At 46.5% G+C, this 114691-nt stretch carries 114 protein-coding genes, 17 tRNA genes, 6 rRNA genes and 1 other RNA gene; 65 read left to right on the top strand and 73 right to left on the bottom strand.

Annotated elements, in window-relative coordinates; genetic code table 11:
• Positions 1–182: 182 nt before the first annotated feature.
• A complete protein-coding gene (locus J4N39_RS02075) occupies positions 183–392 on the top strand; it encodes a DUF1107 domain-containing protein (protein ID WP_252021472.1) in 210 nt (69 codons plus the stop codon).
• Between the two features lie 64 nt (positions 393–456).
• Here J4N39_RS02075 and J4N39_RS02070 read toward each other — a convergent pair whose 3' ends face one another.
• The 3 genes from J4N39_RS02070 to J4N39_RS02060 are packed head-to-tail and all read right to left on the bottom strand — an operon-like array spanning position 457 to position 3426.
• Positions 457–1665: an FAD-dependent 2-octaprenylphenol hydroxylase gene (locus J4N39_RS02070; protein WP_252021471.1), complete on the bottom strand. Its 1209-nt coding sequence runs from the start codon at positions 1663–1665 to the stop codon at positions 457–459.
• Positions 1666–2835: a 2-octaprenyl-6-methoxyphenyl hydroxylase gene (ubiH, locus tag J4N39_RS02065; protein WP_252021470.1), complete on the bottom strand. Its 1170-nt coding sequence runs from the start codon at positions 2833–2835 to the stop codon at positions 1666–1668.
• A 24-nt stretch (positions 2836–2859) separates the two neighbouring features.
• Positions 2860–3426, bottom strand: a complete 567-nt coding sequence (locus tag J4N39_RS02060; protein WP_252021469.1) for a YecA/YgfB family protein — start codon at positions 3424–3426, stop codon at positions 2860–2862.
• 236 nt (positions 3427–3662) lie between these two features.
• On the opposite strand from J4N39_RS02060, the gene J4N39_RS02055 reads away from it, so the two are divergent.
• The 5 genes from J4N39_RS02055 (at position 3663) to serA (ending at position 6957) form a co-directional block, all read left to right on the top strand.
• Positions 3663–3971 carry a cell division protein ZapA gene (locus J4N39_RS02055; protein WP_252021468.1) on the top strand — a complete coding sequence of 103 codons (309 nt, stop codon included), beginning with the start codon at positions 3663–3665 and terminating at the stop codon, positions 3969–3971.
• A gap of 1 nt (position 3972) precedes the next feature.
• Positions 3973–4156: non-coding RNA, 6S RNA (gene ssrS, locus J4N39_RS02050), on the top strand.
• Positions 4157–4160: 4 nt separating this feature from the next.
• A complete protein-coding gene (locus tag J4N39_RS02045; protein WP_252021467.1) occupies positions 4161–4769 on the top strand; it encodes a 5-formyltetrahydrofolate cyclo-ligase in 609 nt (202 codons plus the stop codon).
• A 41-nt stretch (positions 4770–4810) separates the two neighbouring features.
• The gene (rpiA, locus tag J4N39_RS02040; RefSeq protein WP_252021466.1) at positions 4811–5467 is read left to right on the top strand and encodes a ribose-5-phosphate isomerase RpiA; all 657 of its coding nucleotides are present in this window, start codon (positions 4811–4813) and stop codon (positions 5465–5467) included.
• A 260-nt stretch (positions 5468–5727) separates the two neighbouring features.
• Positions 5728–6957, top strand: a complete 1230-nt coding sequence (serA, locus tag J4N39_RS02035) for a phosphoglycerate dehydrogenase (RefSeq protein ID WP_252021465.1) — start codon at positions 5728–5730, stop codon at positions 6955–6957.
• A gap of 64 nt (positions 6958–7021) precedes the next feature.
• On the opposite strand, the gene J4N39_RS02030 is transcribed toward serA, so the two are convergent.
• Together J4N39_RS02030 and J4N39_RS02025 are read right to left on the bottom strand one after the other, a co-directional pair.
• Positions 7022–7711 carry an oxidative stress defense protein gene (locus J4N39_RS02030; protein WP_252021464.1) on the bottom strand — a complete coding sequence of 230 codons (690 nt, stop codon included), beginning with the start codon at positions 7709–7711 and terminating at the stop codon, positions 7022–7024.
• Positions 7712–7795: 84 nt separating this feature from the next.
• Positions 7796–8689, bottom strand: a complete 894-nt coding sequence (locus tag J4N39_RS02025; RefSeq protein WP_252021462.1) for a LysR family transcriptional regulator ArgP — start codon at positions 8687–8689, stop codon at positions 7796–7798.
• Between the two features lie 137 nt (positions 8690–8826).
• On the opposite strand from J4N39_RS02025, the gene J4N39_RS02020 reads away from it, so the two are divergent.
• Both J4N39_RS02020 and J4N39_RS02015 read left to right on the top strand, forming a co-directional pair.
• Positions 8827–9459, top strand: a complete 633-nt coding sequence (locus J4N39_RS02020) for a LysE/ArgO family amino acid transporter (protein WP_252021460.1) — start codon at positions 8827–8829, stop codon at positions 9457–9459.
• Entirely contained in the window at positions 9456–9953 is a 498-nt protein-coding gene (locus tag J4N39_RS02015; protein WP_252021458.1) for a YbaK/EbsC family protein, read from the top strand. Before J4N39_RS02020 ends, J4N39_RS02015 begins: the two co-directional genes overlap by 4 nt.
• Positions 9954–10002: 49 nt before the next feature.
• Here J4N39_RS02015 and mscS read toward each other — a convergent pair whose 3' ends face one another.
• The 5 genes from mscS to tkt form a co-directional block, all read right to left on the bottom strand.
• Entirely contained in the window at positions 10003–10866 is an 864-nt protein-coding gene (gene mscS, locus J4N39_RS02010) for a small-conductance mechanosensitive channel MscS (protein ID WP_252021457.1), read from the bottom strand.
• A 379-nt stretch (positions 10867–11245) separates the two neighbouring features.
• A complete protein-coding gene (gene fbaA / locus J4N39_RS02005) occupies positions 11246–12322 on the bottom strand; it encodes a class II fructose-bisphosphate aldolase (protein WP_252021455.1) in 1077 nt (358 codons plus the stop codon).
• A gap of 136 nt (positions 12323–12458) precedes the next feature.
• Positions 12459–13619 carry a phosphoglycerate kinase gene (locus J4N39_RS02000; RefSeq protein ID WP_252021453.1) on the bottom strand — a complete coding sequence of 387 codons (1161 nt, stop codon included), beginning with the start codon at positions 13617–13619 and terminating at the stop codon, positions 12459–12461.
• Positions 13620–13772: 153 nt separating this feature from the next.
• Complete coding sequence (epd, locus tag J4N39_RS01995; protein WP_252021451.1) at positions 13773–14801, bottom strand: erythrose-4-phosphate dehydrogenase; 1029 nt, start codon at positions 14799–14801, stop codon at positions 13773–13775.
• A 246-nt stretch (positions 14802–15047) separates the two neighbouring features.
• Positions 15048–17042 carry a transketolase gene (gene tkt, locus J4N39_RS01990; RefSeq protein ID WP_252021449.1) on the bottom strand — a complete coding sequence of 665 codons (1995 nt, stop codon included), beginning with the start codon at positions 17040–17042 and terminating at the stop codon, positions 15048–15050.
• Between the two features lie 371 nt (positions 17043–17413).
• Here tkt and metK point away from each other — a divergent pair, with 371 nt between their 5' ends.
• From metK to ruvX, 8 genes are all read left to right on the top strand, one after another.
• Positions 17414–18565, top strand: coding sequence for a methionine adenosyltransferase (metK, locus tag J4N39_RS01985; RefSeq protein ID WP_252021448.1), 1152 nt, complete (start codon positions 17414–17416; stop codon positions 18563–18565).
• A 207-nt stretch (positions 18566–18772) separates the two neighbouring features.
• Positions 18773–19570: a DUF2189 domain-containing protein gene (locus J4N39_RS01980; RefSeq protein WP_252021446.1), complete on the top strand. Its 798-nt coding sequence runs from the start codon at positions 18773–18775 to the stop codon at positions 19568–19570.
• 78 nt (positions 19571–19648) lie between these two features.
• On the top strand, positions 19649–20146 hold the full coding sequence (locus J4N39_RS01975) for a SprT family zinc-dependent metalloprotease (RefSeq protein WP_252021443.1): 498 nt from the start codon (positions 19649–19651) through the stop codon (positions 20144–20146).
• 78 nt (positions 20147–20224) lie between these two features.
• A complete protein-coding gene (locus J4N39_RS01970) occupies positions 20225–20935 on the top strand; it encodes an endonuclease (protein ID WP_252021442.1) in 711 nt (236 codons plus the stop codon).
• A 141-nt stretch (positions 20936–21076) separates the two neighbouring features.
• Positions 21077–21808: a 16S rRNA (uracil(1498)-N(3))-methyltransferase gene (rsmE, locus tag J4N39_RS01965; RefSeq protein WP_252021441.1), complete on the top strand. Its 732-nt coding sequence runs from the start codon at positions 21077–21079 to the stop codon at positions 21806–21808.
• Positions 21809–21820: 12 nt separating this feature from the next.
• Complete coding sequence (gene gshB, locus J4N39_RS01960; RefSeq protein ID WP_252021440.1) at positions 21821–22768, top strand: glutathione synthase; 948 nt, start codon at positions 21821–21823, stop codon at positions 22766–22768.
• Between the two features lie 24 nt (positions 22769–22792).
• Complete coding sequence (locus tag J4N39_RS01955) at positions 22793–23356, top strand: YqgE/AlgH family protein (protein WP_252021439.1); 564 nt, start codon at positions 22793–22795, stop codon at positions 23354–23356.
• A 217-nt stretch (positions 23357–23573) separates the two neighbouring features.
• Positions 23574–23999, top strand: a complete 426-nt coding sequence (gene ruvX, locus J4N39_RS01950) for a Holliday junction resolvase RuvX (protein ID WP_252021438.1) — start codon at positions 23574–23576, stop codon at positions 23997–23999.
• Between the two features lie 96 nt (positions 24000–24095).
• Here ruvX and J4N39_RS01945 read toward each other — a convergent pair whose 3' ends face one another.
• Together J4N39_RS01945 and J4N39_RS01940 are read right to left on the bottom strand one after the other, a co-directional pair.
• Positions 24096–25205 (bottom strand): PilT/PilU family type 4a pilus ATPase, encoded by a 1110-nt coding sequence (locus J4N39_RS01945; protein ID WP_252021437.1) that lies wholly within the window; start codon positions 25203–25205, stop codon positions 24096–24098.
• A gap of 10 nt (positions 25206–25215) precedes the next feature.
• Positions 25216–26262, bottom strand: coding sequence for a type IV pilus twitching motility protein PilT (locus J4N39_RS01940; RefSeq protein ID WP_252021435.1), 1047 nt, complete (start codon positions 26260–26262; stop codon positions 25216–25218).
• 24 nt (positions 26263–26286) lie between these two features.
• On the opposite strand from J4N39_RS01940, the gene J4N39_RS01935 reads away from it, so the two are divergent.
• The 9 genes from J4N39_RS01935 to hemW all read left to right on the top strand — a co-directional run bounded on the left by J4N39_RS01935 (position 26287) and on the right by hemW (position 31819).
• On the top strand, positions 26287–26991 hold the full coding sequence (locus J4N39_RS01935; protein ID WP_252021433.1) for a YggS family pyridoxal phosphate-dependent enzyme: 705 nt from the start codon (positions 26287–26289) through the stop codon (positions 26989–26991).
• A 24-nt stretch (positions 26992–27015) separates the two neighbouring features.
• A complete protein-coding gene (gene proC / locus J4N39_RS01930) occupies positions 27016–27834 on the top strand; it encodes a pyrroline-5-carboxylate reductase (RefSeq protein ID WP_252021431.1) in 819 nt (272 codons plus the stop codon).
• 34 nt (positions 27835–27868) lie between these two features.
• The gene (locus J4N39_RS01925) at positions 27869–28426 is read left to right on the top strand and encodes a YggT family protein (RefSeq protein WP_252021429.1); all 558 of its coding nucleotides are present in this window, start codon (positions 27869–27871) and stop codon (positions 28424–28426) included.
• Complete coding sequence (gene yggU, locus J4N39_RS01920; protein ID WP_252021427.1) at positions 28426–28716, top strand: DUF167 family protein YggU; 291 nt, start codon at positions 28426–28428, stop codon at positions 28714–28716. The genes J4N39_RS01925 and yggU overlap by 1 nt, the downstream gene beginning before the upstream one ends.
• A gap of 106 nt (positions 28717–28822) precedes the next feature.
• Positions 28823–29170: a type II toxin-antitoxin system RelE/ParE family toxin gene (locus J4N39_RS01915; RefSeq protein WP_252021425.1), complete on the top strand. Its 348-nt coding sequence runs from the start codon at positions 28823–28825 to the stop codon at positions 29168–29170.
• Positions 29163–29474: a helix-turn-helix domain-containing protein gene (locus J4N39_RS01910; RefSeq protein WP_252021423.1), complete on the top strand. Its 312-nt coding sequence runs from the start codon at positions 29163–29165 to the stop codon at positions 29472–29474. The genes J4N39_RS01915 and J4N39_RS01910 overlap by 8 nt, the downstream gene beginning before the upstream one ends.
• Before the next feature lie 34 nt (positions 29475–29508).
• Complete coding sequence (locus J4N39_RS01905; protein ID WP_252021421.1) at positions 29509–29952, top strand: DUF4426 domain-containing protein; 444 nt, start codon at positions 29509–29511, stop codon at positions 29950–29952.
• 80 nt (positions 29953–30032) lie between these two features.
• Complete coding sequence (locus J4N39_RS01900) at positions 30033–30635, top strand: XTP/dITP diphosphatase (protein ID WP_252021419.1); 603 nt, start codon at positions 30033–30035, stop codon at positions 30633–30635.
• Complete coding sequence (hemW, locus tag J4N39_RS01895) at positions 30632–31819, top strand: radical SAM family heme chaperone HemW (protein ID WP_252021417.1); 1188 nt, start codon at positions 30632–30634, stop codon at positions 31817–31819. The genes J4N39_RS01900 and hemW overlap by 4 nt, the downstream gene beginning before the upstream one ends.
• A gap of 115 nt (positions 31820–31934) precedes the next feature.
• Here hemW and J4N39_RS01890 read toward each other — a convergent pair whose 3' ends face one another.
• Positions 31935–32555, bottom strand: coding sequence for a DNA-3-methyladenine glycosylase family protein (locus J4N39_RS01890; protein WP_252021415.1), 621 nt, complete (start codon positions 32553–32555; stop codon positions 31935–31937).
• Between the two features lie 251 nt (positions 32556–32806).
• Between J4N39_RS01890 and J4N39_RS01885 the strand changes: the two genes are divergently transcribed.
• Positions 32807–34711 carry a methyl-accepting chemotaxis protein gene (locus tag J4N39_RS01885; RefSeq protein WP_252021413.1) on the top strand — a complete coding sequence of 635 codons (1905 nt, stop codon included), beginning with the start codon at positions 32807–32809 and terminating at the stop codon, positions 34709–34711.
• A gap of 43 nt (positions 34712–34754) precedes the next feature.
• Here the strand turns inward: J4N39_RS01885 and glsB are convergent, their stop codons facing one another.
• Positions 34755–35678 (bottom strand): glutaminase B, encoded by a 924-nt coding sequence (glsB, locus tag J4N39_RS01880; protein ID WP_252021412.1) that lies wholly within the window; start codon positions 35676–35678, stop codon positions 34755–34757.
• An 85-nt stretch (positions 35679–35763) separates the two neighbouring features.
• Positions 35764–36483 (bottom strand): tRNA (guanosine(46)-N7)-methyltransferase TrmB, encoded by a 720-nt coding sequence (gene trmB / locus J4N39_RS01875; RefSeq protein WP_252021411.1) that lies wholly within the window; start codon positions 36481–36483, stop codon positions 35764–35766.
• A gap of 171 nt (positions 36484–36654) precedes the next feature.
• Here trmB and mutY point away from each other — a divergent pair, with 171 nt between their 5' ends.
• From mutY to J4N39_RS01795, 16 genes are all read left to right on the top strand, one after another.
• On the top strand, positions 36655–37698 hold the full coding sequence (mutY, locus tag J4N39_RS01870; RefSeq protein ID WP_252021410.1) for an A/G-specific adenine glycosylase: 1044 nt from the start codon (positions 36655–36657) through the stop codon (positions 37696–37698).
• Between the two features lie 9 nt (positions 37699–37707).
• Positions 37708–37980 (top strand): oxidative damage protection protein, encoded by a 273-nt coding sequence (locus tag J4N39_RS01865; protein ID WP_252021409.1) that lies wholly within the window; start codon positions 37708–37710, stop codon positions 37978–37980.
• Positions 37981–38070: 90 nt separating this feature from the next.
• Positions 38071–39207, top strand: coding sequence for a membrane-bound lytic murein transglycosylase MltC (gene mltC / locus J4N39_RS01860; RefSeq protein WP_252021408.1), 1137 nt, complete (start codon positions 38071–38073; stop codon positions 39205–39207).
• A gap of 102 nt (positions 39208–39309) precedes the next feature.
• Positions 39310–39385 (top strand) — tRNA-Phe (locus J4N39_RS01855).
• Between the two features lie 54 nt (positions 39386–39439).
• Positions 39440–39515 (top strand) — tRNA-Thr (locus tag J4N39_RS01850).
• Between the two features lie 7 nt (positions 39516–39522).
• Positions 39523–39598: transfer RNA gene (locus J4N39_RS01845), tRNA-Phe, on the top strand.
• A 37-nt stretch (positions 39599–39635) separates the two neighbouring features.
• A tRNA-Asn gene (locus J4N39_RS01840) sits at positions 39636–39711 on the top strand.
• 47 nt (positions 39712–39758) lie between these two features.
• Positions 39759–39834, top strand: a tRNA-Thr gene (locus J4N39_RS01835).
• Positions 39835–39840: 6 nt separating this feature from the next.
• Positions 39841–39916, top strand: a tRNA-Phe gene (locus J4N39_RS01830).
• Positions 39917–39922: 6 nt separating this feature from the next.
• Positions 39923–39998 (top strand) — tRNA-Asn (locus tag J4N39_RS01825).
• Positions 39999–40591: 593 nt separating this feature from the next.
• On the top strand, positions 40592–42214 hold the full coding sequence (locus J4N39_RS01820; RefSeq protein ID WP_252021407.1) for a methyl-accepting chemotaxis protein: 1623 nt from the start codon (positions 40592–40594) through the stop codon (positions 42212–42214).
• Positions 42215–42414: 200 nt separating this feature from the next.
• A tRNA-Phe gene (locus tag J4N39_RS01815) sits at positions 42415–42490 on the top strand.
• A 54-nt stretch (positions 42491–42544) separates the two neighbouring features.
• A tRNA-Thr gene (locus tag J4N39_RS01810) sits at positions 42545–42620 on the top strand.
• An 8-nt stretch (positions 42621–42628) separates the two neighbouring features.
• A tRNA-Asn gene (locus J4N39_RS01805) sits at positions 42629–42704 on the top strand.
• Between the two features lie 46 nt (positions 42705–42750).
• Positions 42751–42826: transfer RNA gene (locus J4N39_RS01800), tRNA-Asn, on the top strand.
• Positions 42827–42981: 155 nt separating this feature from the next.
• A tRNA-Asn gene (locus tag J4N39_RS01795) sits at positions 42982–43057 on the top strand.
• Between the two features lie 299 nt (positions 43058–43356).
• Here J4N39_RS01795 and J4N39_RS01790 read toward each other — a convergent pair.
• Positions 43357–44541, bottom strand: coding sequence for a sugar efflux transporter (locus J4N39_RS01790; RefSeq protein ID WP_252021406.1), 1185 nt, complete (start codon positions 44539–44541; stop codon positions 43357–43359).
• Positions 44542–44967: 426 nt separating this feature from the next.
• Between J4N39_RS01790 and J4N39_RS01785 the strand changes: the two genes are divergently transcribed.
• Complete coding sequence (locus tag J4N39_RS01785; protein WP_353505603.1) at positions 44968–45642, top strand: helix-turn-helix domain-containing protein; 675 nt, start codon at positions 44968–44970, stop codon at positions 45640–45642.
• 239 nt (positions 45643–45881) lie between these two features.
• On the opposite strand, the gene J4N39_RS01780 is transcribed toward J4N39_RS01785, so the two are convergent.
• The 12 genes from J4N39_RS01780 to J4N39_RS01725 form a co-directional block, all read right to left on the bottom strand.
• Positions 45882–45958, bottom strand: a tRNA-Asp gene (locus J4N39_RS01780).
• A gap of 163 nt (positions 45959–46121) precedes the next feature.
• Positions 46122–46238: ribosomal RNA gene (gene rrf, locus J4N39_RS01775) — 5S ribosomal RNA — on the bottom strand.
• Positions 46239–46426: 188 nt separating this feature from the next.
• A 23S ribosomal RNA gene (locus J4N39_RS01770) occupies positions 46427–49314 on the bottom strand.
• 306 nt (positions 49315–49620) lie between these two features.
• Positions 49621–49696: transfer RNA gene (locus tag J4N39_RS01765), tRNA-Ala, on the bottom strand.
• Between the two features lie 43 nt (positions 49697–49739).
• A tRNA-Ile gene (locus J4N39_RS01760) sits at positions 49740–49816 on the bottom strand.
• Between the two features lie 69 nt (positions 49817–49885).
• Positions 49886–51438: ribosomal RNA gene (locus J4N39_RS01755) — 16S ribosomal RNA — on the bottom strand.
• Between the two features lie 503 nt (positions 51439–51941).
• Positions 51942–52058 (bottom strand): 5S ribosomal RNA (gene rrf, locus J4N39_RS01750).
• 177 nt (positions 52059–52235) lie between these two features.
• Positions 52236–55228 (bottom strand): 23S ribosomal RNA (locus tag J4N39_RS01745).
• Between the two features lie 319 nt (positions 55229–55547).
• Positions 55548–55623 (bottom strand) — tRNA-Glu (locus J4N39_RS01740).
• Positions 55624–55807: 184 nt separating this feature from the next.
• Positions 55808–57358: ribosomal RNA gene (locus J4N39_RS01735) — 16S ribosomal RNA — on the bottom strand.
• The 16S, 23S and 5S rRNA genes sit together here with 4 tRNA genes alongside, the layout of an rRNA operon.
• Positions 57359–57828: 470 nt before the next feature.
• Positions 57829–59085, bottom strand: a complete 1257-nt coding sequence (locus J4N39_RS01730) for a cyclic di-GMP phosphodiesterase (protein ID WP_252021404.1) — start codon at positions 59083–59085, stop codon at positions 57829–57831.
• Positions 59086–59201: 116 nt separating this feature from the next.
• On the bottom strand, positions 59202–60029 hold the full coding sequence (locus J4N39_RS01725; protein ID WP_252021402.1) for an HDOD domain-containing protein: 828 nt from the start codon (positions 60027–60029) through the stop codon (positions 59202–59204).
• Between the two features lie 335 nt (positions 60030–60364).
• Here J4N39_RS01725 and J4N39_RS01720 point away from each other — a divergent pair, with 335 nt between their 5' ends.
• Complete coding sequence (locus J4N39_RS01720; RefSeq protein WP_252021400.1) at positions 60365–61369, top strand: porin; 1005 nt, start codon at positions 60365–60367, stop codon at positions 61367–61369.
• Positions 61370–61444: 75 nt separating this feature from the next.
• Here J4N39_RS01720 and J4N39_RS01715 read toward each other — a convergent pair whose 3' ends face one another.
• The 3 genes from J4N39_RS01715 to J4N39_RS01705 all read right to left on the bottom strand — a co-directional run bounded on the left by J4N39_RS01715 (position 61445) and on the right by J4N39_RS01705 (position 63948).
• Positions 61445–62404 (bottom strand): GGDEF domain-containing protein, encoded by a 960-nt coding sequence (locus J4N39_RS01715; protein ID WP_252021398.1) that lies wholly within the window; start codon positions 62402–62404, stop codon positions 61445–61447.
• A gap of 181 nt (positions 62405–62585) precedes the next feature.
• On the bottom strand, positions 62586–63233 hold the full coding sequence (locus J4N39_RS01710; protein WP_252021396.1) for a vWA domain-containing protein: 648 nt from the start codon (positions 63231–63233) through the stop codon (positions 62586–62588).
• 630 nt (positions 63234–63863) lie between these two features.
• Positions 63864–63948 (bottom strand) — tRNA-Leu (locus tag J4N39_RS01705).
• 293 nt (positions 63949–64241) lie between these two features.
• On the opposite strand from J4N39_RS01705, the gene J4N39_RS01700 reads away from it, so the two are divergent.
• Entirely contained in the window at positions 64242–65180 is a 939-nt protein-coding gene (locus tag J4N39_RS01700) for a peptidoglycan-binding domain-containing protein (protein ID WP_252021394.1), read from the top strand.
• Between the two features lie 99 nt (positions 65181–65279).
• Entirely contained in the window at positions 65280–65744 is a 465-nt protein-coding gene (locus J4N39_RS01695; RefSeq protein ID WP_252021392.1) for an RDD family protein, read from the top strand.
• A 50-nt stretch (positions 65745–65794) separates the two neighbouring features.
• On the opposite strand, the gene lptG is transcribed toward J4N39_RS01695, so the two are convergent.
• Both lptG and lptF read right to left on the bottom strand, forming a co-directional pair.
• Complete coding sequence (gene lptG / locus J4N39_RS01690) at positions 65795–66865, bottom strand: LPS export ABC transporter permease LptG (protein ID WP_252021390.1); 1071 nt, start codon at positions 66863–66865, stop codon at positions 65795–65797.
• Positions 66866–66868: 3 nt separating this feature from the next.
• Positions 66869–67966 carry an LPS export ABC transporter permease LptF gene (gene lptF / locus J4N39_RS01685; RefSeq protein WP_252021388.1) on the bottom strand — a complete coding sequence of 366 codons (1098 nt, stop codon included), beginning with the start codon at positions 67964–67966 and terminating at the stop codon, positions 66869–66871.
• Between the two features lie 190 nt (positions 67967–68156).
• On the opposite strand from lptF, the gene pepA reads away from it, so the two are divergent.
• The 5 genes from pepA (at position 68157) to J4N39_RS01660 (ending at position 74441) form a co-directional block, all read left to right on the top strand.
• A complete protein-coding gene (pepA, locus tag J4N39_RS01680) occupies positions 68157–69668 on the top strand; it encodes a leucyl aminopeptidase (RefSeq protein WP_252021386.1) in 1512 nt (503 codons plus the stop codon).
• Positions 69669–69727: 59 nt separating this feature from the next.
• Entirely contained in the window at positions 69728–70180 is a 453-nt protein-coding gene (locus J4N39_RS01675) for a DNA polymerase III subunit chi (RefSeq protein ID WP_252021385.1), read from the top strand.
• Between the two features lie 75 nt (positions 70181–70255).
• Positions 70256–73114, top strand: a complete 2859-nt coding sequence (locus J4N39_RS01670) for a valine--tRNA ligase (protein ID WP_252021384.1) — start codon at positions 70256–70258, stop codon at positions 73112–73114.
• A 128-nt stretch (positions 73115–73242) separates the two neighbouring features.
• Positions 73243–73977 carry a substrate-binding periplasmic protein gene (locus J4N39_RS01665; protein ID WP_252021383.1) on the top strand — a complete coding sequence of 245 codons (735 nt, stop codon included), beginning with the start codon at positions 73243–73245 and terminating at the stop codon, positions 73975–73977.
• A 95-nt stretch (positions 73978–74072) separates the two neighbouring features.
• Positions 74073–74441, top strand: coding sequence for a DUF2061 domain-containing protein (locus J4N39_RS01660; protein ID WP_252021382.1), 369 nt, complete (start codon positions 74073–74075; stop codon positions 74439–74441).
• Here the strand turns inward: J4N39_RS01660 and J4N39_RS01655 are convergent.
• From J4N39_RS01655 to rraB, 4 genes are all read right to left on the bottom strand, one after another.
• Positions 74438–75439 (bottom strand): M48 family metallopeptidase, encoded by a 1002-nt coding sequence (locus J4N39_RS01655; RefSeq protein WP_252021381.1) that lies wholly within the window; start codon positions 75437–75439, stop codon positions 74438–74440. The two genes, J4N39_RS01660 and J4N39_RS01655, sit on opposite strands and share 4 nt — an antisense overlap.
• Positions 75439–76608, bottom strand: coding sequence for a YjgN family protein (locus tag J4N39_RS01650; protein ID WP_252021380.1), 1170 nt, complete (start codon positions 76606–76608; stop codon positions 75439–75441). Before J4N39_RS01650 ends, J4N39_RS01655 begins: the two co-directional genes overlap by 1 nt.
• A gap of 156 nt (positions 76609–76764) precedes the next feature.
• Entirely contained in the window at positions 76765–77544 is a 780-nt protein-coding gene (locus tag J4N39_RS01645) for a glycosyl hydrolase 2 galactose-binding domain-containing protein (RefSeq protein WP_252021379.1), read from the bottom strand.
• Between the two features lie 149 nt (positions 77545–77693).
• Positions 77694–78116 carry a ribonuclease E inhibitor RraB gene (rraB, locus tag J4N39_RS01640; RefSeq protein WP_252021378.1) on the bottom strand — a complete coding sequence of 141 codons (423 nt, stop codon included), beginning with the start codon at positions 78114–78116 and terminating at the stop codon, positions 77694–77696.
• A gap of 551 nt (positions 78117–78667) precedes the next feature.
• Between rraB and arcA the strand changes: the two genes are divergently transcribed.
• From arcA to J4N39_RS01595, 9 genes are all read left to right on the top strand, one after another.
• The gene (arcA, locus tag J4N39_RS01635) at positions 78668–79888 is read left to right on the top strand and encodes an arginine deiminase (RefSeq protein ID WP_252021377.1); all 1221 of its coding nucleotides are present in this window, start codon (positions 78668–78670) and stop codon (positions 79886–79888) included.
• A gap of 133 nt (positions 79889–80021) precedes the next feature.
• Positions 80022–81026, top strand: a complete 1005-nt coding sequence (argF, locus tag J4N39_RS01630; protein WP_252021375.1) for an ornithine carbamoyltransferase — start codon at positions 80022–80024, stop codon at positions 81024–81026.
• A 227-nt stretch (positions 81027–81253) separates the two neighbouring features.
• Positions 81254–82183 carry an aspartate carbamoyltransferase gene (pyrB, locus tag J4N39_RS01625; protein WP_252021372.1) on the top strand — a complete coding sequence of 310 codons (930 nt, stop codon included), beginning with the start codon at positions 81254–81256 and terminating at the stop codon, positions 82181–82183.
• A gap of 16 nt (positions 82184–82199) precedes the next feature.
• A complete protein-coding gene (pyrI, locus tag J4N39_RS01620; protein WP_252021370.1) occupies positions 82200–82661 on the top strand; it encodes an aspartate carbamoyltransferase regulatory subunit in 462 nt (153 codons plus the stop codon).
• Between the two features lie 522 nt (positions 82662–83183).
• Positions 83184–83819: a zinc uptake protein ZrgA gene (gene zrgA, locus J4N39_RS01615; protein WP_252021368.1), complete on the top strand. Its 636-nt coding sequence runs from the start codon at positions 83184–83186 to the stop codon at positions 83817–83819.
• 108 nt (positions 83820–83927) lie between these two features.
• Entirely contained in the window at positions 83928–84638 is a 711-nt protein-coding gene (locus J4N39_RS01610) for an ABC transporter ATP-binding protein (RefSeq protein WP_252021366.1), read from the top strand.
• A complete protein-coding gene (locus J4N39_RS01605; protein ID WP_252021364.1) occupies positions 84635–85894 on the top strand; it encodes an ABC transporter permease in 1260 nt (419 codons plus the stop codon). Before J4N39_RS01610 ends, J4N39_RS01605 begins: the two co-directional genes overlap by 4 nt.
• A 10-nt stretch (positions 85895–85904) precedes the next feature.
• Positions 85905–86408, top strand: a complete 504-nt coding sequence (locus tag J4N39_RS01600; RefSeq protein WP_252021362.1) for a DUF3299 domain-containing protein — start codon at positions 85905–85907, stop codon at positions 86406–86408.
• A 272-nt stretch (positions 86409–86680) separates the two neighbouring features.
• On the top strand, positions 86681–87574 hold the full coding sequence (locus tag J4N39_RS01595) for a TIGR03899 family protein (RefSeq protein ID WP_252021359.1): 894 nt from the start codon (positions 86681–86683) through the stop codon (positions 87572–87574).
• A gap of 83 nt (positions 87575–87657) precedes the next feature.
• Here the strand turns inward: J4N39_RS01595 and cysC are convergent, their stop codons facing one another.
• The 5 genes from cysC to cobA all read right to left on the bottom strand — a co-directional run bounded on the left by cysC (position 87658) and on the right by cobA (position 93362).
• Positions 87658–88284, bottom strand: a complete 627-nt coding sequence (cysC, locus tag J4N39_RS01590; protein ID WP_252021357.1) for an adenylyl-sulfate kinase — start codon at positions 88282–88284, stop codon at positions 87658–87660.
• A gap of 23 nt (positions 88285–88307) precedes the next feature.
• A complete protein-coding gene (locus J4N39_RS01585; protein WP_252021355.1) occupies positions 88308–90032 on the bottom strand; it encodes an SLC13 family permease in 1725 nt (574 codons plus the stop codon).
• Positions 90033–90120: 88 nt separating this feature from the next.
• Positions 90121–91542, bottom strand: coding sequence for a sulfate adenylyltransferase subunit CysN (gene cysN / locus J4N39_RS01580; RefSeq protein ID WP_252021353.1), 1422 nt, complete (start codon positions 91540–91542; stop codon positions 90121–90123).
• A 17-nt stretch (positions 91543–91559) separates the two neighbouring features.
• Complete coding sequence (cysD, locus tag J4N39_RS01575) at positions 91560–92468, bottom strand: sulfate adenylyltransferase subunit CysD (protein WP_252021351.1); 909 nt, start codon at positions 92466–92468, stop codon at positions 91560–91562.
• A gap of 36 nt (positions 92469–92504) precedes the next feature.
• Entirely contained in the window at positions 92505–93362 is an 858-nt protein-coding gene (gene cobA, locus J4N39_RS01570) for a uroporphyrinogen-III C-methyltransferase (RefSeq protein ID WP_252021349.1), read from the bottom strand.
• A 311-nt stretch (positions 93363–93673) separates the two neighbouring features.
• Here cobA and cpdB point away from each other — a divergent pair, with 311 nt between their 5' ends.
• Both cpdB and J4N39_RS01560 read left to right on the top strand, forming a co-directional pair.
• Positions 93674–95635 carry a 2',3'-cyclic-nucleotide 2'-phosphodiesterase gene (gene cpdB / locus J4N39_RS01565; RefSeq protein WP_252021346.1) on the top strand — a complete coding sequence of 654 codons (1962 nt, stop codon included), beginning with the start codon at positions 93674–93676 and terminating at the stop codon, positions 95633–95635.
• A 66-nt stretch (positions 95636–95701) separates the two neighbouring features.
• Positions 95702–96163 carry a GNAT family N-acetyltransferase gene (locus J4N39_RS01560; RefSeq protein ID WP_252021344.1) on the top strand — a complete coding sequence of 154 codons (462 nt, stop codon included), beginning with the start codon at positions 95702–95704 and terminating at the stop codon, positions 96161–96163.
• Here J4N39_RS01560 and J4N39_RS01555 read toward each other — a convergent pair whose 3' ends face one another.
• Complete coding sequence (locus tag J4N39_RS01555; RefSeq protein ID WP_252021342.1) at positions 96164–96733, bottom strand: LysM-like peptidoglycan-binding domain-containing protein; 570 nt, start codon at positions 96731–96733, stop codon at positions 96164–96166.
• A 128-nt stretch (positions 96734–96861) separates the two neighbouring features.
• Between J4N39_RS01555 and bamJ the strand changes: the two genes are divergently transcribed.
• The 3 genes from bamJ (at position 96862) to J4N39_RS01540 (ending at position 99523) form a co-directional block, all read left to right on the top strand.
• Positions 96862–97482, top strand: a complete 621-nt coding sequence (gene bamJ / locus J4N39_RS01550; RefSeq protein ID WP_252021340.1) for a BamJ family beta-barrel-assembly machinery protein — start codon at positions 96862–96864, stop codon at positions 97480–97482.
• Positions 97483–97573: 91 nt separating this feature from the next.
• Positions 97574–98071, top strand: coding sequence for a DUF2780 domain-containing protein (locus J4N39_RS01545; protein WP_252021338.1), 498 nt, complete (start codon positions 97574–97576; stop codon positions 98069–98071).
• 183 nt (positions 98072–98254) lie between these two features.
• Positions 98255–99523: an O-acetylhomoserine aminocarboxypropyltransferase/cysteine synthase family protein gene (locus J4N39_RS01540; protein ID WP_252021336.1), complete on the top strand. Its 1269-nt coding sequence runs from the start codon at positions 98255–98257 to the stop codon at positions 99521–99523.
• A 67-nt stretch (positions 99524–99590) separates the two neighbouring features.
• On the opposite strand, the gene rplQ is transcribed toward J4N39_RS01540, so the two are convergent.
• From rplQ to J4N39_RS01390, 30 genes are all read right to left on the bottom strand, one after another.
• A complete protein-coding gene (rplQ, locus tag J4N39_RS01535) occupies positions 99591–99977 on the bottom strand; it encodes a 50S ribosomal protein L17 (protein WP_031493230.1) in 387 nt (128 codons plus the stop codon).
• Between the two features lie 26 nt (positions 99978–100003).
• Positions 100004–100996, bottom strand: a complete 993-nt coding sequence (locus J4N39_RS01530) for a DNA-directed RNA polymerase subunit alpha (RefSeq protein WP_252021334.1) — start codon at positions 100994–100996, stop codon at positions 100004–100006.
• Between the two features lie 24 nt (positions 100997–101020).
• Entirely contained in the window at positions 101021–101641 is a 621-nt protein-coding gene (rpsD, locus tag J4N39_RS01525) for a 30S ribosomal protein S4 (protein ID WP_252021332.1), read from the bottom strand.
• A gap of 32 nt (positions 101642–101673) precedes the next feature.
• Positions 101674–102063: a 30S ribosomal protein S11 gene (gene rpsK / locus J4N39_RS01520; RefSeq protein WP_004398450.1), complete on the bottom strand. Its 390-nt coding sequence runs from the start codon at positions 102061–102063 to the stop codon at positions 101674–101676.
• Between the two features lie 17 nt (positions 102064–102080).
• The gene (gene rpsM, locus J4N39_RS01515) at positions 102081–102437 is read right to left on the bottom strand and encodes a 30S ribosomal protein S13 (RefSeq protein ID WP_005450559.1); all 357 of its coding nucleotides are present in this window, start codon (positions 102435–102437) and stop codon (positions 102081–102083) included.
• Positions 102438–102583: 146 nt separating this feature from the next.
• Positions 102584–102697 carry a 50S ribosomal protein L36 gene (rpmJ, locus tag J4N39_RS01510; protein ID WP_000868186.1) on the bottom strand — a complete coding sequence of 38 codons (114 nt, stop codon included), beginning with the start codon at positions 102695–102697 and terminating at the stop codon, positions 102584–102586.
• Between the two features lie 39 nt (positions 102698–102736).
• Positions 102737–104074 carry a preprotein translocase subunit SecY gene (gene secY, locus J4N39_RS01505; protein ID WP_252021329.1) on the bottom strand — a complete coding sequence of 446 codons (1338 nt, stop codon included), beginning with the start codon at positions 104072–104074 and terminating at the stop codon, positions 102737–102739.
• Positions 104075–104098: 24 nt separating this feature from the next.
• Positions 104099–104533, bottom strand: coding sequence for a 50S ribosomal protein L15 (gene rplO, locus J4N39_RS01500; protein WP_252021327.1), 435 nt, complete (start codon positions 104531–104533; stop codon positions 104099–104101).
• Between the two features lie 5 nt (positions 104534–104538).
• Positions 104539–104715 carry a 50S ribosomal protein L30 gene (gene rpmD, locus J4N39_RS01495; RefSeq protein WP_004410429.1) on the bottom strand — a complete coding sequence of 59 codons (177 nt, stop codon included), beginning with the start codon at positions 104713–104715 and terminating at the stop codon, positions 104539–104541.
• A gap of 7 nt (positions 104716–104722) precedes the next feature.
• Positions 104723–105226: a 30S ribosomal protein S5 gene (rpsE, locus tag J4N39_RS01490; RefSeq protein ID WP_252023583.1), complete on the bottom strand. Its 504-nt coding sequence runs from the start codon at positions 105224–105226 to the stop codon at positions 104723–104725.
• 13 nt (positions 105227–105239) lie between these two features.
• On the bottom strand, positions 105240–105593 hold the full coding sequence (gene rplR, locus J4N39_RS01485) for a 50S ribosomal protein L18 (RefSeq protein WP_252021325.1): 354 nt from the start codon (positions 105591–105593) through the stop codon (positions 105240–105242).
• 9 nt (positions 105594–105602) lie between these two features.
• Entirely contained in the window at positions 105603–106136 is a 534-nt protein-coding gene (gene rplF / locus J4N39_RS01480; protein WP_252021322.1) for a 50S ribosomal protein L6, read from the bottom strand.
• Positions 106137–106148: 12 nt separating this feature from the next.
• Positions 106149–106541 (bottom strand): 30S ribosomal protein S8, encoded by a 393-nt coding sequence (gene rpsH, locus J4N39_RS01475; protein ID WP_252021320.1) that lies wholly within the window; start codon positions 106539–106541, stop codon positions 106149–106151.
• Between the two features lie 29 nt (positions 106542–106570).
• The gene (gene rpsN, locus J4N39_RS01470; RefSeq protein WP_252021318.1) at positions 106571–106876 is read right to left on the bottom strand and encodes a 30S ribosomal protein S14; all 306 of its coding nucleotides are present in this window, start codon (positions 106874–106876) and stop codon (positions 106571–106573) included.
• 17 nt (positions 106877–106893) lie between these two features.
• The gene (gene rplE / locus J4N39_RS01465; protein WP_252021316.1) at positions 106894–107433 is read right to left on the bottom strand and encodes a 50S ribosomal protein L5; all 540 of its coding nucleotides are present in this window, start codon (positions 107431–107433) and stop codon (positions 106894–106896) included.
• Positions 107434–107456: 23 nt separating this feature from the next.
• On the bottom strand, positions 107457–107774 hold the full coding sequence (gene rplX, locus J4N39_RS01460) for a 50S ribosomal protein L24 (protein ID WP_252021314.1): 318 nt from the start codon (positions 107772–107774) through the stop codon (positions 107457–107459).
• A gap of 11 nt (positions 107775–107785) precedes the next feature.
• Entirely contained in the window at positions 107786–108157 is a 372-nt protein-coding gene (gene rplN / locus J4N39_RS01455; protein WP_252021312.1) for a 50S ribosomal protein L14, read from the bottom strand.
• Positions 108158–108319: 162 nt separating this feature from the next.
• Complete coding sequence (gene rpsQ / locus J4N39_RS01450) at positions 108320–108574, bottom strand: 30S ribosomal protein S17 (RefSeq protein ID WP_252021310.1); 255 nt, start codon at positions 108572–108574, stop codon at positions 108320–108322.
• The gene (gene rpmC, locus J4N39_RS01445) at positions 108574–108765 is read right to left on the bottom strand and encodes a 50S ribosomal protein L29 (RefSeq protein WP_164647220.1); all 192 of its coding nucleotides are present in this window, start codon (positions 108763–108765) and stop codon (positions 108574–108576) included. The genes rpsQ and rpmC overlap by 1 nt, the downstream gene beginning before the upstream one ends.
• Positions 108765–109175: a 50S ribosomal protein L16 gene (gene rplP / locus J4N39_RS01440; protein ID WP_252021308.1), complete on the bottom strand. Its 411-nt coding sequence runs from the start codon at positions 109173–109175 to the stop codon at positions 108765–108767. The genes rpmC and rplP overlap by 1 nt, the downstream gene beginning before the upstream one ends.
• 11 nt (positions 109176–109186) lie before the next feature.
• The gene (rpsC, locus tag J4N39_RS01435; RefSeq protein WP_252021305.1) at positions 109187–109885 is read right to left on the bottom strand and encodes a 30S ribosomal protein S3; all 699 of its coding nucleotides are present in this window, start codon (positions 109883–109885) and stop codon (positions 109187–109189) included.
• Between the two features lie 17 nt (positions 109886–109902).
• Complete coding sequence (gene rplV, locus J4N39_RS01430) at positions 109903–110235, bottom strand: 50S ribosomal protein L22 (RefSeq protein WP_252021303.1); 333 nt, start codon at positions 110233–110235, stop codon at positions 109903–109905.
• Between the two features lie 10 nt (positions 110236–110245).
• The gene (rpsS, locus tag J4N39_RS01425) at positions 110246–110524 is read right to left on the bottom strand and encodes a 30S ribosomal protein S19 (RefSeq protein WP_004736729.1); all 279 of its coding nucleotides are present in this window, start codon (positions 110522–110524) and stop codon (positions 110246–110248) included.
• Between the two features lie 21 nt (positions 110525–110545).
• Positions 110546–111370, bottom strand: a complete 825-nt coding sequence (gene rplB, locus J4N39_RS01420) for a 50S ribosomal protein L2 (RefSeq protein WP_252021301.1) — start codon at positions 111368–111370, stop codon at positions 110546–110548.
• 16 nt (positions 111371–111386) lie between these two features.
• Entirely contained in the window at positions 111387–111689 is a 303-nt protein-coding gene (rplW, locus tag J4N39_RS01415; protein ID WP_053410099.1) for a 50S ribosomal protein L23, read from the bottom strand.
• Positions 111686–112288: a 50S ribosomal protein L4 gene (gene rplD / locus J4N39_RS01410; protein ID WP_252021298.1), complete on the bottom strand. Its 603-nt coding sequence runs from the start codon at positions 112286–112288 to the stop codon at positions 111686–111688. Before rplD ends, rplW begins: the two co-directional genes overlap by 4 nt.
• A 17-nt stretch (positions 112289–112305) precedes the next feature.
• Positions 112306–112935 (bottom strand): 50S ribosomal protein L3, encoded by a 630-nt coding sequence (gene rplC / locus J4N39_RS01405; RefSeq protein WP_252021296.1) that lies wholly within the window; start codon positions 112933–112935, stop codon positions 112306–112308.
• A 14-nt stretch (positions 112936–112949) separates the two neighbouring features.
• Positions 112950–113261, bottom strand: a complete 312-nt coding sequence (rpsJ, locus tag J4N39_RS01400; protein ID WP_001181007.1) for a 30S ribosomal protein S10 — start codon at positions 113259–113261, stop codon at positions 112950–112952.
• Positions 113262–113675: 414 nt separating this feature from the next.
• Positions 113676–114152 carry a bacterioferritin gene (bfr, locus tag J4N39_RS01395; RefSeq protein WP_252021294.1) on the bottom strand — a complete coding sequence of 159 codons (477 nt, stop codon included), beginning with the start codon at positions 114150–114152 and terminating at the stop codon, positions 113676–113678.
• 94 nt (positions 114153–114246) lie between these two features.
• Positions 114247–114444, bottom strand: a complete 198-nt coding sequence (locus tag J4N39_RS01390) for a (2Fe-2S)-binding protein (RefSeq protein WP_252021292.1) — start codon at positions 114442–114444, stop codon at positions 114247–114249.
• Positions 114445–114691 lie beyond the last annotated feature (247 nt).

Genomic DNA, 114691 nt, shown 5'->3' with positions numbered 1-114691 from the left:
TTTGGCAGTTGGTAATTGTGGCGAGAGTCACATTGAATAGCGATTTATCTCAATGGAATGTAATAGGCAGCACAAAACGCCAAGATTTAAGGTAATCACTGTACTTTAACCCGATCCAGTCACATTAATGTCATGGGGGATCTTCTATAATCTCCCGTGCTATAACAAAAAGGATTTAAGGTATGAGACTGTTTAAGCGCTACGCACCTAACATGATCGCCAAGCACGTCAGTAGGCTATTTAAGGGTAGAATCTATATCTACGGAGTAGGAAAATTTGAATTTGATAACGGCAAGCTAATCATGCCAGAGAAGGCCGAGCAGCGTCACTACAAGACCGTCAAAGAGGTCAACCAAGCCGTCGTACGTTTGAGGTGCGCCTTAGCAGCATAAAACACCTGATAGCATTAACGAATTAAAAAAATGGGGCAGATATTATCTGCCCCATTTTTATTGCCTATCGTTTAGCGAGATTTGGAAGGCTTCCCTCTAATCCAAGCGCACGCATCATAATTTGCTGCTTAGCTCCAGGTAATTTATCAACCAAAGTCACGCCAACACCACGAATCAACTTCTTGATTGGGTTCCCACCAGCAAACAGATCTTTAAATCCTTGCATTGCTGCAATCATCTTGGCTGCTTCCGCTTTGCGCCAACGTTCAAATGGACGCAGATTGCGCTTACTGCCAATATCCTGACCGGACTGCCACAGCGCAATCACATGCTGCGCAAGTCCCGCCGCATCCAATAAACCGAGGTTAACCCCTTGGCCTGCGAGCGGATGAATCGTATGAGCAGCATCGCCAATAAGCGCCACTCGCTCTAGCGCAAAATCTCGGGCATAACGCATACGAAGTGGAAACGCTTGTCTGTCACCTTCGACGCTGAGCAAACCTAGCTTACCGTCAAACTCGGTATACAGCGCCTTATTGAACTCAGCTTCAGATAAGGTAGTGAGTCGCTCAGCTTCAGTTGGGTCAATCGACCAGACTAAGGAGCACAGATCTGGCTCATTTAATGGCAGTAAAGCAATTGGGCCTTGTGGAGTGAATACTTGACGAGCAACATTCTCATGAGGCACGTCACAGCGAATATTGGCAACAATCGCACTATGCCCATAGTCCCAATGCGTCAGAGGGATATCTACCTGCTGACGTAACCAAGAGTTGGCTCCATCTGCTCCGACAACCAGTTTAGCAGTAATGCCTACCCCAGAGTCGAGCATCAACCAAGCTTCGCTTTCACCAATACTCAGTGACTGACAGAGCTGACTCTCAAATATGGTGACATTCGCCAGCGATTCCACCTGCTCCCATAGCGACAATTGGATCACCCGATTCTCTACGATATGACCAAGATTAGGCTGACACAGGCTTTGGGCATCAAAATCAATCTGGGCAAAACTGTCGAGCTCCCATACGTGCATGCCTGAATAGGGGGTAAAACGGCGCTGCTCTATGCCCTGCCAAGCATCAAGCTTACGCAAAATCTGCTCACTCGCTCGGCTAAGCGCCGACACACGCACATCCGGTAGTGGGTCAAAATTGGACGATGGGCGCTGCTTCTCTATAACCGCAATACGCATATCTTCTTTGGCCATTGCGGCGGCAGCAGCCAAACCTACCATGCCCCCCCCAACGATCACTACGTCAAAACTTTGCATCATTTACCTATCTACCAATCCCATCGTACGTTGCATCAAGGGCATTTTCAGCAGCTGACTATCATCTAGCATCATTAACCCCAGATTTCGCCCTACCCGAAGAGGCAAGGCATCATTAGAAAATAAACTGACCAATCCAGAGGTCATTGTCATGGTGTAATTGCGGTCTTGCTCACGACGTTGGCGATAGGCCTGCAAACTTGCGTAGTCGCCAATGTTTTCGCTTTGCTCCAAGACTTCGCACAATGAAAGCACGTCACGTAAACCAAGATTAAACCCTTGCCCTGCAATCGGGTGTAGGGTTTGAGCAGCATTACCTACCGCCACAATGCGGTGCCCCGTCACTTGCGGGCGATGTTTCAGTAGCAATGGATACGAAGCCCGAGCGCCGACATGGGTAAGCTTTCCGAGTCGCCAGCCGAATGCCTGTTGCAATTGATTGAGAAATTCGTCATCACTGGCCGCAAGAATTTGCTGGGCTTTGTCAGGCCTTAGGCACCACACTAAAGACATACGCCCATCGCTCATTGGCAATAATGCTAATGGGCCGCTATTGGTAAAACGTTCAAAAGCTTGATGGTTGTGTACAGTGTCAGTGCAAATATTGGCGATAACCGCCACTTGTTCGAAATCGAGTTGCTCTAAGCCGAGGCCTGTTTGCTGACAACATACAGAGTCTACACCATCGGCGGCGACCAAGAGTTTGGTTTGCAGCTCTTGACCATCAGTCAGCGCAATATCCACGTGGCTGGAGTGCTGCTGCACTTTGGCTACCTGCTGAGGGCAATAATAATCAAGCGCCAGAGATTTAAGCTGCTGGTGATAAAACTGCCCCACATTAGCAAGTTCAACCACATAACCAAGCGCCTTAGCCCCAATCTCACTTCTGTCGAGCTCAGCCATACCTAAATGGCCACGATCCGAAACGTGAATACGCTCAATGGCGGTTGCTTGAGGCGCAATTCCACTCCACAGTTTGAGTCGTTTAAGCTGCTCGACACTGCCATAAGAGAGCGCTATCGCACGGGAGTCAAAACCTGGATGTTGGTTAGGATCAGGCTCAAAGCCTTCGATTACTGCGATTGAGAGTTCAGGACGTGATTGATTAAGTGCAATCGCCAGCGTTGCGCCCGCCATTGCCCCACCGGCAATCACTACATCGTATGACTTCATCTCTTTCCTGTTAGTAACTTCCTGTTAATGAATAGTCGGTTTGCTTTCTTGCTTAGGTTTGCTGCCAAATTCAATATGGATGGTCAATACACACGCCTTGACGTGTTCAACCACTTGCTCCATCAATACCGCTTGTTCTTGCATGTCGTCGTCTTCGTCAATGCCAAGCTTGGCAATTTCTTCAAGGTCAGCTAAAGCCTCTTTGACATCCTCCGGTGCTTTATTCAGGTTGGCATTAATCAAACCAAGGCCCGAAATAAAGTGATTCACCCACTCGCAAACACTGTCTGCGTATGCAAAAAGGTCATCTTCTTGAGCCAGTAACATGCTTAGTTCAAAATCATTCTCTGAAAGCTCTTTAGCACTGGTTTTTAACACCGCTTCAGCGCTGTCCGTCATCGCAACGGGCCAAGACATACCATCATTGGTGTAGTCAAACACCAAAGGTTGCCAACTGGTGTCACCTACGCTCAATCCACCACTTAGCATGCCTACCAATAATCCATGCATTTCTGCTGGTGTGACGGCTAAGTGGGCTTGCTTTAGTTGCTCAGCGACTTGGTCGTATTGAGGAAGAGAGTTATCGCTCATGTTAAATACTGCATCAATGAAGAAAAGATAACTTTATGCTACCACTTACCCCAGTGGGGAGGAATCAATTCTGCGCAGCAATTGGGCAAACTGTCGAATAACTGTCAGCTTAGCGCACCAAATTGGCAAAGCGTGGGTTTAATGCTTGAATCTTAGATCGGCATTTTCTATAGTCTCTGTCTCGGTAACAAAAACACCGTTTTAGACCGAAAGTTAAGGACAAAAGAGCGAATTTCATGAGTAATCAAGCGGTTGAAGTAGAAATTTTAGGCAAAGTCACTCGGGTAAACTGCCCAGCAGGTGAAGAAGATGCCTTGATCCAAGCTGCTCTTGATCTGGATGCTCGTTTAAAATCTATGTCTGAAAAAACTCAGGTGTCTAACGTTGAGAAGTTACTGACATTTGCCGCATTGAATGTGTGTTATGAATTGCACACGTCAAAGCAACAAGTGGATGGCCAAAATCACCAAATCACTGAGCGTATGGAGAAGCTCGATCAAGCACTTGAAAGTGCATTGATGAATGTGGGCCAAAACCAAAAATAGTTTTACCCTGGAGTGTGCGTCAGCGGATTTAAGTCCCTGAGCCGATAAGCAATACCCAAGGGTTAGTATTCGGTGACTATTGAGCAAGCTCGACTCGCATCGAGAAGCCTACGGTTGTCCTTGCTGATCCGCCTTGAACCAGCTGGTTCAAGGGCCACAATCCTCAACGGCACTCTGGGGTACCCTCTTATGACACAGCTAAGTCAACTCGAACGCCAGTCTATTAGACAACAAATTCGCCAAGCGCGGCGAGCCCTTAGCCCTATGCAGCAACAGGCCGCTGCAACCAAGCTTCTCGAACAAGTAAAACACCAAATTAGTGACTCGCCAAAGCTAACACTAGCACTCTATCTTAGTGCCGACGGAGAGATTGATACTCAACCTGTTATTGAATGGTTATGGCAGCAAGGCCATCAAGTGGTGCTTCCAGTGATCCACCCATTCTCTCAAGGTGAGCTACTGTTTCTACGCTATAGCAAACAAAGTGTAATGGTCGAAAATCGATATAAGATTTTGGAACCTAAACTGGATGCAACCCAAATCATTCCATTAGCGCAAATCGATATTATCTTTACTCCCTTGGTCGCCTTTGACGCCGAAGGTAACCGAATGGGCATGGGTGGCGGTTATTACGATCGCACCTTAGCCAGTTGGTCAACGCTGCGCTCAAATACCCGTTCCATTGGCCTTGCCCATGAATGCCAACAAGTAGCAAAGCTGCCATGTGAAAGTTGGGATATTCCATTGGATAAAATTTTTACCCCAAATAAAATCTGGGGTTGGGAAATCGATTGCTAACAAGCTATAATCGCGCCGCAACTTACCCTCAGGAGATAGACATGACGCAAGATGAAATGAAAAAAGCCGCTGGTTGGGCCGCGCTTAAGTATGTAGAAAAAGATAGCATTGTTGGTGTAGGTACTGGCTCTACTGTGAATCACTTCATCGACGCACTGGGCTCTATTAAAGACGACATTAAAGGTGCTGTTTCAAGCTCTATCGCTTCAACTGAAAAGCTAAAAGAGCTGGGTATCGAAGTATTTGATGCTAACGACGTGGCAAAACTTGATGTTTACGTGGATGGTGCAGACGAGATCAACCCGACTCGTGACATGATCAAAGGTGGTGGTGCTGCTCTGACTCGTGAAAAGATTGTTGCTGCAATCGCAGACAAATTCATCTGTATCGTTGATGGCACCAAAGGCGTTGACGTTCTGGGTCAATTCCCGCTACCCGTTGAAGTTATCCCAATGGCTCGCTCTTATGTAGCACGTGAGCTAGTGAAGCTTGGTGGCGACCCTGCGTACCGTGAAGGCTGTGTGACCGACAACGGCAACATCATCCTAGATGTTCACGGCATGCAAATCACTGACCCTAAGGAGATGGAAAAGCAGATCAACGCTATCGCTGGTGTTGTCACTGTGGGTCTATTTGCTGCACGTGGTGCTGACGTAGTTATCACTGGCACCCCTGAAGGTGCAAAAATCGAAGAGTAAGTTTTACTCAGGTTATTGTTACTAGATTTCAAGCGGCGCTATCAAGCGCCGCTTTTTCATTCCAGAGATGAAAAATTATTCTATATTCCGTAATTTTCTTACCCCTAGCAGAATTTTTTTGTTACTTTATTGAGCAACGCACAAACTTCCCGCAGTGCGTTTTACCAACTCGACCTATTTAGCCGCTATGGACACCGGGAATGCTTGATCTGTGGAGTTGGATTTAGCCCTTCTGAAAAGACTATTAAGGATAATAATCGATGAGCAAAGTATCACTGGAAAAAGACAAAATTAAGATCCTCCTTCTGGAAGGACTTCACCCATCTTCTGTTGAGGTGCTTCAAGCTGCTGGTTACTCAAACATTGAGTACCACAAAGGGTCGCTATCCGGTGATGAGCTAAAAGAGGCAATTAAAGATTGTCACTTTGTCGGTATTCGTTCTCGTACTAACCTGACTGAAGAAGTCTTTGCTGCGGCAGAAAAGCTGGTCGCTGTTGGCTGTTTCTGTATCGGCACTAACCAAGTAGACCTAAAGGCTGCAGCAACACGAGGCATCCCAGTATTTAACGCCCCATTCTCAAACACTCGTAGTGTTGCTGAGCTCGTTTTGGGTCAAATCTTGCTTTTGCTACGTGGCATTCCAGAGAAGAACGCCCTTGCTCACCGTGGCATTTGGAAAAAAAGTGCTGACAACTCGTACGAAGCACGTGGTAAGCGTTTAGGCATCATCGGTTACGGTCATATCGGTACTCAGCTTGGTATCATCGCAGAAAACCTTGGCATGCGCGTTTACTTCTACGATATCGAAAACAAGTTGTCGCTAGGTAACGCAACGCAAGTTCATACCATGAGTGAGCTACTCAACAAGTGTGATGTGATCACGCTGCACGTACCAGAAACGCCAGAAACTAAAAACATCATGGGTGAAGCGGAATTTGCTCGCATGAAACCAGGTTCGGTATTCATCAATGCGGCGCGTGGTACCGTGGTGGATATCCCTGCGCTATGTGGTGCGATTGAGTCAGGTCATCTTGCTGGGGCGGCCGTCGACGTTTTCCCTGTTGAACCAAAAACGAATGCTGACCCATTCGAAACACCACTGATGCAATACGACAACGTGATCCTGACACCGCACATCGGTGGCTCGACGCAAGAAGCGCAGGAAAATATCGGTGTAGAAGTTGCGGGTAAACTGGCCAAATACTCAGATAATGGTTCGACACTTTCTTGCGTAAACTTCCCAGAAGTATCTCTACCAGAGCACAGAGACACTTCTCGCTTGCTGCACATCCACAAGAACCGCCCTGGTATTCTGACTCAAATCAACACCATCTTTGCTGATGAAGGCATCAACATCGCTGGTCAATACCTACAAACGACCTCTGATATGGGTTATGTCGTTATCGACGTGGAATCTGATCGCTCAGAAGAAGCATTAGCAAAACTGAAACAAATTGAAGGCACAATCCGTGCTCGACTATTGCACTAATTGGTAACGCACCGATTAAAACAAAGGGCAGCCAATTGGCTGCCCTTTTAGATTGGGTTTAACGCTACTTTATTTTATAGGTCACGTTTACTTGGTCACGGATCTTGATCGCTGTATCTTGATAGCTATCAGACATCGACTCCGCCGCCATTCTTGCGGCACGCTTTACTGGGCGCTGGAAAGCATTGTGGTACTCAATACGCCAAACACCATCCAGTGACATCTCAAAGCCTTTCGCTAGTGACTTAGCCTTATCCATCGCATCTTTGATGGCTGCATCTCGCGCCAATTGCTGATACTTATCGGAATCTTTCACCTGCAACTCAATACTATCGATAGTATTGATCCCATCACCTAACGCCCCTTCAAGGTATCGATTAAGGTTTTGCAAGTCATCCACCGTCACCGTTACGCTGCGAGTGGCTCGGTAACCGACCAACTCGGCTTTGCCCGCTTTCGGATAATGGTATTGCGGTGAAAGGTACAAGTTTGCAGCAGCGATATCATCTCGCTCGACACCTTCTGTAGTGAGACGAGTAATGAACGCCTCAACCGCTTTATCTACTTCTTGCTTTGCCTGTTCAGCGCTTAACATCGTCTCTTCGACTTGCACTTGGATCACGGCCATATCTGGCACAGCAACCACTTCCCCATATCCGGTCGTTGATAGATGAGGAAAATCAACATCTGCAGCCGCTACTGGCAGTGCTGTGACCGCAGCAAGCAACAGAGCCATAATCGTTTTATTCTTCATTTCGTCACTCCAACATCTTATGTGGCTATTTTAGACACGTATTGGCGCAACTAGCAGTATCAAAGCTGACAATTGACAGAACTTTTACTGAGGTAAGTGAGTCCTCGCATACTTAATTATCGCCTGAGAGATCTCTTTTAGCACCCCGCTTTCCAGCTGCCAGTGATGCCAATACATTCTCACTGACAGTAAAAAATTAGGCGTAATATTAATCAACTCACCATCGGCAAGCTCTTGCTCGATTTGTTGCCTTGGGATCAGGCAGTAAGCAACCCCAGCCAGGGCTAACTTGACGAAAGCTTCCGAACTGCGAACCGTATGTTTCAGCACACTGCCGTAGGGCAAATTGAAATGCTGGTGAATAAAACGCTCGTGCATATCATCATGCTGGTCAAAAGCCACTGCTGGCGCCTTCAATAAAGCTTCGCGAGTAACGCCTTCTGGAAAGTAATGTTCGTAAAACTCTGGGCTGGCAACACACAAATAATCAACTCGTCCTAAGTAGTCCGCATCACATCCTGACATCGGCTGTGATTCTAGGCTGATAGCACCTACCACCTCCCCGCTGCGAAGTTTGTCTATCGTTCGTCCTTCATCATCAACGATCAAGTTCAGCGCAACACGCTTTTGCATCAACAAGTTTTGCACACTTGGGATTAGCCAAGTAGCGAGACTATCAGCATTGGTTGCTATGCTTACCGATAACGGACGCTCATCATCCGGATTAAGCTCTGGCAAGAGTTCTTGTTCTAGCAAACATACTCGGCGATAGAGTGCTAATAATTGCTGTCCGGCCAGAGTAGGTCTTGGGGGTTGCTCTCGCACTAAAACAGGTTGTGCCAACCACTTCTCCAGTTGCTTTACTCGCTGAGAGACTGCCGATTGGGAAATACATAACTTTTCTGCCGCACGCTCGAAACCGCGCAGCTCGATCACCAAATCAAGTGCTTCAATCCAACGGTAATCTAAGCCTCTCATCTTTACTCCTTGCCTCCATTACAACGACATAAGTTTAACTTATGTGGCATTAAAATTATTAGTTTAATTTATTTCGTGAACTGAGATAGTCTTAGCCCACTCTCTTTTTAACCTCAAACATTTTTAAGGAAATCGCCATGAGCTTGTGGGTTTTATTACAAGGTTTTGGTCTAGGCGCCACCATGATCATTCCAATCGGCGCACAAAACGCGTACGTTTTAAATCAAGGCATTAAACGCAATCATCACCTAACCACAGCAACCGTTTGTAGCTTTCTTGACGCATTTTTTATTTCGCTGGGTGTGTTTGGTGGCGGTGCAGTTCTATCTCAAAATGAAACCCTACTCACTTCAGTGACTTTAGGTGGCATTGCTTTCCTATCCGTCTACGGTTTCTTATCCTTAAGAAGTGCATTTCGCTCTCCGACCAGCGAAGAGTCGAAAAAACAGATGACTGCTCGTGGTAAAAGGGCTGTGGTTTTGGGTGCGCTTGCGGTCACCGTGCTTAACCCACACCTATACCTTGATACTGTGGTGATCTTAGGTTCAATCGGCGGCCAATTTGAAGGCAATGACCGAATCGCTTTTGCAATTGGTACCATCATGGCTTCATTTGTTTGGTTCTATAGCTTGTCATTTGGAGCGGCGAAACTTGGCCCTACTCTATCTAAGCCCAACGTAAAGTGTGGCATCGACATTGCAGTTGCAGCTATGATGTTTATCATCGCCTTCGTGCTCACTAAAGGACTATGGGTCAAGTACATGTTATGAGTCATTCATTAGAGACTATTTACCAATTCAATCTGGCACTGTTCAATAAGATTGATGTTCCCTACCAGCTTTGGCAGCACGAACCAATTTTGGACTTTGAAACCGATGTCAAAGTGGCTAAATCGCTTGGTTGGAACGGAACTCATAGCAAGAGCCTTTTTTTACGTATCAAAGGCGGGGGCTATGCACTCTACCTGACCGATAAGGACAGCCGTCTTGATTCCAAAGCACTCAAGTCGTTGCTAGGAAAAAGAGTCTCTATTTGTGATGATCAAGAAATGTCACAGGTGACTGGTTGTGTTGCAGGAGCCGTCTGTCCATTTGGTTTACCACAAGAGATATGTATCGTGGTGGATACCAAGCTTATTCAAGCCCGCCATAATGAGCTACTCTACACGCCAGGCCACCCAGATAAGACCATAGGGTTCGCAACAGAGCATCTTCATAAAGTGCTAGCCACCCTACCAAATACAGTACTTTGGCTAGAGCACTAACAAAAAAAAGCGTCGACACTGGTCGACGCTTTTTAGATTCTAACCGTGATTACTCAGGCTTAGACAAATGCACATCCATTTGCGGGAATGGAATCTCAATACCTTCTTTATCGAGCTCTTCTTTGATTGCTTGCAACGTATCAAAGTACACGTCCCAGTAATCAGAAGTTTTCACCCATGGGCGAACCACGAAGTTCACTGATGAGTCTGCCAATGCTGATACACCAATTTGGATACCAGGAGATTTTAAAATACGCTCATCCGCCTCTAATACACGGCGAATCACGTCTTTAGTTTTCTTCAAATCTGCACCGTATGACACACCAATCACGTGATCAATTCGGCGAGTATTATGACGCGAGTAGTTGGTTATAGGGCTACCAATCACAGATGAGTTCGGCACAACAACCATTTTGTTATCTGGTGTGGTCAAAATCGTTTGGAAAATTTGAATCGAATCTACCGAACCTGCAACACCGCCAATCTCAACATAGTCGCCAGATTTAAATGGACGGAACGCAACGATCAATACGCCAGCGGCAAAGTTTGATAGTGAGCCTTGCAGAGCTAAACCAATCGCTAAACCTGCCGCACCAATTACAGCTACCACAGAAGCAGTTTGAACACCCACTCGACCAAGTGCAGCTATCAGCACAATTACAAACAAGGTATAGCGGACAATGCCGTGAATAAACTCAACGACCGCCTTATCCATTTTACGTTTATGCAGCACTTTCGCCACACTGCCAGCTACCGCTTTAACAACAATGTTACCGATAAACAGGATCAGCAGCGCTGATAAGATATTCACACCGTACTGGATCAGCAGGTCGGAATTGCCAGTAATCCATTCGTTGAGCTTATTGACGTTTTCCGCCAATTCGATGTCCACCACCGATGTTTCATTTGCCATAACAGCATCCTCTACTTCATTTAGTTATGTTTTTGCTACCTTGGCAGCAGATGCGGAAAATAACCTACTTCTCATACCAATACGACTAATTATGTGATTTTGCATAGCGACGGACAGATTTTCTCTAGCAAGGAAGAAATCTTATGCCTAGCTGGGACTAGGGATACGATTTCTGACGCGGCTAGAGGAAATATGGACTAGCCAGGCTGATCAGATAATTAGTTGGATTGGTATCTTTCCCTGGGAAGTACAAACACCTGAACCATATGCGATTTATATATTAGAGCAAAAAACCAAGCATTTGGATGATAAATTTGAGAAAGATATAAAAAAACCCACTCCGAAGAGTGGGTTAATTAACTTTAGCGCTTACGACAGATTATAGTACGTCGATTGCGTTAAGGTCTTTAAATGCTTGCTCAAGACGCGCAACCATACCAGACTGACCAGCACGTAGCCATACGCGTGGATCGTAGTATTTCTTGTTTGGAGCGTCATCACCAGTTGGGTTACCGATTTGACCTTGTAGGAAGTCACGGTTTTCAGCTTCGTATGCACGAACGCCATCCCAAGTAGCCCACTGAGTATCAGTATCGATGTTCATTTTGATAACACCGTAGCCGATTGACTCTTCAATCTCTTCTTGAGAAGAACCAGAACCGCCGTGGAATACGAAGTTTAGAGCGTTCGCAGCGATACCGAATTTCTCTGCACAGTGTGCTTGAGAATCACGTAGGATAGTTGGAGTAAGAACAACGTTACCTGGCTTGTATACACCGTGTACGTTACCGAAAGATGCAGCGATAGTGAAACGAGGGCTAACTGCGTTTAGGATCTCGTAAGCGTAAGCTACGTCTTCAGGAGAAGTGTATAGCTCAGACTGGTCCATATCAGTGTTGTCTACGCCGTCTTCTTCACCACCAGTACAACCTAGTTCGATTTCTAGAGTCATACCCATCTTAGCCATACGCTCTAGGTATTTAGCTGAGATTTCGATGTTTTCTTCTAGAGACTCTTCAGAAAGGTCGATCATGTGAGAAGAGAATAGAGGCTTACCAGTTTCAGCGAAGAATTTTTCGCCAGCGTCTAGTAGACCGTCGATCCAAGGAAGTAGTTTCTTAGCTGCGTGGTCAGTGTGAAGAATTACTGGCACACCGTAAGCTTCAGCTACAGCGTGTACGTATTTCGCACCTGCAACTGCGCCCATGATTTGCGCTTCTTGACCTTCTAGCTTCAGACCTTTACCAGCGAAGAAAGCAGCACCACCGTTAGAGAACTGAACTACTACTGGAGCTTTAACTTTAGAAGCTGCTTCCAGTACAGCGTTTACAGAGTCAGTGTTTACAACGTTAACCGCTGGAAGAGCAAATTTGTTTTCTTTTGCTACTTCAAATACTTTCTGTACGTCGTCACCAGAGATAACACCTGGTTTTACGAAATCGAAGATCTTAGACATGGAATTCGTCCTATTTTCTGTCGTATTAATTAAAAATTGCAATCGTTTGCTCACATCGCAGGGCGCATTCTATCAGCATTCTGCGTGCTTCAGCAAACAAGAAAGCGGGAAACCATTTCCCGCTTTTCTAGATAGATTATTTTGCGCGCTCTTCAAGCATCGCAACTGCTGGTAGAACTTTACCTTCAACAAACTCAAGGAAAGCACCGCCACCTGTTGAGATGTAAGATACGTCAGCCTTGATACCGAACTTATCGATAGCTGCTAGCGTGTCACCACCACCAGCTACAGAGAAACCTGCAGACTCAGCGATTGCTTTAGAGATGCCTGCTGTACCTGCTTCAAAGTTCTTGAACTCAAATACGCCTACAGGACCGTTCCATAGGATAGTTTTAGCGTTGCCGATGATTTCAGCAAGAGCCGCTGTTGAATCAGGGCCTAGGTCGAAGATCATGTCGTCGTCTTGAACTTCTGTTACTGGCTTGATTTCAGCTTCTGCGTTCTCATCAAATGCTTTAGCACAAGCTACGTCAGTTGCTACTGGGATAGAACACTCTTTCATTAGCTTCTGAGCTGTTTCAACTAGGTCAGCTTCGTATAGAGACTTACCTACATTGTGGCCATCAGCTGCGATGAATGTGTTTGCGATGCCGCCACCAACAACAAGTTGGTCAGCAACTTTAGATAGAGATTCTAGAACTGTTAGCTTAGTAGAAACTTTAGAACCACCTACGATAGCAACAAGTGGACGCTCTGGGTTGTCCATTGCTTTACCTAGTGCTTCAAGCTCAGCCGCTAGAAGAGGACCTGCACACGCAACTGGTGCGTTCATGCCAACGCCGTGAGTTGATGCTTGTGCACGGTGAGCCGTACCGAATGCATCCATTACAAAGATGTCACATAGCGCTGCGTACTTTTTAGATAGCTCTTCTTCGTTCTTTTTCTCGCCTTTGTTGAAGCGAACGTTTTCAAGAACAACAAGCTCACCAGCGTTTAGCTCTAGACCGTCTAGGTAATCTTTTGCTAGCTTAACTTCGCAATCTAGTGCGTCGTTTAGGTAGTTAACAACAGGTGCTAGAGAGAACTCTTCTGCGTATTCACCTTCCGTAGGACGACCTAGGTGAGAAGTTACCATTACTTTAGCACCAGCTTCTAGGCAGTGCTTGATAGTAGGTAGTGAAGCTAGGATACGTGCATCAGACGTCACTTTGCCGTCTTTTACTGGTACGTTTAGGTCCGCACGGATAAATACACGTTTGCCTGCTAGGTCCAGGTCAATCATCTTGATTACAGACATTCTTTGTCCTCTCAAATGTTAAAATATAAAGTTTGCAAAGGCCTGGCGTCGTGCCAAACCTGATAATTCTTACAACTGTTGTTTTAACTTGGGGTGCTTCTAATTTATTTCAAGTTAGAAAATAAATATTCCCAAGTCCATTTTTCGCTCTTACTAAGCAAGTGAGTGCATTACCAACGCTGTATCCAGCATGCGGTTGGCAAAGCCCCATTCGTTGTCACACCACACCAACATTTTAACCAAGCGCCCGTTACTTACTCGGGTCTGATTACCGTCAACAATTGCACTATGTTGATCATGGTTAAAATCGATGGAAACAAGCGGTGCCTCAGTATAATCAACAATGTTATGTAATGTACACCTAGAAGCCTCAATTATGGTTTGATTTACGTCATTAACTTTCACATTGGTAGCTAAAGTTACACTTAAATCCATTGCTGTCACATTAACTGTAGGCACGCGCACCGAAATTGCCTCGAATTTGTCAGAAAATTTCGGGAAAATGCGTCCGATTCCTAAATGCAGTTTGGTATCGACTGGGATGATTGATTGACTTGCGGCGCGGGTACGGCGGAGATCGTTATGATAGGCATCGATCACCTGTTGATCGTTCATCGAAGAGTGGATCGTAGTGATCGTACCCGACTCGATAGTAAAGGCATCATCTAGGGTTTTAATAATAGGTACGATACAGTTGGTCGTGCACGAGCCATTCGAAACCACCTTATGCTCAGCTTTAAGCGTATCGTGGTTTACGCCATAGATAATGGTGTTATCTAAATCCGCTGCACCAGGGTGTGAGAAGAGAACCTTCTTAGCGCCAGCCTCTAAGTGTTTTTGACCATCCGCCTGACTTCCAAACACACCAGTACAGTCTAAAACGATGTCTACTTCTAGATCTGCCCAAGGCAACATTTCAATATCAGCGAGGTGCAAAATACGAAGAGAATCTTGTTCGCCATTGGGGTGATGGATATAAAGGTGTTCTTGATCATGGCTGACCTTTTTAAAGAATCGCCCATGGGAAGAGTCATATTGAAGCAGGTGAGCCATTGCCTCAGGCTTTGCCAGCTCATTCACTGCAACCACTTCAATTTCTTGGCTTCTGCCACTCTCGTAGATAGCACGCAATACATTGCGCCCGATGCGTCCAAATCCATTAATCGCAATTTTTAGGGTCATACTAGACTAGTTTTTTGGGAAATAGTTGGAGTTGATAGTACAGAAGTTAATGAGGAAGGGGTAGAGGAAAACGGCTTACGGCTTACGGCTTACGGCTTACGGCTTACGGCTTACGGCTTACGGCTTACGGCAACATGTGATAACAACGAGCCACCTTAAGCAAGTAAATTCCGATTGCCGTTTACCGAACATAAAAAAAGGCCGGGTGCAAACACCCAGCCTTTCAATTCAGTCAACAACTAACAATTAAGCTAGCAGTTCCTTAGCTGTGTTTACTACGTTTTCAGTAGTGAAACCGAACATCTTGAATAGTTCACCAGCTGGTGCAGACTCACCGAACGTTGTCATACCGATGATCTTGCCACCGAAGCCTACGTACTTGTACCAGTAATCAGCAATACCTGCTTCTACTGCTACACGTGCCGTTACGTCAGATGGAAGAACCATTTCACGGTACTCAGCGTCTTGCTTGTCGAATGCATCAGTCGAAGGCATAGATACAACACGTACCTTACGGCCTTCAGCAGTTAGCTCAGCGGCTGCGTTCATTGCTAGTTCTACTTCAGAACCCGTTGCGATGAAGATTAGCTCAGGCTTGCCTTCGCAATCTTTAAGGATGTAAGCACCTTTAGCGATGTTAGCAACCTGCTCTGCATCACGATCTTGCTGTGCAAGGTTTTGACGAGAGAAGATTAGAGACGTAGGACCATCTTTACGCTCGATAGCAAGTTTCCAAGCTACTGCAGACTCAACCTGGTCACATGGACGCCATGTGCTCATGTTTGGCGTTACGCGCAGAGATGCGATCTGCTCAACAGGCTGGTGCGTTGGACCATCTTCACCCAGACCGATTGAGTCGTGAGTGTAAACCTGGATGTTCTGAACTTTCATCAGAGCAGCCATACGCATTGCGTTACGAGCGTATTCCATGAACATTAGGAAAGTTGCGCCGTATGGTACGAAACCACCGTGCAGAGCAATACCGTTCATGATTGCTGTCATACCGAACTCACGTACACCGTAGTGGATGTAGTTGCCCGCAAAGTCAGCCGCTTCTAGCGACTTAGAACCAGACCACATGGTTAGGTTAGAAGGCGCAAGGTCAGCAGAGCCGCCCATGAATTCAGGAAGCATTTGACCAAACGCTTCTAGTGCGTTTTGAGATGCTTTACGTGATGCGATGTTGGCAGGGTTTGCTTGAAGATCAGCAATGATTTGAGTTGCTTTCTCTTCCCACTCTGCCGGTAGGTCACCGTTTAGACGACGCTTAAGCTCAGCCGCTTCTGCTGGGAATGCTGCTGCGTACGCTTCGAACTTCTCGTTCCAAGCAGCTTCTTTCGCTGCGCCTGCTTCTTTTGCATCCCACTCGCCGTAGATGTCAGCAGGGATTTCAAACGCACCGTGTTTCCAACCTAGCGCTTCTTTCGTTGCTGCGATTTCTTCAGCGCCTAGTGGAGCACCGTGACAGTCGTGTGTGCCCGCTTTGTTTGGAGAACCAAAACCGATAACCGTCTTAGTACAGATAAGCGTAGGACGTGGGTCAGCTTTAGCTGCCTCGATTGCTGCATTGATAGCGTCAGAGTCGTGACCGTCTACTGCTGGGATTACGTGCCAGCCGTAAGATTCGAAACGCTTAGGCGTATCGTCAGAGAACCAACCTTCAACTTCACCGTCGATTGAGATGCCGTTGTCATCCCAAAATGCGATCAGTTTGCCTAGGCCAAGTGTACCAGCAAGAGAACAAGCCTCGTGCGAGATACCTTCCATTAGACAGCCGTCGCCCATGAATACGTAAGTGAAGTGGTCAACGATGTCGTGACCTGGCTTGTTGAACTGTGCTGCAAGAGCTTTCTCAGCTAGCGCCATACCAACACCGTTAGTGATGCCTTGGCCTAGAGGACCAGTTGTCGTTTCTACGCCTGGTGCGTAGCCGTACTCTGGGTGACCTGGAGTTTTCGAGTGAAGCTGACGGAAGTTCTTCAGATCATCGATCGATAGCTCATAACCAGTCAGGTGTAGCAGAGAGTAAATCAGCATTGAGCCGTGGCCGTTTGAAAGAATGAAACGGTCGCGGTCTGCCCACTCTGGGTTTTGTGGGTTATGGTTTAGGTGTGAACGCCAAAGTACTTCGGCGATATCAGCCATACCCATTGGTGCACCTGGGTGACCAGAGTTTGCTTGTTGAACACCATCCATGCTCAAAGCGCGGATAGCATTTGCTAGATCTTTACGAGAAGACATGTCTGCTCCTGAATGCATAAGCGAATATAAGAAATTTTTAGGGGGCCGAGATTTCGGCGGGCGTATTCTCTCAAAGCGCCCTCTTTACTGCAAACGTTTATCTGAAGATTTTGGCTACATATACGGCACTTTTTTCACAAAACGCTCACTAATATTCATTTAGGTTTTAATTGCATTGCAAACGATTGCCAAAAGACCTGACAAAAAATGCGCTTGTAATTCGATCAGTTATCACTAGAATAGACGTCTAGATGTAGATACACCTACAAAATTTAACCAGTTTTTACTTTGTTTGCCCCCTTCTCCCTCTTCTATAGTGAAGTAGGTTGAGAAACCATTTGGCGAACATTTCACCCAGTTTGGAGCTACCTATGGCTAAGCACCTATTTACTTCAGAGTCCGTATCTGAAGGTCATCCGGATAAAATTGCTGATCAGATCTCTGATGCAGTACTTGATGCAATTCTTGAGCAAGACCCTAAAGCACGTGTTGCTTGTGAGACCTACGTTAAGACCGGTATGGTAATGGTAGGTGGTGAAGTGACGACTTCTGCATGGGTAGATATCGAAGAAATCACTCGTCAAACGGTTCGTGAGATCGGTTACGTACACTCAGATATGGGTTTTGATGCTGACTCTTGTGCAGTACTAAACACTATCGGTAAGCAGTCTCCAGACATCAACCAAGGTGTTGATAAAGCTGACCCTAAAGAGCAAGGCGCTGGCGACCAAGGTATCATGTTCGGTTACGCAACTAACGAAACTGAAATCCTAATGCCTGCGGCAATCACTTACTCTCACCGTCTTGTACAAAAGCAAGCGGAAGTACGTAAGAGCGGCAAGCTAGACTTCCTACGTCCAGATGCAAAATCTCAGGTAACTTTCCAGTACGACCAAGGTAAAATCGTTGGTATCGATGCGGTAGTTCTTTCAACTCAGCACTGTGATTCAGTATCAACTCCTGACCTACGTGAAGCGGTAATGGAAGAGATCATCAAGCCAGTACTACCTTCTGAGTGGATCAACAAAGAGACTAACTTCTTCATCAACCCAACCGGTCGTTTTGTTATCGGTGGCCCAATGGGTGACTGTGGTCTGACTGGTCGTAAGATCATCGTTGATACCTACGGCGGCGCAGCTCGTCACGGTGGCGGTGCATTCTCTGGTAAAGATCCATCAAAAGTAGACCGCTCTGCAGCTTACGCAGCACGTTACGTAGCGAAGAACATCGTAGCAGCTGGCATGGCTGACCGTTGTGAAATCCAACTGTCTTACGCTATCGGTGTTGCTGATCCAACATCTATCATGGTTGAGACGTTTGGTACTGAGAAAGTATCTCACGACATCATCATCGAAGCGGTTCGTCAGCACTTCGACCTACGCCCATACGGCCTGCAAGAGATGCTGAACCTGCTTCAGCCAATCTACAAGCAGACCGCAGCATACGGTCACTTCGGTCGTGAAGAGTTCCCTTGGGAAGCGACTGACAAGGCAGCAATCCTACGCGATTTCGCCGGCCTATAATTCGAATAATTTCGACTTTAAAACCCTCGTCCTTGACGAGGGTTTTTGCTATATAAGCCTTTGATATTTATCACCAGGCCATATTTAGCAACAAATTAACCCACGAAAAATTTGTAAATCCCACTTGATGCATTAATAGTTAATAAAGTGTTAACAGTGCAGTTTTCTGTTCCGCTAACCTTATTAAATTCCTATCAAGGAGGATTTATGCCTCGAACAATAGACCACTCAGGGATGTCTCATGACGAGAGTAAAGCCGTTCCTGATCACGAATATGCGCGCACAATTCCATGCAACCAAGTGAGCGTTTCGGCGCCATTCCATTGGTTGTCTCTCGGCTTACACGACTTCATCCGTATGCCCTTTATTAGCCTATTTTACGGTGCTTGTTTTATGGTTGCAGCCATAGGCATCGTACTCTTGGTTCAATGGCAAGGAACCCACCTAGTCGTTATGCCAAGCTTAGTGGTATACATGCTTATTGGCCCATTCCTCGCCCTTGGGCTTTATGATGCGGCGTGGGAACGTGAAAAAGGCCATGACGCCAGCTTGTTCCACTCAATGAAAGCCATCACCCGCAACTCCACCTCTCAGTGGGCGTTTGCTGTGCTACTTGCGGTAGCGATGATTTTCTGGATGAGGATCGCAGCGCTATTACATGCTCTCTACCCTTCAGTGCAAGGGGCTCCACTGTCTGAGTACGCTCCATTTTTGGCAACAGGTACAGTCATTGGTGCGGTGTTAGCGGCGGCGGTGTTTAGTATTTCTGCCTACTCTATCCCGCTCATGATGGAGCGAAGAGTTGATATGATGACTGCGGTATTTACCAGCTTTAACGCCGTTAAATCCAACATCCCCGCAATGATCGTTTGGGCGTTCATCATCGGTAGCGGCATCTTAATTGGCTTTGCGACTTATGGCATTGGAATGCTATTTACTATGCCAATTCTTGGCTACGCCACTTGGCACGCTTACCACGATACGATCAAAAAGAAACACCACTAGCCCCATTTGCTAGACGTGGCATAATAAAACACCCCAAGAGTCTACCTTGGGGTGTTTTTTTTGAGCGGAGAAAGCTTTTTGCCACCTATAGACCTAGAACTCTCCTATACCTGTCAAAAGGTGATAGCTCGCTGTATCGAACAAGCGAACCACTACTTCAAGCAAGAGTTTCCTCAGCCAGAACTTAGCTTTAAACTGCGAGGTAAATCTGCTGGTAAGGCGTATCTCAACCTATGGCAGATCCGTATCAACCCCACCCTGCTCAAGGAAAATCAACAGGCCTTTCTTAATGAGGTGATCCCACACGAGATAGCTCACCTCATCGTCTATAAGCTATTTGGCAGAGTTAGGCCACACGGGAAAGAGTGGCAGGCAGTGATGCAGGAAGTGTTTCACTTGGCGCCTAAAACAACCCACGACTTCGACGTCACTTCAGTGCAAGGCAAAACCTATGTTTATCAATGCCATTGTCAAAGCCACCAACTCACCATTCGTCGCCATAATAAAGTGCTTCGCCAGCAAGCAAGTTACCTTTGCAGCCAATGTAAACAGCCTTTGATTTGGCAAGGGAGCTAGTACCCGTTCTTATCGACGTTTGGCAGCATTAACTAAAATCGCTACACTCTAGTTTTTGATAGAAACATCATAAAGCTAATGCGAATCTCAACCATAGTCGCTTTATCAGCCGCACTACTGACTACCACTTCATTTGCGACGGGTGTTCCCAGCTCCTTTAGCAAAGCCAAAAAGCACGCTCGAAATATCTATGATGATCATCCGGTCAGTTTCTATTGTGGATGCGATATTCGCTGGCAAGGCAAACGTGGCGAGCCTGACCTACGCGGTTGCGGCTATCAAGTAAGAAAGCAGCAAAAGCGCGCCAGCCGCATAGAGTGGGAGCATGTGATGCCCGCTTGGCAATTTGGCCATCAGCGCCAATGCTGGCAAAACGGTGGACGTAAAAATTGCACCAAAAATGACACGCAGTTTAAAAAAATGGAAGCAGACCTTCACAACCTCACTCCAGCGATCGGTGAAGTGAATGGAGACCGCTCTAATTATCGATTTAGCCAGTGGAATGGGCTCGACGGGGTCAGCTATGGCCAGTGTGAAATGCAGGTCAATTTCAAAGGGCGAAAAGCCATGCCACCAGAAAGAGCGCGCGGCTCTGTGGCAAGAACCTATTTATATATGGCGCAGCAATATCAGCTAAAACTGAGCAAAAGTGAGCATAACTTAATGACCGCTTGGGACAAGCAGTACCCTGTCGATGATTGGGAGTGTGAGCGAGAACGTCGCATTTTTACCATTCAAGGCATTCGTAACCCATTTGTCTACAAGCAATGCGCCCAACAAGTAAACTAGGTCTGCCTAGAGCGTGTTAAGCAAGCTAACTGATCATATACTTAGCATAATTTAATGGACGCAGATAAATCTGACCACAGACCTTGTTTTTCGCCAAATCGCATCAACTTATATTGAATCTACACATTATTGGAAGCCCCTATGAGAGTGCCACGTATTTATCACCCAGAGACCATTTCAACACTGGGTAACCTAGAGCTAAGTGAAGATGCCTCTGGCCATATTGGCCGAGTGCTTCGAATGCAGCCTGGTCAGGATGTACTGCTGTTTGATGGCACCAACCATGAGTTTCCAGCCACCATTACTGAAGTGACCAAAAAGCGTGTTAGCGTGGAAATCACTGAAAAAGTGGAATCTTCTATCGAATCACCACTAAACATCCACCTAGGTCAGGTGGTCTCTCGTGGTGACAAAATGGAATTTACGATTCAAAAATCGGTTGAGCTCGGGGTAAACACCATCACGCCACTGATTTCTGAGCGTTGTGGAGTCAAACTGGACGCCAAACGCTTTGAAAAGAAGTTAGCCCAGTGGCAAAAAATTGCGATCAGCGCTTGCGAGCAGTGTGGTCGCAACACGGTGCCGGAAATCCGTCCAATAATGCAACTAGAGCAGTGGTGTGCGGAACCAAGTGACGCCGTGAAACTTAACCTACACCCACGAGCAAAATACTCAATTAATACTCTGCCAGAGCCGATGAACAAGGTACGCCTGTTAATCGGTCCTGAAGGCGGTCTTTCGAGTGAAGAGATCGCAATGACTGAAGAATATCAGTTTGAAGAAACACTACTCGGCCCACGTGTTCTGCGCACTGAAACCGCAGCACTGACCGCGATTACCGCCTTACAAGTACGTTTTGGCGACTTAGGATAAACGGAGAATAAAATGATCAAAATCGGTATCGTGATGGACCCGATCTCAGCCATCAATATCAAAAAAGATTCAAGCTTTGCAATGATGCTAGAAGCACAACGTCGTGGCTGGGAAATTCACTACATGGAAATGCAAGACCTTCACCTTAATCAAGGTGTGGCGTTTGCCGATACTAAGGTAGTTACTGTCGAGCAGAACCCTGAAAAATGGTATGAGTTCCACTCCGAACAGGCGATAAAGCTCTCTGAACTCGATGCGGTTTTGATGCGCAAAGACCCTCCATTTGATACTGAGTACATCTACGCAACTTACATCCTAGAGCGTGCTGAAGTGGAAGGCTGCTTAATCGTCAACAAGCCACAGAGCCTACGTGACTGTAACGAAAAGCTGTTTACCGCTTGGTTCCCAGAGCTTACCCCAACCACGATTGTGACTCGCAAAGCAGAAACCATTAAAGCGTTTCGTGAGCAACACGGTGACGTGATCCTTAAGCCACTAGATGGCATGGGTGGTGCTTCTATTTTCCGTGTCAAAGCAGGTGACCCTAACGTATCTGTTATCATCGAAACCTTAACCAACCATGGCCAAAACTACGCTATGGCACAAACCTTTGTACCGGATATCAGCAACGGTGATAAGCGTATTTTGGTCGTTGACGGTGAGCCAATGCCTTACTGTCTGGCACGCATTCCAGCCAAAGGAGAAACTCGTGGCAACCTAGCTGCGGGCGGCAGCGGTGAAGTTCGCCCACTGAGCGAGACAGATCGTCAGATAGCTGAAGCGGTAGCGCCTACACTTAAAGAGAAAGGGTTAATTTTTGTTGGGCTTGATGTCATTGGTGACAAGCTGACAGAAATCAATGTTACCAGTCCAACCTGTATCCGAGAGATCGAAGCTGCGCACGACATCTCTATCACAGGCAAACTGATGGATGCCATTGAGCGTCGAGTTAACGCTTAAAACCGCGAACCTACGAGGGATCTTATGAATCTAGCTAATCACTTCCTAGTTGCGATGCCAGGCATGCAAGATCCCTTGTTTCGCCAATCCGTCGTTTACGTCTGTGAACATAACGAAGAAGGGGCAATGGGTATTGTGATTAATGCCCCAATCGAAGTTTCCGTCGCTGGTATGCTCAAACAAATCGACGTCGAACCGAGTGCCCCAATGCTCAACAGTGACAACCTTGAACAACCTGTGCTCAATGGCGGCCCAGTATCGGAAGATAGAGGCTTTGTTTTACATCGACCTCGAGATACTTATGAGTCGAGCGTTCAGATGACACCTGCGATCAGCATGACAACGTCAAAAGACATCTTGAAAGTCTTAGGGACAGAAGCTGAGCCGATGAGTTACATCGTCGCCTTAGGATATTCCGGATGGGATGCGGGGCAACTTGAGAGCGAGCTGGCTGAAAATTCTTGGCTCACCGTCGAAGCAGACCCAAATGTGATTTTCGACACCCCTATCGATGAAAGGTGGCGGGCGGCAATCAAAATGCTCGGTATTGATGCGAGTCAGCTTTCAACGGAAGTTGGGCATGGGTAAGGTTCGGCTAGAAGTATTAGGATCATTGGTGGCTAAATACTAGTAACAAACCCACCTCAAGCACAAAACAGTCCTCCTCCTTTTCAAGGGGGAGCTAGAGGGGGTTAAAATACCTAGGTGAAAGTTCATCGGTAACCTAAACCTCGCATTTTAACCCCTCCCAGCCTCCCCTTGAAAAGGGGAGGAGCTTTATAAAGCTCCAAACTAGGAAAACAACATGACCTCAAGAACCATCATGGCTTTCGACTACGGCACCAAAAGCATCGGCAGTGCTATCGGACAAGAGATCACTGGCACCGCATCGCCATTAAAAGCCTTCAAAGCTCAGGATGGCATCCCAAACTGGGATCATATCGAAGCTCAACTGAAAGAGTGGCAGCCAGATTTAGTCGTTGTAGGTTTGCCAACCGATCTACACGGCAAGGAGCTAGAGACTATCACTCCACGAGCGAAGAAATTCGCGAACCGCTTACACGGTCGCTTTGGCGTACAAGTTGAACTGCACGACGAACGCTTATCCACTGCAGAAGCTCGTTCCGAGTTGTTTGAAATGGGTGGCTACAAAGCCCTTAGCAAAGGCAATGTAGACTGCCAATCGGCTGTGGTGATTTTGGAAAGTTGGTTTGAAGCACAATATGGGTAATCGGGAAACGGGAAACGGGAAACGGGAAACGGACACCCTACCCCGTTTACCGAATCACCTTTACCGAAAAAAGCTGCGACTAGCAGCTTTTTTATATCAATCCATATCAATCTGAACCCCATCAAGCAATCCAGAACTACTGCTTGTTCCCGACTGTTTCGACTTCAGCATCATACGCAGGTCGTTAGCCGAGTCAGCGCTATGCAGGCCATCTTGTTCAGTGATCTTGCCTGCGCTTATCAACTCGTATAACGATTGGTCAAACGTCTGCATCCCAGATTGACTCGATTTAGCCATAGTAGTTTTCAGCTCATGCAGATCACCACGACGAATAAGATCGGCCACCCTTGGTGTATTGAGCAATATCTCAAACACCCCATGACGTCCCTGACCACTCTTATCTCGGATCAATTGCTGGGCAATCACTCCTTTCAAGTTCATCGAAAGATCAAAAAGAAACTGCTCTTTTTGTTCTTTTGGCACTAAATGTAAAATACGCTCGATGGCTTGGTTGGCATTGTTAGCATGCAATGTTGCCATACACAGGTGACCCGTTTCAGCAAAGGTCATTGCGTACTGCATGGTTTCACGAGAGCGGATTTCCCCAATCAAAATTACGTCGGGAGCCTGTCGCAACGAGTTCTTTAGTGCCACTTCATAACTTTCGGTATCTAAACCAACTTCCCTTTGAGTCACGATGCATTTTTTATGCTCGTGTACGAACTCAATCGGATCTTCCACTGTTAGAATGTGTCCGGTTCGAGTGGAATTTCGATGACCTGTCATGGCCGCGAGTGTTGTTGACTTACCGGAGCCCGTCGCACCGACCACCAGCACTAACCCTCGCTTTGCCACCGACAAATCTTGCAGCACACCGGGTAGCTTGAGCTCGTCAAACGTAGGGATCTGAGTTTCGATACGACGAATGACCGCACCAGGCAGCTCTCTTTGAAAGAATGCGCTGACACGATAGCGCCCGCTATCTCGCACAATGGCAAAGTTTGCTTCTTTGTCACGACGAAACTCACCTCGTCTAACATCATCCATCGCACTGTCGAGCAGCGTATGCACTTGGTGTTCATTGAGCACCTCACCTACAGCTTCCAGCTCGCCATGAACCCTAAGCAAACAAGGGGCGCCAACCGTGATATAAATATCCGAGGCTTTTTTGGCCACCATCTGCTGTAGTATCTGATTCAGCTCCATGCTCGACTCCCTAGAATCCACTTGGTGATGGTTGGTCTAGCTCAAGCTTGTTCGCCACCTCTTGTGGGTCAACCAGCCCTTGAGAGATAAGCTGACGCACGTGCTGCTCGGTCGTTTGCATGCCGACTGCTGCGCCTGTTTGAATCACCGAGATCATCTGCGCTACCTTATCTTCTCGCACCAAGTTTCGAATGGCCGGATTAGCAATCATGATTTCATGGCAAGCAACTCGTCCACCACCGATACGTTTGAGCAGCTTTTGCGAAATTACGGCGCGTAAGGATTCAGATAACATTGAGCGCACCATCGACTTCTCATTACCCGGGAAAACATCGATGATCCTGTCGATAGTTTTTGCAGCGCTGCTAGTGTGCAGAGTACCAAACACCAAATGACCCGTTTCTGCCGCAGTTAACGCTAGGCGAATTGTCTCTTGGTCACGTAGCTCACCCACTAAGATGACATCTGGATCCTCACGCAGCGCAGAGCGCAGTGCCGCGTTAAAGCTATGGGTGTCTCGGTGCACTTCACGTTGGTTGATCAAAGATTTGTTAGTTTGGTGTACAAACTCAATTGGGTCTTCAATGGTCAAAATGTGTTTATTGTGATTGCGGTTAACGTGATCCACCATGGCAGCTAATGTCGTTGACTTACCCGATCCCGTTGGACCTGTGACCAGAACTAAACCTTTTTCATAATTGGAGATCTGGGTAAAAATATCAGGGGCTGAGATCTGTTCTAATGTTGGTACTTCGGTAGGAATGGTACGAAACACCGCTGAGCAGCCGCGAGATTGATTAAAGGCATTAACACGAAAACGACCCACATTAGGTAACTCAAATGAGAAGTCGACTTCTAGCTTTTCTTCAAACTCTGCTCGCTGAGCATCATTCATAATATCGAACACTAAACGATGGACATCACCGTGCTCTAAAGGGGGAACACCCAACTTGCGCACATCACCATCGACACGCACCATCGGCGGTACACCTGCAGAAAGATGTAGATCTGAGGCATTATGCTTTACACTAAAATCCAATAACTCTGCGATATCCATTTAAAATCCTTAATTACGTCAACTATGTCTACTATTCAACACAACATTGAACACATCACAGCGCAAATTCGCTCTTATGAACAAAAGTTTGGTCGAGCATCTGGCTCGGCGCAACTTTTAGCCGTAAGTAAAACCAAGCCTATCGAAGCGATTGAAGCCGCTATTGAAGCTGGCCAACGAGCATTTGGCGAAAACTACGTTCAAGAAGGGGTTGATAAAGTTAATCATTTTGCACAACAGAATAACAATCAATCACTTGAATGGCACTTTATTGGTCCAATTCAGTCCAATAAAACTCGACCAATCGCTGAAAACTTTGACTGGGTCCACTCAATTGACCGCAGCAAAATTGCACAGCGCTTAAACGACCAACGTCCAAGCGATCTTCCCCCACTACAAGTTATGATCCAAGTGAACACCAGTGGTGAAGAGAGCAAATCCGGTACCAGTGATGATGAGGTGATGGAACTGGCAGCGCTCATTGATAGCTTGCCGAATCTAACGCTCCGTGGTCTGATGTCGATTCCTGCTAATGTCAGCGATTACACATCCCAGCTCAAGGCGTTTAATCATCTTGCAAGGCTGAAAGACAAACTCGCACAAAACTACCCTCAAGTAGATATGCTTTCTATGGGAATGACGGGCGATATGGAAGCAGCCATTGAAGCAGGAAGTACCATGGTACGTATTGGTACCGCAATATTTGGTGCACGTAACTACAACAACTAATTTATCAGCAGTCAGGAAGACACAATGCAACAGAAAAAGATCACCTTCATCGGTGCGGGCAACATGGCTCGCTCGATCATCGCAGGCCTAACTGCGAGCGGATACCCAGCGAGCCTAATTACCGCTACCGATCCAAATCAAGATGCTCGTCAAGCAATTACCGAGCAATATGGCGTTGCTACCAGTGCCGACAACTACGCAGCAGTTGAGCAAGCAAATGTAGTCTTGTTAGCCGTTAAACCTCAAATTATGGAAAAGGTTTGCCATGATCTAAAAGCTATCGACTACGGTAACAAGCTGATCATTTCTATCGCTGCAGGTATTACCGCTCAGCGCCTAGAGCAAATGCTGGCTAGCGAGCTCAACCTAGTAAGAGTGATGCCAAATACTCCAGCACTGATCGGTAAAGGCATGAGTGGTCTATTTGCCAACGCTCGAGTATCTGAGCAAGACAAGCAGTTCTCAGAGCAGCTCCTCAATGCTGTGGGTAAAACTTGCTGGGTTGACCAAGAGTCAGGCATCAACAACATCATCGCTGCGGCAGGCAGTGCGCCGGCTTACTTCTTCTTGTTTATGGAAGCAATGCAACAAGAAGCCATCGCCCAAGGTTTTGACAAAGAATCTGCTCGCATGTTGGTTGAACAGTCGGCGCTTGGTGCTGCTGAGCTTGTCGTTGCCAATCCAAACCTAGAACTCAGTACGCTTCGAGAACAAGTCACCTCTAAAGGTGGCACAACAGCAGAAGCGTTGCGAACCTTTAACGAACATCAGCTGTCTGATATTGTGGCAAAAGCCATGCAAGCTGCGGTACACCGCGCTCAAGAGATGGAAAAACTGATTTAACACCGACAAAAAACGATAAGGAAAAGGGTCCCTAATGAACTCAATGACTTTTCTTGTTTCCACCCTGTTTGATCTCTACATCATGGTAGTGATCCTACGTGTGTGGCTACAGATGGCACGTGCGGATTTCTACAATCCATTTTCACAATTTATTGTGAAAGCGACTCAACCCGTTGTGGGTCCACTTCGCCGTGTGATCCCATCTATTGGCAGCCTCGACATGGCCACCGTACTGTTTGCGTACGTACTTTGTGTTGCTAAGTTCCTGGCACTGGTAGCAATTAGCTCAGGCGGAAACTTTGCATTTGGTATGGAGTTTTTATACCTAGGGGTCCTATCGCTATTGAAAGCGGCTGGCGGCTTACTATTCTGGGTATTGCTGCTATGCGCAATCTTAAGCTGGGTTAGCCAAGGCCGTAGTCCAATTGAGTACGTTTTCCACCAGTTAACAGAACCAATGCTAGCGCCAATCCGTCGTTTCCTGCCACCAATGGGCGGCTTTGACCTTAGCGTGCTAGTACTGTTTATCGTGCTTCAATTTGCCAATTTCTTAATGGGCGATATTATCGGCCCAATTTGGTTCCAGCTTTAATGAACGATGCGGCAAAGTGGCAAGGAGAAGACCTGTTACTTAAACTTTACGTTCAACCCAAAGCAAGCCATGACCAAATCGTCGGCTTGCATGGCGATGAAGTTAAACTAGCGATCACAGCTCCACCCGTTGATGGAAAAGCCAATGCCCATCTCACTAAATATCTGTCTAAACAGTTCAAAGTAGCTAAAGGTCAGATAGACATAGAAAAAGGTGAGCTGGGGCGACATAAGCAAGTGAAAATCCATGCACCGAGCCAAATCCCAGATATAATCAAAGCCCTCCTCTGAGGGCTTTTTAATGCCCGCTCCGCTAGTCATTTAGTACTTTTATCATTTTGAATATAGATTTTTATCTATATAGACTTTGTTCTATAATTCAATTGTTGGAGCAAAAATGTGGAACATCGAGACTAGAGCTAGATTTGATGATTGGTACTGGTCACTAACAGACCCTGACCGTATATCAATCCAAGCTTCCTTATTAGTCTTAGCTGAAAAGGGAGCGCAACTGGGTCGTCCTCATGCTGACTCACTGCACGGCTCAAAGCACTCCAATATGAAAGAACTCAGAGTCCAAAGTCAGGGAAGGCCAATAAGAATATTTTTTGCTTTTGACCCTGAGCGAACAGGTATTGTCTTATGCGGCGGAGATAAATCGGGAGACAAGCGTTTCTATAGAACGATGATACCGATTGCTGATGCTGAATATGACAAGCATCTAGAGGAGTTAAAAAATGGCTAAACAAAGCAAACCTCTAAGCGAATTACTCGCCAAAGAGAAACCTGAAGTTCTAGAGCAAGCTCGACTAAAAGCTGATGAAATGCTGTTAGACTTACGCTTGGCGGAAATACGAACACTAACAAACCAATCCCAAGTTCAAATAGCCCAAGCGATGGGTGTCACTCAACCGACCATCGCCAGCCTTGAAAAGAAAGGAAAAGACGTACGCCTCATGTCGTTAAAGCGCTACGTTGAGGCTGCTGGTTGTAAACTTAGAATCGATATTGAAATGCCAGATGGCAGTAGCCACGAGTTACCAATCTAACTACAAAATTTACTAACGGAAGAGTCAAGTTTAAATGAAAAAATGGATATCTGGCGCTCTCGCCATCATCACATGCCTATTACTCAGCACTCAGACTCTGGCAGGGCAATTTAAAACCATCAAGAATATTGAGGTGCACTACTCAGCCTTCAACTCGGCGTTTTTAACCCCTGACATCGCTCGTCAGTATAAGATCCAACGTAACGGCTACAACGCCTTACTAAATATCAGTGTGCTAGACAACAGCCAAGCTGGAAAGCCAGCAATTGAAGCTAACATCTCGGGCAAGAGCAAAAACCTTCTTGGTCAAATGCGTACTCTTGAGTTTCGTAAGATCACCGAAGGTAAAGCGATCTACTATATCGCTCAACTTCCTATCAGCGATGAAGAAACCCTAACCTTTGACCTAGATATTGATGCAGGGCTCACTGGTAAAGGCAAAGTTCGTTTTAATCAGAAATTTTATGTCGAGCAGTGATCTGCTATTCTTTGCGCCAACAGACCCAATATAATTGACACCTCTTCTATAGAGGTGTTAGCGCACAGAAGAGCACCCTCATGTCTAAATTAGTTCTTGCTACTGGCAATCAAGGTAAAGTGAAAGAAATGGCTAACCTGCTGGCTGACTTCGGTTTCGAAGTACTAGCACAAAGCGATTTTAATGTATCTTCGGTTGCCGAAACTGGCACTACCTTTATCGAAAATGCCATCATCAAAGCTCGCCACGCAGCGCAAGAGACTGGTCTTGCTGCTATTGCGGATGACTCTGGTCTAGAAGTCGACTTTCTTAAAGGGGCGCCGGGCATCTATTCTGCTCGCTATGCAGGTGAAGATGCATCTGATCAAGAAAACCTAGAAAAGCTGTTAGAAGCGATGAAAGGTGTGCCCGCTGAGCAGCGAAGCGCACGTTTCCACTGCGTATTGGTGCTAATGCGTCACGCGGATGATCCAACGCCGATCGTATGTCATGGTAAATGGGAAGGCCGCATCCTAGAAGAAGCCCAAGGCAGCAATGGTTTTGGTTACGACCCTATCTTCTATGTACCTGAGCACAACTGTGCATCAGCCGAACTCGAGCCTGCTACTAAAAAGCAATTATCGCACCGCGGTAAAGCACTCAAACAACTATTTACGGCGTTAAAAGAGCAAGGTCTAGCATGAGCCAATTCGCGGTTGGAGAAATCAAGCCACCAGCACTGAGCTTATATGTGCACATTCCTTGGTGTGTACAGAAATGCCCATATTGTGACTTTAACTCCCACGCTCAAAAGGGTGAGATCCCGCAGCAGGAATATATCGATGCGTTGCTAGAAGATCTGCAAATTGATATCGATAAATACCAGCTCGAAGACAGCCCTCGCCCTCTCCACTCAATCTTTATCGGAGGCGGAACACCAAGCCTGATCACTCCTGATCATATCAAACGCTTAATCGACGGGATTCAAGCAAAGATCCCATTTGAGCCTGAAATAGAGATCACTATGGAAGCTAATCCAGGCACTATTGAAGCCGAGAGATTTGCTGAATATCGACAAGCAGGGGTGACTCGCATCTCGATTGGGGTGCAAAGTTTTGAGCAGCAAAAGTTGCAAAGCCTTGGCCGTATCCATGGCGAAAATGAAGCAGTAAATGCCGCAAAACTTGCCCACACCATTGGTCTAAATAGCTTCAACCTTGATTTGATGCACGGATTACCTGATCAGTCTCCTGAGCAAGCGCTAGCAGATCTAGACAAAGCCATTGAGTTAGCACCGCCGCATCTCTCTTGGTATCAACTCACTATTGAGCCAAATACTCTGTTCTATTCTAAACCGCCGAGACTGCCAGATGAGGATGACCTATGGGACATTTTCGACCAAGGACATGAGAAACTCACAGCCGCTGGCTACGAGCAGTACGAGGTTTCCGGCTACAGCAAACCGGGCTACCAGTGCCAGCACAACCTTAACTATTGGCGATTTGGAGACTACCTAGGTATAGGGTGTGGCGCACATGGCAAACTAAGTTTTACCGATGGCAGGATTGTGCGTACCACCAAAGTTAAACACCCGCGTGGCTATCTCAACCTACTCAAGCCTTATCTCGATAGCGAGCATGAAGTAGCTGTAGAAGATCGCCCGTTCGAATTCTTTATGAATCGTTTTAGACTACTCGAAGCCTGCCCCAAACAGGACTTTATCGACACCACTGGTCTTGGGTTTTCTTCAATTCAGTCCACCCTAGATTGGTCATTTGAGCAAGGTTACTTAAGTGAAACAGAGACACACTGGCAGATCACCGAGAAAGGCAAGCTATTTCTTAATGACTTGCTAGAGGCGTTTATGGCCGAAGAAAGCGAGTCCTGAGTTTAGCTCTATCTAAAAAGGCTTTGGGGTTACCATAACCCCAAAGCCTTTTTTGTATCTGAAGGTTTGCTTTATGTAGCACTCGCAGTATTTAGATCATAGGTAACCTAAAGCTCTAATCTCTCACTAAAGAGGTAAGCAAATTGGTATCCCAACACTCCCAAATATGTAAGGCAAGGTAGGTATGATAAGGCTCGCAGAGCTTTAAGATCATAGTAGGCGAAATACTCTCGGAACGAGCAAACTTCTCAAGCCCTCTCACTAAAGCAATATCCTTTTCAGACCAAATATTAGGTAACCCGAAGAAAAACATCGCCGCCATATCAGCTGTCCACTCTCCAATTCCCCACAACTCTGTGAGTTGCTTGGTGATCCTTTCTCGGTCAGAGCTTTGGTAAAAATCAGCTTCAAAGTACTCATTTAAAATGGCATCTCGTAAACCCGATAGGGTCCTAATTTTAGCATTAGACAAACCACACTGGCGTAACTGGTCACGGTTATCCAGTTGGCAAAATGTGAGTAAATCCCCCTCAGAAGCAAGCTCAACCCGCCCCCAAATCGTCATCGCTGCGCTATTAGACAGTTGCTGCCCTGTGATTGAACGAGCAAGGTATGGGAAGAACTGCTCGGGGGCTTGGCGCTCGATGGAGAGCACTCCATTGTGCACAATCACTTGATTGAGCAACTTAATATCGCGAGTTGCGTGTAATAGATGCTGATGTGCGGTGTCTGACATACACCCTCCTCATGCCTTTTTACTCTTGGTATCACTCGCTTATACGACCTAATAAAACAATTAGGCGAACTTTATCCAACTTGCCAGGTGTTGCTTATCTATTCGAGCAAACACTCTTATAAGTCATACAAATCATTCGACAGCGTTCACAAAACAAGCATAAACCTGCAAAGAGGCGCTGAACATCACAGCAGTAAAAAAAACAAGCCCATACAATAGCGCCATCACTTGTACTACAAGACTACAATTAAATGCATAAACTCTCTTTAAAATCCCGCTTATTACTTGGTACAACCCTAACCATCGCAACCTCATTAGCGGTTACTGGCTGGTTAGCCCAAGACCAATTGACAACGCAGGTAACGGATAATGTTCGAGATAGCTTAAATGCAACGCTCGCTCTTGAGTCAGATAAAATAGAGCACTCATTTGCTCCGACATTTAATACCGTCAAAGAACTGGTCGACTTGCAGCAAACGACTCACGATGTGCCGGATAACATTCTTCTGCGCCACGCTGCACTGTTAGGTAACACCACAAAAATAACCATGGGAAAAGATGATGGTTCATCCTTCTCATCACGCGCATCCGAGTCTTTCCCTGACGGTATTGGGCTAAAAAATAAGTACGACCCCCGCACTCGCCCTTGGTATCAGACAGGACGTAATGCCTCAGGCCTTACAATTACTGATGTCTTCTTCACCAAATCTGATCAAACTCCAATGATCGGTGTTTTACACCCAATTGAAAGTGGGGTGATCATGGCAGACATTCGCCTCAATGAACTTCAAGATCAACTTAATAGTCTATTGGAATTAACCAGCATCCAGAGTGTGATCACTGATGGCAAAGGGCTTGTACTGGCCTCAACGGTCGAGTCTATTGCGCAGCAAGACACCATAAATGATTTAGTACAAAACGTATCACGCCATCAAACAACTCTTTCAGAGAGCGCATTCTTTGAACAAACCATCGATGGTCAAGCCAAAGTGCTTATGCACGACCTGCTTAACGTAGGCAATGTAGCGGATTGGCATTTAGTAGTTATGGTCGACAAGGAGAAGGCGTTTAGCCCTATATCTCAGGCAAATACGCAGCTTCTCATCACCACGGTGTTATGTTTGATTTTGGCAATTATTGCCATGCTAAGCCTCATCCAGTGGCTGTACCGCCCGATCACGTCACTCAAAAAGATCATCGGTGATCTCGCAGAAGGTGAAGCAGATCTGACCCAGCGTCTAACGATCGAGTCAAAGGACGATTTGGGTGAAATTGCCACAGGAATCAACCAATTTATCGCTCGTATACACAGCATCATGACCCAAATCCAGCGTAGTACTACCTCGCTTAATCAGGGACTAAATGAACTGCAAACTCAATCGAGCAACAGCAGCAATATCTTGCTGCAGCACACTGCGGAAACCTCTTCGATTGTCACGGCGATTGAGGAGCTATCGATGTCTTCTGTACAAGTAGCGGATGACTCTAATAAAGCGGCGACATCTGCAACTTCTGTTAGTCAAGGTAGCCAAGACTCTCAAGCGACTATTTTGGCCTCCAAGCAACACATTGAGCAGTTGGCTGGTGAGATTTCTCATACCAGCGAAAGAATCACCAACATGGATGCGGAAACCAAAAATATCCACACTATTTTGAGTGTGATCGGAGATATTGCTGAGCAGACGAATCTATTAGCGCTCAACGCATCGATAGAAGCTGCGCGTGCGGGAGAGCAAGGGCGAGGTTTTGCGGTGGTTGCGGATGAAGTTCGCGCACTAGCGACAAGAACTCAGGTCAGCACTACTGACATTGAAAGCGCATTAAGCCGCCTGCAAAAAGAGTCTCAATCGGTGGTCGATGCAGTTACTCAAACCCAAGGCATTTGCCAGCAATCGGTGGCAGAAACAAACCTTGCCTCCGAACAACTCGAATCGCTGCACTCTCAAGTTCACGGGATCAACGATATCAACACTTCGATCTCAGTCGCCGCAGGGGAGCAGAGCGATGTTATCCAGTCTATTAATAGCAACATGCACCAAGTTAACAGCATGGTTGAGCAGCTTAATAACGTCAAACAGATTGAACGCTCGCAACTAGAGCTTATTGGTACCAACAACCACCAGCTCAATGAACTGATCAAGCAGTTTAAGCTGTAATTCATCCCTAGAAAAAGCCATGTCGTACCGACATGGCTTTCGTTTAGAAAATCGAGCGTCCAATTCGCTGGGATAAAAGCTCAAGCGCTCTCGTGCCCGCTAAAGAGTTGCCTGATGGGTCAAGCTCAGGTGACCACACGGCGATAGTCATTTCACCCGGGACTACGGCGATGATTCCGCCCCCTACTCCAGATTTACCCGGCATGCCAACGCGGTAGGCAAACTCCCCCGCACCATCATATAGCCCACAGGTAGCCAAAAGCGCATTCAGCTGCTTGGTTTGCGTTGAAGTAATCACTTGCTTACCCGTTTGCACTGACACACCTTTATTGGCCAAGTAACTAAAGGTTTTCGCCAAATCGACACAACTCATCTTCAGTGCACAGGCATGAAAGTAATTATTGAGCACTGGCAGTACATCGTTATTAAAGTTGCCAAACGATCGCATCAGGTAAGCAATCGCTGCGTTTCGATCGCTATGCATCATTTCAGAGGCCGCAACAACCTTGTCATAGACAATATGCGTATCACCAGAAAGCTGACGCACAAAATCAAGCAAACGCTGCCTAGGTGCAGATAAGCGAGAGTGAAGAAGATCAGCGACCACAATTGCCCCAGCGTTAATGAAAGGATTACGAGGTATCCCGTGCTCCATCTCAAGCTGAATCATCGAATTAAAAGCGTGCCCAGAAGGCTCTTTGCCTACTCGCTGCCATATTTCATTGGCATCTTCATAAAGCACCATAGCAAGAGTTAAGCTGAGCGCTTTAGAGATTGACTGAATAGAGAACGCCTCGTCAGCATCTCCGCCTCTAAACACTTGCCCATCATTGGTATACACCGCAATTCCCAGTTTATGGTTTGCGACATTCGCCAATGCTGGTATGTAGTCAGCAACCTTTCCCTGACCTAACAGTGGGCGCACTTCTTCTAAAATGTCGAATAAGATTTCATTGCTTGGTTTCATTCACTACCTGCTTAATCGTTTACGCCGCTCTAAGGGCAAAAAAGCCAACATCATGTTGGCTTTTTCTTTCATCGTTATATTGAGCTTAGCTGATGCGCTTATACTTGATGTCCCACACACCGTGACCTAGACGGTGACCGCGAGCTTCAAATTTAGTCAGTGGACGCTCATCTGGGCGAGGAATGAAATCACCATCGGTTGCGATGTTTTCAAAGCCTGGCGCTTCATTCATTACTTCGACCATGTGCTCGGCGTAGTTTTCCCAGTCCGTCGCCATGTGGAAGATGCCTTGCTCAGGGATAAGCTTCTGGCGAACCATCTCTGCAAAGTCTAGCTGCACGATGCGGCGCTTATGGTGGCGCTTTTTGTGCCATGGGTCAGGGAAGAACAGCTGCAAAGTTGCTAGGCTGCTGTCAGGGATCATGTTAGCAAACACTTCAACTGCATCGTGACACATTACGCGTAAGTTTGTGATACCTGCGTCACGAGCGTCAGCCAGACACGCACCGACACCTGGGCTGTGTACTTCGATACCGATGAAGTTTTTCTCAGGAGCATTTTTAGCCATTTCAACCAGTGATGCACCCATACCGAAGCCGATCTCTAGTACTACTGGGTTATCGTTACCGAAAACTTGTTGCCAATCCAACATCTCTTCTTTGTAATCAATACCCATAGTTGGCCAGCACTCGTTCATAGCTGACTCTTGGCCTTTAGTAAGACGGCCTTCACGACGTACAAAGCTGCGAACTTTGCGGATCAGTTTGCCATCTTCGTTGTATTCGTTAGTGGTCACTTCACTCATTGATTTCTGCCTGATAATTAGTCAAAGCGGGGATTATCCAAAGATCTGACTTTGGCGCAAGTACTAATACGGTTTTAAACCATAAAACCGTACACTTTGTCGGTTTTACTTAACCCACTAAGTATGGTGCAATCTCGCTCAATTGATAAAAACAAAATAAAGAGCACTGTTGTGACCGCATTTGCGCAAGCGATCCTCAATTGGTATCACGATTATGGACGCAAAAATCTGCCTTGGCAGCAAAATAAAACCGCCTACACCGTCTGGTTATCTGAGATCATGCTACAGCAGACTCAGGTCGCCACTGTGATCCCATATTACCACCGATTCCTTGAGCGGTTCCCTACTGTAGAGTCTCTTGCCCAAGCGTCTCAAGACGAAGTTTTACACCTGTGGACTGGGCTAGGTTATTACGCCCGTGCAAGAAACCTTCATAAGGCCGCTCAAGTCGTTGTCGAGCAACATCAAGGCGAGTTCCCCACCAACCTAGAACAGATGAATGCCTTACCAGGCGTTGGCCGCTCAACCGCTGCTGCGGTACTCTCTTCTGTACATAAGTTGCCGCATGCCATATTAGACGGCAACGTAAAGCGCACATTATCTCGTGCTTTTGCTGTTGAAGGCTGGCCGGGACAAACCAAAGTTGAAAAAGCGTTGTGGGAAATTGCAGAAACTCACACACCCGATAGTGGTGTAGATAGCTACAACCAAGCGATGATGGATATGGGAGCGATGGTATGCACCCGCAGCAAACCTAAATGCTCACTTTGTCCAGTCACAGAAATGTGCCAAGCTAAAGCACAAAATCGCCAAGACGAGTTTCCTCATAAAAAGCCAAAAAAAGAAAAACCGGTCAAAGAGACTTGGTTCGCTATATTTCATTACCAGGGCGAAGTTTGGCTAGAACAAAGGCCACAAACAGGGATATGGGGTGGACTGTACTGTTTTCCGCAATCGGACACCCATGATCTCAATGCTTTGCTCGATAAAATGTGCGCCCATAATGCCAAGCAAACTCAACTGATAAGCTTTAGGCATACTTTCAGCCATTATCACCTCGACATCACTCCGGTTCTGATCGAGCTTGAAAGTGCACCCAAAAACATCATGGAAGCCAATCAGGCTCTCTGGTATAACTTAGAACATCCCGAAACAGTAGGTCTTGCTGCCCCCGTAAAGCAGCTAATTGACAGCCTACCTTTCGAACTCAATTAAGGAGCAACTATGAGCCGCACTGTATTTTGTGCCCGTCTACAAAAAGACGCTGAAGGTCTTGATTTTCAACTTTACCCTGGCGAATTAGGTCAGCGTATCTTTGACAACATCTCGAAAGAAGCTTGGCTAATGTGGCAAACCAAACAAACCATGTTGATTAACGAGAAAAAGCTCAACATGATGGATCCTGAGCATCGTAAGTTGCTAGAAACTGAAATGGTGAACTTCCTATTTGAAGGCAAAGACGTAGTCATTGAAGGTTACACACCACCAAGTGAATAAGTCCCGCAATTTATAACTCGGACTATTACCTTTTCAATAGATTGATGACATCATTAGCCCAGCTTTGATGTCATTTTTTATGGAAGCTCAATGAAGAAGCTTATCTATTTCTGCATTTCACTTACTTTAGTTGGTTGTAGCCGAGAGTTTATCGAAGGACTATATGACGTAAACTACGAGCCCACCAATCGCTTTGCCAAGAACCTCGCCGAACTGCCTGGTCAATTTCAAAAAGATATTGCAGCGCTCGATGCCCTTATCAACAGCTTTAGTGGCAACATCGAAAAACGCTGGGGTAAATCTGAAGTAAAAATGGCGGGCAAGAGTAACTATGTAAAATACATAGATAATTACATGAGCCGTGCAGAAGTAGACTTCTCAAAAGGAACAATTACCATTGGCACTGTTGCGCCCACTGAAGCCAAGAAGCACTTAAAAAACGCCATTGTCACAACACTGTTAACACCGGATGACCCGGCGCACGTCGACCTATACTCCTCTTCCGCAATTAAATTAGAGGGCAAGCCCTTTCTATATCAGCAGGTACTCGACCAAGACCAAAAAGCGATTCAGTGGTCATGGCGCGCCAATCGATTTGCTGATTACCTGATAGCCAACAAGCTTAAAACCAAAAACGTCGACTACAAAAAAGCCTACTACGTCGAGATCCCGATGGTGAAAGATCACTTCGAAGTGCGCAGTTATCAATACGCCGACATTGTTCGTCAAGCATCTAAGCGCTATGACATTCCTGAAGACCTTATTTACGCCATTATCAAAACCGAAAGCAGCTTTAACCCTTATGCGGTAAGTTGGGCTAACGCTTACGGTTTGATGCAAGTTGTGCCAAAGACCGCAGGTAAAGATGTATTTAATCTAGTGAAAAAGAAGAAAGGGCAACCATCACCTGAGTATCTATTCGATCCGGCCCAAAACATAGATACCGGTACGGCCTACTTCTATATCTTAAAAAATCGCTACCTAAAAGATGTAAAACACCCGACCTCTCTCGAATACAGTATGATATCTGCATACAACGGTGGCACTGGCGGTGTACTTAACACCTTCAACAAAAATGATCGAAAGCGTGCGATGCGTGATCTCAACTCATTGCAACCTAACCAGGTCTATTGGGCTCTGACCAAAAAACACCCGAACGCAGAAGCACGCCGTTACCTCGAAAAAGTCACGAAATTTAAGAAAGACTTCAATTCTGGGCGTGGATAAGCGCCCTTTTGCCTAAAAACCCAGCAAACACTACATTTTTTCTTTTATTTGAAAAAAATCGGTTGACGGGCAGCACGAAAATCCGTTTAATAGCGCTCCGTCGCCCGGATAGCTCAGTCGGTAGAGCAGAGGATTGAAAATCCTCGTGTCGGTGGTTCGATTCCGCCTCCGGGCACCACAATTTGTTGTTGGTGTCTTAGACATCAATAAGTTAGCAAAAAGAATACAGTGTGCCGACTTAGCTCAGTAGGTAGAGCAACTGACTTGTAATCAGTAGGTCACCAGTTCGATTCCGGTAGTCGGCACCATTCTTTTGCCTCGATAGCTCAGTTGGTAGAGCAGCGGATTGAAAATCCGCGTGTCGGTGGTTCGACTCCGCCTCGAGGCACCATTATTTGGTGATTATCTAACGAGATAACACAAGTAATTCCCCCTTAGTTCAGTTGGTAGAACGGCGGACTGTTAATCCGTATGTCGCAGGTTCGAGTCCCGCAGGGGGAGCCATATTCAAAGTGATTGGCTTTTTAACCAATCAGCAAAAAATAAAGTGTGCCGACTTAGCTCAGTAGGTAGAGCAACTGACTTGTAATCAGTAGGTCACCAGTTCGATTCCGGTAGTCGGCACCATTTTTTGCCTCGATAGCTCAGTTGGTAGAGCAGCGGATTGAAAATCCGCGTGTCGGTGGTTCGACTCCGCCTCGAGGCACCATATAATTCCCCCTTAGTTCAGTTGGTAGAACGGCGGACTGTTAATCCGTATGTCGCAGGTTCGAGTCCCGCAGGGGGAGCCAAATAAACAAGCCATGTCGAAAGACGTGGCTTTTTTATTGTCTGCTCTTTGTGAACGGTGAATATGTCACAGCCGGATGGCCGGCCCGTACGAGTCCCGCAGGGGGAGCCAAATAAACAAGCCATGTCGAAAGACGTGGCTTTTTTATTGTCTGCTCTTTGTGAACGGTGAATATGTCACAGCCGGATGGCCGGCCCGTACGAGTCCCGCAGGGGGAGCCAAATAAATAAGCCATGTCGAAAGACGTGGCTTTTTTATTATCTGCTCTTTGTGAACGGTGAATATGTCACAGCCGGATGGCCGGCCCGTGCGAGTCCCGCAGGGGGAGCCAAATAAATAAGCCATGTCGAAAGACGTGGCTTTTTTATTCTCTACTCTTCGTAATCCCCCTCATACTCCTACCCCTTTCTGCCTCGTTACAAAACTCCTGATTCCCAATAATTGCACCCCTAATTATTTTGACCCAAAAATTAATGTGCGTCGCAAAAATGAAACGCAAATGTCATATTCACTCTAGCGGTGTCTCCTGTCGGTCGATAATGCGCAAATAAACAATTACAAGCGTCGACTACGGACGTATGCAATGAGGAATGTATGAAGCTAAGACACCAATCCTATTTACTCTCTGCCATTATCTTTTTAGGGCTACTCGCTTTAGCTGCTACCAGTTTGTGGACATTGCGCATCGCCAGTGACCAAGATAACCAAGCCCGTGTATCACAACTTTTTAAATCCACCTACAGCATCTTAAGTGAAGTCGAAAAACTTGCAGCTGAAGGCGAGTTAGAACAAGAGCAAGCGAAGGCGTTGGCAGCCCGCCTACTGCAAAACAACATCTACAAAGATAACGAATATGTTTACGTCGCAGATGAAAACCTAAACTTCATCGCTGCACCACTCGACCCAGAGCTACATGGCACTAGCTTCCATGATTTTCGAGATGCTAATGGCAACAGTGTTGGTGCTATATTGCAGCAGGCCGTATCTCAAAACCCTAATCGAATTGCTCAATACACATGGAATTTAAAGCTTGATGACGGAACAATCGAAGAGAAACTATCGATCGCAATGAAATCAGATAAATGGGGTTGGTATGTTGGAACAGGCATTGGCTTTAACGAAGTCAATGAGCGATTCTGGTCGACCGCTCGCTGGCAGCTGGCGCTTTGTATAGCTATCGCCCTAGGTATCTTAATGATCATTGTAGTGGCGATAAAAAAAATGCAAGCTATCTTAGGTGCAGAACCTAATGAAGTTCGCTATGCGGTTCAACAAGTGGCTGCAGGCAACATAAACACCAGTCTAAATGAGTGCAGCGACAAAGACAGCATCTACTACGCAGTTTTACAGATGAATCGTTCTCTGGCAGGTTTAATCGGCCAAATGAATGACTCAACATCAGCATTAAGGAACGAGCTAGAAAGCGTTGCGAAACGTTCAGTCTCCATTGACGAACTCACTGATAATCAGCAGCAATCAACGACACTTATTGCCACAGCGATGACAGAAATGGCATCTTCGGCCAATAACGTTTCTGACTCAGCCAGTGAAACAGCTCATAACACTGACCAAGCTGATAAACAAAGCCAAGTAACCCAACAATTGATCCAATCAAGCTTGGACAATATTGTTGGTCTCTCTGAACAGCTAAACACGGCAAGCAGTGCAGTATCAAACCTAGATAATGACGTAAATAATATTGTTAGAGTATTAGATGTAATTGGTGACATTGCAGAACAAACCAACCTATTGGCGCTTAATGCTGCTATTGAAGCCGCTCGAGCTGGTGAACAAGGCCGAGGTTTTGCGGTTGTTGCTGATGAAGTCAGAAACCTTGCTGGCAGAACCCAGCACAGCACCAGAGAGATCCAGGAGATGATTGCTAACCTACAACAAGGCTCTCAAAATGCAATTCAAAGCATGTTGGTATGTTCTCAAACAAGCCAGTCTACTGTAGAAGAGTCACAAGGAGCTTCAGAGGCGCTCAAACACATTGTAGAAGCACTCGAGGGTATTTCTTCAATGAGTCACCAAATTGCCACAGCAGCCGCTGAACAGACCCAAGTGGGCGAAGATATCTCTCACCGCATCAACTTAATTGAAGAAGGTGGTAGTCAGCTACGCTTCCAAGTTTCTGAGAACAACCTCAGCACTCAAAAGCTCAGCCAACTTGCTGATAAATTAGAAGCGAGTGTCAGTAAATTTAAGCTTCATTAATGAATGTTTAAGCGTGTCTTTTGGCACGCTTTCTTCATATCAAACTGAGATTTTTTACTCATGTTGAACATCCAATCCGCTCAACTTTTCGACTGCAACAGTTAAAAACAAGCCACTAAGTATAGAAAACCATCAAACGACACTTTTTTTGTATTTTTCTGTTGACCTAATCGGTGAAAACCCGTTTAATACACCTCGTCGCCCGGATAGCTCAGTCGGTAGAGCAGAGGATTGAAAATCCTCGTGTCGGTGGTTCGATTCCGCCTCCGGGCACCACAATTTAGATTGTTGGTGCTAAACAAATTAGTACGAGCAATAAGAATAAAGTGTGCCGACTTAGCTCAGTAGGTAGAGCAACTGACTTGTAATCAGTAGGTCACCAGTTCGATTCCGGTAGTCGGCACCATTTCTTGTTCCCCCTTAGTTCAGTTGGTAGAACGGCGGACTGTTAATCCGTATGTCGCAGGTTCGAGTCCCGCAGGGGGAGCCATATTAGCTCCTTGAGTTTTTAAACTTCTGTGTAGCAATAAGATAATTCCCCCTTAGTTCAGTTGGTAGAACGGCGGACTGTTAATCCGTATGTCGCAGGTTCGAGTCCCGCAGGGGGAGCCAAAATAAACAAGCCATATCGAAAGATGTGGCTTTTTTATTATCTACTCTTCGTGAACGGTAGATATGTCACAGCCGGATGGCCGGCCCGTACAAGTCCCGTAGGGGGGGCCATATTAGCTCCTTGAGTCTAAAGACTTCTGAAGCACAAAGATAATTCCCCCTTAGTTCAGTTGGTAGAACGGCGGACTGTTAATCCGTATGTCGCAGGTTCGAGTCCCGCAGGGGGAGCCAAATAAACAAGCCATGTCGAAAGACGTGGCTTTTTTATTGTCTGCTCTTTGTGAACGGTGAATATGTCACAGCCGGATGGTTGGGCGGCACTCCGTCGGCCCGTACGAGTCCCGCAGGGGTAGCCAATCAACAAGCCATGTCGAAAGACGTGGCTTGTTTATTGGCTACTCTTTGTGAATAGTGAATATTTAGCAACCGGATAACCACATCCCCCCCTGCAGTGGCATACAGCCAAAAAACCTCAGTCTCTCGACTAGGGCTTCGTTTAACGAATAAAATCAGCTTTTAAGGAACAGTCCTCAACTACACACAGCACCTTCCTGTGGCTTGTCCTGAACGGAAAAGAAAGCAAGGTAGGCAACCACGCCACCAGATAGAACAACGCCAACCAGGCAGGCGTAGAAGCTACTGTAATAGCTGCTTAACTCCCCAATGACTCCCACAGACAAACTTGCCACTAATAAGCTAACTTGTAACATGTTTGAAAATAGTGTCGACGCAGTTCCTAGCCTATCTTTCATCATATCCTGCAACACAGTCATACCTAATGTAGCGCATACACCAATAAATAGCCCGTTGAGTAATTGGGCAGCCAATAAGGCCCAAAACTGGGTTGCGTAGATAATGGTCAAGTAAAAAAGTGTCCCTGCGAACGTACCAAAAAGTAGCACTTGCTTGGCACCAAACCTTGCGGCGAATGCACCAGCTGCGATCATAATCGGAATCTCAAATAATGCGGCGGCACCAAACAGTAAGCCTAACCAACTTGGGTCAACAACCAACTCTTGTGACAGGTAAAGTGGCATACTTGTGATATATAGATTGTTCGAACCAAACATCAATACAACGGCAATACAGAACAAAACAACTTGGGTATTGAGACCTTTATTTGGCTCGCTATTAACTTCTTCTGATTGACTAACAGCATCGGGAAGAAACAATCCAGTAAGTACTACTGAGGTTAGCCCGACAACCGCCGATACTGAGAATGACGCTGAGAACCCAACTTGTGCTTTCAACCAGAAGGCAAGTGGTGGGCCAAATACCCAAGCTATTGCAATACCAGAACGCATAACAGACATAAAGGAAGTACTATCAGATAGGTACTTGTCTCCATACTCTCGCCCCATTGCAAATAACTGTCCGAAGGCTGCTCCACCGACGCTACCCAACATTACAACCACTATAAGTGCCAGATAGTAGTCTCGTATAAACACAAAACTAAAAGCCGTCAGCATGTAACAGCTCATTGAGACCATCAAAATGCGTTTGCGACTCAAGCCTTGGTCAGAGCGCTTAGCTATCCACTGAGACACGACAACAGAGCTAGATACCGCCAAGAACATATACAGGCTCAGCATCGCTGGCTGAGCTCCTAGAGCCTCTACGATGAACAAACTCGTGAGGGGGTAAAAGAAAGCACCGCACAAGCCAATCGCAAATGCGGTACCTATAAACAATAAAGCAATCTTATCTCGATACATAACCTGTAATGCCTATCAAGAGCAATGGAAAACAGTGAGAAGTCTAATTGAGATCAGCGTATAAGTTTGATGCTATTCGCTCTACTAGTGATACTTTTACACCATGTTTGATACCTCCATTGACTGAAATGTGCCATAGAACTATGCTGCTTAAGTAAAATTTATTCGTCTAACGATAGGTCGAGCTTCGTGAAACCATTAATAGAAAGCGTTCTAAACCAAAACAACTTTGACTGGTTAGTGAGAGAAAATAAGTGTGGCATCAAGAAACCCGAAGTCAGTTGCCCTTGGCACTATCACACAGAATACGAGTTAGTTTTATACAGAGATCCGCATAGATCTTTTTCTGGAAGTTATTTTGCCGCAGAGACAATAGCACCTATTACGCATAACACACTATTACTGTATGGGTCAGGAATGCCACATATGCTGTCAGGTAAGTTGCAGCAAGATGTAGAAGGAACACTTGAGTCGTTAATCCTTTGGTTTCGCCCACAATGGCTGGAAGGATTGATAGAGGCAACACCTGAACTTCGTATTTTAAAGACGCTACTCCAAGAGTCTAAGTATGGCCTTAGCTACAGCAACGAAACTGCTGAAAAGATATATTCACTGCTCAACAACCACAACTCGAAAAAGCCTCATCAACAGTTCATGTGTGTTCTAGAAGTGCTAATAACTCTGGCAGAAGATCCTCAAACCAAAAAAATCGCTTCAACACCAAGTTCATTCATTCAAGTAGCAAACGATGATGTGGCATTAGAGAGAGTAGAATCAGCCAGAGGCTTTATCGAAGATCACTACGCTAAACAAATAAAAATTTCCGACCTTTGCCAAGCCATCCACCTTAGTGAGAGCTCTACCTATCGTCTGTTTGAAAAGCACTTCAATGAATCTTTTTCTGAGCACTTGAAGCGTTTTAGAACCGGAAAAGCTAGCGAACTTCTCGTCAACACCCGATACCCAATAGCCTTAATCGCAGAAAAAACAGGCTTCAACAACTTATCGAACTTTAATCGCCAATTCAAAACGGTAAAAGGAATGACACCGTCGGAATTTAGAACGAAGTTTAAGCTAATGGATAGAGGGTTGAAGGGTTGAAGGGTTGAAGGGTTGAAGGGTTGAAGGGTTGAAGGGTTGAAGGGTTGAAGGGTTGAGCATGATGATTTTTTGGCTGCCTTCGTCAAATACTTCGGGCGGTTTGCTCTTCCCTTTTACCCTTAGCGCCAGCGTCCGTTAGCGAAGCGTTCGCTTACCGATTAAATACAACAAAGCCCCAGCGTTCGCTGAGGCTCCTAAACGCAAAAAAGCCTCATCATTCGACGAGGCTTCTTAATAAGTGGCGGAGTGGACGGGACTCGAACCCGCGACCCCCGGCGTGACAGGCCGGTATTCTAACCAACTGAACTACCACTCCGCACCAAACTGTTATATCCAAAGTCTTACTAATCTAAAATGCTTTGGACTTCAAATTGTTGTTGTAGCGCCGTCAGATTTTGATTTGAGAAGCGCAATGTACGTATGTACATGAGCATCGCAGAATCAAAAGATGCAAGCTACAGCAGCAATTTGTGTTCAAAGCCTGGCGATGTCCTACTCTCACATGGGGAAGCCCCACACTACCATCGGCGCTATTGCGTTTCACTTCTGAGTTCGGCATGGAAATCAGGTGGGTCCACAATGCTATGGTCGCCAAGCAAATTCTGTTATATCGGCTAAAGGATTAAAGGGCCTAACGGTTTAAGGGTTAGAGCCTGCGACCTTTGGTCGATATGAATTCGGAAAGCTGTTTGTTCTCTGCCCTTAGACCCTTAAGTCCTTAGACCCTTCAACCCACTATTCAAGTTTTCTTGCTTTGAGTCCATCAAAACCCCTTGGGTGTTGTATGGTTAAGCCTCACGGGCAATTAGTACAGGTTAGCTCAACGCCTCACAACGCTTACACACCCTGCCTATCAACGTTCTAGTCTCGAACAACCCTTTAGGACACTTAAAGTGCCAGGGAAGACTCATCTCAGGGCTCGCTTCCCGCTTAGATGCTTTCAGCGGTTATCGATTCCGAACTTAGCTACCGGGCAATGCCATTGGCATGACAACCCGAACACCAGAGGTTCGTCCACTCCGGTCCTCTCGTACTAGGAGCAGCCCCCTTCAATCTTCCAACGCCCACGGCAGATAGGGACCGAACTGTCTCACGACGTTCTAAACCCAGCTCGCGTACCACTTTAAATGGCGAACAGCCATACCCTTGGGACCGACTTCAGCCCCAGGATGTGATGAGCCGACATCGAGGTGCCAAACACCGCCGTCGATATGAACTCTTGGGCGGTATCAGCCTGTTATCCCCGGAGTACCTTTTATCCGTTGAGCGATGGCCCTTCCATACAGAACCACCGGATCACTATGACCTGCTTTCGCACCTGCTCGAATTGTCATTCTCGCAGTCAAGCGGGCTTATGCCATTGCACTAACCACACGATGTCCAACCGTGTTTAGCCCACCTTCGTGCTCCTCCGTTACTCTTTGGGAGGAGACCGCCCCAGTCAAACTACCCACCAGGCACTGTCCTCAACCCCGATTAGGGGTCTAAGTTAGAACATCAACACTACAAGGGTGGTATTTCAAGGACGGCTCCACTTGAACTGGCGCCCAAGTTTCAAAGCCTCCCACCTATCCTACACATGTAGGGTCAATGTTCAGTGCCAAGCTGTAGTAAAGGTTCACGGGGTCTTTCCGTCTAGCCGCGGGTACACTGCATCTTCACAGCGATTTCAATTTCACTGAGTCTCGGGTGGAGACAGCGTGGCCATCATTACGCCATTCGTGCAGGTCGGAACTTACCCGACAAGGAATTTCGCTACCTTAGGACCGTTATAGTTACGGCCGCCGTTTACCGGGGCTTCGATCAAGAGCTTCGACTACGTCTAACCCCATCAATTAACCTTCCGGCACCGGGCAGGCGTCACACCGTATACGTCATCTTACGATTTTGCACAGTGCTGTGTTTTTAATAAACAGTTGCAGCCACCTGGTATCTGCGACTCTCGTTAGCTCCATCCGCAAGGGACTTCACCCACAAGAGCGTACCTTCTCCCGAAGTTACGGTACCATTTTGCCTAGTTCCTTCACCCGAGTTCTCTCAAGCGCCTTGGTATTCTCTACCCGACCACCTGTGTCGGTTTGGGGTACGATTCCTTACAATCTGAAGCTTAGAGGCTTTTCCTGGAAGCATGGCATCAATGACTTCACATCCGTAGATGCTCGACATCGTATCTCAGCGTTAAGAAGAACCGGATTTACCTAATTCTTCCGCCTACGTACTTGAACCTGGACAACCGTCGCCAGGCCCACCTAGCCTTCTCCGTCCCCCCATCGCAATTGTAAGAAGTACGGGAATATTAACCCGTTTCCCATCGACTACGCCTTTCGGCCTCGCCTTAGGGGTCGACTTACCCTGCCCCGATTAACGTTGGACAGGAACCCTTGGTCTTCCGGCGAGGAGGTTTTTCACCCCCTTTATCGTTACTCATGTCAGCATTCGCACTTCTGATACGTCCAGCAGCCCTTACAGACCACCTTCAACCGCTTACAGAACGCTCCCCTACCCCGCAACATAAGTTGCAGCCGCAGCTTCGGTTTACTACTTAGCCCCGTTACATCTTCCGCGCAGGCCGACTCGACCAGTGAGCTATTACGCTTTCTATAAATGATGGCTGCTTCTAAGCCAACATCCTGGCTGTCTGAGCCTTCCCACATCGTTTCCCACTTAGTAGTAATTTGGGACCTTAGCTGGCGGTCTGGGTTGTTTCCCTCTCCACGACGGACGTTAGCACCCGCCGTGTGTCTCCCGGATAGTACTTACTGGTATTCGGAGTTTGCAAAGGGTTGGTAAGTCGGGATGACCCCCTAGCCTTAACAGTGCTCTACCCCCAGTAGTATTCGTCCGAGGCGCTACCTAAATAGCTTTCGGGGAGAACCAGCTATCTCCAGGTTTGATTGGCCTTTCACCCCTAGCCACAAGTCATCCGCTAATTTTTCAACATTAGTCGGTTCGGTCCTCCAGTTGATGTTACTCAACCTTCAACCTGCCCATGGCTAGATCACCTGGTTTCGGGTCTATATCCAGAGACTACATCGCCCAGTTAAGACTCGGTTTCCCTACGGCTCCCCTAGATGGTTAACCTTGCCACTGAATATAAGTCGCTGACCCATTATACAAAAGGTACGCAGTCACCCCACAAGGAGGCTCCTACTGCTTGTACGTACACGGTTTCAGGTTCTATTTCACTCCCCTCACAGGGGTTCTTTTCGCCTTTCCCTCACGGTACTGGTTCACTATCGGTCAGTCAGTAGTATTTAGCCTTGGAGGATGGTCCCCCCATATTCAGACAGGATATCACGTGTCCCGCCCTACTCGATTTCACTGATGATGCGTCGACAACTACGGGACTATCACCCTGTATCGTTGAACTTTCCAGAACATTCGTCTAACGCATTAAAAGCTTAAGGGCTAATCCAATTTCGCTCGCCGCTACTTTCGGAATCTCGGTTGATTTCTCTTCCTTCGGGTACTTAGATGTTTCAGTTCCCCGAGTTCGCCTCACTAACCTATGTATTCAGTTAGTGATGACCGCTTATGCGGCCGGGTTTCCCCATTCAGAAATCCCAGACTCAAATGGTTTTTACTACCTAATCTGGGCTTATCGCAAGTTAATACGTCTTTCATCGCCTCTGACTGCCAAGGCATCCACCGTGTACGCTTAGTCACTTAACCATACAACCCGAAGGGGTCTTTACGTATGGCAAACAACCAAGGTTTCGTTGTCTCTATTTAATGAGTGAGACAACATTCGATTTTGCCGGACTCAAATTTCCAAGAACACTTGAATGTGTGTTGGTACCTAATGACTCTTTACTTAAAAAGAAGCACTAGGATTTGAGAACTTTTAATTTGAATAACAACGCATATCTAAAAGATATGGGGATTGTTGTTATTCGTCAGCTTTCCAAATTGTTAAAGAGCATGAGTTTCTTATCGAAACCATTTTTAAATATTCTCTATCGAGAAAACACTTAAAGATGGTGGAGCTAAGCAGGATCGAACTGCTGACCTCCTGCGTGCAAGGCAGGCGCTCTCCCAGCTGAGCTATAGCCCCATCGACGATTAATGTCTTAACCAGCCTCTTCTGGGAGAAGAAGTGGTGGGTCTGAGTGGACTTGAACCACCGACCTCCCGCTTATCAGGCGAGCGCTCTAACCAGCTGAGCTACAGACCCAACATTAAAACTCTTTCTTTCTAAACCATATCAATCTGTGTGGACACTAATCGAAGTTAATCTTTCGTATAAGGAGGTGATCCAGCCCCAGGTTCCCCTAGGGCTACCTTGTTACGACTTCACCCCAGTCATGAACCACAAAGTGGCAAGCGTCCTCCCGAAGGTTAAACTACCTGCTTCTTTTGCAGCCCACTCCCATGGTGTGACGGGCGGTGTGTACAAGGCCCGGGAACGTATTCACCGTGGCATTCTGATCCACGATTACTAGCGATTCCGACTTCATGGAGTCGAGTTGCAGACTCCAATCCGGACTACGACGCACTTTTTGGGATCCGCTCACCATCGCTGGTTGGCAACCCTCTGTATGCGCCATTGTAGCACGTGTGTAGCCCTACTCGTAAGGGCCATGATGACTTGACGTCGTCCCCACCTTCCTCCGGTTTATCACCGGCAGTCTCCCTGGAGTTCCCGACATTACTCGCTGGCAAACAAGGATAAGGGTTGCGCTCGTTGCGGGACTTAACCCAACATTTCACAACACGAGCTGACGACAGCCATGCAGCACCTGTCTCAGAGTTCCCGAAGGCACACCTGCGTCTCCGCTGGCTTCTCTGGATGTCAAGAGTAGGTAAGGTTCTTCGCGTTGCATCGAATTAAACCACATGCTCCACCGCTTGTGCGGGCCCCCGTCAATTCATTTGAGTTTTAATCTTGCGACCGTACTCCCCAGGCGGTCTACTTAACGCGTTAGCTCCGAAAGCCACGGCTCAAGGCCACAACCTCCAAGTAGACATCGTTTACGGCGTGGACTACCAGGGTATCTAATCCTGTTTGCTCCCCACGCTTTCGCATCTGAGTGTCAGTATCTGTCCAGGGGGCCGCCTTCGCCACCGGTATTCCTTCAGATCTCTACGCATTTCACCGCTACACCTGAAATTCTACCCCCCTCTACAGTACTCTAGCCTGCCAGTTTCAAATGCAGTTCCGAGGTTGAGCCTCGGGCTTTCACATCTGACTTAACAAACCACCTGCATGCGCTTTACGCCCAGTAATTCCGATTAACGCTCGCACCCTCCGTATTACCGCGGCTGCTGGCACGGAGTTAGCCGGTGCTTCTTCTGCAGCTAACGTCAAACACTAACGCTATTAACGTTAATGCCTTCCTCACTGCTGAAAGTACTTTACAACCCGAAGGCCTTCTTCATACACGCGGCATGGCTGCATCAGGCTTGCGCCCATTGTGCAATATTCCCCACTGCTGCCTCCCGTAGGAGTCTGGACCGTGTCTCAGTTCCAGTGTGGCTGATCATCCTCTCAGACCAGCTAGGGATCGTCGCCTTGGTGAGCCATTACCTCACCAACTAGCTAATCCCACCTGGGCTAATCTTGACGCGAGAGGCCCGAAGGTCCCCCTCTTTGGCCCGAAGGCGTTATGCGGTATTAGCTATCGTTTCCAATAGTTATCCCCCACATCAAGGCATATTCCCAGGCATTACTCACCCGTCCGCCGCTCGACGCCGTTATCGTTCCCCGAAGGTTCAGATAACTCGTTTCCGCTCGACTTGCATGTGTTAGGCCTGCCGCCAGCGTTCAATCTGAGCCATGATCAAACTCTTCAATTTAAGATTTTGTCGGCTCAATGAATACTGAACATTGCTCTTGCTAAATAAATAGCATAAGTAATGTTTGAATTGACTGTGCTGAGTCTTTCGACTCAATGGTCACTTCGTATCATTGAAACCAAGTTGAAACCGAAGTTTCTATTTTGATTATCATCAACGAGTGCCCACACAGATTGATAGGTTTAAATTGTTAAAGAGCTTTGCTTTCAGCACCTTAGTGCGTCAGCGAGGTGCGTATAATACGCTTCTCACTTCGAAAGTCAACATAGAATTTTAAGTAATTTGCTTTTAGATTTTTAAAATCTAGAAACAAAGAGGAAAACTCTATGGTGACCTGCTTGATATTCAAGCAAGCAACATCCAAAGACTGACATATCTTCGCTTTGGACTTCAAATTGTTGTTGTAGCGCCGTCAGATTTTGATTTGAGAAGCGCAATGTACGTATGTACATGAGCATCGCAGAATCAAAAGATGCAAGTTACAGCAGCAATTTGTGTTCAAAGCCTGGCGATGTCCTACTCTCACATGGGGAAGCCCCACACTACCATCGGCGCTATTGCGTTTCACTTCTGAGTTCGGCATGGAAATCAGGTGGGTCCACAATGCTATGGTCGCCAAGCAAATTCTGTTTATCGGTAAACGGCCATCGGCATTCGGCCAACGGAGTCTAGCGATAATAACCTGGAAAGCTGTTCTTTGTTCTCACGCCGTCGGCCCTTAGCCGCTCGCCGTTTACCGTCTATACACATTCAATTCTGTTCTTGCTTTGAGTCCATCAAAACCCCTTGGGTGTTGTATGGTTAAGCCTCACGGGCAATTAGTACAGGTTAGCTCAACGCCTCACAACGCTTACACACCCTGCCTATCAACGTTCTAGTCTCGAACAACCCTTTAGGACACTTAAAGTGCCAGGGAAGACTCATCTCAGGGCTCGCTTCCCGCTTAGATGCTTTCAGCGGTTATCGATTCCGAACTTAGCTACCGGGCAATGCCATTGGCATGACAACCCGAACACCAGAGGTTCGTCCACTCCGGTCCTCTCGTACTAGGAGCAGCCCCCTTCAATCTTCCAACGCCCACGGCAGATAGGGACCGAACTGTCTCACGACGTTCTAAACCCAGCTCGCGTACCACTTTAAATGGCGAACAGCCATACCCTTGGGACCGACTTCAGCCCCAGGATGTGATGAGCCGACATCGAGGTGCCAAACACCGCCGTCGATATGAACTCTTGGGCGGTATCAGCCTGTTATCCCCGGAGTACCTTTTATCCGTTGAGCGATGGCCCTTCCATACAGAACCACCGGATCACTATGACCTGCTTTCGCACCTGCTCGAATTGTCATTCTCGCAGTCAAGCGGGCTTATGCCATTGCACTAACCACACGATGTCCAACCGTGTTTTAGCCCACCTTCGTGCTCCTCCGTTACTCTTTGGGAGGAGACCGCCCCAGTCAAACTACCCACCAGGCACTGTCCTCAACCCCGATTAGGGGTCTAAGTTAGAACATCAACACTACAAGGGTGGTATTTCAAGGACGGCTCCACTTGAACTGGCGCCCAAGTTTCAAAGCCTCCCACCTATCCTACACATGTAGGGTCAATGTTCAGTGCCAAGCTGTAGTAAAGGTTCACGGGGTCTTTCCGTCTAGCCGCGGGTACACTGCATCTTCACAGCGATTTCAATTTCACTGAGTCTCGGGTGGAGACAGCGTGGCCATCATTACGCCATTCGTGCAGGTCGGAACTTACCCGACAAGGAATTTCGCTACCTTAGGACCGTTATAGTTACGGCCGCCGTTTACCGGGGCTTCGATCAAGAGCTTCGACTACGTCTAACCCCATCAATTAACCTTCCGGCACCGGGCAGGCGTCACACCGTATACGTCATCTTACGATTTTGCACAGTGCTGTGTTTTTAATAAACAGTTGCAGCCACCTGGTATCTGCGACTCTCGTTAGCTCCATCCGCAAGGGACTTCACCCACAAGAGCGTACCTTCTCCCGAAGTTACGGTACCATTTTGCCTAGTTCCTTCACCCGAGTTCTCTCAAGCGCCTTGGTATTCTCTACCCGACCACCTGTGTCGGTTTGGGGTACGATTCCTTACAATCTGAAGCTTAGAGGCTTTTCCTGGAAGCATGGCATCAATGACTTCACATCCGTAGATGCTCGACATCGTATCTCAGCGTTAAGAAGAACCGGATTTACCTAATTCTTCCGCCTACATACTTGAACCTGGACAACCGTCGCCAGGCCCACCTAGCCTTCTCCGTCCCCCCATCGCAATTGTAAGAAGTACGGGAATATTAACCCGTTTCCCATCGACTACGCCTTTCGGCCTCGCCTTAGGGGTCGACTTACCCTGCCCCGATTAACGTTGGACAGGAACCCTTGGTCTTCCGGCGAGGAGGTTTTTCACCCCCTTTATCGTTACTCATGTCAGCATTCGCACTTCTGATACGTCCAGCAGCCCTTACAGACCACCTTCAACCGCTTACAGAACGCTCCCCTACCCCGCAACATAAGTTGCAGCCGCAGCTTCGGTTTACTACTTAGCCCCGTTACATCTTCCGCGCAGGCCGACTCGACCAGTGAGCTATTACGCTTTCTTTAAATGATGGCTGCTTCTAAGCCAACATCCTGGCTGTCTGAGCCTTCCCACATCGTTTCCCACTTAGTAGTAATTTGGGACCTTAGCTGGCGGTCTGGGTTGTTTCCCTCTCCACGACGGACGTTAGCACCCGCCGTGTGTCTCCCGGATAGTACTTACTGGTATTCGGAGTTTGCAAAGGGTTGGTAAGTCGGGATGACCCCCTAGCCTTAACAGTGCTCTACCCCCAGTAGTATTCGTCCGAGGCGCTACCTAAATAGCTTTCGGGGAGAACCAGCTATCTCCAGGTTTGATTGGCCTTTCACCCCTAGCCACAAGTCATCCGCTAATTTTTCAACATTAGTCGGTTCGGTCCTCCAGTTGATGTTACTCAACCTTCAACCTGCCCATGGCTAGATCACCTGGTTTCGGGTCTATATCCAGAGACTACATCGCCCAGTTAAGACTCGGTTTCCCTACGGCTCCCCTAGATGGTTAACCTTGCCACTGAATATAAGTCGCTGACCCATTATACAAAAGGTACGCAGTCACCCCATCACTAAGCCACCTCTGCTTGATTGGTTGGTTGACCAACGCTATCGCGTTGTTAACCGTTATCAGCAAAAGTAGTCGCTGTGCTTTCATCACTAACAGGCTTAGTGATGGGGCTCCTACTGCTTGTACGTACACGGTTTCAGGTTCTATTTCACTCCCCTCACAGGGGTTCTTTTCGCCTTTCCCTCACGGTACTGGTTCACTATCGGTCAGTCAGTAGTATTTAGCCTTGGAGGATGGTCCCCCCATATTCAGACAGGATATCACGTGTCCCGCCCTACTCGATTTCACTGATGATGCGTCGACAACTACGGGACTATCACCCTGTATCGTTGAACTTTCCAGAACATTCGTCTAACGCATTAAAAGCTTAAGGGCTAATCCAATTTCGCTCGCCGCTACTTTCGGAATCTCGGTTGATTTCTCTTCCTTCGGGTACTTAGATGTTTCAGTTCCCCGAGTTCGCCTCACTAACCTATGTATTCAGTTAGTGATGACCGCTTATGCGGCCGGGTTTCCCCATTCAGAAATCCCAGACTCAAATGGTTTTTACTACCTAATCTGGGCTTATCGCAAGTTAATACGTCTTTCATCGCCTCTGACTGCCAAGGCATCCACCGTGTACGCTTAGTCACTTAACCATACAACCCGAAGGGGTCTTTGCGTATGGCAAACAACCAAGGTTTCGTTATCTCATTATTGAATGAGCGAGATAACGTTCGATTTTGCCGGACTCAAATATAAGTAACTTTCGTTACTTCCAAGAACACTTGAATGTGTGTTGGTACCTAATTCTAAGAATTAGGATTTGAGAACTTTTAATTTGAATAACAACGCATATCTAAAAGATATGGGGATTGTTGTTATTCGTCAGCTTTCCAAATTGTTAAAGAGCAAGTTTGCTTTCTATTTAAAGAAAGAAACCATTTTTAAGAACACTTAAGCAAATGTGCTTAAAGATGGTATCCCGTAGGGGAGTCGAACCCCTGTTACCGCCGTGAAAGGGCGGTGTCCTAGGCCTCTAGACGAACGGGACACTGTTTTTCGTCGTGCTTTTCCTTATTTCAGCGTCAGGCGGCGCTCTTCACTCAGTCACATACTGGTGTATGCTCCTTCGCTCATCACTTGCCTTCCTCGAACTAAGAAAAATCACTTAGTAAAACTCTTTTAATCAAACCTAATCAATCTGTGTGGACACTAATCAAAGATAATCTTTCGTATAAGGAGGTGATCCAGCCCCAGGTTCCCCTAGGGCTACCTTGTTACGACTTCACCCCAGTCATGAACCACAAAGTGGCAAGCGTCCTCCCGAAGGTTAAACTACCTGCTTCTTTTGCAGCCCACTCCCATGGTGTGACGGGCGGTGTGTACAAGGCCCGGGAACGTATTCACCGTGGCATTCTGATCCACGATTACTAGCGATTCCGACTTCATGGAGTCGAGTTGCAGACTCCAATCCGGACTACGACGCACTTTTTGGGATCCGCTCACCATCGCTGGCTGGCAACCCTCTGTATGCGCCATTGTAGCACGTGTGTAGCCCTACTCGTAAGGGCCATGATGACTTGACGTCGTCCCCACCTTCCTCCGGTTTATCACCGGCAGTCTCCCTGGAGTTCCCACCCGAAGTGCTGGCAAACAAGGATAAGGGTTGCGCTCGTTGCGGGACTTAACCCAACATTTCACAACACGAGCTGACGACAGCCATGCAGCACCTGTCTCAGAGCTCCCGAAGGCACACCTGCGTCTCCGCTGGCTTCTCTGGATGTCAAGAGTAGGTAAGGTTCTTCGCGTTGCATCGAATTAAACCACATGCTCCACCGCTTGTGCGGGCCCCCGTCAATTCATTTGAGTTTTAATCTTGCGACCGTACTCCCCAGGCGGTCTACTTAACGCGTTAGCTCCGAAAGCCACGGCTCAAGGCCACAACCTCCAAGTAGACATCGTTTACGGCGTGGACTACCAGGGTATCTAATCCTGTTTGCTCCCCACGCTTTCGCATCTGAGTGTCAGTATCTGTCCAGGGGGCCGCCTTCGCCACCGGTATTCCTTCAGATCTCTACGCATTTCACCGCTACACCTGAAATTCTACCCCCTCTACAGTACTCTAGCCTGCCAGTTTCAAATGCAGTTCCGAGGTTGAGCCTCGGGCTTTCACATCTGACTTAACAAACCACCTGCATGCGCTTTACGCCCAGTAATTCCGATTAACGCTCGCACCCTCCGTATTACCGCGGCTGCTGGCACGGAGTTAGCCGGTGCTTCTTCTGCAGCTAACGTCAAACACTAACGCTATTAACGTTAATGCCTTCCTCACTGCTGAAAGTACTTTACAACCCGAAGGCCTTCTTCATACACGCGGCATGGCTGCATCAGGCTTGCGCCCATTGTGCAATATTCCCCACTGCTGCCTCCCGTAGGAGTCTGGACCGTGTCTCAGTTCCAGTGTGGCTGATCATCCTCTCAGACCAGCTAGGGATCGTCGCCTTGGTGAGCCATTACCTCACCAACTAGCTAATCCCACCTGGGCTAATCTTGACGCGAGAGGCCCGAAGGTCCCCCTCTTTGAGCCGAAGCTATTATGCGGTATTAGCTATCGTTTCCAATAGTTATCCCCCACATCAAGGCATATTCCCAGGCATTACTCACCCGTCCGCCGCTCGACGCCGTTATCGTCCTCCGAAGGTTCAGATAACTCGTTTCCGCTCGACTTGCATGTGTTAGGCCTGCCGCCAGCGTTCAATCTGAGCCATGATCAAACTCTTCAATTTAAGATTTTGTCGGCTCAATGAATACTGAACATTGCTCTTGCTAAATAAATAGCATAAGTAATGTTTGAATTGACTGTGCTGAGTCTTTCGACTCAATGGTCACTTCGTTTCATTGAAACCATTGTGATTCCGAAGAATCAGTTTTGATTATCATCAACGAGTGCCCACACAGATTGATAGGTTTAAATTGTTAAAGAGCTTTGCTTCGTGAGGTCTCTCTCGAAGCGGAGGTGAATTATAGGGAGATACTTTTCAGTGTCAACACTTTATTTCGCCTCTCTGACTTGGTGCGTGTTGCTCCGTGTCAGTGAGGGCGCATTATAGGGAGGTCTTGAGAATAGGCAAGCGATTAATTGCATTTTTTCTCACTTTTTTAATCGCTTGCTGACAAAACAATCAAACAGAAAATTGCCCATACTTTTCACCCATGCAAAGCACAGGTTATGCACATTTTTCTGTGGATAAGCCAGTTAACTGTCAGTGTCGAAGAAATATGAAATGCGCGTACGAGGGTTTAAGTACTCACGAACTTTTTCTGGTAAACGACTAGGAAGTATCGCCGCCTCTATTTTTAGGTCACTACCAGCAAGGTCAAGAATAGGGGCTTGGTTTCTTGGAACGTTCGGATCGTATAAAAGTACATTTGGGTAAAGGATAGCGTTAGCATTCACTGAGATAACCAAACCAACCATAGAGTTACTTAGTTGGACTACCGTACCTGGCGGGTACACCCCCATAAACTTGATCAGTATATTAAGGTCTTCATTATTGAATAGGTGTTTACAGTTCTTATATAGATGTGAAAGAGCACTAAACGGGATTCTTTGCTCACTAGGAATTCTGGCGTGACAAAGCCCATCGTATGCATTGGCAAGCCCAACTATCTGCGAGTAAGGGTGGATATCATCCCCTTTTAATCCATCTGGGTAACCACTACCATCAATTCGTTCATGATGCTGAGCGATGACTTTCAATACAGCGTCTTCAAAGCCGTCTATTTTTGAAGCCAAATCCAACCCGTACTTAGGATGAAGCTTATAGTAGTTTTCTTCAGGTGCAGTATAGGCTGTATTTTTGTTGAGTATCGCTGCTGGAATTCTTACTTTCCCCATATCATGGAAAAGTGCAGCGAACGCTAATTCTTTGATCTGCTCTGCTGGCATGCCTTTGCTTTTTGCGATCATCATAGAAATGACCGCAACGTTTAGCGAGTGAAAGTAAAAGTCTTTCGTTTTACTTTTGCCGCTCATCAGGTGCAAAGTGACACTATTATCTGCAAGAAGCGAATCAACAATGCTATCCACCATTTGAGTCGCTTCCCCTACGGCATCAATCGGTCGGCTGCGAATTTTCCCCATTACCGAGCGAAGCCTTGCTATCGAGCGCTCAAATTCTTTTTCACAGCTTTGCACTCTTCTTCTATAGGCATTGAGCTTTTCTATTCGCTCTTCTTTCTCCTGCCACATCTTTTTCTTTGTTTGTTCAATCTCCACTTGTTCAGCGCTAGGTTCAGTCGCGGGAGTGTCTTTAACAGGAAGTGGCTGGGTATCACTTTGCTCTGGATTGATAAAAACGTGCTTAATCCCTAAGTGACGGATAATGTCGACTTGCTCTTGAGACTTTATCTTGAAGCTGTTTAGGAGAAAGGGGTGATCTTTCCAACTAACGGGTAGTCGGACATGTAAGCCTGGTTGGATTCGGTCAACAGTAATTTTTATACTTGCCACGTGAAACTGATTACGTCCTTATAGTTGTCGCTGGCTGCCAATTATATGATGACAATGATAATAGCATCACTATGTTAAATAGGAATATATGAAATATGTCGGCTTTTATCAGGTGATTACCCCATCATCTGTGTAGCGATCTCCTCCCCTTTTCCTATGACACAATTGATACCTTCATATTCTTCAGGTGAAAGCCCAAGTGCAACTAAATCCTGACTTGCATCAAGATAATCGTATTGCTCTTGCTCAGACTCAAGGGATGCCCAATCTCTATTGATGCGAAAAGCGAGGTGAAGTAGGCTTGCCATTCTTTGGTCTTCTTCGGCTTGGTCTGGGACAAGATAGTGTGCGATTGAGTCTGTGAGCTCAGGACCAAATTTCCACGCTGTTGCAAGTTTCGCCCCTAAGCGAGTTGAGGTCGTACCTAGAATTTCGTTTTGCACCAGAGACGCCTCTTCCCCATTTTCTATCCTGTGTGCGATTTCCAATGCAAAGTCCGGAGCTAAAGAGTGGATCATCAGCTCTCCAATATTATGCAAGACACCAGCTGTAAATGCTTGGTTAGCATCAAGGCGAACTTTCTTAGCTAAATAGCTCGCTATCGTTGCAACCTCGAAGGTGTCAGACCAATATTGGTGAATATCCATCGTTTCAAATTTAGGAAAAGCACTTGAAAGCACCGACACTATGACCATGGTTTTGATTGGAGCCATTCCCAACCTAACCACTGCTTCATCAATTGAAGCCACTGTTCTAGAGCGGCCAAAGTGCGCTGAATTTGCTAAGCGTAACACTTTCGCTGAAACGACTTGTTCGAGTGCAATTTTTTGCGAAAGTAGATGGAAATCGACGTCTTCTTGATTCACCAATTCCACTAGTTCTTGAAGCACTTTCTTTATCTGGGGTAGTTCATTGACCCTAGATAACAACTCTCCCTGTTGCATAGTCAGTCCTTAATTTACTTAAGCCTTTAATAAAGATAGTTCAATTTGAGCTTTCGAGACAAAAACAACTCATTTCATATTGGCACAAGCATCATACATCCAAACCAATCCACCCTGTAAATTTAATATAATACCAAATGAAAAATTGATAAATTGAACTCTAAATTACAAATGAAATAATCATTAAAAAACAATGATATAAATATAAATATATCAATTTGTTTAAATTAATATCTTTTCAGTAAGAGATTGAGAAACCAAACCGTAGAGTTGGAATCACTCCAGTCATTCACACAGGAAGAATGACTCTAAATAGAACTCAGGGATAATCTCTTATGAAAAAGACTCTTCTAGCAGCAGCGGTAATCGCTCTTACTTCTCAAGCACACGCCATTGAAGTTTTAAACCAAGACGGCACCACTTTCTCTCTAGGTGGTCACGTATCTGTAAGTCTAGGTGACGATGACAAAGATAATGCAACAGTTAAGCAAAACTCTCCTCGTCTAAACTTTAATGCGACACACGAGGTAAATGAAGAGCTAACAGTTGATGCAAAAGGCGAATGGGCACTGAACTACATCAACGGTGGTGACACCTCTTTTACCACTCGTTTAGGTTACATTGGTCTAACTCATGATTCACTTGGCCGTGTCGTAGTAGGTACCCAGTGGTCACCTTACTACACTGAAGTGGGACTAGCGGCAGATAAACCAATCGCTTTCGCTAACGACTACATCTACAACTTCTCAACAGCTGGCGGTGATCGTTCTCACGGCGATCTGGGTACTGGTCGTGCAAATAAAATGGTTAGCTACCGCAACAGTGTTGAGCTAGGTGAAGCTGGTACTGTTTCTCTTGGTGCTGGTTGGCAGGGCGCACAAACAAATGCTAACAACACAACTTACGGCCAACGCGCACAAGTTGCTGTTAAATACGTTATCCAAGATATCGCTCTAGGTTATGCATACAACACTGGTAAACGTGATGCTAAACAAGAAACGTTGCAGCTTGGTAGCGCGAGCTACGGTACTTACAGCAAAGGCCTTTACGCAGCTGTAACTTACCAAAACCACGCTCAAGAAGATGGTGACAAAGTTTACGTTTCTCAAGAAGCACTAGTAGCGTACGGCTTCGAGAACAACCTAACTATCAGTGCAAACTTCGAAGAGCAAAAAGACGATACAGCTAAAGAGCTAAAATACAAAACTGCAGCGCTACAATCTGAGTACAAATTTACTTCTCAGTTCGTAGGTTTTGCTGGTTACCAGTTTAATCTTGGTGACAAGGCTCGAGACGGTAAAGATAACAAATGGAACCTAGGTGTACGTTACTACCTATAATTCCTAAGAATTGATAGTTCCCTTTTTGGCGCTTACCTTTGGTGGGCGCTTTTTTAATTTACTGAACTTAACGACTCAGCGTAGCTGTCCTTTCATGCAATACATTCGCTCATCGGCTTGCTTGATAAGATCATCGATACTAGTGGTCATGTCAGGTGCACATTCAACAATGCCATGACAAAACTCGATATTAAATTCAAACTGACCACTTTGATTCAGTTCATCTAAGCTCGCAAAAAGCCTGTCAATTGCGCTTTCAGCCATCGCTTGATCAGCGCCAGCCATAAACACGACAAACTCATCCCCACCGACACGTGCCACAACATCGGAATCTCGATAACAGGCACATAATAGCGACGAGAACCGAACAAGCGCTTGATCCCCCGCTTGATGACCAAATTTGTCATTAATATCTTTAAACCGGTTGAGATCGAGATAGACTAAAGAGGCTGGCAGACCCGCCATAAAACAATAGCTCAAAGCTTTAGTAGTTAGCCCCGAAAAACCCCTACGATTAGACAGACCTGTTAACTCATCTAACCCAGCACTGTATTTTGCCACCAACTCTTGCTCTGCCATTTTCGCCAGATCGATTAAGTCTTGGATTTGCTCTTGGTCAAACTCTCTAGGCTTGTCATCAATAATACACAGGGTTCCCAGTTTGTAGCCATCTTCCAGTTCTAGTGGAACCCCCGCATAAAAGCGTATTCCAGGAGGCCCTGAAACCAGCGGGTTATCCGCAAAGCGTTCATCTTCCAAGGCATTTTCGATGACAAACACCCCTTCACCAAGAATGGCGTGCCCGCAGAAAGAGATATCACGACCTGTTTCTCTCACATCTAACCCATAACAAGACTTAAACCACTGACGGTTCTCATCCACTAAGCTCACCAAAGCAATGGGCACATTAAACAAACGCCGAGCTAATCTTGTGACTCGGTCAAAACGCTCTTCGTCTTCGGTATCCAAGACGTTAAGCGCTCTCAATGCTTGTAGGCGATATTTTTCATCAGGCGCTTTAGGTGGTACTAACATAACCAACCTCTAATTGGAATTTATCTATAAAATTAGCAGTAGTTGCCTAGGATGCCAGAGCTCTAGATACAATAACAAGCATTTGGACTGTTGAGTGCTACACGAAGCACAATGCTATCAATGAGTTGGAAAGAAAAGAGGCCACTGAAAAGTGACCTCCATAAAATAAGTGCTGGAATGATTAATCAATGCTTGGTGGACTAGGTAATCGCACCATTTGTCCGACCTGAGCCTTAGCGATAATTTGCATGCTAGATTTAACCCAATCTAGAACCTGTCCCACTGTGAATGCAGCATTATGGAACACGGGGATCACCGCACACTGTTCCAAAGCCTCAGCTCTATCACCAAGATTAATTATCACTGGGATCATAGATTTTTCCTCGGCCAAACGTTGTAGCTTAATAGCAGAGTCCTCCCAACAATCGGTCCCTACCCCATCAGTTATAACTATCAGCCAAGGTCGACGACAAGATGTGCCTTCTGCATCACATTCAACGACTTTAGTTCTCAGCATATTGATCGAAACTTCTAACCCTTGCCCTAGAGCCCTCTTACTTCCCTTTGCAGAAAATAGTGGCACGGATATCCCATCGTCAATCGTCGTTTGCGGGCGTAAAACCGTGACATATTGCTGAGTACTGATAATGCTGATATCTAGCACTTCTGACAGAGTTGGGCACTTGGCAATATCTAACAAAAAAGTTTCAACCACTTTGTTCACAACAGAAACTTTTTCACCCTGAGAAGACTCATTTAAAGCTATCAGCATAGAGATGGGTAAGTACGGTTGGCGCTGGTCTAGATTGTTAAAAGTAGGTTTGTTCATACTAAGTGACCCGATATTTGAATTTATTTTAAGGTTAACAAGGTGCAGAAGTAATTTATTGCTTTAGATATAACAAAGCCTCGAGGCATATCGAGGCTTTGTTAAGAAGTGGCTTTCAACAGCTAAAAACGACAAAAGACCGCTATAAAGCGACCTTTCTAAATAATGGTACCAGTGGGCGGACTTGATGGTCCGGCATGCCGGCCGCCACTCGGATACAAAGGGTCACTTTCAACTGCCTAAAACGACAAAAGGCCGCTACAAAGCGACCTTTCTAAATAATGGTACCGGTGGGCGGACTTGATGGTCCGGCATTCCGGCCGCCACTCGGATACAAAGGGTCACTTTCAACTGCTTAAAACGACGAAAGGCCGCTATAAAGCGACCTTTCTAAATAATGGTACCGGTGGGCGGACTTGATGGTCCGGCATTCCGGCCGCCACTCGGATACAAAGGGTCACTTTCAACTGCTTAAAACGACGAAAGGCCGCTACAAAGCGACCTTTCTAAATAATGGTACCGGTGGGCGGACTTGATGGTCCGGCATTCCGGCCGCCACTCGGATACAAAGGGTCACTTTCAACTGCTAAAAACGACGAAAGGCCGCTATAAAGCGACCTTTCTAAATAATGGTACCGGTGGGCGGACTTGAACCGCCACGCCCGAAGGCAACGGATTTTGAATCCGTCGTGTATACCAATTTCACCACACCGGCATCTTAAGGCTATTGCCTCTTGATGGTTGGCATTATACGTAACCCTTAAGGTGGCGCAAGGGCTAAATCCTTAAAAACCATCTGTTTGGTGATTATTTCAGCGTTCAGCTTGGTGAGGTGAGATCTGGTTATCAATATTCACCACTAAATCGTTTCGCCACATGAAGCTTGAACCAAATACGTCTTAAATTGGATACAGGGCAAGTTTTGTCGATAAATTGGTGTATTCACTGGGTTTACCCGCTTAGACTGCCATAAAAGAAAGGATATCGCAGACCACCCAATGATGGATTATGGCCAAAAACACCTCTAACAAACTGGATTTTGGAGAGTTTTCATACACTCAAAGTCGCAATAGTTTTAGTACTTGGCACACGATTAAGTCCGTGTGCTACTGGCTATTTGTGCTGTTTTCTATCGCGGTTTTCACTGTCGGTGTACTTGCCTTCACTGGCTTATTGCCAAACTCAGTACGAGATTTATCTCCTGTTGAGCTCCCAAGCCCAATAGATGTGCGTCCAGATAAACCTAATATCCCCGATGTTACAGCCCCTCCGCCCGTAACAACACCACCGCTGACTGACAAACCAAAGGCAGAAATGTCAACACAGCCTGTTTTCGAAGTCGACAATCTGCAGTTCATGTTACTAGAGCTTGGCTATGCTCCCGGTGCAGCCGATGGCAAGATGGGGCAAAAAACCCGTCAAGCATTACAGCAGTTTTCTCGTGACTATGGCCTTGAACAAGCCAATATGGCTGATGCCGAACTCTACAAAGAACTGCAACAATATATGCCGAAGAATACGAGGCTTCCAGCAGGCTATAGTGGCCTCAAAGTCAAAATTCGCTATACGGTCGATGTGCCGAATAATGCAAAGTTGTCTGAGTCACTCGATAGTTGGGAGTGCTTGAGGGGCTTTATCAAGTCAGGTGACCGCTGTGTCACCCTAAAACTCCCTGCTAAAGGAGTGTTAAATGATAAGGGCAATGATTGGACCTGCCAAACGGGCTATAAAAAGAAAGGCAATCGCTGTATGCAAATCTATGTGCCCGCCAATGCGTTCTTAAACTTTACGGGTGATGACTGGGAATGCCGCCGAGGTTATAAACGCGACCGCTATCGCTGTATCGCAATCGCCATTCCTCAAAATGCATCGCTTAACTCCAAGGGCGATGGCTGGGTATGTAATGATGGTTACACTCAACAGAAGAATATCTGTACAAAGCGCTAATTTTTTTGTTGCCAGTACCACAGTGTGAGCTTTGTCACTTGCGACCCGTCGGCAGGTAGATATTCTGTCGTTCATTCAACGAATAATCTGGATACTAGTATGCAATACCCTCCTGCGGGTCTATTTCGCCGTCTTGGCGCCCTTGGCTATGATGCGCTGATTATCTTAGCAATTGAAATGATGGCTGGCGGTATCGTTATCGCAGCAATGTTCGCCCTAAACGGCGTTGGGCTGTTAAGTTACGGTGGCTACATCGACGCAAGTGACATGCTTTCTAATCACCCAGTAATAAGCCCTCTTTACACCTTCTACCTTGCGGCGGTTTGGGTTGGATTTTTTGTCTTCTTTTGGACTAAAGCAGGACAAACTCTCGGAATGCGTGCATGGCGCTTACACCTAACCAACCATGAGGGTGGACGCATTACGATTACTCAAGCATTGATTCGTGTTGCGACTTCTGTATTTGGTCTTGGGAATCTGGCTGTGCCTTTTGACCCAGAAAAACGTAGCTTTCAAGACATGTGGGCAAAAACTAAGATGGTGGTTCTGCCAAAAGCTAATTAATGCTAATTAATAAAAAAAGGAGGCAACGCCTCCTTTTTTTATTCTCTAGGTTATAGCTTTCGCCTCATCATCAAGATGGCTATCAGCATGAAAGCAACACTTGGAACCAATGCCCCTACCGGAGCTGGCAACTTATACAGCAAGCTTGCGTTAGCAAAAGTCTCGGCAATGATATAAAAGCCAAAGCCTGCAACCACACCCGATAAGATCCTAGCTCCCATCGTGGTGCTTCTAAGCGGACCAAAAACAAATGACATAGCCACAAACATCATCACGGCTACAGTGACGGGTTGGGTGGCTTTACGCCAAAAGGCGAGCTCATAACGAGATGGGTCTTGTTTCGAATCCCTCAGATACTCTACATAACTGTATAAGTCACTAAGGGCTAATTCAGACGGCTGTACCGTCACCACTTGCAATTTGTCAGGAGAAATACTGCTTTGCCACGTGACTTGGTCGTGGTCGATACGTCTCACCGCTTGTTCATCTTCAAACACAGTCTCAACGACATTTTCTGCAAGCCAGTCTTTATCGCCTAAGTAATTAGCCTTTTCTGCGGCAATAGTGCGTTGAAGCTGATTGTTATCGTCAAACTCCCACACGTTAATAGCGTTTAGGTGCTCACCATCTGCACGCCCAATGAAGATATAATCATTTCCGTCTTTGGCCCAAATACTCGACCGCACAGACACGATACTCCCCCCTGATACGGCAAATGAGCGGATCTCTCGAGCGAGCTTTTGAGATGTTGGTGCACCCCACTCTCCGAGCATCATGACGAGCACCATGATCGGAATGGCTGTTTTAAGCACCGAAAGACCGATATCGAGTTTAGAAAAGCCCGCAGCTTGCATGACCACCAGCTCTGAGCTCGTTGCCAGCATCCCAAGACCTATCAATGCACCAAGCAAAACCGCCATCGGGAAAAACAATTCAATATCACGAGGAATCGATAGTGCTGTAAAGTAAAATGCCGTGAGCGCTGTATACGCCCCTCTGCCCACGGACTTAAGCTGCTCTACGTACTTAACGATGGCAGATAGACCGACCAGAGTGATTAAACATAGGCTGGTCGTGGCGACAATCGTCCTTCCGATATAAATATCTAAGATCTTAAACATGAATTACGCCGCCTTTCTTCTGTACTTGTCTTTCAATCGACGGAACCAAAGACTATCGATACTGTTTATCGCTATTCCCACTAACAGTGTGCCTCCATTCAACGCCCACATGCCGATATAGGTTGGCAAGCTTCCCGCCTGCATTGCCGACTGGCAGGTACTAAGTAGCAAGAAGTAGGTCAAATATATCAGTACCGCTGGGGCCATTTTTGCAAATCGACCTTGGCGAGGGTTAACCGCTGAAAGCGGGATAACGATCATGGTTAACAGTGGAATACAAATCACCAATGATATCCGCCACTGCAGTTCTGCTTGCGCATAGCGGCTGTCATCACCAAGCAACTCTATTGTCGGCTTCGCCATCCAACCTAAATCTGGTGCTTGCCCCTGCTTTTGACCAATCAAGGCTTCATACTCCTGATAGTCAGTCACCATGTAATCCAAACGAGTGGGTATGCCTTCGTATCGCTTACCATCTTGTAGCTTTAAAATTTGGCGGCCATCGGACAATTCATGGGTAGTACCGGATTTGGCAAACATCACACTTGGACGAATCGAATCTTGCGGTGTTAATTGAGCGATAAAAACGTTCTTCAACTCTTTCTTGTCGATATCATCGATAAACACTACCGCTCGTCCATCAGGCGAGCGTTGAAATTGCCCTTTTTGCAGCAGCTCAATGGTGTTATCTGTCGCAACATCTTGGTAAACCTGCGCCGTTTGAGCCTGGCTCCACGGAGCGAGCCACAAAGAGTTAAATCCTGCGACAGCCCCAGTAATAATGGCCAAATACATCGCTGCACGGATCAAAAACTTGTTTCCGATCCCGGTGGCATTCATCACTGTGATTTCACTTTCAGCGTACAATCGGCCAAAAGTGACTAAAATACCTATATAGAGGCTTAACGGTAGCATCAGCATGGCCATCGTCGGCATATTTAAGCCAACTAAGGTCAAAATGAGACCAGATGGAATATCACCATCTGATGCGTCTGCAAGCACTGCGATGAATTTTTGGCTCACAAAGATCAAAAACAGCACCAAAAAGACCGAAATTTGAGCCTTGAGTGTTTCTCGGATCAAATATCTAACAATAATCACGCGGGAAATACCTATAGAAAACTTGTTTTTTTAATTGAATCACTATAATTTCTCGTTGAATCTTTTATTTTTTAGTTTTTGACTAAATGTTAGCCAGCGAATGCATCACTAAGTTTCAACGTGAATACGCAAAATAAGCGGGCATTATCTAACATTTAGTTTAGTTTGTCTTCAGGATGTAGGAGTACGCATGGAGTTCAGTGTAAAAAGTGGCAGCCCTGAGAAGCAGCGCAGCGCATGTATCGTTGTGGGTGTTTTCGAACCGCGCCGCCTTTCTCCGGTAGCCGAGCAGCTAGATAAAATTAGCGACGGTTACATCAGTTCACTACTACGACGCGGTGACTTAGAAGGTAAACCAGGTCAAATGCTGCTTCTGCATCAAGTACCTGGCGTACTGTCTGAGCGTGTTCTACTGGTAGGTTGTGGTAAAGAGCGTGAGCTAGGCGAGCGTCAATATAAAGAAATTATCCAAAAAACCATCAGCACGCTGAACGAAACCGGCTCTATGGAAGCAGTATGTTTCCTTACTGAACTTCACGTAAAAGGCCGAGATACTTACTGGAAAGTTCGCCAAGCGGTTGAATCTACCAAAGATGGCCTATACACCTTTGACCAATTCAAGAGCACTAAGCCTGAAACTCGCCGCCCACTTCGCAAGTTAGTATTTAACGTACCAACTCGTCGTGAGCTAAACATTGGCGAAAAAGCGATTGCACATGGCCTTGCCGTAGCATCAGGTGTCAAAGCAAGTAAAGACCTAGGCAACATGCCGCCAAACGTTGCTAACCCAGCTTACCTTGCTTCTCAAGCTCGTCGCCTAGCCGATGAGTACGAGACGGTAACGACCAAGATCATTGGCGAGCAAGAGATGGAAAAACTGGGCATGACTTCTTACCTAGCGGTAGGTCGTGGTTCTCACAATGAATCTATGATGTCAGTCATTGAGTACAAAGGTGCTCCAGACCCAGACACCAAACCAATCGTACTGGTAGGTAAAGGCCTTACCTTCGATTCAGGTGGTATTTCTCTAAAACCAGGCGCAGGCATGGATGAGATGAAATACGACATGTGTGGTGCGGCATCCGTATTCGGTACCATGAAGGCACTGGCTAAGCTTAACCTGCCAGTCAACGTCGTCGGTATTCTAGCTGGCTGTGAAAACATGCCAGGCAGCAATGCTTACCGCCCAGGTGACATCCTAACGACTATGTCAGGTCAAACTGTTGAAGTACTTAATACTGATGCAGAGGGCCGACTTGTGCTATGTGATGCTCTAACTTATGTTGAGCGTTACGAGCCAGAGTGTGTGGTTGACGTTGCAACTCTAACCGGTGCATGTGTTGTAGCACTTGGCCATCACATCAGCGGTGTTATGGGCAACCACAACCCACTTGCGCACGAACTGGTAAATGCATCTGAGCAAGCGGGTGACCGTGCTTGGCGTCTACCTATGGGTGAAGAGTACCAAGAGCAGCTGTCTAGCCCATTTGCCGATATGAGCAACCTAGGCGGTAAGTCAGCAGGTACTATTACTGCTGCGTGCTTCCTATCTCGCTTTGCGAAGAAATACCACTGGGCGCACCTTGATATTGCAGGCACAGCTTGGGTATCTGGTGGAGCAAACAAAGGCTCAACGGGCCGTCCTGTCTCAATGCTAGTCCAGTTCCTTTTGAACCGCAGTGGCCAAGAGACCGAAGAGTAATCTTCAAAACTTTCGAAAAGGGCCGCAAGGCCCTTTTCTTTTATATGGGGTGAGAAGCGATGGCAATAGCAACCTTTTACATTGTTAACCCGGATAGCGAGCAAGCCACTGAAACAGGTTTTCTTGCGTATGCGGTATTCCTTGCTCAGCATTTTGCTAAGCAAGGCGCTAAAGTTTATCTCAACGCCCATAACAAATCGCAAGCAGAAGCACTTGCAGAATGTTTATGGCAAGTCGAACCTGAGCAATTTATCGCTCACAACCTACTTGGGGAAGGGCCGAAGGGAGGCACACCAATTGAAGTGGGTCACTCTGGTCTCAAACCAAGTTGGCATCGCCAACTTGTTATCAATTTGGCTAACGATCAGACAAATTTTGCCCGAACATTCCAACAAGTGGTAGACTTCGTGCCTTGCGATGAAAAAGCGAAGCAACTCGCCCGTGAAAGGTATAAAATTTACCGTCAATCAGGGTTTGAATTGCAAACCATCGAAATTGAAAAGACTCACTAAACTCTATACGTAAGCCTTGTGCTTTACGTATAGAGTTTAATTGCAAACGAACAATCGGTATCCATTAAGAGCGCTATGGAAAAGACATACAACCCAACATCAATCGAACAAGCTCTGTATCAGGCTTGGGAAGAGAAAGGCTACTTTAAGCCACACGGTGACACGACTAAAGAATCATACTCAATCATGATCCCGCCACCGAACGTCACTGGTAGCCTGCACATGGGCCACGCATTCCAGGACACCATCATGGATACGCTTATCCGTGCTGAGCGTATGAAGGGCAAAAACACCCTTTGGCAGGTGGGTACTGACCATGCGGGTATCGCAACGCAGATGGTTGTTGAGCGTAAGATTGCAGCAGAAGAAGGCAAAACTAAGAACGATTATGGTCGTGACGCTTTCATCGACAAGATCTGGGAATGGAAAGGCGAATCTGGCGGCACTATCACTAAGCAGCTGCGTCGCCTAGGTGCATCAGTAGACTGGGATCGTGAGCGATTCACTATGGATGACGGCCTATCTAACGCTGTACAAGAAGTTTTCGTTCGTCTCTACGAAGAAGATCTTATCTACCGTGGTAAGCGTCTAGTTAACTGGGATCCAAAACTACATACTGCGATCTCTGATCTAGAAGTAGAGAACAAAGATAAAAAAGGCCACATGTGGCACTTCCGTTACCCGCTAGCAGATGGTGCTCAGACAGCTGAAGGCAAAGATTACATCGTTGTTGCGACCACTCGTCCAGAAACCATGCTTGGTGACACTGGTGTTGCGGTAAACCCAGAAGACCCACGTTATAAAGATCTGATCGGTAAAGAGCTAATCCTTCCGCTAGTTGATCGCCGTATCCCTATCGTGGGTGACGAGCACGCAGACATGGAAAAAGGCACAGGTTGTGTGAAGATCACCCCTGCGCACGACTTCAATGACTACGAAGTTGGTAAGCGTTGTAAGCTACCAATGATCAACATCCTGACTTTCGATGCCAACATCCGTGATGCAGCAGAAGTATTCTGTACTAACGGTGAGCCAAGCGATGCATACTCAACTGAGCTTCCAGCGGAATTCCAAGGTCTAGAGCGCTTTGCAGCTCGTAAAGCGATTGTGGCTAAGTTTAAAGAGCTAGGTCTTCTTGATGAGATCAAAGATCACGACCTAACCGTACCTTACGGTGACCGTGGTGGCGTAGTTATCGAGCCAATGCTAACGGACCAGTGGTACGTACGTACTGCTCCACTAGCAGAAACGGCAACCAAAGCGGTTGAAGATGGTGAGATCCAGTTCGTTCCTAAGCAATACGAAAACATGTACTTCTCTTGGATGCGTGATATCCAAGACTGGTGTATCTCTCGTCAGCTTTGGTGGGGTCACCGTATCCCAGCATGGTACGACAACGACGGCAACGTATACGTAGGTCGCACTGAAGAAGAAGTTCGTGCTAACAACAACCTAGCGCCAGTCGTGGTTCTTCGCCAAGACGATGACGTACTGGATACTTGGTTCTCTTCTGCGCTATGGACTTTCGGTACTCAAGGCTGGCCAGAAAACACTGAAGATCTGAAGACGTTCCACCCATCAGACGTACTAGTAACAGGTTTCGACATCATCTTCTTCTGGGTTGCTCGCATGATCATGATGACCATGCACTTCTGTAAAGATGAGAATGGCAAACCACAAGTACCATTCAAGACAGTTTACGTAACGGGCCTTATCCGTGACGAAAACGGCGACAAGATGTCTAAGTCTAAGGGTAACGTACTTGACCCAATCGATATGATCGATGGTATCGACCTAGAATCTCTAGTTGAAAAGCGTACTGGCAACATGATGCAGCCGCAGCTGGCGAAGAAGATCGAGAAGAACACTCGTAAGACTTTCGAAAACGGCATCGAACCATACGGTACTGACGCACTGCGTTTCACCCTTGCTGCAATGGCTTCTACAGGCCGTGACATCAACTGGGATATGAAGCGTCTAGAGGGCTACCGTAACTTCTGTAACAAGCTATGGAACGCAAGCCGCTACGTACTGATGAACACTGAAGAGCAAGATTGTGGCTTCGGTGAAGGTGAAGTTGAATACTCACTAGCAGATAAGTGGATCGAGTCTCAGTTTGAACTAGCAGCAAAAGAGTTCAACGCTCACCTAGACAACTACCGTCTAGACATGGCAGCGAACACTATCTACGAGTTCATCTGGAACCAATTCTGTGACTGGTACCTAGAGCTAACTAAGCCAGTTCTATGGAAAGGCAACGAAGCACAGCAACGTGGTACTCGTCGTACGCTAATCACAGTACTTGAGAAGACTCTGCGTCTAGCTCACCCAGTGATCCCATACATCACTGAGACTATCTGGCAGAGCATCAAGCCGCTAGTGGATGGTGTTGAAGGCGATACCATCATGCTTCAAGCGCTTCCTCAGTACGACGAAGCAAACTTCAACCAGCAAGCACTTGATGACATCGAGTGGGTGAAAGCATTCATCTCTAGCATCCGTAACCTACGTGCTGAGTACGACATCAACCCAGGTAAACCTCTGGAAGTGATGCTAAAAGCAGCCAACGAAGAAGATGCCGCTCGCCTAGAAGCGAACAAGCAAGTACTGGTTTCTCTAGCCAAGCTAGAAAGCGTACGTGTTCTTGCGGCTGACGAAGAGACTCCAGCATGTGCAACCGCACTTGTAGCCAAGTCTGAGCTGATGATCCCAATGGCGGGGCTTATCGACAAAGACGCTGAGCTTGCTCGTCTAGATGGCGAAATCAAGAAGACTCACGGTGAGATCAAGCGCATCGAAGGCAAGCTAGGTAACGAAGGTTTCGTGGCGAAAGCACCTGAAGCGGTTGTAGCTAAAGAGCGTGAGAAGCTTGAAGGCTACAAAGAGACACTAGTGAAGCTAGAAGAGCAAAAAGCGACGATTGCAGCGCTTTAATCTATTAAGCTAACACACTCAAAAGGCAGCGATTTCGCTGCCTTTTTTATTGTCTGCGCAACCATTTCAGGAAATACTGATATATCTCGGCTAGGATTAAAAAAGTACCACCAGCTTTGGGAGTGGCCGTGAAAAAATACATCTCTGCACTGCTATTTGTATTTAGCCTTACTTTACTACCTCATTTTTCTAACGCCGATGAGCATACGATTACCATTGGGGCTGGTGAATGGCCACCATTCATAGGTCAAGACCTCCCAGAACAAGGCTTTGTCGCTAAAATTTTACGCGAGTCCTTCGCTAATGAAGGGTATGAAGTGGAATTTGTATTTCGTCCTTGGGCAAGGCTCTACCAAGATGCCAAACTCGGTAAATACGACGCAACAGCAATATGGATGTTCGATCACAAGCGCACAATCGATTTTTACTACAGCGCTCCGGTAAGCAAAGAAGAGTTTGTTTTCTTCCACCACATCGATCAAGCCTTTGATTGGAAAGTCATGGAAGACATTATTGGAATGCACTTAGGTGGAGGCATTGGATACAGCTACGGCGATCAACTCAACCATCTTATTGAAAGTGAGCAAGTCACCATGGATAGGGTCAAGCAACCTATTCAGAACCTGAAACGCTTAGCTTTGCACCGCATCGACCTCTTTCCCGAGGAGCGACACATTGGCTACTACACACTGGAACAACAAGCGCCAGATCTAAGAGACCAGATCACTCACCACCCAACGCCGTTTCTCTCCAATTCAAATTACCTACTCTTTCCTAGAGTAAACGCCAACAGCTTAGCGCTGGTTGAGATATTTAATCGCGGCTTACTAAAGTGGAAAAAGGAGAATGGCGATAACCAATAGCTAAAAACTATCAAAATAATCGAGATAACCCATTTCAACTAATGAGAATAATTATCAATAATAAAGCTACACCCAATAACACAGGTAGCTAAATTATGATTAAGACCATCAGTTTTGCCAGCGTTCACTTTACTATCGCTTCTATCGTGGCTTATGCACTGACGGGCGATATCCTACTTAGCAGCTTGATTGCCGTTACAGAGCCAGCCATCAATACGTTAGCTTTCTATTTCCATGAAAAAGCGTGGAAAAACAGCAGCAACGTCAAGCTCAAAACCGCTAGTTTCGCCATCGTGCATTTTACTGTCGCATTCAGTGTTGTTTGGGTGCTTTCAGGCAACCCATTGATTGGTGGCATCATGGCAATGCTAGAGCCTAGTATTAATACCTTTGCTTATTACTGGCATGAGCGTGTTTGGCAAAGTAAACACCAGGTTAACCGTCACTGGGTTGCAGCCCACTAATAAGAGGACGATGCTGCACTTATCCTCTGCTCAATGTCTGGGTGGCTCGACAACCACTTAGGCATTGATGTCTGATTATGCTGTTGCAACTGCACAAACATCTCTGCCATTGCCTGACTTGAACCGTATATCTCGATCATCGCTTGTTTGGCGTAGAGATCTGCTTCACGCTCTGCTTGTCGTGACTCACCATTAGCAAGAATAAACAACGCAATACCTGCAAGGTTATCGACAATACCAGTACTTTCCCCTGTAAGTAAGGCAAAGCTCACCGACAAAATACTCGAGTGAACCAATCGAGTCGTCATGTGACGGTGATACACATGACCCACTTCATGCAAGATGATGCTATCGAGTTGCTGATCGTTTTCAGCCATATTCACCAGCTCATCAAGCAGAATAATCATACCTCCCGGCAAGGCGAAGGCATTTGCCCCGAGTTTTGAAGAACGAAATTCTATTTGAATCGGGTAAGGCAAAGGATCAAGCTTAGCTATGTATTGTTGTGCTCGTGCTCGGATCGCTTGTTGCTGGCTGGCTGGAAGCTTAGAGGGCTGAAAAGATTGCTCATCTAAGGTATTGATGACCTCAGATTGCAAAGTGCTAACCAAGGTCGGTGGCAAAGACTTCGCCACCTGAAAGCTAACCCAAGGCAGAAGATAAGTATAACTGGCAAACAGCACCAGTAATGTGACCACACTACCCACCAGCCATGCAGACCAGTTTCTCTCCAGCTTATCAACACGGCTAGACTGACCATTATTTTTCAACCAAGCGTCAAGCGCTTCGGTACGAGAAGCAACAAAGGTCCAGCCATTAGGAAAAGTGATCCTAATCGGCAGATTCCCAACCGATTGAGAGATTTGTAGCTCTGCGCTCTCACAGCTTTGTGTGCCGCTATCTATGTTCAAATAAACATACTTATCGACGGAAAGATCCAACTGCGCCTCGCAGCGAACTGAGCTGCGAGGCGCATAGGCAATACCAGAAATGTGCATTAACCAATCCCAGTGCTCAAATCAAAGGCTTGAGCAATTTCATCGGTTACAGCCGATTTGACATTCGAGTCTTGGTCTAGCGCAGCCAACAATTCAAGTTCGCCCCGCACCTGGGTATTTTCGGCCACATAATTGGCTGCTCTTACCTTAGCCCAAGCCGTCCCTAAACCTAAAGTGACTACTTGCAACAGGAAGTTAGACACCACTAGCCAAACATAACTAGTAACACCAAACGTCGACTCAAAATCAAACGATGGGGCTTCTGCTTCTTCGCTCTGCGACAGAGCCAATTGGGCAAAGGTGTAATTGCGCACACAACAGGTCACATAAGCTGACAGTGCCAGTATGACCACAAAGAAACTCGCATAAATCAGGCCGAACATCACTGGCATTACGGCTTCCATTGCTCGGAAATTACCATTGAGAAGCTCATCCAAGCTTACTCCAGAAGCGAAAGTGGCAAATAGCCCTCCAGCAATGATGGCTAAGACCACCACTCCCATTGCCAAAGCTTTAAGGTAAGTGACTAAGTAAAAGCGAGTTTCAATCGTGGCGGAAAATGACCAGTCACCAAAGCGGTAACCGTTAACAAAATAACGATTCATCCCTGCCATGATCCAGGCATATAAGCCAATAAAAAGTGGCAGTGCCAGCAAACTTAAGCCTATTACTAAGGCAACAGATTGAGAAGCAAGCATACCGACAACCGCCATATAAATGATCGCCACGACCAAGGCTGCGATACCTCGACCCATCATCGCTTTATAGGCTCCCGACAACTTAGCATCGAAAGAAAATCTAACATTGCGAAAGCTGGTCATTGCAGCGTCAAAGCGAGCATTACTCCACAGCAACCAAGGCACTGCTAAGTAAAAGATGATCAGTAGCACGGCGGCAAAAAGAGGAAAAAAAGCGTTGGATACTGACCAGATAAGAACTAAGACAAGCGCAATCAAACGCCCTTTGAGTATTTGCATCGGTTTAGCATGGTAGTCGAAGCTATCACCACCAATCGAGGTATTACCATAAAAGTAGCGATTGGTTCGCACTTTCGCCCACGCTGAGTATATTCCCAACGTGACGATTGATAGAAGAATGTTGACGATCCATATACCAAAGAACTCCATTCCTCGGCCATGAAACTTCACCTGATGTTTAACCTTTTCCATTGTTTAATTTCCCTGACGTTTAAAAAGTAATCGTTGTTTTATTTTTAAGCTAAAACATTACTTTAACGTCCACTTCACATGCAAGTAATTGCTTAAATTTGTGTGTTTTTTGCACTTTAATGTGCTGTGCGTAGGAAAATTAGTCTGGTGTTACATTCAGTCAATCGGAAAATGGCGTGCACACAGCTCGGTATCGAGCGTAATAGGGATAGAAAAATGTTGCCCATCCAAGTGCACATCAAGTTGGTATGCCCCTTCTACGTCAACTAAAGGTGCTTCAATTTGGAACAACGCTGAGGTCTGATTTGAACGCATGTCCAGAGGCAGTTGGTAAGTTCGACCATCGAAACTAACGCTGGCGGAAACTAGGCCAGGTTGAAACGTCTCAAAGAAAAGATCCACTTTAAACTCACATCCTCCGCCGTGATGCCAAATCTGTTCTGTGGTCACCTGAGTCAATTTAGCATGACGGATCAATTGCAAGTACGGCTGCTGCCATATTCCTAGCTTATCTGACGACGCAGGCGCTTTGGTTAGTGCACAACTAGGTGCCTCTTCTTCCTCTAGTAACCAGTCATCATCTTGCTCCAAGAACAAAATCTCAATGCGATTGCCACCCGCTTGCAATAGCCCACGCACATTTTTACTGTCTCGAGCTTTGCTGCCATCACAATCAAGTGCGGCCACCCCATTGACTCGAACTTCAGCGTAATGAGCAATGTCTTGAAAGACGATGTCTATACATGGGAAAGCCAATTGAGACTCTTCAAGCAAAAAGTCATGCATAAGGTGCCATTCCTGTTCCAAGATGGACTGTTCTGACACAGTGTCAGGCAATACTTGGCTAAAAGCGGCCGGAAAAAACAGGTCAGCTTGAGGAATGGAAAGATCCGTCAGAGGTGAGATTTGCCAAGGGCCTGATAAAGGTAACTGCATAGATAAAATGATTTAGATCAAAAAATTCGGGCCAGTATAGCGACAATCATGTCTGATTTATATAACCCATCAAGATCGATCTATCGATGCAGCACTCTTGAAAACAAAAAAAGCCAGCATACATGCTGGCTTTCTCAGACAAGGTCGAATTACTCTTCGCCTTCCTCATCTTCTTCATCGTACAGGGCATCTTCGCCTTCGTAGAAAGTACCCCAGCCATCGTAAATGATGTCGTACTTCTCAGCGAGGTTTACAAGCTGCTCGACTTGAGCATCAATTAGCTCTGGGTCAAGTGCACACTCAGCAGAAGCATCAAAGCACATCAGCTTAGTGCCATCTTCGTCTTCAACTTCTTCAGCTTCGAGTACTTCAAAGCCCAACTTAAACGCATCTACTGCCGCTTTCTCAAGCGTTGCAAAGTCTTCAGAAAAAAGGTGGTGTTCAATCGTGTACAGAGCATCCGGCTCACTACCGTCTTCAAGCAAAGCGTTGATGATCTCACGGGTGTCTTCCTTTTGGATCGCCAGTAGTTCTTCAACTGATAGGTAGTCGTCTTGTTGAGATTGAGACATGTCGTTGCTCCAGAATAATGAGGTAAATTAAAGCGGTGTGAATATGGCATGGATCGTCATCAATTTCCACCAAGATCATAGGATCCTCCAGGAAAATTTGCTGAAAAAGCCTCTAGCACGCTAACAGATACATTATTTTAACAAAAACCGCTTTTAGCCAACTTTCAGGACAATTGTTCGTTTACCGCATAAGTGGGCAATCCCCCATATATGCGGAGTTATGAGCTATTTTTGCATAGGCCTAAGAGGTGTTAACTTGCATAAAATGTGTCTCAATAGCTGCCTCTAGTCAAATTAGTGAATACATATTCACCGTTGCACTCAGTTAAGTCAGCTCGCTTGCGCACCTAAACTGAATGTTCACTCACAACACATTACAGTGACAAACAACACTAAAATCCATAAAATAGAAAAAAGCAGCATATAAGTTTGCATATGTGTGCTTTTTCCACATATCCAAGCCACCCTGAGACTTGATACTTTATTTAATCCTTGCGATAACTAAGCCTGCCAATGATGGCCCAGCCATGGAAATTTGTAAGGATAGCCAAATGAGTAAGCTGTATGTCGGCTCTGAAGTCGGTCAATTACGTCGTGTTTTATTGCATCGCCCAGAGCGTGCCCTCACCCACCTCACGCCATCAAACTGTCAAGATTTACTGTTTGATGATGTTTTAGCGGTGGAAGCGGCTGGGGAAGAGCATGATATATTTGCTCAAACCTTACGTAAGCAAAATGTTGAAGTCTTGCTGCTGCATGATTTGTTGGTTGAAACCCTTGCAGTCAAAGAAGCCAGAGAATGGCTACTTAACACGCAAATCTCAGATTATCGCTTTGGTCCTACGTTCGCAGGAGAATTGCGCCAGTACCTTGCTGCGATGGATAACGAGCAACTCGCAACTATTTTGCTCGGAGGCCTTGCCTATTCCGAGCTACCGATTCACTCAGATTCAATGTTACCTAAGCTGCATCAGCCGCTTGATTTCGTGATTGAGCCGCTGCCAAATCACCTCTTTACCCGCGACACTTCTTGCTGGGTTTACGGCGGTGTATCGCTTAATCCAATGATGATGCCCGCTCGTCAACGCGAGACCAATCACCTAAGAGCTATTTACCGTTGGCACCCAACGTTTGCTGGCCAAGACTTCCTGTCCTACTTTGGCAATGAAGACAAACATTACGACAATGCCAATATCGAAGGTGGTGACGTATTAGTGATTGGTAACGGTGCGGTACTGATTGGTATGTCGGAACGCACCACACCACAAGGGGTTGAAAACCTCGCGGCCAACCTATTTAAACATGGCCAAGCGAGTAAGGTGATCGCCGTCCAGCTACCGAAACACCGCTCATGCATGCATCTAGATACTGTGATGACTCACATGGATGTCGACACTTTCTCGGTTTACCCTGAGATCATGCGCAGTGATTTAGAAACTTGGTGCCTAACCCCTGATGGTGTCGATGGCATGAAAGTGAAACAAGTTTCTAACTACATTCACGCTGTAGAGTCTGCATTGGAAGTTGATCAATTAAAGATCATCACTACAGGTGGCGATAGTTATGAAGCCGAGCGTGAGCAATGGAATGATGCCAACAACGTGTTAACGGTAAAACCGGGCACTGTCATCGCCTACGAGCGCAATGTTTATACCAATGAAAAATATGATAAAGCAGGTATTGAGGTACTGACGATCCCAGGCAATGAACTTGGCCGAGGTCGAGGAGGTGCACGCTGCATGAGTTGTCCGATCGAGCGTGACGGTCTGTAACGGGCAACCCTGTGAAAAAAGCCTGCAAAAATGCAGGCTTTTTTAGATTACAGCAAAATAAACATTCACAATAAGTGAATTTATATGTATAAATAGTATTCAAATCACCCACAGATGATTGCGAGGATGCGTTATGGCTTTCAACTTACACAAAAGAAACTTTCTAAAACTGCTCGACTTTTCTACTCAAGAGATCCAGTTTCTACTAGATATGTCTGCAACGCTCAAAAGCGCTAAATATGCAGGTGTTGAACAACCTAAGTTGCAAGGCAAAAACATCGCACTAATTTTTGAAAAGTCATCTACTCGTACTCGATGTGCTTTTGAAGTCGCAGCGTTCGACCAAGGGGCACAAGTGACTTACATCGGCCCTTCTGGCTCACAGATCGGTCATAAAGAGTCGATGAAAGATACCGCTCGAGTCCTTGGGCGTATGTATGATGGCATCCAATACCGTGGCTTTGGCCAAGAAATCGTTGAAGAGCTCGGCGCTTATGCGGGTGTCCCGGTTTGGAACGGCTTAACCGATGAGTTCCATCCAACGCAAATCCTAGCAGACTTCTTAACCATGATTGAGCATGGTAAAGGTAAACAGCTGCACCAAATCGCTTTTGCCTACCTTGGTGATGCTCGCAATAACATGGGCAACTCTTTGTTAGTAGGTGCCGCTAAAATGGGGATGGACATCCGCTTAGTGGCACCAAAAGCCTACTGGCCTGAAGAAGCGCTGGTCGCTCAGTGTCAAGAAATTGCGCAATCTACTGGCGCTCAAATCACCTTAACCGAAGATGTGCAATCTGGCGTGAAGGGGTGTGACTACCTCTACACGGATGTTTGGGTCTCAATGGGTGAAGCTCCTGAAGCTTGGGATGAGCGTGTGGCGCAAATGACACCGTACCAAGTCAACCAAGCAGTTATTGAAGCGACGCAAAATCCACAAGTGAAGTTTATGCACTGCTTACCTGCTTTCCACAATGATGAGACTACTGTAGGTAAACAAGTGGCTGAAAAGTACGGAATGAATGGCTTAGAAGTCACAGAAGAGGTGTTTGAATCCGATCACTCTATTGTGTTCGATCAAGCAGAAAACCGCATGCATACCATTAAGGCGGTCATGGTTGCAACGCTAGGAAATTAGATGCTTGCGAGCATTTGACGTAATCGCTTGCGCTCACAAAACTTCGGCGTATAATTCTCCGCAATTTGTCGGAGGAAACATCAATGCGCACAGTAGTGAATACTATGACTACTTTACACCGTAAGCCTACCTGCTTACTGCGCTGCCGTTGTTGTTCCCCAAAAGAATTTTAAAGCCTCCCTATTATAGGGAGGCTTTTTTATGGCACCACCATAGGGAAAAAGATCATGGCGAATACGCTCTATAATAAGCACATTATCTCCATTCCGGAGCTATCACGAGAAGAGCTAGAGCTTGTTGTGAAAACGGCAGGCCAGCTAAAAGCAGAACCTCAACCTGAGCTAATCAAAAACAAAGTGGTAGCAAGCTGCTTCTTTGAGCCATCTACCCGTACCCGTCTATCGTTTGAAACGGCTATCCAACGCATCGGCGGCGATGTGATCGGTTTTGATAGTGGCGGCAACACTTCGCTTGCGAAGAAAGGTGAAACCCTTGCCGACTCAGTACAAGTGATCTCATCTTACGTTGATGCTTTTGTCATGCGTCACCCACAAGAAGGGGCTGCTCGCCTAGCATCAGAATTCTCTAACGGCGTGCCTGTGATCAACGCTGGTGATGGAGCGAACCAACACCCTACTCAAACGCTACTAGACCTTTACACCATCTACGAAACTCAAGGCACATTAGACGGCCTGAATGTCGCATTTGTTGGTGACCTTAAGTATGGTCGTACCGTTCACTCGCTGACTCAAGCACTTGCGAAGTTCGATAACGTGCGTTTCTACTTTATCGCTCCAGACGCACTAGCCATGCCAGACTACATCTGTGAAGAGCTAGATGACGCAGGCATCAAATACAGCTTGCACACAGAAATGGAAGGTGTGATGAGTGAGCTTGATATCTTGTACATGACTCGCGTGCAAAAAGAGCGCTTTGATGAATCTGAATATGCACACATCAAGTCTGCCTATATTTTAACGGCAGCCACTTTGGAAGGTGCTAAAGAGAACCTAAAAGTGCTTCACCCTCTACCTCGTGTGGATGAAATCACGACCGACGTCGATAAGACCCCGCACGCTTACTACTTTGAACAGGCAACCAACGGGGTCTACGCCCGCGAAGCTTTGCTTGCTCTTGTACTTAACGAATCCCTGTAATTGGAGGAACAACATCATGGTTAAACAAAATCAATTACAGGTAGAAGCGATTTGCAACGGTACTGTTATCGACCACATTCCTGCCAATGTGGGGATTAAAGTGCTGCAATTGTTCGACATGCAAAACAGTGAGCAACGTATCACCGTTGGTCTTAACCTGCCTTCTTCAGCACTAGGTGCAAAAGATCTGCTGAAGATCGAAAACGTGTTTATGACCGAAGACCAAGCGCAAAAGCTGGCTCTTTACGCACCACAAGCCACCGTAAACCAGATCGAAGACTACAAAGTCGTTAAGAAGCTGGCGCTTAGCCTGCCAGAAACCATCAACGATATTTTTGAGTGCCCGAACTCAAACTGCATTACCCACAGCGAGCCTGTCGCCACCAGCTTCAAGCTGATCACCCGTGGCGAAGATGTGCGCTTAAAATGTAAGTATTGCGAGAAAGCTTTCTCGCGTGAAGTTGTTACAGAGCGTTAAGCACAGTAACCAAGATACATGCCCAGCAACACGCTGGGCTTTTTTCTATCTGCCCTATCTCTTTATTCCACCAAATATTTCCTTACTCATGTGAAGAATGACCTAGGTAACGCAATTGCATTATTGTGCAAAAATTGGCTTGATGGCCCAATGTTATAATATTACATTGTTAGGCAATGGATTTTGGGTAAGGGATAGCAGCCATGTCGAATCGTCTTCATACGAGTCTGAGCTTTCACTGTTTTAATCGATTATGCGCCTCAGTGCCACCACAAGATGCACGTAAATACCACGCTACAAAACTTAACCAACTTCCCTGCAAAAACTTTAACCCATGCCTAAAAAACCCTAGGCCGAAGCACTTAATGCGACTTACTGATGTCTTGAGAGCTTTAGGTCACCCATGGTCTTTCTACCTATCACGAGCTTTTAGCTTTCCATCAATACCACTTCGACCTTGATGACATTGAGTTAATTGCCCACAAACTAAATAACATAGCCAAATTCAATTTAGGATTTATCATGAACAAACCAATGACTTTGTCGCTGATTGCAACCGCCCTCCTCTCCACTAATGCACTAGCAGAAGGTGAATTCCGTCAACATGATGCGCATGTTCACGGTGTGGTTGAGTTCAATATCGCTCAAGATGCCAATCAACTACTGTTTGAAATCATCGCTCCTGGAGCGGATGTGGTTGGCTTTGAACACGCCCCAGAAAATCACGACCAAGAGCATAAAATTGAAGATGCCGAGGCCTTACTTAAAGACTCATCGAAACTATTCACCCTATCGGCGGCGGCAAAATGTACTTTGACCGAAGCTTTGGTGACTAACACGCTTGAGAAAGAGCATGACGATCACGGCCATGACCACGACAAACATGATCATGACAAGCATGACCACGATGAGCACCACGATCATGACCATGATAAGCACGACCACGATGAACACCATGATCATGACCACGGTGGACATGGTGAGTTTAATATTCAGTACCAATACGATTGTGAAAATGTTGACGCACTTAAAACAATCGATACAGCTTGGTTCAAACACTTCCCAAGTACGGAAGAAATCCACGTAAACTTGATCACTGATAACGCACAAGTTGCAACTGAATTGAAACCAAGTGGTCAAACTAAAATCGAGCTGTAACTTGTCTTGAATACGCAGGAGAATATTCTCCTACGATGGCAATGCCAATTCGCCCAAGCCCGAGGTCCCTCCCTAGGCTTGGGCTTTTACCTTGAGAGCCACCGATAGATGCCAAACAATCCAACGCAATCATTGATCACGTTACGTGACATTGAATTTAGCTGGGCAAAGGATAAGCCCGCCACACTCAAATTCTCGCAACTGGATATCAAAGCGGGAGAAAGGATATTTATTAAAGGTCCTAGTGGTAGCGGTAAGTCGACCCTATTAGGACTGTTAACCGGAATCATCACACCACAGTTAGGTCAGGTAAATCTGCTTGGCAACGATTTGGCACAAATGAAACAAAGCCAAAGAGATAGTTTCCGGGCCGATCATATCGGTTATATTTTTCAGCAATTTAACCTGATCCCGTACCTTTCTGTTATTGAGAATATTGTGCTTCCTTGCCACTTTTCAGCCGCTCGAAAACTAAGAGTTAGCAGTGAGTTAAAACAGCAAGCGCACAAACTATTAGAGCATCTAAAACTACCACCAGCGCTTTACCACTCCCCTGTGACGGAACTCAGTATTGGTCAACAGCAGCGTGTCGCCGCCGCTCGCGCCTTGATTGGCCAGCCAGAAATATTGATTGCCGATGAACCTACGTCGGCTCTAGACCATGACAACCGTGAAGCCTTTATTACCCTATTGATGGAAGAGGCCAAGCTAGCAGGCTCAACGCTGATTTTTGTCAGTCATGACCCAACGTTGGAACACCTATTTGACCGCTGCATCGACCTGACGCAATTGAACTTAGCCATGGGAGTCGCCTCATGAGTGCTACCTTAACCTTGGCTTGGAAAAGCTTAACCAACCGCAAAGCCACTGCACTTCTCACCGTACTGACCGTTGCAGTATCCGTCGTTTTGCTCATGGGTGTTGAACGGATTCGCACCCAAGCAAAAGCCAGCTTTGCCAATACAGTCTCTGGAACCGACCTGATTGTAGGATCTCGTTCAGGCCAAGTGAATTTGCTGCTCTATTCCGTATTTCGTATTGGTAACGCCACCAATAATATTGATTGGCGGAGCTTTGAGGAATTTAGCCAACATCGAGCGGTTAAATGGGCAATTCCTATGTCACTTGGAGACTCCCATCAGGGGTTTCGTGTCCTTGGGACCAACCAAGACTATTTTGAGCACTTCCGTTACGGCAAGAAACAACCGTTAAGCTTGTCGCAAGGGCGACCATTCAATACGCTGTTTGAAACCGTCATTGGCAGTGATGTGGCAAAAACACTGAATTATAAGGTGGGGGATGAAATCATCATCGCTCATGGTATCAGTGATAAAGCCTTCAACCGCCACGACAACCTGCCGTTTAAAATCGTTGGCATTTTTGCACCGACCGGCACACCTGTTGATAAAACTGTACATGTATCACTCGAAGCCATCGAAGCGATCCACGTCGGTTGGGAGTCTGGAGCAAAGTTGGGGCCAACACCTAGTGCTGAAGAGCTGGAAGCACTCAATTTTAAACCCAAGCAGATCACCTCATTTATGCTGGGTTTGAATTCCAAAATCCAAACCTTTGCTCTACAGCGCCAGATCAACACCTATCGCCAGGAGCCATTAAGTGCGATCTTACCAGGCATTGCTCTACATGAATTGTGGGGCATGATGTCCGTTGCCGAACAAGCACTACTTGCCGTCTCAGGGTTTGTGGTCGTCGCAGGGCTACTCGGTATGCTCAGTAGCTTACTGACCAGCTTGCAAGAACGCCGCCGCGAAATGGCGATTCTTCGAGCCATGGGGGCGAGACCTCGCCATATCTTCTTTTTGTTGATAAGCGAAGCAAGCGTGCTTACTTTTGCCGGGATTGTGGTCGGTATTGCACTGCTTTACTTGGGCATCGCTGCCATCACGCCTATCGTGGCGCAAGTATACGGTATCGCCTTAGAAATGACCGGGATCACTACTCACGAATGGTTACTTCTCGCATTAGTGCAATTTGCAGGAATAGTGATAGGATTCATTCCAGCATTTCGTGCCTATCGCCAATCGTTGGCCGATGGTATGACGATCAGAATTTAAGGATAAGCAAATGAAGAAAGTGTCACTATTGTTGGTTACTTGGTTATGCCTCATGCTAGGCGTAGCTCAAGTTGCACAGGCAAATGAAGATGTATTAACACTTGATTGGATTGACCTTGTCCCAGAAGCGGAGCGCAACCAGTTCAGTAGCGCAGGCATGCCACTGATTGACCACACCAACGCCAATCCAGAGCAAAGCAAGCTGGGCACTGTGCGCCAAGAACTCAATGGCAGTACGGTAAAAATCCCAGGATTTGTTATCCCACTGGAAGGTGATGCCAACACAGTCACTGAGTTCTTACTGGTGCCGTATTTTGGCGCTTGTATTCATGTGCCACCACCACCACCAAACCAGATCATCTATGTGAAGTTTGAAAAAGGTGCACCTATCCAGCAACTGTGGGACGTAATTTATGTCGTGGGCACATTAAAAACCGAAACGACTAATTCCGATCTGGCAGAAACAGGTTACTTAATTGATGGCACTGCAATAGAAGAGTACGACGATATGTGATGCTAGATGTGGCGGGTTAGTAGGCCAGGTTAAACCAATAGAAAACGACCAAGATAAACTAATACCGCCACATAAATCAGTAGCAGCACAGCAATCGAAAATGGACGACGAACACTGTTCCAGTTGAAAGACACAAACACCTCAAATTAACCACTTCGCAACAATTTTAACAAAATAAAACCCTCCGGCATAGCTAAAAGCTTGATTCAGTTCTAGGTTATTGGTAACCATACCTTCTATTGTTAATGCTCCACAGGAAGTAGGATCAACCGATGGCAGACACCAGTAAACCTGTAACCATAGATCAGCCCACCAGCAATGCGGGTAACCAGCGCAAAACTCGCAGCATTAAAGACAGTGCCAGTCGAGTGTTGCAGATTGCCGACACCTATGGTCTAGGGGCGTTACTTCAAGACGAGCCTCCACTCAATACCTTGCTCGACCGCTCTATCGAGAGACAAAAGAAGCGCCAAGAACTGCGACAGAAGAATCTTGAGCAAATCTTAAAATATGCCCACCTCAGCTGCCGTGACGAAGCGGCAGGAGACCCCGATCCAGACTGGTTGTATCGCTTCTTCGATATGGCGCAAGATATCCATAACACCTCGATGCAAAAACTGTGGAGTCAGGTACTTAAACGCGAAATCACCAACCCAGGGGCAACGTCAATGAAGGCCTTGTTGGTTCTCAAAGATATGTCGCCTAAAGAAGCGCAAACCCTGCAAAGAGCCGCATCACTGGCGTGCAGTTTTGGCGGAGATAACAGTAAAAAACTCTTGATGGGCTATCGAGCTAAGAGTGGCTTTTTGGGCTTTTACCGACGTGATGATACCAATGCAGTAAACTTAGGCGGACATAAGCTCCCCTACTCAAGCTTGCTGCATCTTATTGAGCTGGGCCTAGTTTTGGGGACAGAACTTGAATCCGGAGAGGTGGATTTTGACCCAGCATTAGTGTTGGATTATCAAGGAAAACAGCTGGCCTTGCAGCCGATGAGCAAAGGCATTCGACTAATTTACTATCGATTTAGCCCAACAGGAGATGAGCTGTGTAATCTACTGGGGAACAAGCCCAATATGGCTTACTACGACCAGTTAGTGGCACTGCTTAGCCAGAAGTTTACCTTGCAGACTGGTGCAGGTACCAACTTGGATGAAAGCGCCTAACCTACCTAGTGCGCTTATCGACCCCTCCCCTTTTCAAGCGGCCGGCGTCCGGGGGAGGACAGTTCTGCACTTGATTTTAATTTCTACACACCCGCAGCAATTACACCACGCTTCGCTAGATCTGCGACACACTCATCCACTAGCTCTTCAATAGATTTCTCACCAGCGGCCAGTTCTATCTCAGCGTTTAGTGGTGCTTCATACTCTGAATCAATCCCAGTAAAGTTTGGGATCTCACCAGCACGAGCTTTCTTATAAAGCCCCTTAGGATCACGAGACTCACACACCTCTAGTGAGGCATTAACATACACTTCAACAAACTCACCTTCAGGCAAAAGTTCTCGCACCATGGCACGCTCAGTACGGTGCGGTGAAATAAATGCCGACAGCACAATCAAGCCAGCATCCGCCATCAGTTTTGCCAACTCACCAATACGGCGAATATTCTCACGGCGATCTTGCGAAGAAAAGCCAAGGTCTTTACACAGACCATGACGTACATTATCTCCATCTAGCAGGTATGTATGATAGCCCAGCTGTGCAAGGCGAGTTTCTAGTGCGCCAGCGACGGTAGATTTACCAGCGCCAGATAACCCTGTGAACCACAACACCGCTGGGCGCTGGCCTTTTTGCTCAGCACGCTGTTCTTTGGTCACATTGTGCTGATGCCAAACTACATTTTCGTCTAAAGTTGCTGTCATACCTGTCATCCTTGAGTGCGTAATATGAACGCTTAAAAAGGGAAAAAATAAGGGATCAATGTCAGAACCAACACCGAGTAAACGATCGATACCGGTAATCCAACACGAATGTAATCACGAATGTGGTAGTTACCCACGCTGTAAACCAATAAATTGGTTTGGTAGCCATACGGCGAAATAAAGCTAGCACTAGCCCCAAACAACACCGCCATGATAAATGGCATCGGGTCGACTCCGTAGCCCACCGCCATGCTATAGCCTAGTGGAAACGCCAATGCCGCTGCGGCGTTATTAGTCACAAGCTCAGTTAACACTAACGTCAAAAAGTAAGTAGCCACCAGTGCGCCAAACACTCCCCAGCCATTAAATGCGGTGATAAACATCTCTCCAAGGCGCACAGATAGACCAGAGGACATCATGAGTTGAGCTAGCGTTAACGCACCACCAACAATAACCACAATCTCTAGCGGAAAACGGCGGCGTAGCTCACTCATATTGACAATACCGAGGGCGACCATCGCTAGCAGAAATACTGCTAAACCTTTTAGTAAGGGAAGCCAACCAAGCAGGGCTAAGCCAATCGCTGAGGCAAAGCCCCCCATAACCAAAGCGGATTTGTTGGCATCCAGTTTGGCACTCGAATCAAGGTCATTCACCAATACAAACTCTCGGCTAAGCGAGGTGCGCTGGGCTGCAAAGCCTTTGCCCGGCACTAATACCAAGGTGTCACCAGCGCTCAAAGTAATGTTACCTAAGCCGCCTTCGAGGCGCTCATGGCCACGGCGAATGGCGACCACCACGGCATCAAACCGATCACGAAACTGGCTCGATTTAAGCGTTTTATTGCAAATTGAGGCCGACGAACTGACCACCGCCTCAACGAAGTTTTGTCCATTGATATGGTGTTGACCAAATAGCGTCAAACCATCGATTTCTTGCAGGGTCGCCACACTCTCTACATCACCACAGAACAGTAGGCGGTCATTCGCCTCAAGTACAAAGTCTGGGTCAACAGAGGCCGTCGTTTCTCCTTTACGGATCACCTCGGCCAAATAGAGCTTTCTTAAGGCGCGTAGATTGTTTTGCGCCACACTCTTGCCTACCAGTGGAGAGTTTGGTTCAACCTTCGCTTCCAAAAAGTAGGGTAAATCGTCTTGGTGCCCTTCTTCATTGTTAGGCAGCAAGTAACTGAATGGGATCAGGATCAAAAGCCCGCCCACTAAAACGGATAGACCAATCAAGGTAGGCGTAAAAAAGCCCAAGCTCGGCAGCCCTGCATCTTCAACAAAGCTGTTAATAATAAGGTTGGTCGAGGTACCAATGAGCGTCAGCGTGCCTCCTAAAATGGCGGCGTAGCTCAATGGGATCAACAAGCGAGATGGTGAATGCTGCTGGTTACGTTTGATGGCACCAATCAGGGATACCACCACCGCAGTATTATTGGTAAAAGATGATAGCAGCGCCGTTGAGACGCCAAGTTTAGCGACGACTTCGCCTAAGCGACCACCACTGATATGACGACTGACCCAAGTGATTAACTGGGTCTTTTCTAACGCACTCGAAGCCAAAATAAGCAACACTAACGTGAGTAATGATGAATTAGTAAAGTTTGCGGCGATAGTACTGACATCGCTCATGCCAGTCAGAAAAGCGATCAAAGCAGCAGCAGAGAATATAAGGCTCGGCTTGATGCGAGTCACCAAAAGGCAAGCGACTATCGCAAACAATATTGCCAACACCATTCCTTGTTCCCACATACCACTGCTTCCTATCTATTTCTAACGGTCGATCTAGCAAGATCGCCGCTTGCTAGATCGAATCCACTGAGATCAACGCTCGCTAAAACTAAAGCTTGCTAAGATCTTTGGCATCCCAATGTGGGAAGTGCTTACGTACCAAGGCATTGAGCTCTAGTTCAAATTCACTGAACTGGCTCGAAGACTGGCTCGCTGGCTCCAAACGCTTACGGATCATACCTGCACCGACCGTGACATTGCTTAGACGGTCGATAATGATGAACCCACCAGTGTCTTGGCTATCGAAGTAACGGTCCAGCGCCACGTTGTCATTAAGTTGCCATTCACATAATGCGATACCGTTGAGTGGCACAGATTCAGCTGCGTGCTCAGTCAGGTGGTTAATGTCGTATTGATGCTCGATGTTTGATACTTGGCCAACGGTTTTTTTGCCCGCAATCTTAATGTCGTATGCTTTACCCGCCACTAATGGCTCTTCCGTCATCCACACCACATCTGCTAATACTTGGTTAGTCGACTTAACGTCGGCATTTTCCAACACGATCAGATCACCACGACTGATATCGATCTCATCGGCCAGTGTCAGCGTGACGGCTTGACCGGCTGATGCTTGCTCAAGATCGCCATCAAAAGTAACAATGCGAGAAACCGTAGAAGTTTTGCCTGAAGGTAGTGTCTTGACTTCATCACCTACTTTCACGCTGCCTGACGCAATCGTGCCGGCAAAACCACGAAAATCGAGGTTTGGTCGGTTAACGTATTGCACAGGGAAACGGAAGGCTCCATCGTTTTGACGTACGCCGACTTCAACACTTTCTAGCAGCTCAAGTAAGGTTGCACCTTTAAACCAAGGGGTTTGAGCGCTGAGCTCCACCACGTTATCGCCTTCAAGGGCTGATAGCGGCACCAAATCGATATTGATGTCTTGCGGCAACTTCTTAGCAAACTCTTGGTAATCCGCTGAGATCTGCTCGTAACGGTCTTGGGAAAACTCCACCAGATCCATTTTGTTAACAGCAACAATGAACTGCTTGATGCCTAGCAGACCTGCGATAAATGAGTGGCGACGCGTTTGATCCAAGATCCCTTTACGTGCATCCACCAAGATCACCGCAACATCACAAGTGGATGCGCCTGTTGCCATATTACGGGTGTACTGTTCGTGCCCCGGAGTATCTGCGATGATGAACTTACGAGTTTGAGTTGAGAAATAGCGATAAGCGACATCGATAGTAATGCCCTGCTCTCGCTCGGCTTGTAAGCCGTCAACTAGCAGTGCCAAGTCAGGGCGCTCACCTGTAGTACCGACACGTTGAGAGTCAGAGTGCACTGCCGCCAACTGATCTTCATAGATCTGCTTAGTATCGTGGAGCAAACGACCAATTAGGGTACTTTTGCCATCATCGACAGAACCACAAGTCAAAAAGCGTAATAGTGATTTATGTTGGTGTTGGTTGAGGTATCCCTCGATACCCAACTGCGCTAGCTGCGCTTCTACCGCACTGTTCATTTTTAATTCCTCAATCCTTAGAAGTAACCTTGACGCTTTTTGAGCTCCATCGATCCCGATTGATCGTGGTCTATCGCACGTCCTTGGCGCTCACTCGATGTCGCCACCAACATCTCTTCAATAATGCCCGTTAGGGTATTTGCTTCCGACTCCACGGCCCCTGTTAACGGGTAGCAGCCAAGCGTTCTAAATCGCACACTCTTGTGTTCAATCTTTTCGCCTTCTTGCAGCTCCATGCGATCGTCATCAACCATGATCAACATGCCATCACGCTCAACGACTGGCCGCTTGTCGGCAAGATATAGCGGTACGATTTCGATATTCTCTAGATAGATGTATTGCCAAATATCCAGCTCAGTCCAGTTTGAAAGTGGGAACACACGGATGCTCTCGCCTTTATTAACCTGGCCGTTGTACGTTTTCCAAAGCTCTGGACGTTGGTTTTTAGGGTCCCAAGTGTGGTTCTTGTCACGGAATGAATACACACGCTCTTTGGCACGAGATTTCTCTTCGTCACGTCGTGCACCACCAAAAGCCGCATCGAAACCATATTTATCTAACGCTTGCTTCAAGCCTTGGGTCTTCATGATGTCGGTGTGCTTAGATGAGCCGTGAACAAACGGGCTACAGCCCATCGCCAGACCTTCTGGGTTCTTATGAACCAAAAGCTCAAAGCCGTATTTCTCGGCGGTGCGATCACGAAACTCAATCATCTCTTTGAATTTCCAATCGGTATCCACGTGCAGCAGTGGGAACGGGATCTTGCCCGGATAAAATGCTTTACGTGCTAAATGAAGCATTACCGAAGAGTCTTTACCGATCGAATACATCATCACCGGGTTATCAAACTCTGCCGCTACTTCACGAATAATGTGGATGCTTTCAGCTTCCAGTTGTTGCAGGTGAGTCAATCTTTGCTTGTCCATGGTCTTTACGCTTCCTTAATTCGTCAAAGTCTTGGCTTATGCAAAACCGTTTGCCACTAGTGGCTCTGATTTTTGAGTTGGGTTGAACCAGTTGAGCTGCTCTGACAGAGCCACTACCTCACCTACCACGATTAAAGCCGGAGCTTCAGCCTGGCTGGCGAGTTGGGATAACTGATTAAGCTGACCTTTGAACACTCGCTGATTCGCTTGAGTACCTCGTTCAATGATCGCAATAGGGGTTGTTGCTGCTCGCCCGTGGGCAATCAGCTGTTGTTGGATATGAGCCGATTTCATCAGCCCCATGTAAATCACCAGTGTTTGCTTGCCACGTGCCAGCGTTGACCAGTCCATTTGATCGCTATCAGCCTTTAGATGACCGGTAACAAACAGTGCCGACTGGGCGTAATCACGGTGAGTCAGTGGAATACCTGCGTAGGCCGTTGCCCCCGCAGCCGCAGTAATACCAGGCACGACTTGAAATGCGATGCCTGATTGAGCAAGTTCTTGAAGCTCTTCACCGCCACGACCAAATACAAAAGGATCGCCGCCTTTAATGCGCACCACTTTGTTGCCTTGCTTGGCAAAATCGACCAACAGCTGATTGGTGGTCTGCTGCGGCACACTGTGATGGCCTGCTCGCTTACCGACACAAACCAATTGTGCGTCTGGATTTACCAGCTGCATGATTTCGTCAGAGACTAGGTAGTCGTACAACACAACGTCTGCGTGTTGTAGGTAACGCAGAGCTTTAATGGTGAGAAGATCGGGATCTCCAGGGCCTGCGCCGACGATGGCAACTTCACCATGGCGCAAACTGGCGTATTTGTTACTGGAGCCTACAAGGCTCGGCTTACCTTTTGGTAGCGTCGTCAAATTGCTTGGTGAGTTGGTCATTGCTCGACATCCCTATTTCTTGAATGAAGGCATTATGACCACCCTTTGTTATTACCTGAAATTCTAAAATTTCATTTTTTATGCGAAAAGTTGATAAGGAGTTAAAAAAGTTGCAGCGGACCTCACCGTTAGAGATCAATAAAAGCTTCTGCCTGAAAGGAAAAATTCATAATTAGCGGCTATTTTTGTTTCAGAGATAACAGTTTAGCAAATCAATATTCGAGATAGATCACATTAAACTGACGCATAGAAAATTCATTGCACAACATTTTGTTACATTAGTCAGGTTAATAAACCCATTGGAGTAAATCATGAAACTGGCCGTTAAACCGCTTACCCTCGCAGTGCTCAGTGGCATGATGCTGACAGCAAACCCTGTATTCGCTGACACCATCAAACTACGTATCATTGAAACTACCGACATTCACACCAACTTGATGGATTACGATTATTACAAAGATAAACCATCGCAAAAAATTGGTCTGACCCGTGCAGCAAGCTTGGTAAAACAGGCTCGAGGTGAAGTAACAAACAGCGTGCTAGTAGACAATGGTGATTTACTTCAAGGCAGCCCAATGGGTGACTATATGGCCTCAAAAGGCATCAAGCCTGGCGAGCTACACCCAGCTTATAAAGCAATGAACCAACTTGACTATGATGTAGGTAACATTGGTAACCACGAGTTTAACTACGGCTTAGACTTCCTCAAAGAAAGTATCAATGATGCAAACTTCCCTTACATCAGTGCTAACGTTTTTGACGCTAAAACGGGCGAGCATTACTTCAAGCCATACATCATTAAAACCCATACCTTTAAAGATAACGATGGCAATGACCAAGAAGTGCAAATTGGTTACATCGGTTTCGTGCCTCCACAGATCATGGTGTGGGATAAAAAAAACCTAGAAGGCAAAGTTACTGCAGCAGACATTAAAGAAACTGCTGAAAAGCTGGTACCTCAGATGAAAGCTGAAGGTGCGGATATCATCGTCGCCGTACCTCACTCAGGTCTAGCAAGTGACCCTTACAAGCGTGGCGCAGAAAACTCCACCTATTACTTAGCAGACGTTGAAGGCATTGACGCTATCGCCTTTGGTCACTCACACGCTGTTTTCCCAGGTAAGGGCTTTGACAATATTCAAGGCGTTGATAACAAGAAAGGCACCATTAATGGTGTTGCTGCCGTTATGCCGGGCCGTTGGGGCAGCCACGTGGGCGTGATGGATCTTGTGCTAAAGCAAGAAGGTGATGATTGGAATGTCGTCGATGCGATGACTGAAGCTCGCCCTATCTTCGACAAGAAGACCAAGCAAGCACTAGTTGACGCTGATACGGCGATGGTTGAAGTACTAAAAGAAGACCATGCTGGCACTCGTGAGTTTGTTAACCAACCAATTGGTAAAGCTAGCGATGTTATGTATAGCTTCCTTGCATTGGTGCAAGATGACCCAACAGTACAGATTGTAAACCTTGCGCAAAAAGACTATGTCGAGCGTTTCATCCAAGGTGACCCAGACCTCGACGGTATCCCGGTACTTTCTGCGGCAGCACCGTTTAAAGCCGGCGGTCGTAAAAATGACCCTGCTAACTTCACTGAAGTGGAGTCAGGTCAGCTAACCTTCCGTAACGCTGCCGATTTATACCTCTATCCAAACACACTTGTTGCTCTTAAGGTAACAGGCCATGAAGTGAAAGAATGGCTGGAGTGTAGCGCAGGCCAATTCAATCAAATCGATGTGACGTCGAGTAAGCCTCAGTCATTGATCGATTGGGATGGCTTCCGCACCTACAACTTCGATGTGATGGATGGCGTAAACTATCAAATCGATATTACGCAACCGGCGAAGTACAACGGTAACTGTAAAGTGATCAATCCTGATTCAGAGCGTGTGGTTAACCTGACTTTCCAAGGTAAACCTATCGACCTAAAACAAGACTTTATCATTGCGACCAACAACTACCGCGCCTACAGCAACAAGTTCCCAGGAACTGGTTCTGCATTTGTTGCCTTTGACTCTCCAGATGAGAACCGAACTGTATTGGCAAACTACATCACTAACGTTAGCCGAGACAAAGGCCAAGTGGTACCTAGCGCCGACAACAACTGGTCTTTCGCACCAGTGAAGAGCGACACTAAGCTAGATATTCGCTTTGAGACATCACCGAGTGACAAAGCCAAACAGTTCATTGGTAATAAAGCACAATACCCTATGGAGCGTGTGGCGACCGATGATGTTGGTTTTGGTGTTTACCGAATCGACCTACAAAAATAACCCACAAGCGATTAGAATCAAACCGCAGCCCTGTGCTGCGGTTTTTTAGTTTAAGGAGTTGCCCTGATGTACCAATGGAAATGCCTACCGTTTGAATCTTTGTCTAATCATCAGCTGTACGAGCTATTGAAACTAAGAGTCGATGTATTTGTCGTAGAACAAAACTGCCCTTACCCAGAACTAGATGGCAAAGATACGCTAACGAGCACTTATCACTTATTGGGCTATCAAGGCGACGAATTGGTGGCGTGTGCAAGGTTATTGGATAAAGATGTCAGCTATGCAGGGGCAAGTAGTATTGGTCGAATCGCAACTAAAGCTTCGGCACGTGGTCATCGATTAGGTCATAAGCTAATGGAGCAAGCACTCACTAACATGGAGACACTATTTCCCGACCATGTCATCGAGATTGGGGCTCAAGAGCACTTGCAAGGTTTTTACAACCAACATGGGTTTATCGCTTATAGCGATTCTTATCTCGAAGACGGTATTCCCCATATCGATATGAGAAGAGCCGTTAGTCAGTAGTTACTTACTACGACCAAAGCCGCCATCAGATAGACGGAAAAACATCACTGCCCCACCTTGTTTTTCGACTTGAATAATATCTAGCTCGCCGTTATTAGTGAGCTTATAACGAACCAACTGACCTTTTTTGATTTGGCTTAATGGCTTGTCACTGCCTTCAATTCTAGCCAGTGCGTTCAAGTCACTCATGGGCAAACCGTTGGTGCGAAAAACTTTAGCCAAAGTATCCCCCGACTTAACGGTGTACTCTTTCCAAGGGATCTCTTTCGGCGCTGCGACTCGGTCATTTTTTTGCTCGCTAAGCCCAGTGGTATTGAGCTCGACCGTCTTTCGGCTCTCTTCACCTTGCTCACTATTGCTCATTTCTGGCAATGAGGTAGGGCTTGGCAACAGCAACAAAACGACAACAACGACAGCAATTGCAGCAATAATCCTTTGATGCAGTTTAGGTAAACGGTCGCGATAGCTCTTTAACTGACTAAGAGCTTGTTTGAAGTCGAGGTCTTGCCATTGGCGCTGCAACTTGTCACCAAATGATTCGGTTCTTTTTTTACGTTGACGTCGATTCATACCTTACTGCTCAAGATTACCGTGAAACCTAGCTACATATTGGCATTTAACGTTTCTTCACGCTAGTAGAACTGGTATGCTTTCGAGGCACAAATCTGTAAAAAATCACATTTTTTAAGAGAGACACCATGTCTGAAATCAAACTAGAAACTGTAGAGCAAAAAGCTAGCTACGGTATCGGTCTACAAATGGGTCAGCAACTTGCGGGTTCTGGTCTTGAAGGTCTAAACGTTGACGCTATCGCTAAAGGTATTGCGACAGCTCTTACTGGTTCAATGCCAGAAATCGAAGTTGACGAGATCAACAACGCACTTCAAGAAATCCACACTCGCGCTCAAGCAGCTCGTGAAGAACAAGCGAAAGCTGCTGCAGCTGACGGCGAAGCGTTCCTAAAAGATAACGCTCTACGTTCTGAAGTAACAGTTCTTGAGTCTGGTCTTCAGTACGAAATCATCACTGAAGGCACTGGTGAGATCCCAACTTCTGACAAGCAAGTTCGCGTACACTACCACGGTCAACTGACTGACGGCACTGTATTTGACAGTTCTGTAGAGCGTGGTCAACCTGCTGAGTTCCCTGTAACTGGCGTTATCGCTGGTTGGGTTGAAGCTCTACAGCTAATGCCTGTTGGTTCGAAGTGGAAACTATACATCCCACAAGATCTAGCATACGGTGAGCGTGGCGCAGGCGCAGCTATCCCTCCTTATGCTGCACTAGTATTCGAAGTTGAGCTTCTAGACATTCTGTAATGTCTCAACTTTTGGAATTATAAAGCGATGCCAAGGCATCGCTTTTTTTGTATATTGAAAAAGTAACCAATCACAAACCAAGGATGCTGTGATGAAGAAAACTCTAACAATAATCGCTCTCTGCTCATTCATTTTTAGCCAGCCAAGTTATGCTTTCCTCAACCTAAGTAAAGACAAAGATACCTCGGCAGATAGTCAATCACTCACAGCCCTTGCAGGAGATGTGCTCGGTCAAAGCCAAAGTGTCAGCGACTCTCCTTTGGTAAGCCTGCTTACTGATAACCTAGGTGTTAGCTCAACTCAAGCCGCTGGTGGTGCCGGTGCATTGCTGTCTCTCGCATCTAGCCAATTAGGGAGTTCACAGCAGTCTGAGCTAACTAGCCTGATTCCGGGAATGGATTCGTTAAACAGTTCGGTACCAGGGCTTTCAAGCCTTACGAGTAATATGGACGGTGTTAACAAAGTATTCAGTTCATTGGGTCTAGACCCTTCTTTGGTCAGTCAATTTGCCCCCGTGATTTTGCAATACCTCACCAGCCAAGGCGCTTCCCAAGGCTTGCTTGGTTCACTAACGAGCTTATGGCAATAAACCTGTAACAATACCAATGCTACTAATTATCTGAACAGACTAGCTGGTGCACATAATTAGTAGCATTGGTCTAAACTCGCCAGTGACGACGTGAACACTTTTCAACCATGCGCATGATCTTTGTGCTTACTCATGCCATGCTGACTGTTACTTATAAAATCTGTTCACAGTCAAGGAAGTGCGATGAAAGACGAAACACTGGCGATACACCACGGCTACCAAACCGACCCAACCACCAAATCAGTAGCCACGCCAATCTATCAAACCGTTGCTTATGAGTTCGATAGTGCTCAGCACGGGGCTGACCTGTTCAATCTCGAAGTCCCGGGCAATATCTACACCCGAATCATGAACCCTACCAACGATGTTCTAGAACAACGCATGGCTGCACTCGAAGGTGGTTTAGCCTCTTTGGTGGTCAGTGCTGGTAGCGCTGCTATTAACTACGCCATCTTAGCGCTCGCTCAGGCGGGCGATAACATCGTATCGACCCCACAGCTCTATGGTGGCACCTATACCCTTTTTGCCCACATGCTTCCCAATCAGGGCATTGAAGTTCGCTTCGCCAAAGATGATAAACCAGAATCTCTCGCTGAGCTTATCGATGACAAGACCAAGGCTGTCTACTGTGAGTCCATTGGTAATCCAGCGGGCAATATCGTCGACATTGAAGGGATTGCAACGCTAGCCCATGCGCAAGGTGTACCCGTCATTGTCGACAACACCGTCGCCACTCCAGTGTTGTGTAAACCTATTGAGTTTGGTGCAGATATTGTCGTGCACTCGCTGACAAAATATGTTGGTGGTCATGGCACAACGCTTGGGGGTGTAATCGTTGATTCAGGCAAATTCCCTTGGGCTGAGCACAAAGAGCGCTTCCCGGTGCTTAATCAACCTGAGCCTTCGTATCATGGTGTGGTGTATACCGAAGCTTTTGGTGCCGCAGCTTTTATCGGCCGTGTTCGTACTGTGCCTTTACGTAATACCGGCGCAGCACTATCACCGATGAATGCTTTTATGTTGATGCAGGGCTTAGAAACCTTACCGCTACGAATGGAGCGTCACTGCGAAAATGCGCTTAAAGTTGCTGAGTTTTTAGAGAAGCACGATAAAGTCAGCTGGGTAAGTTATGCCGGACTCAAAGAGTCTGAGTTCTATTCGTTGGCAGAAAAATATATGGATGGAAAGCCTTCGGCGATCCTTTCATTTGGTCTTAAAGATGGCTACGACGCAGGTGTACGTTTTTATGATGCGCTAAAACTTGTGAAGCGATTAGTGAATATTGGTGATGCTAAAACACTCGCGTGTCATCCAGCATCCACCACTCACCGCCAACTAGAACCATCAGAACAAGCCCAAGCGGGAGTATCGCCTGAGATGATCCGTCTATCTGTTGGTATCGAACACATCGATGACATATTAGAAGATCTCAATCAGGCACTGCAGGCCTAATTCCTGTCCATTAAACGCAAAAAAGCCGAGCTTGCGCTCGGCTTTTTAGTTCTTACGAACTTACTGATTACTCAGCAGCAGCTTCTTCAGATGCTTCTGGGCGATCTACAAGCTCAATGTAAGCCATTGGAGCTTTATCACCAGCACGGAAGCCAGCTTTTAGGATACGAGTGTAACCGCCCTGACGAGCAGCAAAACGTGGACCTAGTTCGTTAAATAGTTTTGCAACAACTTCGTTATCACGAGTGCGTGCAAATGCTAGACGACGGTTAGCAACACTGTCAGTCTTAGCTAGTGTAATCAAAGGCTCAACTACGCGACGTAGCTCTTTTGCTTTTGGCAAAGTAGTCTTGATAACTTCATGACGTACTAGAGAGCTAGCCATGTTGCTGAACATCGCTTTGCGATGACTGCTGTTGCGGTTGAGTTGACGACCACTCTTACGATGGCGCATGACCTAATCCTTCTAACTAGTATCGATTAATCTTCAGCGATAGACGCTGGTGGCCAGTTTTCTAGGCGCATGCCCAGAGACAGACCACGTGATGCAAGTACGTCTTTAATCTCAGTAAGAGATTTTTTACCAAGGTTTGGCGTTTTAAGTAGCTCAACCTCAGTGCGCTGTACAAGATCACCGATGTAGTGAATCGCTTCTGCTTTCAGACAGTTAGCAGAGCGAACTGTTAGTTCAAGATCGTCTACAGGACGTAGTAGGATCGGATCGAACTCCGGCTTCTCTTCTTTCTCTTCTGGAACACGAATGTCACGAAGATCAACGAAGGCATCTAGTTGCTCAGCAAGAATAGTTGCTGAACGACGGATAGCTTCTTCAGGATCTAGCGTACCGTTAGTTTCCATATCGATAACAAGTTTATCCAAGTCAGTACGCTGCTCAACACGCGCTGCTTCAACTGCGTAGGCAATTTTGTCTACTGGGCTGAATGTTGCGTCTACAAGCAAACGACCGATTGGACGCTCGTCTTCTTCAGTGTGAATACGAGCTGAAGCAGGAACATAACCACGACCACGTTCAACTTTGATGCGCATAGCGATCTCAGCGTTGTCATCCGTTAGGTGACAAATAACGTGCTCTGGGTTAGCGATCTCAACATCACCATCATGGGTGATGTCACCTGCAACAACAGGGCCCGAGCCAGACTTGTTCAGTGTAATAAACACTTCATCTTTGCCTTCGGCCACTTTTACAGCTAGACCTTTCAGGTTAAGAAGGATCTCAAGGATATCTTCTTGTACACCTTCTTTGGTGCTGTACTCGTGAAGCACACCTTCAATCTCTACCTCAGTTACTGCGCAACCAGGCATAGAAGATAGAAGGATGCGACGAAGCGCGTTACCTAGAGTATGGCCAAAACCACGCTCTAACGGCTCTAGGGTTACTTTTGCGTGTGTCGTGCTGATCTGTTCGATGTCAACAAGACGTGGCTTAAGAAATTCTGTTACAGAACCCTGCATTGTGTCCTCTCTTTAATTTAAACCTTACTTAGAGTAAAGCTCGACGATCAGGTGTTCGTTGATGTCAGCTGACAGGTCAGAACGCTCAGGCATACGCTTGAATGTACCTTCCATTTTGCCACCATCGACTTCAATCCAAGTTGGTTTTTCGCGTTGTTCAGCAACTTCTAGAGCTGCTTTGATGCGAGATTGCTGTTTAGCTTTCTCACGGATAGAAACAACGTCGTTAGCCGCAACTTTGAATGAAGGAACGTTTACAACTTTACCGTTAACTAGGATAGCTTTGTGGCTAACTAGCTGACGAGATTCAGCGCGAGTTGCACCAAAGCCCATACGGTAAACTACGTTATCAAGACGACCTTCAAGAAGCTGAAGCAGGTTTTCACCTGTGTTGCCTTTAAGGCGTGCAGCTTCTTTGTAGTAGTTACGGAATTGTTTTTCTAGAACGCCGTACATACGACGAACTTTTTGCTTCTCACGAAGCTGAACGCCATAGTCAGATAGACGACCGCGACGAGCGCCGTGTACACCTGGTGCGTTATCAATTTTACACTTGGTATCGATCGCGCGAACACCAGACTTAAGGAATAAGTCAGTGCCTTCACGACGGCTAAGCTTCAGCTTAGGACCCAAATATCTTGCCATGTTCTTTCTCCAGTTTTCCTAAAAACGAAACGTTATACGCGACGTTTCTTAGGTGGACGACAACCGTTATGAGGGATCGGAGTAGCATCAACGATGTTTGTGATGCGGTATCCAGCAGCGTTTAGTGCGCGGATAGTTGACTCACGACCTGGACCTGGGCCCTTAACCATAACTTCTAAGTTCTTTAGACCGTACTCTTTAGCCATTTCGCCTGCGCGCTCTGCTGCAACCTGTGCTGCGAACGGAGTAGACTTACGAGAACCACGGAAACCTGAACCACCTGCAGTAGCCCACGCTAGTGCGTTGCCCTGACGGTCAGTAATGGTAACGATTGTGTTGTTGAAAGATGCATGGATGTGCGCTACGCCATCAGCAACTTGCTTGCGTACGCGCTTACGAGCGCGAGTTGGTTGTTTTGCCATTGTACTCTACCTTCCGATTACTTTTTGATCGGCTTACGCGGACCCTTACGGGTGCGAGCATTGGTTTTAGTACGCTGTCCACGTAGTGGTAGACTGCGACGATGACGAAGACCACGGTAACAGCCAAGGTCCATTAGACGCTTGATGTTCATGGAAACTTCACGACGTAGATCACCCTCTACAGTGTACTTAGCTACACCATCACGCAGTTGATCGATCTGCTCTTCAGTTAGTTCACTGATCTTAACATCTTCAGCAATACCCACTTCAGCTAGGATAGCTTGAGAGCGAGTTTTACCGATACCGTAGATCGCAGTAAGTGCGATTACAGCATGCTTTTGATCAGGAATGTTAATGCCTGCTATACGGGCCATTATTCACTCCAAATGTTTCTAAAAAGAATAGCCGCAGCAAAGCCCGTTATGGATACGCTGCGGAATACTACTTCTTTTGCACGCAAAAGGTAGGCCGAGGAATATACTCGACCATACCTTATATTTCAAGTAAAAATTTCTGCTAATTAGCCTTGGCGTTGCTTATGCTTTGGCTCACTGCAAATTACACGCACAACACCGTTGCGCTTGATAACTTTACAGTTACGGCAGATTTTTTTAACGGAAGCACGAACTTTCATTGCTAAACTCCGTAAGTGTAATCTGTCAACTACCGCCGATTAACGGCCATAGCCTTTCAGATTAGCTTTCTTCAACACAGAATCATACTGTTGAGACATCAGATGAGTCTGTACCTGTGCCATGAAATCCATGATTACTACCACTACGATAAGTAGTGAAGTACCGCCGAAGTAGAAACGTACGTTCCACGCGACCATCATGAACTCTGGGATCAGACAGATAAAGGTAATGTACAGAGCGCCCGCAAGGGTTAGTCGTGTCATCACTTTATCGATATATTTCGCTGTCTGCTCACCTGGGCGGATACCGGGTACGAATGCACCAGACTTCTTCAAATTATCTGCTGTTTCACGCGGGTTGAATTGCAACGCCGTGTAGAAGAAGCAGAAGAAGATAATCGCTGCTGCATAAAGCACTACATACAATGGTTGACCTGGGCTAAGAGCCAAAGACACGTCAGTTAGGAAACTAAGCGCGCTGTCCTCACCACCAGAGTTACCAAACCATTGAGCCAGTGTTCCTGGGAACAAAATAATGCTCGATGCAAAAATCGCTGGAATTACACCTGCCATATTAATTTTAAGTGGCAGGTGCGTGCTTTGTGCTGCAAAAACCTTACGACCTTGTTGACGCTTCGCGTAGTTTACAACGATACGACGTTGACCACGCTCCATGAAAACTACGAAGTAGATTACAGCAAAAGCTAATACACCGATTAGCAGCAGAAGAAGTACGTGCAATTCACCTTGACGCGCTTGCTCGATTGTTTGACCAACTGCCGAAGGCAATCCAGCAACGATACCTGCAAAGATAATGAGAGAAATACCATTACCAATTCCGCGCTCAGTAATCTGTTCACCTAACCACATCAAGAACATGGTACCGGTTACTAGACTGATGGTAGCAATTAGCGTGAACATGGTTTGGTCGATAACGACCAGATTGTCGACCATGTTCGGTAGGCCAGTTGCAATACCAATGGCTTGGAATGTTGCAAGCACTAGCGTGCCGTAGCGTGTGTATTGGCTTATCTTACGACGGCCAGCTTCACCCTCTTTTTTGAGTTCAGCCAACGCTGGGTGAACTACTGTAAGCAACTGAACTACGATCGATGCCGAAATATACGGCATGATGCCCAGTGCTAAGATGGATGCACGCTCAAGTGCACCACCGGAGAACATGTTAAACATTTCAACGATGGTGCCCTTCTGCTGATCAAAAAGATCGGCAAGTACAGCTGCGTCAATACCAGGAATCGGCACAAAAGAGCCGGCTCGGAATACTAAAAGTGCACCTATTACGAATAGTAAGCGCGACTTTAGTTCAGCTAAGCCGCTTTGAGCACTACGAAAATCTTGTCCTGGTTTCTTTGCCATCTGTACCTCGTCCCTCGAGTATTATTATTCCTCGATTTTACCGCCAGCAGCTTCGATAGCAGCTTTAGCGCCTTTAGTCACGCGAAGACCTTTAACAGTCACAGCTTTGCTAAGTTCACCAGAAAGAACAACTTTTACGAATTCGATGTTCTTAGTGATTAGGTTAGCAGCTTTAAGGCTGTTTAGATCGATCACGTCAGCTTCAACTTTCGCTAGCTCAGCTAGACGAATTTCAGCTGTTACTAGGCTCTTGCGAGAAGTAAAACCGAATTTTGGTAGACGTTGTTTAAGAGGCATCTGACCGCCTTCAAAACCAACGCGTACTTTACCGCCTGAGCGTGATTTTTGACCTTTGTGGCCACGACCACCAGTCTTGCCTAGGCCTGAACCGATACCACGGCCTACGCGCTTCTTAGAAGGCTTAGAACCAGCAGCCGGTGATAGAGTATTCAAACGCATTCTGATTACTCCTCAACTTTAACCATGTAGTAAACCTTGTTGATCATGCCGCGTACGCACGGAGTATCTTCAAGTTCTACTGTGTGGTTGATTTTACGAAGGCCTAGACCTTTAAGACACGCTTTGTGCTTAGGTAGTCGACCAATTGAGCTTTTAGTTTGAGTTACTTTGATAGTTGCCATGGTAATCTTACTCCGAAATAGCTTCAACAGTTAGACCACGTTTAGCAGCAACCATTTCTGGTGACTTCATGCCGCTCAGACCATCGATCGTTGCACGAACGATGTTGATAGGGTTCGTTGAACCGTACGCTTTCGCAAGTACGTTGTGAACACCTACAACTTCAAGTACTGCACGCATCGCACCACCGGCGATGATACCTGTACCTTCAGCAGCTGGCTGCATGTAAACTTTAGAGCCTGTGTGGCGACCTTTCACAGCGTGGTGAAGAGTGCCATCTTTAAGCGCTACAGTAACCATGTTACGGCGCGCTTTTTCCATTGCTTTTTGAATCGCAGCAGGTACTTCACGAGCTTTGCCGTAACCGAAACCTACACGACCGTTACCGTCACCAACTACAGTTAGTGCAGTAAAGCTAAAGATTCGACCACCTTTAACCGTTTTAGAAACACGGTTAACAGCGATCAGCTTTTCTTGCAAATCTGAAGCTTGTTGTTGTTGTTCTTTAGACATCATCAACCCTACCTTAGAATTTCAGACCAGCTTCGCGAGCAGAATCTGCTAGCGCCGCTACTCGACCGTGGTATTGGAAACCAGAGCGATCGAATGCAACTGAAGACACGCCTTTTTCAAGAGCGCGCTCAGCAATAGCTTTACCTACTGCTTGTGCTGCTTCGATGTTACCAGTGTATTTCACTTGCTCACGGATCGCTTTTTCTACAGTAGAAGCGGCTGCGATAACCTCAGAGCCGTTCGCTGCGATAACTTGAGCGTATACGTGGCGAGGAGTACGGTGTACTACCAGGCGAGTTGCACCAAGTTCTGCAATCTTACGACGTGCACGTGTAGCACGACGGATGCGAGATGCTTTCTTATCCATAGTGTTACCTTACTTCTTCTTAGCTTCTTTAGTACGCACATTTTCATCTGCGTAACGAACACCTTTACCTTTGTAAGGCTCAGGCTCACGGTAAGAACGAATGTCAGCTGCAACCTGACCAACAAGTTGTTTGTCACAACCAGTTAGTACGATCTCAGTTTGGCTTGGACACTCAGCTTTGATACCCGCTGGCAGTTCATGCTCAACTGGGTGAGAGAAGCCTAGAGTTAGGCCTACAGCGTTGCCTTTGATAGCAGCACGGTAACCTACACCCTTAAGGATTAGCTTCTTAGTAAAGCCTTCAGTAACACCAACAACCATGTTGTTAACTAGAGCGCGAGCAGTACCTGCTTGTGCCCATGCGTTAGCAACACCTTCTTTCGGACCGAAAGTTAGGTTGTTTTCTTCCTGAGCTACTACAACTCCTGCGTTAAGAACGCGAGTTAGTTCACCTTTAGGACCTTTTACGCTTACTTCTTGGCCGTTTAGTTTCACCTCTACGCCAGCTGGAATAGCGACAGGTGCTTTAGCAACACGAGACATAGTCTACTCCTATTAAGCTACGTAACAGATGATTTCACCACCAAGACCTGCTTTACGAGCAGCACGGTCAGTCATAAGACCTTTGGAAGTGGAAACTACAGCAATACCCAGACCACCCATTACAGATGGTAGCTCGTCTTTCTTCTTGTAAACACGAAGAGATGGACGAGAAACACGTTGGATTTGCTCAATTACTGGTTTCGCTTGGAAGTACTTAAGAGTAACTTCTAGCTCTGGTTTCGCTTCGCCGCTTACAGCGAAGTCTGCGATGTAACCTTCAGCTTTTAGTAGTGCAGCAATTGCAACTTTAAGCTTTGAAGAAGGCATAGTTACAGCAACTTTGTTTGCTGCCTGACCGTTACGAACGCGGGTCAGCATATCCGAAATCGGATCTTGCATGCTCATAAACTTTACTCCAAATGATTAAGTGGCAATTACCAGCTAGCCTTACGAAGACCCGGAATCTCGCCTTTCATGCAAGCTTCACGAACCTTAATACGGCTTAGACCGAACTTACGTAGGTAACCGTGTGGACGACCAGTTTGGTTACAACGGTTGCGCTGACGTGATGCACTTGAATCACGTGGAAGAGTTTGCAGTTTAAGAACTGCGTTCCAACGATCTTCTTCAGATGCGTTTACATCGCTGATGATAACTTTTAGCGCTGCACGCTTTTCAGCGTACTTAGCTACAAGCTTCGCACGCTTTGCTTCGCGTGCTTTCATAGATTGTTTAGCCATAACAGTAACCCTTCACCTTACTTACGGAATGGGAAGTTAAAGGCAGCCAGCAGAGCTCGGCCTTCCTCATCAGTGCTTGCAGACGTCGTGATAGTGATATCAAGACCGCGAACACGATCGACTTTATCGTAGTCGATTTCCGGGAAGATGATTTGCTCGCGAACGCCCATGCTGTAGTTACCGCGTCCGTCAAAAGACTTAGCGCTAACGCCACGGAAGTCACGTACACGTGGAAGAGCGATGTTAATCAAACGCTCAAGAAAATCCCACATACGTTCGCCACGCAAGGTTACTTTACAACCGATTGGGTAGCCTTCACGGATTTTGAAACCTGCAACAGATTTACGCGCTTTAGTGATTAGTGGCTTCTGACCAGAGATCGTTGCCATATCAGCTGCTGCGTTTTCTAGCAGTTTCTTATCGTTGATTGCTTCACCCACACCCATGTTTAGGGTGATCTTTTCGATTCTAGGGACTTGCATGACGCTTGTGTAGCTGAACTCTTTGGTCAGTTCAGCGACTACAGACGACTTGTAGTAATCATGCAGTTTCGCCATAGTAGAACTCCAAATTACTTCTATTAGTTAGAAACGGTTTCGCCGTTAGACTTGAAGAAACGAACTTTTTTGCCGTCTTCAATACGGAAACCGATACGGTCAGCTTTACCAGTAGCTGCGTTAAAGATTGCAACGTTAGAAGCATCAATAGCTGCTTCTTGTTCAACGATGCCACCTTGTTGACCAAGAGCCGGTACAGGCTTCTGGTGCTTCTTAACAAGGTTGATACCTTCAACGATAACTTTACCGGTTGCTAGAACCTTAGTTACTTTACCGCGCTTGCCTTTATCTTTACCAGCAAGAACGATTACTTCGTCATTACGACGGATTTTAGCTGCCATTTTATAGCTCCTTACAGTACTTCAGGTGCTAGTGAAACAATCTTCATGAATTTCGCATTACGAAGTTCACGAGTCACTGGACCAAAGATACGTGTGCCGACTGGTTGCTCAGTAGTGTCGTTCAACAATACACAAGCATTACGGTCGAAGCGAATGACAGAACCGTCTGGACGACGAACGCCTTTACGGGTGCGCACAACCACCGCCTTCAGAACGTCACCTTTCTTTACTTTACCGCGAGGAATTGCTTCCTTCACAGTAACTTTGATAACGTCACCGATATGTGCATAACGACGGTGAGAACCACCCAGAACCTTAATACACATTACACTGCGAGCGCCTGAGTTATCAGCTGCGTCCAGCATACTTTGCATTTGGATCATGTTAGTGCTCCGCTAAATGTTACAAAAAATAGACCCTCTCGGGTCGGCTGCCTCTTTAAAAGGGACGCGAATTGTACCACCCTTTTTTCAGATTGGGTAGACAAAAAATAAGCGGCTCGAAAAAAAAATTCCGAGCCGCTTTTTCGCAGTATCAAAAGGAAATTAGAATTTCGCTTTTTCTACTACGCGTACCAGAGTCCAAGACTTAGTCTTAGACAGTGGACGACATTCACGAACTTCAACAGTGTCGCCTAGGCCACACTCGTTGTTTTCGTCATGTGCGTGTAGTTTAGTCGTGCGCTTTACGTACTTGCCGTAAATTGGGTGTTTAACCATGCGCTCGATAGCAACAACGATAGACTTATCGCCTTTGTCGCTAACAACACGACCAAGTTGAGTACGGATTTTGTCGCTCATTATGCGCCTGCCTTCTCAGTCAAAACAGTTTTAACACGTGCGATATCACGACGTACAGCTTTAAGAGTGTGAGTTTGCTGAAGCTGACCAGTTGCAGCCTGCATACGCAGGTTGAACTGCTCGCGTAGCAAATTCAATAGCTCAGCGTTAAGTTCTTCAACGCTTTTTTCGCGTAGCTCTTGTGCTTTCATTACATCACCTGCTTAGTTACAAATGTTGTTTTGATAGGCAGTTTGCGAGCCGCTAGGCGGAACGCTTCACGTGCCAACTCTTCAGATACGCCGTTCATTTCGTACATAACCTTACCTGGCTGGATTTGTGCAACCCAGTACTCAACGTTACCTTTACCTTTACCTTGACGAACTTCAAGAGGTTTTTCAGTAATTGGCTTGTCTGGGAAAATACGAATCCAGATTTGGCCTTGACGTTTGATGTGACGTGTCATAGCACGACGAGCCGCTTCGATCTGACGAGCAGTGATACGACCACGGCCAGTTGCTTTAAGACCGAATTCGCCGAAGCTTACTTCAGTACCTTTAGCTAGACCACGGTTACGACCAGTCTGAACCTTACGGAACTTAGTACGTTTTGGTTGTAGCATCGTTAGACTCCTTACTTACGGCTCTTACGCTGCTTCTTAGGCTTGTCAGCCTTTGGCTCTACAGCGTTAGCTGCTGGCATGCCGCCTAGGATTTCACCTTTGAAGATCCAAGTCTTGATGCCGATCACACCGTATTGAGTGTGAGCCGAAGAAGTTGCGTAATCAATGTCAGCACGTAGGGTGTGTAGTGGCACACGGCCTTCACGGTACCATTCAGTACGCGCGATTTCAGCGCCGCCTAGACGACCGCTTACTTCTACTTTGATACCCTTAGCACCCAGACGCATTGCGTTTTGAACTGCACGCTTCATAGCGCGACGGAACATAACACGACGCTCTAGCTGAGATGCGATGCTGTCGCCAACAAGTTGTGCGTCTAGCTCAGGCTTACGTACTTCAGCGATGTTAATTTGCGCTGGTACACCTGCAATTTTAGCTACAGCTGCGCGTAGCTTCTCAACGTCTTCACCTTTCTTACCGATAACAACGCCTGGACGAGCAGTGTGAATAGTCACACGGATGCTCTTAGCAGGACGCTCGATAACGATACGTGATAGTGAAGCTTTTTTCAGTTCGCTCGTAAGGAACTGACGTACCTTGAAGTCGCCGTCTAGGTTGTCAGCGAAATCTTTGGTGTTAGCAAACCATGTAGCATTCCAAGGCTTAACGATGCCAAGACGAATACCATTAGGATGTACTTTTTGACCCATTGCTTTCTCTCCTAGTCTTAAGCGTCTGCAACAACAACAGTGATGTGGCTTGAACGCTTCAAGATACGATCCGCACGACCTTTAGCACGAGGCATAATACGCTTCATGATAGGGCCTTCATCTACAAAGATTTTAGCGACTGATAGATCGTCGATATCTGCACCTTCGTTGTGCTCCGCGTTAGCGATAGCAGACTCAAGAACTTTCTTGATTAGATCAGCAGCTTTCTTGTTGCTGAAAGTCAGAATTTCTAGAGCTTGGTCTACAGATTTACCACGAATTTGATCCGCAACTAAGCGAGCTTTCTGTGGAGAAATACGAGCAAAGTTATGTTTAGCGATAGCTTCCATTATCTACTCCTTATTTCTTCTTAGCTTTCTTATCCGCAGCGTGACCGCGGTAAGTACGAGTTGGTGCGAATTCACCCAGTTTGTGACCGATCATTTCTTCGGTTACGAAAACTGGTACGTGCTGACGACCATTATGGACAGCGATGGTCAAACCGATCATCGTAGGGATGATCATTGAACGACGGGACCAAGTCTTAATAGGCTTTTTGTCTCCGCTTTCCACCGCTTTCTCTACCTTCTTCAGCAAGTGTAGGTCAATAAATGGACCTTTCTTGAGAGAACGTGGCATGGCGATTCCTCTTTATATAGATTACTTGTTACGACGACGTACGATGTACTTGTCAGTGCGCTTGTTCTTGCGAGTCTTAAAGCCTTTAGTTGGCTGACCCCAAGGAGATACTGGGTGACGACCACCAGAAGTACGGCCTTCACCACCACCGTGTGGGTGGTCTACTGGGTTCATTACTACACCACGTACGGTTGGACGTACGCCGCGCCAGCGTGAAGCACCAGCTTTACCTAGTTCACGTAGCATGTGCTCAGAGTTACCAACTTCACCGATCGTTGCACGACCTTCAGAAAGAACTTTGCGCATCTCGCCAGAACGTAGACGGATTGTTACGTATGCACCGTCGCGAGCAACGATTTGTACGTACGCACCAGCAGAACGTGCTAGCTGAGCACCTTTACCAGGCTTAAGCTCAACACAGTGAACAGTAGAACCCACTGGGATGTTACGCATCGGCAGAGTGTTACCTGCTTTGATTGGCGCATCAACACCAGACTGGATTACGTCACCAGCATTTACACCTTTAGGTGCAATGATGTAACGACGCTCACCGTCTTTGTATAGAACTAGTGCAATGTTTGCACTACGGTTTGGATCGTATTCCAGGCGCTCAACTGTCGCTGGGATACCGTCTTTTTGACGTTTGAAGTCAATTACACGGTAGTGGTGCTTATGACCGCCGCCGATGTGACGTACTGTAATACGACCGTTGTTGTTACGACCACCATTCTTAGAGTTTTTCTCTAGAAGTGGAGCGTATGGCTTACCTTTGTGAAGGTCAGCGTTAACAACTTTAACTACGTGACGACGACCAGGGGAAGTCGGCTTACATTTAACAATAGCCATTGTTTAACTACTCCTGTTATTCCGCGCCGCCAACGAAGTCAAGATCTTGACCTTCTTTCAAAGTAACGTACGCTTTCTTAACGTCTGAACGACGACCTTGGCGTAGACCTTGACGTTTGGTCTTACCCTTAGTGATAAGAGTATTTACAGACTTAACTTCAACTTCAAATAGCTTTTCTACAGCTGCTTTGATCTCTTTCTTAGTAGCATCGATAGATACTTTGAAAACGATAGTGTTCGCTTTCTCAGCAGCCATAGTTGCTTTTTCAGAGATGTGCGGAGCACGTAGAACTTTTAGGATACGTTCTTCAGTGATCATGCTAGCATCTCCTCAACTTGCTTAACTGCTTCAGCAGTCATAAGAACCTTGTCAAATGCAACTAGAGATACTGGATCAACACCAGCAACGTCACGTGCGTCAACTTTGTATAGGTTACGAGCAGCTAAGAATAGATTTTCGTCTACTTCGCCAGTTACGATTAGAACATCGTTAAGCTCAAGTTCTTTAAGCTTAGCTACTAGCTCTTTAGTTTTTGGTGCTTCTACTGAGAAGTTATCAACAACGATTAGACGCTCTTGACGAACTAGCTCAGAAAGAATGCTCTTCATAGCACCACGGTACATTTTCTTGTTTACTTTAACGCTGTGATCTTGTGGTTTCGCAGCAAAAGTAACACCACCTGTACGCCAGATTGGGCTACGAATTGTACCAGCACGTGCACGGCCAGTACCTTTTTGACGCCATGGCTTAGCGCCACCGCCAGATACTTCTGAACGCGTTTTTTGAGCACGAGTACCTTGACGAGCACCTGCTGCGTACGCAACAACTACTTGGTGTACAAGAGCTTCGTTAAACTCACGTCCGAAAGTAGTTTCGGAAACAGTTAGTGCATCAGCACCTTTAACCATTAGTTCCATTACTTACTCCTGAGACGTTATGCTTTAACAGCTGGTTTAACGATCACGTTACCGCCAGTTGCGCCTGGTACTGCACCTTTAATAAGAAGCAGGTTGCGCTCAGCGTCAACACGTACGATCTCTAGGTTTTGAGTCGTTACACGCTCAGCACCCATGTGACCTGCCATTTTCTTGCCTTTAAACACGCGACCTGGAGTTTGACATTGGCCAATTGAACCCGGTGCACGGTGAGACAATGAGTTACCGTGAGTCATATCTTGAGTAGAGAAGTTCCAACGCTTAACAGCGCCTTGGAAGCCTTTACCTTTAGATGTACCAGTAACGTCTACTTTTTTAGTTTCGTTGAATAGTTCAACAGTTAGCTCAGCGCCAACTTCGAACTCTTCGCCGTTTTCTAAACGGAATTCCCAAAGACCGCGGCCCGCTTCAACACCTGCTTTCGCAAAGTGACCAGCTTCTGGCTTAGATACACGGTTAGCTTTCTTAGCGCCTGCAGTTACCTGGATAGCAGCGTAGCCGTCTTGCTCAAGAGTACGTACTTGAGTTACACGGTTAGCTTCTACCTCAACAACTGTTACAGGGATAGAAACGCCTTCTTCGGTAAATACGCGGGTCATACCCACTTTACGTCCGACTAGACCAATCATTATTCTAATCTCCCTTAACCTAGGCTGATTTGAACATCAACACCAGCTGCAAGGTCTAGACGCATAAGAGCATCAACAGTCTTGTCAGTTGGTTCTACGATGTCGATCAGACGCTTGTGAGTACGGATTTCGTACTGGTCACGCGCATCTTTGTTAACGTGAGGAGAGATAAGAACAGTGAAACGCTCTTTACGAGTAGGTAGTGGGATAGGACCACGAACCTGTGCGCCAGTACGTTTTGCTGTTTCAACGATTTCCGCAGTTGAAGCATCGATTAGTTTGTAATCGAAAGCTTTAAGGCGGATACGAATACGTTGGTTCTGCATGAGACAGAGCTCCAATTCAAAATAAATTACACAAACAATATCGCCACTCAAACTCGTCAAGACGAGTGAATGCCGATTGATTTATGTGAAACCGTAGCATCCAAAATCAGGATGCATTGTCAGTTAATTTTCGATTAACTCTTTCTACCCAAAGGATAGAGAACTAATTGTATTAACCGCGAACATAAGCTGAGTATACATTACCAAGCGATTTCGCTTGCTCCTCAGTGCTCATTGGTTCACAACTGGCTTAACCAGTGGCGAGCATTATACAGATCACAGTTTCGGTTGCAAGGTCTGTTTGAAAATTAATCGAAGCAAATTTAAGCGATTGGATTTGGGGATGTTTGAGCAAAGTAAGGAAAGCGGAATGATCCCACTCCCCTATCGAATAAGGGAGTGAGAATTTGCAAACTACTCTTCATCGACAAACTGTGCTTGAAGATAATTTTCGATGCCAGTAAGCTCGATAAGACCAAGCTGAGTTTCCAGCCAATCTACATGCTCTTCTTCATCTTCTAGAATATCTTGGAACAAGTCGCGAGAAACGTAGTCTCGTATGCTTTCTGCGTAAGCAATTGCCTCTTGAAGATCAGGAATAGCCGCCATCTCTAACTTGAGGTCGCATTCGAGCATTTCTTTGGTGTCTTCCCCTATCATCAATTTGCCTAGATCTTGCAAATTAGGGAGCCCTTCCAGAAAAAGAATACGTTCAATAAGGTGGTCAGCGTGTTTCATCTCATCGATGGATTCGTGATATTCCTTATCGGCGAGGTGTTTGAGCCCCCAATCTTTGTACATGCGGGCGTGAAGGAAGTATTGGTTAATCGCAACAAGTTCGTTGCCCAATATGATATTGAGATGTTCTATGATTTTTGGATCGCCTTTCATGACTAAGCCCTCCTCTTGGCTTCTTATAAATGTAGAAGCCTCTTAAGAAGAGTCAAAAAAAACGCCAATGTTTATTGGATAATTTTCAGAACTATTATCCAGCTTGTTGGTATTGAGCGGAGAGTTTGTCGTTGGTTTCATTGATGATGGCTTTGGCCATCGGTACGCATTTGCCACATTGAGAGCCAAGAGGAGTAACTTCTCGAATAGCACGTACACTTGAAAAACCTTTCTCTGTCACCATCTGGCGAATCAATTTATCTGATACACGGTGACATACACAAACAATCATACAAACTCCTTACCGAACACACTTAGTGTAAATGGTAATGGTTCGCATTGCTAGTTACAGTTTTGTAAATTTTAGAATGGTTGGTTATAAGGAGGGCTGGGAAATGGGAAACGGGAAACGGGAAACGGGAAACGGGAAACGGGAAACGGGAAACGGGAAACGGGAAACGGGAAACGGGAAACGGGAAACGGGAAACGGGAAACGGGAAACGGGAAACGGGAAACGGGAAACGGGAAACGGGATTCTA

The sequence above is a fragment of the Vibrio sp. SCSIO 43136 genome (assembly GCF_023716565.1).
Taxonomy (GTDB): Bacteria; Pseudomonadota; Gammaproteobacteria; order Enterobacterales; family Vibrionaceae; genus Vibrio.
Note: the sequence above shows the minus strand (reverse complement) of the source record. Positions and strands in the feature narration are given on the sequence as shown.

Bases quoted from the DNA above. Each gene is read 5' to 3' on its own strand.
- epd (WP_252021451.1), bottom strand. From the start codon at position 14,801: ATGACCCTAAAAATTGCGATTAATGGATTTGGACGCATCGGGCGCAAT.
- arcA (WP_252021377.1), top strand. From the start codon at position 78,668: ATGAGTAAGCTGTATGTCGGCTCTGAAGTCGGTCAATTACGTCGTGTT.
- rsmE (WP_252021441.1), top strand. From the start codon at position 21,077: ATGAGAGTGCCACGTATTTATCACCCAGAGACCATTTCAACACTGGGT.
- rraB (WP_252021378.1), bottom strand. From the start codon at position 78,116: ATGTCTCAATCTCAACAAGACGACTACCTATCAGTTGAAGAACTACTG.
- pepA (WP_252021386.1), top strand. From the start codon at position 68,157: ATGGAGTTCAGTGTAAAAAGTGGCAGCCCTGAGAAGCAGCGCAGCGCA.
- rpmD (WP_004410429.1), bottom strand. From the start codon at position 104,715: ATGGCAACTATCAAAGTAACTCAAACTAAAAGCTCAATTGGTCGACTA.
- J4N39_RS01790 (WP_252021406.1), bottom strand. From the start codon at position 44,541: ATGTATCGAGATAAGATTGCTTTATTGTTTATAGGTACCGCATTTGCG.
- cobA (WP_252021349.1), bottom strand. From the start codon at position 93,362: ATGACCAACTCACCAAGCAATTTGACGACGCTACCAAAAGGTAAGCCG.
- bfr (WP_252021294.1), bottom strand. From the start codon at position 114,152: ATGAAAGGCGATCCAAAAATCATAGAACATCTCAATATCATATTGGGC.
- rpmJ (WP_000868186.1), bottom strand. From the start codon at position 102,697: ATGAAAGTTCGTGCTTCCGTTAAAAAAATCTGCCGTAACTGTAAAGTT.
- J4N39_RS01675 (WP_252021385.1), top strand. From the start codon at position 69,728: ATGGCAATAGCAACCTTTTACATTGTTAACCCGGATAGCGAGCAAGCC.
- J4N39_RS01945 (WP_252021437.1), bottom strand. From the start codon at position 25,205: ATGGAGCTGAATCAGATACTACAGCAGATGGTGGCCAAAAAAGCCTCG.
- J4N39_RS02060 (WP_252021469.1), bottom strand. From the start codon at position 3,426: ATGAGCGATAACTCTCTTCCTCAATACGACCAAGTCGCTGAGCAACTA.
- cysC (WP_252021357.1), bottom strand. From the start codon at position 88,284: ATGACAGGTATGACAGCAACTTTAGACGAAAATGTAGTTTGGCATCAG.
- J4N39_RS01885 (WP_252021413.1), top strand. From the start codon at position 32,807: ATGCATAAACTCTCTTTAAAATCCCGCTTATTACTTGGTACAACCCTA.
- J4N39_RS01925 (WP_252021429.1), top strand. From the start codon at position 27,869: ATGAACTCAATGACTTTTCTTGTTTCCACCCTGTTTGATCTCTACATC.
- fbaA (WP_252021455.1), bottom strand. From the start codon at position 12,322: ATGTCTAAGATCTTCGATTTCGTAAAACCAGGTGTTATCTCTGGTGAC.
- serA (WP_252021465.1), top strand. From the start codon at position 5,728: ATGAGCAAAGTATCACTGGAAAAAGACAAAATTAAGATCCTCCTTCTG.
- ubiH (WP_252021470.1), bottom strand. From the start codon at position 2,835: ATGAAGTCATACGATGTAGTGATTGCCGGTGGGGCAATGGCGGGCGCA.
- J4N39_RS01715 (WP_252021398.1), bottom strand. From the start codon at position 62,404: ATGTTAGTACCACCTAAAGCGCCTGATGAAAAATATCGCCTACAAGCA.
- rpsE (WP_252023583.1), bottom strand. From the start codon at position 105,226: ATGTCTAAAGAACAACAACAACAAGCTTCAGATTTGCAAGAAAAGCTG.
- rpsM (WP_005450559.1), bottom strand. From the start codon at position 102,437: ATGGCCCGTATAGCAGGCATTAACATTCCTGATCAAAAGCATGCTGTA.
- ruvX (WP_252021438.1), top strand. From the start codon at position 23,574: ATGACCTCAAGAACCATCATGGCTTTCGACTACGGCACCAAAAGCATC.
- rplV (WP_252021303.1), bottom strand. From the start codon at position 110,235: ATGGAAGCTATCGCTAAACATAACTTTGCTCGTATTTCTCCACAGAAA.
- rpsJ (WP_001181007.1), bottom strand. From the start codon at position 113,261: ATGCAGAACCAACGTATTCGTATCCGCCTTAAAGCTTTCGATTACAAA.
- J4N39_RS01890 (WP_252021415.1), bottom strand. From the start codon at position 32,555: ATGTCAGACACCGCACATCAGCATCTATTACACGCAACTCGCGATATT.
- metK (WP_252021448.1), top strand. From the start codon at position 17,414: ATGGCTAAGCACCTATTTACTTCAGAGTCCGTATCTGAAGGTCATCCG.
- J4N39_RS02075 (WP_252021472.1), top strand. From the start codon at position 183: ATGAGACTGTTTAAGCGCTACGCACCTAACATGATCGCCAAGCACGTC.
- J4N39_RS01910 (WP_252021423.1), top strand. From the start codon at position 29,163: ATGGCTAAACAAAGCAAACCTCTAAGCGAATTACTCGCCAAAGAGAAA.
- J4N39_RS01645 (WP_252021379.1), bottom strand. From the start codon at position 77,544: ATGCAGTTACCTTTATCAGGCCCTTGGCAAATCTCACCTCTGACGGAT.
- J4N39_RS01585 (WP_252021355.1), bottom strand. From the start codon at position 90,032: ATGTGGGAACAAGGAATGGTGTTGGCAATATTGTTTGCGATAGTCGCT.
- cysN (WP_252021353.1), bottom strand. From the start codon at position 91,542: ATGAACAGTGCGGTAGAAGCGCAGCTAGCGCAGTTGGGTATCGAGGGA.
- J4N39_RS01560 (WP_252021344.1), top strand. From the start codon at position 95,702: ATGTACCAATGGAAATGCCTACCGTTTGAATCTTTGTCTAATCATCAG.
- J4N39_RS01555 (WP_252021342.1), bottom strand. From the start codon at position 96,733: ATGAATCGACGTCAACGTAAAAAAAGAACCGAATCATTTGGTGACAAG.
- mltC (WP_252021408.1), top strand. From the start codon at position 38,071: ATGAAGAAGCTTATCTATTTCTGCATTTCACTTACTTTAGTTGGTTGT.
- tkt (WP_252021449.1), bottom strand. From the start codon at position 17,042: ATGTCTTCTCGTAAAGATCTAGCAAATGCTATCCGCGCTTTGAGCATG.
- rplB (WP_252021301.1), bottom strand. From the start codon at position 111,370: ATGGCTATTGTTAAATGTAAGCCGACTTCCCCTGGTCGTCGTCACGTA.
- rplQ (WP_031493230.1), bottom strand. From the start codon at position 99,977: ATGCGCCATCGTAAGAGTGGTCGTCAACTCAACCGCAACAGCAGTCAT.
- pyrB (WP_252021372.1), top strand. From the start codon at position 81,254: ATGGCGAATACGCTCTATAATAAGCACATTATCTCCATTCCGGAGCTA.
- rplO (WP_252021327.1), bottom strand. From the start codon at position 104,533: ATGCGTTTGAATACTCTATCACCGGCTGCTGGTTCTAAGCCTTCTAAG.
- J4N39_RS01655 (WP_252021381.1), bottom strand. From the start codon at position 75,439: ATGCACATTTCTGGTATTGCCTATGCGCCTCGCAGCTCAGTTCGCTGC.
- J4N39_RS01785 (WP_353505603.1), top strand. From the start codon at position 44,968: ATGCTGTCAGGTAAGTTGCAGCAAGATGTAGAAGGAACACTTGAGTCG.
- proC (WP_252021431.1), top strand. From the start codon at position 27,016: ATGCAACAGAAAAAGATCACCTTCATCGGTGCGGGCAACATGGCTCGC.
- J4N39_RS01695 (WP_252021392.1), top strand. From the start codon at position 65,280: ATGCAATACCCTCCTGCGGGTCTATTTCGCCGTCTTGGCGCCCTTGGC.
- trmB (WP_252021411.1), bottom strand. From the start codon at position 36,483: ATGAGTGAAGTGACCACTAACGAATACAACGAAGATGGCAAACTGATC.
- J4N39_RS01865 (WP_252021409.1), top strand. From the start codon at position 37,708: ATGAGCCGCACTGTATTTTGTGCCCGTCTACAAAAAGACGCTGAAGGT.
- rplF (WP_252021322.1), bottom strand. From the start codon at position 106,136: ATGTCTCGTGTTGCTAAAGCACCTGTCGCTATTCCAGCTGGCGTAGAG.
- J4N39_RS01915 (WP_252021425.1), top strand. From the start codon at position 28,823: ATGTGGAACATCGAGACTAGAGCTAGATTTGATGATTGGTACTGGTCA.
- J4N39_RS01540 (WP_252021336.1), top strand. From the start codon at position 98,255: ATGAAAGACGAAACACTGGCGATACACCACGGCTACCAAACCGACCCA.
- J4N39_RS02055 (WP_252021468.1), top strand. From the start codon at position 3,663: ATGAGTAATCAAGCGGTTGAAGTAGAAATTTTAGGCAAAGTCACTCGG.
- J4N39_RS02025 (WP_252021462.1), bottom strand. From the start codon at position 8,689: ATGAGAGGCTTAGATTACCGTTGGATTGAAGCACTTGATTTGGTGATC.
- J4N39_RS01900 (WP_252021419.1), top strand. From the start codon at position 30,033: ATGTCTAAATTAGTTCTTGCTACTGGCAATCAAGGTAAAGTGAAAGAA.
- secY (WP_252021329.1), bottom strand. From the start codon at position 104,074: ATGGCAAAGAAACCAGGACAAGATTTTCGTAGTGCTCAAAGCGGCTTA.
- hemW (WP_252021417.1), top strand. From the start codon at position 30,632: ATGAGCCAATTCGCGGTTGGAGAAATCAAGCCACCAGCACTGAGCTTA.
- rplC (WP_252021296.1), bottom strand. From the start codon at position 112,935: ATGATTGGTCTAGTCGGACGTAAAGTGGGTATGACCCGCGTATTTACC.
- J4N39_RS01660 (WP_252021382.1), top strand. From the start codon at position 74,073: ATGATTAAGACCATCAGTTTTGCCAGCGTTCACTTTACTATCGCTTCT.
- J4N39_RS01700 (WP_252021394.1), top strand. From the start codon at position 64,242: ATGGCCAAAAACACCTCTAACAAACTGGATTTTGGAGAGTTTTCATAC.
- glsB (WP_252021412.1), bottom strand. From the start codon at position 35,678: ATGAAACCAAGCAATGAAATCTTATTCGACATTTTAGAAGAAGTGCGC.
- J4N39_RS02070 (WP_252021471.1), bottom strand. From the start codon at position 1,665: ATGATGCAAAGTTTTGACGTAGTGATCGTTGGGGGGGGCATGGTAGGT.
- rplE (WP_252021316.1), bottom strand. From the start codon at position 107,433: ATGGCGAAACTGCATGATTACTACAAGTCGTCTGTAGTCGCTGAACTG.
- rplN (WP_252021312.1), bottom strand. From the start codon at position 108,157: ATGATCCAAATGCAAAGTATGCTGGACGCAGCTGATAACTCAGGCGCT.
- rplD (WP_252021298.1), bottom strand. From the start codon at position 112,288: ATGGAACTAATGGTTAAAGGTGCTGATGCACTAACTGTTTCCGAAACT.
- J4N39_RS01670 (WP_252021384.1), top strand. From the start codon at position 70,256: ATGGAAAAGACATACAACCCAACATCAATCGAACAAGCTCTGTATCAG.
- cpdB (WP_252021346.1), top strand. From the start codon at position 93,674: ATGAAACTGGCCGTTAAACCGCTTACCCTCGCAGTGCTCAGTGGCATG.
- argF (WP_252021375.1), top strand. From the start codon at position 80,022: ATGGCTTTCAACTTACACAAAAGAAACTTTCTAAAACTGCTCGACTTT.
- pyrI (WP_252021370.1), top strand. From the start codon at position 82,200: ATGGTTAAACAAAATCAATTACAGGTAGAAGCGATTTGCAACGGTACT.
- J4N39_RS01725 (WP_252021402.1), bottom strand. From the start codon at position 60,029: ATGCAACAGGGAGAGTTGTTATCTAGGGTCAATGAACTACCCCAGATA.
- rplP (WP_252021308.1), bottom strand. From the start codon at position 109,175: ATGCTACAACCAAAACGTACTAAGTTCCGTAAGGTTCAGACTGGTCGT.
- J4N39_RS01720 (WP_252021400.1), top strand. From the start codon at position 60,365: ATGAAAAAGACTCTTCTAGCAGCAGCGGTAATCGCTCTTACTTCTCAA.
- rpsN (WP_252021318.1), bottom strand. From the start codon at position 106,876: ATGGCTAAACAATCTATGAAAGCACGCGAAGCAAAGCGTGCGAAGCTT.
- J4N39_RS01820 (WP_252021407.1), top strand. From the start codon at position 40,592: ATGAAGCTAAGACACCAATCCTATTTACTCTCTGCCATTATCTTTTTA.
- rplX (WP_252021314.1), bottom strand. From the start codon at position 107,774: ATGGCAGCTAAAATCCGTCGTAATGACGAAGTAATCGTTCTTGCTGGT.
- rplW (WP_053410099.1), bottom strand. From the start codon at position 111,689: ATGATCACTGAAGAACGTATCCTAAAAGTTCTACGTGCTCCGCACATC.
- J4N39_RS01970 (WP_252021442.1), top strand. From the start codon at position 20,225: ATGCGAATCTCAACCATAGTCGCTTTATCAGCCGCACTACTGACTACC.
- J4N39_RS01545 (WP_252021338.1), top strand. From the start codon at position 97,574: ATGAAGAAAACTCTAACAATAATCGCTCTCTGCTCATTCATTTTTAGC.
- J4N39_RS02030 (WP_252021464.1), bottom strand. From the start codon at position 7,711: ATGAAGAATAAAACGATTATGGCTCTGTTGCTTGCTGCGGTCACAGCA.
- J4N39_RS02015 (WP_252021458.1), top strand. From the start codon at position 9,456: ATGAGTCATTCATTAGAGACTATTTACCAATTCAATCTGGCACTGTTC.
- rplR (WP_252021325.1), bottom strand. From the start codon at position 105,593: ATGGATAAGAAAGCATCTCGCATCCGTCGTGCTACACGTGCACGTCGT.
- J4N39_RS01955 (WP_252021439.1), top strand. From the start codon at position 22,793: ATGAATCTAGCTAATCACTTCCTAGTTGCGATGCCAGGCATGCAAGAT.
- rpsQ (WP_252021310.1), bottom strand. From the start codon at position 108,574: ATGAGCGACAAAATCCGTACTCAACTTGGTCGTGTTGTTAGCGACAAA.
- J4N39_RS02000 (WP_252021453.1), bottom strand. From the start codon at position 13,619: ATGTCTGTAATCAAGATGATTGACCTGGACCTAGCAGGCAAACGTGTA.
- J4N39_RS01980 (WP_252021446.1), top strand. From the start codon at position 18,773: ATGCCTCGAACAATAGACCACTCAGGGATGTCTCATGACGAGAGTAAA.
- J4N39_RS01610 (WP_252021366.1), top strand. From the start codon at position 83,928: ATGCCAAACAATCCAACGCAATCATTGATCACGTTACGTGACATTGAA.
- rpsD (WP_252021332.1), bottom strand. From the start codon at position 101,641: ATGGCAAGATATTTGGGTCCTAAGCTGAAGCTTAGCCGTCGTGAAGGC.
- J4N39_RS01905 (WP_252021421.1), top strand. From the start codon at position 29,509: ATGAAAAAATGGATATCTGGCGCTCTCGCCATCATCACATGCCTATTA.
- J4N39_RS01390 (WP_252021292.1), bottom strand. From the start codon at position 114,444: ATGATTGTTTGTGTATGTCACCGTGTATCAGATAAATTGATTCGCCAG.
- mscS (WP_252021457.1), bottom strand. From the start codon at position 10,866: ATGGCAAATGAAACATCGGTGGTGGACATCGAATTGGCGGAAAACGTC.
- J4N39_RS02020 (WP_252021460.1), top strand. From the start codon at position 8,827: ATGAGCTTGTGGGTTTTATTACAAGGTTTTGGTCTAGGCGCCACCATG.
- J4N39_RS01530 (WP_252021334.1), bottom strand. From the start codon at position 100,996: ATGCAGGGTTCTGTAACAGAATTTCTTAAGCCACGTCTTGTTGACATC.
- rpiA (WP_252021466.1), top strand. From the start codon at position 4,811: ATGACGCAAGATGAAATGAAAAAAGCCGCTGGTTGGGCCGCGCTTAAG.
- rpsC (WP_252021305.1), bottom strand. From the start codon at position 109,885: ATGGGTCAAAAAGTACATCCTAATGGTATTCGTCTTGGCATCGTTAAG.
- lptG (WP_252021390.1), bottom strand. From the start codon at position 66,865: ATGTTTAAGATCTTAGATATTTATATCGGAAGGACGATTGTCGCCACG.
- yggU (WP_252021427.1), top strand. From the start codon at position 28,426: ATGAACGATGCGGCAAAGTGGCAAGGAGAAGACCTGTTACTTAAACTT.
- rpsS (WP_004736729.1), bottom strand. From the start codon at position 110,524: ATGCCACGTTCTCTCAAGAAAGGTCCATTTATTGACCTACACTTGCTG.
- rpmC (WP_164647220.1), bottom strand. From the start codon at position 108,765: ATGAAAGCACAAGAGCTACGCGAAAAAAGCGTTGAAGAACTTAACGCT.
- J4N39_RS02045 (WP_252021467.1), top strand. From the start codon at position 4,161: ATGACACAGCTAAGTCAACTCGAACGCCAGTCTATTAGACAACAAATT.
- gshB (WP_252021440.1), top strand. From the start codon at position 21,821: ATGATCAAAATCGGTATCGTGATGGACCCGATCTCAGCCATCAATATC.
- J4N39_RS01595 (WP_252021359.1), top strand. From the start codon at position 86,681: ATGGCAGACACCAGTAAACCTGTAACCATAGATCAGCCCACCAGCAAT.
- J4N39_RS01650 (WP_252021380.1), bottom strand. From the start codon at position 76,608: ATGGAAAAGGTTAAACATCAGGTGAAGTTTCATGGCCGAGGAATGGAG.
- bamJ (WP_252021340.1), top strand. From the start codon at position 96,862: ATGTCTGAAATCAAACTAGAAACTGTAGAGCAAAAAGCTAGCTACGGT.
- J4N39_RS01940 (WP_252021435.1), bottom strand. From the start codon at position 26,262: ATGGATATCGCAGAGTTATTGGATTTTAGTGTAAAGCATAATGCCTCA.
- cysD (WP_252021351.1), bottom strand. From the start codon at position 92,468: ATGGACAAGCAAAGATTGACTCACCTGCAACAACTGGAAGCTGAAAGC.
- rpsK (WP_004398450.1), bottom strand. From the start codon at position 102,063: ATGGCAAAACAACCAACTCGCGCTCGTAAGCGCGTACGCAAGCAAGTT.
- zrgA (WP_252021368.1), top strand. From the start codon at position 83,184: ATGAACAAACCAATGACTTTGTCGCTGATTGCAACCGCCCTCCTCTCC.
- rpsH (WP_252021320.1), bottom strand. From the start codon at position 106,541: ATGAGCATGCAAGATCCGATTTCGGATATGCTGACCCGCGTTCGTAAC.
- J4N39_RS01935 (WP_252021433.1), top strand. From the start codon at position 26,287: ATGTCTACTATTCAACACAACATTGAACACATCACAGCGCAAATTCGC.
- J4N39_RS01605 (WP_252021364.1), top strand. From the start codon at position 84,635: ATGAGTGCTACCTTAACCTTGGCTTGGAAAAGCTTAACCAACCGCAAA.
- J4N39_RS01710 (WP_252021396.1), bottom strand. From the start codon at position 63,233: ATGAACAAACCTACTTTTAACAATCTAGACCAGCGCCAACCGTACTTA.
- J4N39_RS01600 (WP_252021362.1), top strand. From the start codon at position 85,905: ATGAAGAAAGTGTCACTATTGTTGGTTACTTGGTTATGCCTCATGCTA.